Annotated in this window: 93 protein-coding genes, 3 tRNA genes and 2 riboswitches (2 of these 98 only partly in view); of the genes, 66 read left to right on the forward strand and 30 right to left on the reverse strand. The window is 65.4% G+C overall.

Features of this window, described 5'->3' with window-relative positions:
* Positions 1-847, reverse strand: the 5' portion of a protein-coding gene (locus CFR78_RS05950) for an Rne/Rng family ribonuclease (RefSeq protein ID WP_034928924.1). 2,144 nt of this gene lie to the left of the window's left edge; the window shows 847 of its 2,991 coding nt (coding positions 1-847); it begins with the start codon at positions 845-847; the stop codon falls past the left edge of the window.
* Positions 848-1,507: 660 nt separating this feature from the next.
* Between CFR78_RS05950 and CFR78_RS05965 the strand changes: the two genes are divergently transcribed.
* Both CFR78_RS05965 and CFR78_RS05970 read left to right on the forward strand, forming a co-directional pair.
* Positions 1,508-2,428: an N-acetylmuramoyl-L-alanine amidase family protein gene (locus tag CFR78_RS05965; protein WP_034928927.1), complete on the forward strand. Its 921-nt coding sequence runs from the start codon at positions 1,508-1,510 to the stop codon at positions 2,426-2,428.
* A gap of 305 nt (positions 2,429-2,733) precedes the next feature.
* Positions 2,734-4,308 (forward strand): 2-isopropylmalate synthase, encoded by a 1,575-nt coding sequence (locus CFR78_RS05970; RefSeq protein ID WP_007398972.1) that lies wholly within the window; start codon positions 2,734-2,736, stop codon positions 4,306-4,308.
* Between the two features lie 179 nt (positions 4,309-4,487).
* Here the strand turns inward: CFR78_RS05970 and CFR78_RS05975 are convergent, their stop codons facing one another.
* Positions 4,488-5,018, reverse strand: a complete 531-nt coding sequence (locus tag CFR78_RS05975; RefSeq protein ID WP_084149624.1) for a hypothetical protein — start codon at positions 5,016-5,018, stop codon at positions 4,488-4,490.
* A 305-nt stretch (positions 5,019-5,323) separates the two neighbouring features.
* Between CFR78_RS05975 and CFR78_RS05980 the strand changes: the two genes are divergently transcribed.
* The 6 genes from CFR78_RS05980 (at position 5,324) to CFR78_RS06005 (ending at position 11,546) form a co-directional block, all read left to right on the forward strand.
* On the forward strand, positions 5,324-6,370 hold the full coding sequence (locus tag CFR78_RS05980) for a rod shape-determining protein (protein ID WP_007398974.1): 1,047 nt from the start codon (positions 5,324-5,326) through the stop codon (positions 6,368-6,370).
* Between the two features lie 143 nt (positions 6,371-6,513).
* Entirely contained in the window at positions 6,514-7,431 is a 918-nt protein-coding gene (gene mreC, locus CFR78_RS05985) for a rod shape-determining protein MreC (protein WP_007398975.1), read from the forward strand.
* A complete protein-coding gene (locus tag CFR78_RS05990) occupies positions 7,428-7,994 on the forward strand; it encodes a rod shape-determining protein MreD (RefSeq protein ID WP_007398976.1) in 567 nt (188 codons plus the stop codon). The genes mreC and CFR78_RS05990 overlap by 4 nt, the downstream gene beginning before the upstream one ends.
* Positions 7,995-8,030: 36 nt before the next feature.
* A complete protein-coding gene (gene mrdA, locus CFR78_RS05995) occupies positions 8,031-9,950 on the forward strand; it encodes a penicillin-binding protein 2 (RefSeq protein ID WP_034928933.1) in 1,920 nt (639 codons plus the stop codon).
* A gap of 46 nt (positions 9,951-9,996) precedes the next feature.
* Positions 9,997-11,154 (forward strand): rod shape-determining protein RodA, encoded by a 1,158-nt coding sequence (gene rodA / locus CFR78_RS06000; protein ID WP_034928936.1) that lies wholly within the window; start codon positions 9,997-9,999, stop codon positions 11,152-11,154.
* Complete coding sequence (locus CFR78_RS06005) at positions 11,154-11,546, forward strand: DUF3293 domain-containing protein (RefSeq protein ID WP_007398979.1); 393 nt, start codon at positions 11,154-11,156, stop codon at positions 11,544-11,546. The genes rodA and CFR78_RS06005 overlap by 1 nt, the downstream gene beginning before the upstream one ends.
* Before the next feature lie 216 nt (positions 11,547-11,762).
* Here the strand turns inward: CFR78_RS06005 and glyS are convergent, their stop codons facing one another.
* Together glyS and CFR78_RS06015 are read right to left on the reverse strand one after the other, a co-directional pair.
* Complete coding sequence (gene glyS / locus CFR78_RS06010) at positions 11,763-13,823, reverse strand: glycine--tRNA ligase subunit beta (RefSeq protein WP_034928939.1); 2,061 nt, start codon at positions 13,821-13,823, stop codon at positions 11,763-11,765.
* A 6-nt stretch (positions 13,824-13,829) separates the two neighbouring features.
* On the reverse strand, positions 13,830-14,720 hold the full coding sequence (locus CFR78_RS06015; protein ID WP_034928942.1) for a glycine--tRNA ligase subunit alpha: 891 nt from the start codon (positions 14,718-14,720) through the stop codon (positions 13,830-13,832).
* 211 nt (positions 14,721-14,931) lie between these two features.
* Here CFR78_RS06015 and CFR78_RS06020 point away from each other — a divergent pair, with 211 nt between their 5' ends.
* Positions 14,932-15,693 carry a DUF2076 domain-containing protein gene (locus CFR78_RS06020; RefSeq protein ID WP_034928944.1) on the forward strand — a complete coding sequence of 254 codons (762 nt, stop codon included), beginning with the start codon at positions 14,932-14,934 and terminating at the stop codon, positions 15,691-15,693.
* 66 nt (positions 15,694-15,759) lie between these two features.
* Positions 15,760-16,416, forward strand: coding sequence for a DNA oxidative demethylase AlkB (gene alkB, locus CFR78_RS06025; RefSeq protein WP_034928947.1), 657 nt, complete (start codon positions 15,760-15,762; stop codon positions 16,414-16,416).
* 106 nt (positions 16,417-16,522) lie between these two features.
* On the opposite strand, the gene eda is transcribed toward alkB, so the two are convergent.
* From eda to ssb, 7 genes are all read right to left on the reverse strand, one after another.
* Positions 16,523-17,137, reverse strand: coding sequence for a bifunctional 4-hydroxy-2-oxoglutarate aldolase/2-dehydro-3-deoxy-phosphogluconate aldolase (gene eda, locus CFR78_RS06035; protein ID WP_034928950.1), 615 nt, complete (start codon positions 17,135-17,137; stop codon positions 16,523-16,525).
* Between the two features lie 48 nt (positions 17,138-17,185).
* Complete coding sequence (gene edd / locus CFR78_RS06040) at positions 17,186-19,024, reverse strand: phosphogluconate dehydratase (RefSeq protein ID WP_034928953.1); 1,839 nt, start codon at positions 19,022-19,024, stop codon at positions 17,186-17,188.
* Positions 19,025-19,480: 456 nt separating this feature from the next.
* A tRNA-Lys gene (locus CFR78_RS06045) sits at positions 19,481-19,556 on the reverse strand.
* Between the two features lie 200 nt (positions 19,557-19,756).
* The gene (locus CFR78_RS06050; protein WP_007398989.1) at positions 19,757-20,248 is read right to left on the reverse strand and encodes a peptidylprolyl isomerase; all 492 of its coding nucleotides are present in this window, start codon (positions 20,246-20,248) and stop codon (positions 19,757-19,759) included.
* A 59-nt stretch (positions 20,249-20,307) separates the two neighbouring features.
* The gene (gene coaD, locus CFR78_RS06055; RefSeq protein WP_172459700.1) at positions 20,308-20,823 is read right to left on the reverse strand and encodes a pantetheine-phosphate adenylyltransferase; all 516 of its coding nucleotides are present in this window, start codon (positions 20,821-20,823) and stop codon (positions 20,308-20,310) included.
* A complete protein-coding gene (gene gyrA / locus CFR78_RS06060; protein ID WP_007398991.1) occupies positions 20,813-23,614 on the reverse strand; it encodes a DNA gyrase subunit A in 2,802 nt (933 codons plus the stop codon). The genes coaD and gyrA overlap by 11 nt, the downstream gene beginning before the upstream one ends.
* A 158-nt stretch (positions 23,615-23,772) precedes the next feature.
* Entirely contained in the window at positions 23,773-24,330 is a 558-nt protein-coding gene (gene ssb, locus CFR78_RS06065) for a single-stranded DNA-binding protein (RefSeq protein ID WP_034928956.1), read from the reverse strand.
* A gap of 344 nt (positions 24,331-24,674) precedes the next feature.
* On the opposite strand from ssb, the gene uvrA reads away from it, so the two are divergent.
* From uvrA to speE, 3 genes are all read left to right on the forward strand, one after another.
* On the forward strand, positions 24,675-27,710 hold the full coding sequence (gene uvrA / locus CFR78_RS06070) for an excinuclease ABC subunit UvrA (RefSeq protein ID WP_034929306.1): 3,036 nt from the start codon (positions 24,675-24,677) through the stop codon (positions 27,708-27,710).
* A 159-nt stretch (positions 27,711-27,869) separates the two neighbouring features.
* On the forward strand, positions 27,870-28,334 hold the full coding sequence (speD, locus tag CFR78_RS06075; RefSeq protein ID WP_034928959.1) for an adenosylmethionine decarboxylase: 465 nt from the start codon (positions 27,870-27,872) through the stop codon (positions 28,332-28,334).
* A 131-nt stretch (positions 28,335-28,465) separates the two neighbouring features.
* Positions 28,466-29,338, forward strand: a complete 873-nt coding sequence (speE, locus tag CFR78_RS06080; protein ID WP_034928962.1) for a polyamine aminopropyltransferase — start codon at positions 28,466-28,468, stop codon at positions 29,336-29,338.
* Between the two features lie 168 nt (positions 29,339-29,506).
* On the opposite strand, the gene CFR78_RS06085 is transcribed toward speE, so the two are convergent.
* The gene (locus CFR78_RS06085; protein ID WP_034928965.1) at positions 29,507-29,818 is read right to left on the reverse strand and encodes a putative quinol monooxygenase; all 312 of its coding nucleotides are present in this window, start codon (positions 29,816-29,818) and stop codon (positions 29,507-29,509) included.
* 126 nt (positions 29,819-29,944) lie between these two features.
* Positions 29,945-30,034, forward strand: a riboswitch (glycine riboswitch).
* Positions 30,035-30,286: 252 nt separating this feature from the next.
* Between CFR78_RS06085 and gcvT the strand changes: the two genes are divergently transcribed.
* From gcvT to CFR78_RS06115, 6 genes are all read left to right on the forward strand, one after another.
* Positions 30,287-31,420, forward strand: a complete 1,134-nt coding sequence (gene gcvT / locus CFR78_RS06090; RefSeq protein WP_034928968.1) for a glycine cleavage system aminomethyltransferase GcvT — start codon at positions 30,287-30,289, stop codon at positions 31,418-31,420.
* A 49-nt stretch (positions 31,421-31,469) separates the two neighbouring features.
* Complete coding sequence (gcvH, locus tag CFR78_RS06095; RefSeq protein WP_110581039.1) at positions 31,470-31,835, forward strand: glycine cleavage system protein GcvH; 366 nt, start codon at positions 31,470-31,472, stop codon at positions 31,833-31,835.
* A gap of 31 nt (positions 31,836-31,866) precedes the next feature.
* The gene (gene gcvP, locus CFR78_RS06100) at positions 31,867-34,761 is read left to right on the forward strand and encodes an aminomethyl-transferring glycine dehydrogenase (protein WP_034928974.1); all 2,895 of its coding nucleotides are present in this window, start codon (positions 31,867-31,869) and stop codon (positions 34,759-34,761) included.
* A 70-nt stretch (positions 34,762-34,831) separates the two neighbouring features.
* Complete coding sequence (locus CFR78_RS06105) at positions 34,832-35,899, forward strand: ABC transporter substrate-binding protein (RefSeq protein ID WP_051672034.1); 1,068 nt, start codon at positions 34,832-34,834, stop codon at positions 35,897-35,899.
* The gene (locus tag CFR78_RS06110; protein WP_034928977.1) at positions 35,896-36,903 is read left to right on the forward strand and encodes a FecCD family ABC transporter permease; all 1,008 of its coding nucleotides are present in this window, start codon (positions 35,896-35,898) and stop codon (positions 36,901-36,903) included. Before CFR78_RS06105 ends, CFR78_RS06110 begins: the two co-directional genes overlap by 4 nt.
* Positions 36,900-37,634 (forward strand): ABC transporter ATP-binding protein, encoded by a 735-nt coding sequence (locus CFR78_RS06115; protein ID WP_034928980.1) that lies wholly within the window; start codon positions 36,900-36,902, stop codon positions 37,632-37,634. Before CFR78_RS06110 ends, CFR78_RS06115 begins: the two co-directional genes overlap by 4 nt.
* A 218-nt stretch (positions 37,635-37,852) precedes the next feature.
* Here CFR78_RS06115 and CFR78_RS06120 read toward each other — a convergent pair whose 3' ends face one another.
* From CFR78_RS06120 to CFR78_RS06130, 3 genes are all read right to left on the reverse strand, one after another.
* The gene (locus CFR78_RS06120) at positions 37,853-38,200 is read right to left on the reverse strand and encodes a hypothetical protein (protein WP_007399006.1); all 348 of its coding nucleotides are present in this window, start codon (positions 38,198-38,200) and stop codon (positions 37,853-37,855) included.
* Positions 38,201-38,315: 115 nt separating this feature from the next.
* A complete protein-coding gene (locus tag CFR78_RS06125) occupies positions 38,316-40,211 on the reverse strand; it encodes a hypothetical protein (protein WP_034928983.1) in 1,896 nt (631 codons plus the stop codon).
* A 174-nt stretch (positions 40,212-40,385) separates the two neighbouring features.
* On the reverse strand, positions 40,386-41,030 hold the full coding sequence (locus CFR78_RS06130; protein ID WP_007399009.1) for a class I SAM-dependent methyltransferase: 645 nt from the start codon (positions 41,028-41,030) through the stop codon (positions 40,386-40,388).
* 87 nt (positions 41,031-41,117) lie between these two features.
* Here CFR78_RS06130 and CFR78_RS06135 point away from each other — a divergent pair, with 87 nt between their 5' ends.
* From CFR78_RS06135 to CFR78_RS06155, 5 genes are all read left to right on the forward strand, one after another.
* Positions 41,118-41,519 carry a VOC family protein gene (locus CFR78_RS06135; RefSeq protein ID WP_007399011.1) on the forward strand — a complete coding sequence of 134 codons (402 nt, stop codon included), beginning with the start codon at positions 41,118-41,120 and terminating at the stop codon, positions 41,517-41,519.
* Positions 41,520-41,592: 73 nt separating this feature from the next.
* Entirely contained in the window at positions 41,593-42,417 is an 825-nt protein-coding gene (gene dapF / locus CFR78_RS06140) for a diaminopimelate epimerase (RefSeq protein ID WP_034928986.1), read from the forward strand.
* Positions 42,414-43,661 carry a tRNA (N(6)-L-threonylcarbamoyladenosine(37)-C(2))-methylthiotransferase MtaB gene (gene mtaB / locus CFR78_RS06145; protein WP_034928989.1) on the forward strand — a complete coding sequence of 416 codons (1,248 nt, stop codon included), beginning with the start codon at positions 42,414-42,416 and terminating at the stop codon, positions 43,659-43,661. Before dapF ends, mtaB begins: the two co-directional genes overlap by 4 nt.
* 1 nt (position 43,662) lies before the next feature.
* A complete protein-coding gene (gene ftsY, locus CFR78_RS06150; RefSeq protein ID WP_034928992.1) occupies positions 43,663-44,664 on the forward strand; it encodes a signal recognition particle-docking protein FtsY in 1,002 nt (333 codons plus the stop codon).
* Between the two features lie 169 nt (positions 44,665-44,833).
* Positions 44,834-45,460 (forward strand): LysE family translocator, encoded by a 627-nt coding sequence (locus CFR78_RS06155; RefSeq protein ID WP_034929311.1) that lies wholly within the window; start codon positions 44,834-44,836, stop codon positions 45,458-45,460.
* Positions 45,461-45,675: 215 nt separating this feature from the next.
* Here the strand turns inward: CFR78_RS06155 and CFR78_RS06160 are convergent, their stop codons facing one another.
* The 3 genes from CFR78_RS06160 to CFR78_RS06170 are packed head-to-tail and all read right to left on the reverse strand — an operon-like array spanning position 45,676 to position 49,882.
* A complete protein-coding gene (locus CFR78_RS06160) occupies positions 45,676-46,899 on the reverse strand; it encodes a phosphoglycerate kinase (protein WP_007399016.1) in 1,224 nt (407 codons plus the stop codon).
* Positions 46,899-47,921 (reverse strand): type I glyceraldehyde-3-phosphate dehydrogenase, encoded by a 1,023-nt coding sequence (gap, locus tag CFR78_RS06165; RefSeq protein ID WP_034928996.1) that lies wholly within the window; start codon positions 47,919-47,921, stop codon positions 46,899-46,901. Before gap ends, CFR78_RS06160 begins: the two co-directional genes overlap by 1 nt.
* A gap of 32 nt (positions 47,922-47,953) precedes the next feature.
* On the reverse strand, positions 47,954-49,882 hold the full coding sequence (locus CFR78_RS06170; protein WP_007399018.1) for a transketolase-like TK C-terminal-containing protein: 1,929 nt from the start codon (positions 49,880-49,882) through the stop codon (positions 47,954-47,956).
* A 133-nt stretch (positions 49,883-50,015) separates the two neighbouring features.
* Here CFR78_RS06170 and CFR78_RS06175 point away from each other — a divergent pair, with 133 nt between their 5' ends.
* On the forward strand, positions 50,016-50,480 hold the full coding sequence (locus tag CFR78_RS06175; RefSeq protein ID WP_034928999.1) for a hypothetical protein: 465 nt from the start codon (positions 50,016-50,018) through the stop codon (positions 50,478-50,480).
* 190 nt (positions 50,481-50,670) lie between these two features.
* Positions 50,671-51,954, forward strand: coding sequence for a 5-aminolevulinate synthase (gene hemA / locus CFR78_RS06180; RefSeq protein ID WP_007399021.1), 1,284 nt, complete (start codon positions 50,671-50,673; stop codon positions 51,952-51,954).
* Positions 51,955-52,039: 85 nt separating this feature from the next.
* On the opposite strand, the gene CFR78_RS06185 is transcribed toward hemA, so the two are convergent.
* Positions 52,040-52,828, reverse strand: coding sequence for a DsbA family protein (locus CFR78_RS06185; protein ID WP_034929005.1), 789 nt, complete (start codon positions 52,826-52,828; stop codon positions 52,040-52,042).
* 239 nt (positions 52,829-53,067) lie between these two features.
* Here CFR78_RS06185 and CFR78_RS06190 point away from each other — a divergent pair, with 239 nt between their 5' ends.
* The 3 genes from CFR78_RS06190 (at position 53,068) to CFR78_RS06200 (ending at position 56,208) form a co-directional block, all read left to right on the forward strand.
* A complete protein-coding gene (locus CFR78_RS06190; RefSeq protein ID WP_034929007.1) occupies positions 53,068-54,489 on the forward strand; it encodes a gamma-glutamyltransferase in 1,422 nt (473 codons plus the stop codon).
* A gap of 179 nt (positions 54,490-54,668) precedes the next feature.
* On the forward strand, positions 54,669-55,715 hold the full coding sequence (gene recA, locus CFR78_RS06195) for a recombinase RecA (RefSeq protein WP_007399025.1): 1,047 nt from the start codon (positions 54,669-54,671) through the stop codon (positions 55,713-55,715).
* 37 nt (positions 55,716-55,752) lie between these two features.
* On the forward strand, positions 55,753-56,208 hold the full coding sequence (locus CFR78_RS06200) for a hypothetical protein (protein ID WP_223846625.1): 456 nt from the start codon (positions 55,753-55,755) through the stop codon (positions 56,206-56,208).
* Here the strand turns inward: CFR78_RS06200 and CFR78_RS06205 are convergent.
* A complete protein-coding gene (locus tag CFR78_RS06205; RefSeq protein ID WP_034929010.1) occupies positions 56,205-57,527 on the reverse strand; it encodes a glycerate kinase type-2 family protein in 1,323 nt (440 codons plus the stop codon). The two genes, CFR78_RS06200 and CFR78_RS06205, sit on opposite strands and share 4 nt — an antisense overlap.
* 298 nt (positions 57,528-57,825) lie before the next feature.
* Here CFR78_RS06205 and coaA point away from each other — a divergent pair, with 298 nt between their 5' ends.
* A complete protein-coding gene (gene coaA / locus CFR78_RS06210) occupies positions 57,826-58,806 on the forward strand; it encodes a type I pantothenate kinase (RefSeq protein ID WP_083824475.1) in 981 nt (326 codons plus the stop codon).
* A gap of 153 nt (positions 58,807-58,959) precedes the next feature.
* Here the strand turns inward: coaA and aldA are convergent, their stop codons facing one another.
* Complete coding sequence (gene aldA, locus CFR78_RS06215; protein WP_034929013.1) at positions 58,960-60,408, reverse strand: aldehyde dehydrogenase; 1,449 nt, start codon at positions 60,406-60,408, stop codon at positions 58,960-58,962.
* 148 nt (positions 60,409-60,556) lie between these two features.
* Positions 60,557-61,120, reverse strand: coding sequence for a ferritin-like domain-containing protein (locus CFR78_RS06220; protein ID WP_007399032.1), 564 nt, complete (start codon positions 61,118-61,120; stop codon positions 60,557-60,559).
* A gap of 244 nt (positions 61,121-61,364) precedes the next feature.
* Here CFR78_RS06220 and CFR78_RS06225 point away from each other — a divergent pair, with 244 nt between their 5' ends.
* Positions 61,365-62,039, forward strand: coding sequence for a GntR family transcriptional regulator (locus CFR78_RS06225; protein ID WP_034929016.1), 675 nt, complete (start codon positions 61,365-61,367; stop codon positions 62,037-62,039).
* Between the two features lie 23 nt (positions 62,040-62,062).
* On the opposite strand, the gene minE is transcribed toward CFR78_RS06225, so the two are convergent.
* From minE to minC, 3 genes are all read right to left on the reverse strand, one after another.
* Positions 62,063-62,338: a cell division topological specificity factor MinE gene (gene minE / locus CFR78_RS06230; RefSeq protein WP_007399035.1), complete on the reverse strand. Its 276-nt coding sequence runs from the start codon at positions 62,336-62,338 to the stop codon at positions 62,063-62,065.
* Positions 62,338-63,150, reverse strand: coding sequence for a septum site-determining protein MinD (gene minD, locus CFR78_RS06235; protein ID WP_007399036.1), 813 nt, complete (start codon positions 63,148-63,150; stop codon positions 62,338-62,340). The genes minE and minD overlap by 1 nt, the downstream gene beginning before the upstream one ends.
* Positions 63,151-63,260: 110 nt before the next feature.
* On the reverse strand, positions 63,261-63,995 hold the full coding sequence (minC, locus tag CFR78_RS06240; RefSeq protein ID WP_007399037.1) for a septum site-determining protein MinC: 735 nt from the start codon (positions 63,993-63,995) through the stop codon (positions 63,261-63,263).
* Between the two features lie 212 nt (positions 63,996-64,207).
* On the opposite strand from minC, the gene fzlA reads away from it, so the two are divergent.
* The 7 genes from fzlA (at position 64,208) to CFR78_RS06275 (ending at position 73,384) form a co-directional block, all read left to right on the forward strand.
* Positions 64,208-64,876 (forward strand): FtsZ-binding protein FzlA, encoded by a 669-nt coding sequence (gene fzlA / locus CFR78_RS06245; RefSeq protein ID WP_034929019.1) that lies wholly within the window; start codon positions 64,208-64,210, stop codon positions 64,874-64,876.
* A 4-nt stretch (positions 64,877-64,880) separates the two neighbouring features.
* Positions 64,881-66,113 carry a BaiN/RdsA family NAD(P)/FAD-dependent oxidoreductase gene (locus tag CFR78_RS06250; RefSeq protein ID WP_007399039.1) on the forward strand — a complete coding sequence of 411 codons (1,233 nt, stop codon included), beginning with the start codon at positions 64,881-64,883 and terminating at the stop codon, positions 66,111-66,113.
* Positions 66,113-67,489, forward strand: a complete 1,377-nt coding sequence (locus CFR78_RS06255; protein WP_034929020.1) for an MBOAT family O-acyltransferase — start codon at positions 66,113-66,115, stop codon at positions 67,487-67,489. The genes CFR78_RS06250 and CFR78_RS06255 overlap by 1 nt, the downstream gene beginning before the upstream one ends.
* A 248-nt stretch (positions 67,490-67,737) precedes the next feature.
* A complete protein-coding gene (locus CFR78_RS06260; protein ID WP_034929023.1) occupies positions 67,738-69,129 on the forward strand; it encodes a replication-associated recombination protein A in 1,392 nt (463 codons plus the stop codon).
* Complete coding sequence (locus tag CFR78_RS06265; RefSeq protein ID WP_034929026.1) at positions 69,126-70,103, forward strand: RluA family pseudouridine synthase; 978 nt, start codon at positions 69,126-69,128, stop codon at positions 70,101-70,103. Before CFR78_RS06260 ends, CFR78_RS06265 begins: the two co-directional genes overlap by 4 nt.
* A 33-nt stretch (positions 70,104-70,136) precedes the next feature.
* Entirely contained in the window at positions 70,137-72,623 is a 2,487-nt protein-coding gene (locus tag CFR78_RS06270) for an AsmA family protein (RefSeq protein WP_034929029.1), read from the forward strand.
* Positions 72,620-73,384 (forward strand): ATP12 family chaperone protein, encoded by a 765-nt coding sequence (locus tag CFR78_RS06275; RefSeq protein WP_034929032.1) that lies wholly within the window; start codon positions 72,620-72,622, stop codon positions 73,382-73,384. The genes CFR78_RS06270 and CFR78_RS06275 overlap by 4 nt, the downstream gene beginning before the upstream one ends.
* Before the next feature lie 155 nt (positions 73,385-73,539).
* Here CFR78_RS06275 and ispF read toward each other — a convergent pair whose 3' ends face one another.
* A complete protein-coding gene (ispF, locus tag CFR78_RS06280) occupies positions 73,540-74,709 on the reverse strand; it encodes a 2-C-methyl-D-erythritol 2,4-cyclodiphosphate synthase (RefSeq protein ID WP_034929320.1) in 1,170 nt (389 codons plus the stop codon).
* A 231-nt stretch (positions 74,710-74,940) separates the two neighbouring features.
* Between ispF and dusB the strand changes: the two genes are divergently transcribed.
* The 8 genes from dusB (at position 74,941) to CFR78_RS06320 (ending at position 84,930) form a co-directional block, all read left to right on the forward strand.
* The gene (dusB, locus tag CFR78_RS06285) at positions 74,941-76,002 is read left to right on the forward strand and encodes a tRNA dihydrouridine synthase DusB (RefSeq protein WP_007399047.1); all 1,062 of its coding nucleotides are present in this window, start codon (positions 74,941-74,943) and stop codon (positions 76,000-76,002) included.
* Positions 75,999-77,138 carry a two-component system sensor histidine kinase NtrB gene (locus CFR78_RS06290; RefSeq protein WP_034929034.1) on the forward strand — a complete coding sequence of 380 codons (1,140 nt, stop codon included), beginning with the start codon at positions 75,999-76,001 and terminating at the stop codon, positions 77,136-77,138. Before dusB ends, CFR78_RS06290 begins: the two co-directional genes overlap by 4 nt.
* Positions 77,139-77,171: 33 nt before the next feature.
* On the forward strand, positions 77,172-78,623 hold the full coding sequence (gene ntrC / locus CFR78_RS06295) for a nitrogen regulation protein NR(I) (protein WP_007399049.1): 1,452 nt from the start codon (positions 77,172-77,174) through the stop codon (positions 78,621-78,623).
* A 50-nt stretch (positions 78,624-78,673) separates the two neighbouring features.
* Positions 78,674-80,887: a sensor histidine kinase NtrY-like gene (locus tag CFR78_RS06300; RefSeq protein WP_371440423.1), complete on the forward strand. Its 2,214-nt coding sequence runs from the start codon at positions 78,674-78,676 to the stop codon at positions 80,885-80,887.
* Complete coding sequence (gene ntrX, locus CFR78_RS06305) at positions 80,877-82,268, forward strand: nitrogen assimilation response regulator NtrX (protein ID WP_007399051.1); 1,392 nt, start codon at positions 80,877-80,879, stop codon at positions 82,266-82,268. Before CFR78_RS06300 ends, ntrX begins: the two co-directional genes overlap by 11 nt.
* 124 nt (positions 82,269-82,392) lie before the next feature.
* Positions 82,393-82,677: an RNA chaperone Hfq gene (hfq, locus tag CFR78_RS06310; protein WP_007399052.1), complete on the forward strand. Its 285-nt coding sequence runs from the start codon at positions 82,393-82,395 to the stop codon at positions 82,675-82,677.
* On the forward strand, positions 82,674-83,984 hold the full coding sequence (hflX, locus tag CFR78_RS06315; RefSeq protein WP_034929040.1) for a GTPase HflX: 1,311 nt from the start codon (positions 82,674-82,676) through the stop codon (positions 83,982-83,984). Before hfq ends, hflX begins: the two co-directional genes overlap by 4 nt.
* A gap of 109 nt (positions 83,985-84,093) precedes the next feature.
* Positions 84,094-84,930, forward strand: coding sequence for an inositol monophosphatase family protein (locus CFR78_RS06320; protein ID WP_034929043.1), 837 nt, complete (start codon positions 84,094-84,096; stop codon positions 84,928-84,930).
* A 108-nt stretch (positions 84,931-85,038) separates the two neighbouring features.
* On the opposite strand, the gene mazG is transcribed toward CFR78_RS06320, so the two are convergent.
* Positions 85,039-85,827 (reverse strand): nucleoside triphosphate pyrophosphohydrolase, encoded by a 789-nt coding sequence (mazG, locus tag CFR78_RS06325; protein ID WP_007399056.1) that lies wholly within the window; start codon positions 85,825-85,827, stop codon positions 85,039-85,041.
* 98 nt (positions 85,828-85,925) lie between these two features.
* On the opposite strand from mazG, the gene argC reads away from it, so the two are divergent.
* The 5 genes from argC to CFR78_RS06350 all read left to right on the forward strand — a co-directional run bounded on the left by argC (position 85,926) and on the right by CFR78_RS06350 (position 90,869).
* Positions 85,926-86,861, forward strand: a complete 936-nt coding sequence (gene argC / locus CFR78_RS06330) for an N-acetyl-gamma-glutamyl-phosphate reductase (protein ID WP_034929047.1) — start codon at positions 85,926-85,928, stop codon at positions 86,859-86,861.
* Positions 86,862-86,938: 77 nt separating this feature from the next.
* A tRNA-Leu gene (locus CFR78_RS06335) sits at positions 86,939-87,022 on the forward strand.
* Positions 87,023-87,080: 58 nt separating this feature from the next.
* Positions 87,081-88,262 (forward strand): phosphoserine transaminase, encoded by a 1,182-nt coding sequence (locus CFR78_RS06340; protein WP_034929050.1) that lies wholly within the window; start codon positions 87,081-87,083, stop codon positions 88,260-88,262.
* A 78-nt stretch (positions 88,263-88,340) separates the two neighbouring features.
* On the forward strand, positions 88,341-89,492 hold the full coding sequence (locus tag CFR78_RS06345; protein WP_007399059.1) for an ATP phosphoribosyltransferase regulatory subunit: 1,152 nt from the start codon (positions 88,341-88,343) through the stop codon (positions 89,490-89,492).
* Between the two features lie 87 nt (positions 89,493-89,579).
* A complete protein-coding gene (locus tag CFR78_RS06350) occupies positions 89,580-90,869 on the forward strand; it encodes an adenylosuccinate synthase (protein WP_034929323.1) in 1,290 nt (429 codons plus the stop codon).
* Between the two features lie 185 nt (positions 90,870-91,054).
* On the opposite strand, the gene rpoH is transcribed toward CFR78_RS06350, so the two are convergent.
* Together rpoH and CFR78_RS06360 are read right to left on the reverse strand one after the other, a co-directional pair.
* Complete coding sequence (gene rpoH / locus CFR78_RS06355; RefSeq protein WP_034929053.1) at positions 91,055-91,951, reverse strand: RNA polymerase sigma factor RpoH; 897 nt, start codon at positions 91,949-91,951, stop codon at positions 91,055-91,057.
* A gap of 245 nt (positions 91,952-92,196) precedes the next feature.
* Positions 92,197-93,168 (reverse strand): RluA family pseudouridine synthase, encoded by a 972-nt coding sequence (locus CFR78_RS06360; RefSeq protein WP_034929056.1) that lies wholly within the window; start codon positions 93,166-93,168, stop codon positions 92,197-92,199.
* A 48-nt stretch (positions 93,169-93,216) separates the two neighbouring features.
* Here CFR78_RS06360 and CFR78_RS06365 point away from each other — a divergent pair, with 48 nt between their 5' ends.
* The 13 genes from CFR78_RS06365 (at position 93,217) to htpG (ending at position 112,142) form a co-directional block, all read left to right on the forward strand.
* Positions 93,217-93,576: a hypothetical protein gene (locus CFR78_RS06365; RefSeq protein WP_034929059.1), complete on the forward strand. Its 360-nt coding sequence runs from the start codon at positions 93,217-93,219 to the stop codon at positions 93,574-93,576.
* 91 nt (positions 93,577-93,667) lie between these two features.
* Positions 93,668-93,743: transfer RNA gene (locus CFR78_RS06370), tRNA-Glu, on the forward strand.
* 580 nt (positions 93,744-94,323) lie between these two features.
* Positions 94,324-95,403: a glycosyl hydrolase family 8 gene (locus CFR78_RS06375; protein ID WP_034929062.1), complete on the forward strand. Its 1,080-nt coding sequence runs from the start codon at positions 94,324-94,326 to the stop codon at positions 95,401-95,403.
* Positions 95,400-96,380, forward strand: coding sequence for an endoglucanase (locus tag CFR78_RS06380; RefSeq protein ID WP_240471346.1), 981 nt, complete (start codon positions 95,400-95,402; stop codon positions 96,378-96,380). Before CFR78_RS06375 ends, CFR78_RS06380 begins: the two co-directional genes overlap by 4 nt.
* 182 nt (positions 96,381-96,562) lie before the next feature.
* The gene (gene bcsA / locus CFR78_RS06385) at positions 96,563-98,800 is read left to right on the forward strand and encodes a UDP-forming cellulose synthase catalytic subunit (protein WP_110581040.1); all 2,238 of its coding nucleotides are present in this window, start codon (positions 96,563-96,565) and stop codon (positions 98,798-98,800) included.
* The gene (locus CFR78_RS06390; RefSeq protein WP_225063452.1) at positions 98,787-101,216 is read left to right on the forward strand and encodes a cellulose biosynthesis cyclic di-GMP-binding regulatory protein BcsB; all 2,430 of its coding nucleotides are present in this window, start codon (positions 98,787-98,789) and stop codon (positions 101,214-101,216) included. The genes bcsA and CFR78_RS06390 overlap by 14 nt, the downstream gene beginning before the upstream one ends.
* A 2-nt stretch (positions 101,217-101,218) precedes the next feature.
* Complete coding sequence (locus tag CFR78_RS06395; RefSeq protein WP_110581041.1) at positions 101,219-105,193, forward strand: cellulose synthase subunit BcsC-related outer membrane protein; 3,975 nt, start codon at positions 101,219-101,221, stop codon at positions 105,191-105,193.
* Positions 105,193-105,663 (forward strand): cellulose biosynthesis protein BcsD, encoded by a 471-nt coding sequence (bcsD, locus tag CFR78_RS06400; protein WP_007399074.1) that lies wholly within the window; start codon positions 105,193-105,195, stop codon positions 105,661-105,663. The genes CFR78_RS06395 and bcsD overlap by 1 nt, the downstream gene beginning before the upstream one ends.
* 231 nt (positions 105,664-105,894) lie before the next feature.
* Positions 105,895-108,096 (forward strand): beta-glucosidase, encoded by a 2,202-nt coding sequence (locus CFR78_RS06405; RefSeq protein ID WP_007399076.1) that lies wholly within the window; start codon positions 105,895-105,897, stop codon positions 108,094-108,096.
* Positions 108,097-108,103: 7 nt separating this feature from the next.
* Positions 108,104-108,751 carry a hypothetical protein gene (locus CFR78_RS06410; RefSeq protein ID WP_034929072.1) on the forward strand — a complete coding sequence of 216 codons (648 nt, stop codon included), beginning with the start codon at positions 108,104-108,106 and terminating at the stop codon, positions 108,749-108,751.
* 155 nt (positions 108,752-108,906) lie between these two features.
* A complete protein-coding gene (locus CFR78_RS06415) occupies positions 108,907-109,365 on the forward strand; it encodes a cupin domain-containing protein (protein WP_034929325.1) in 459 nt (152 codons plus the stop codon).
* Positions 109,362-110,000 (forward strand): NUDIX hydrolase, encoded by a 639-nt coding sequence (locus CFR78_RS06420; protein WP_034929075.1) that lies wholly within the window; start codon positions 109,362-109,364, stop codon positions 109,998-110,000. The genes CFR78_RS06415 and CFR78_RS06420 overlap by 4 nt, the downstream gene beginning before the upstream one ends.
* A gap of 258 nt (positions 110,001-110,258) precedes the next feature.
* Complete coding sequence (gene htpG / locus CFR78_RS06425) at positions 110,259-112,142, forward strand: molecular chaperone HtpG (protein WP_034929078.1); 1,884 nt, start codon at positions 110,259-110,261, stop codon at positions 112,140-112,142.
* Positions 112,143-112,302: 160 nt separating this feature from the next.
* Here the strand turns inward: htpG and CFR78_RS06430 are convergent, their stop codons facing one another.
* Positions 112,303-113,088 (reverse strand): class I SAM-dependent methyltransferase, encoded by a 786-nt coding sequence (locus CFR78_RS06430; RefSeq protein WP_034929081.1) that lies wholly within the window; start codon positions 113,086-113,088, stop codon positions 112,303-112,305.
* A gap of 80 nt (positions 113,089-113,168) precedes the next feature.
* A riboswitch (FMN riboswitch) is annotated at positions 113,169-113,314 on the reverse strand.
* Between the two features lie 215 nt (positions 113,315-113,529).
* On the opposite strand from CFR78_RS06430, the gene mtnA reads away from it, so the two are divergent.
* Positions 113,530-114,621, forward strand: coding sequence for an S-methyl-5-thioribose-1-phosphate isomerase (gene mtnA, locus CFR78_RS06435; protein WP_034929328.1), 1,092 nt, complete (start codon positions 113,530-113,532; stop codon positions 114,619-114,621).
* A gap of 134 nt (positions 114,622-114,755) precedes the next feature.
* Positions 114,756-115,343 carry the start of an aspartate--tRNA ligase gene (gene aspS / locus CFR78_RS06440; protein WP_110581042.1) on the forward strand. Its footprint extends 1,209 nt past the window's final position, so the window shows 588 of its 1,797 coding nt (coding positions 1-588); the start codon lies at positions 114,756-114,758; its stop codon lies off the right edge, out of view.

Raw genomic sequence — 115,343 nt, forward strand, 5'->3', positions numbered from 1 at the left:
GGCTCGCTTCCTCATAGATCAGGGCGGGGGCGACGGATTCCAGCGTGTGCTGGCGGATGTCGTCCCACAGGCGCAGCAGGTATTCGCAGTCGCGCATGATCTCGGCGCGCGGGCGCTGGGCGCCGGCGGTGCGCACGATCATGGCCATGCCGCGCGGGATCTGCAGTTCGGTAATGATGTCGCGCAGGCGGCGGCGGTCGGCCACCGACGTGATCTTGCGCGAAACACCGCCCCCACGCAGCGAGTTGGGCATGAGCACGCAGTAGCGACCCGCCAGCGAGACATAGGTGGTCAGCGCGGCCCCCTTGTTGCCGCGCTCTTCCTTGACCACCTGCACCAGCAGGATCTGGCGGCGGCGGATGACTTCCTGGATCTTGTAGTTGCGCAGGAAGCGCGCGATGCGGCGCTGGGCCTGGGCCTCGTCGCCGGTGTCGTTCTCGCCGCCCACGGTCTCGGGCTCGTCGTCTTCGGCGGCCTCCTCGCCTTCCTCGGCCGTGGCGGCGGCGGGGGCGTCCTCTTCCTCGTCGTCACGCGCGCGGCGTTCTTCCTCGGCGCGGCGTTCCTCTTCCTGAAGCGCCAGCAGTTTTTCGCGGTCGGCTACGGGGATCTGGTAATAGTCGGGGTGGATTTCACTGAAGGCCAGGAAGCCGTGGCGGTTCCCGCCGTAATCCACGAACGCGGCCTGGAGGCTTGGCTCCACGCGGATGACCTTGGCAAGGTAGATGTTGCCCTTGAGCTGCTTCTTGGAAGCGGCCTCGACATCGTAATCCTCAAGGTGGTGACCATCCATCACGACCACGCGGGTTTCTTCCGCGTGGGTCGTGTCGATCAGCATGCGTTTGCTCATAAATAGGCGCACTCCGGTGTGTCACGTTCCGGCATCCGGGCTGCGCGCACCATGTGGCGGCAGGAGGGAGCGGGAGGAACGGACGGAAATATTAAAAATAACGCGACCGGACCCGGACGGGACACCACCGCGCGGCGCGCGGGCGGACAGGCCATGCATGGCGACCGGATGCAGCCTGCAGCGGCCGCCCACGGTCAGGCATGGTGTCATCGCATGTGCGGAAGAGGGTCCGCGTGGTGTCCAATCCATCCTCGGTCATGGCTGGGGAGGTGCCGGCCGGCCTGATTGCCGGGGCGGGGCCTCCGTATCGACGGGTATGCCATCCGGTTTCCTGTCGATGGGGAACACCGGCGCGGCAGCTTCAGGTCGTGCGCCGCATGTGCTCCCACGCCGTGGCGTGGCCGGAAAAAAGGGCCGGTCAGCGTATGCCGCGCATGCATGATGCATGCCGGATGGAGAAAATCATGCCCTGCGGGCATCCCGCCAGTCTGGCCTGCCTTCGTGGCAGCCGGATCTGGCATGGTCCATCACGGCTGGGCAGCATGACGCAATGTAGCCCTTCCTGCAAGGCCCGCGTGTGTTTATCCCGCTGACGCGCCGCCCATATGGTGGTAATGGGAACGGGTATGCCCCCAACTGTTATGACCGGAAGCAACACGCATGCCCCCATCCCGGCCTGATGGAAACGACGTGGTCCCCGCTGGCCGCGGGCCTGGCCGCCGCACCGTGCTGGGCGGCCTTGGCCTGCTGGTGCCCGTAACCGGCATGGCCCGCACGCCCGCGCACCCGGCTGCCCATGCGGCGGTGGCCCACCACGCCACGGCCCACGCGGCGCATCCCGTGCTGCACGCGCCCGCCATCGTGGGGCGCGCGGCACAGCCCAGGCCACTGATCATGCTGGACCCGGGGCACGGGGGCAAGGACCCCGGCGCCATTGGCGTGTCCGGCACGTATGAAAAACATGTGGCTGAAGCCGCCGCCAGCGAACTGCAGCGCCAGCTTGAGGCCAGTGGCCGCTACCGCGTGGCCATGACCCGCGCCGATGACCGCTTCATCCCGCTGGAGGGGCGGGTGGACATCGCCCACAGCCACAAGGCCGCGCTGTTCATTTCCATGCATGCCGATGCGCTGGTGGACCGGGGGGTGCGGGGCGCCAGTGTTTACACGCTCGCGGCAAAGGCGTCGGACCGGCAGACCGCCATGCTGGCCCGTACCGAAAACAGCGCCGACCGCTTTGGCGGCCCGCAGGTGCATGCGGATTCGCCGGAAGTGCAGGAAATCCTGGCCAGCCTCGTTACCGAGGAGACACGCCATGGTGCCGCCCACATGGCCAGCAGCATCGTTTCCTCCTTCCGCCCGCGCATCGGGCTTCTGCCGCATCCCGCGCGCCATGCCTCCTTCGTGGTGCTTAAATCGGCCGATATCCCCTCCGTGCTGGTGGAGATGGGGTTCATGTCCAACCACATGGATGAAGCCGCCCTGCGCCAGGCCGCCCACCGCATGGTGGTGGCGGGTGCCATGGTGCAGGCGATCGACCGCTATTTCGCCACCGACAGCATGGTGACCCATGCCACCGGCTGAAGGGGCGGCCCGGGTGTTTTAGCGGTTGCAATCAGGGCGGCTACCTGTATTGTGCGCGGCATGGTAACGACAGCGCACATCGTGGGGATTGGATCGGGCGCATGCGCGCATCCGTCCGCGCGCGCATGTGCCGGTGCGGGGCTTCTTCGTCTTCGACTTACCCGCCCCTGAGCGATCAGGGCCGGCTGCGTGCCGGCGCGCCCAGGGGATTGATCGGACCGGCCCTGCCGGTTCGCGAACACGAATGACGGGCGCACGCCTTCGTGCCGCCTCCCACACAGGACCCAAGTCCCGAGGTTACTACCATGAGCATCGACCACCCTTCCTTTGGCCGGATTGACCCCAACCGCGTCATCATCTTTGACACCACGCTGCGTGATGGCGAGCAGTCCCCCGGTTTTTCCATGAACCTGGCGGAAAAGCTGCGCATGGCCGAAGCACTGGAAGAACTGGGCGTGGACGTGATGGAAGCGGGCTTTCCCGTGGCGTCGAAAGGGGATTTCGACAGCGTCCACCAGATCGCGCAGAAGGTCAGGAACACCGTCGTGTGCGCACTGGCGCGCAGCGGCGGCAGGAATGACATCACCAGCGCGGGCGAGGCGATCAGGCCCGCGAAGCGCGGGCGCATCCACAACTTCATCTCCACCTCGCCGCTGCACATGAAATACAAGCTGCGCATGGAGCCGGAGACGGTTCTGGAACTGATCGAGGCGGGCAACCGCGCCTCGCGCCAGTTCACCGATGACGTGGAATGGTCGGCCGAGGACGGCTCGCGCACCGACCCCGATTTCCTGTGCCGCTGTGTCGAGACCGCCATCCGCGCGGGGGCCACCACCATCAACATCCCCGATACGGTCGGCTATTCCACGCCCGAGGACATGGCCCGCATCTTCACCGACCTGCGCACCCGCGTGCCGGGGGCGGACCGGGTGATCTTCTCCACCCACAACCACAATGACCTGGGCCTGGCCGTGGCCAACACGGTGGCGGCGCTGAATGCGGGCGCGCGGCAGGTGGAATGCACCATCAACGGCATTGGCGAGCGCGCGGGCAATGCGGCGCTGGAGGAAATCATCATGGTGCTGCGCACGCGCCATGACGTGCTGCCCTATACCACCGGCATCCATACCGAACGCCTGCTGCGTACCTCGCGCATGCTGTCCACCATCACCGGCTTCGATGTGCAGCCCAACAAGGCCATTGTCGGCCGCAATGCCTTTGCGCATGAAAGCGGCATCCATCAGGACGGGATCCTGAAAAACGCCGCGACCTACGAGATCATGACGCCCGAAAGCGTGGGCTGGAACCGTACCTCACTGGTACTGGGCAAGCATTCGGGGCGCGCGGCCTTCCGCGACAAGCTGAAGGCGATGGGGTACGAAAACCTCGAAGAAGCCCAGTTCAACGAAGCCTTCAGCCGCTTCAAGGATCTGGCCGACCGCAAGAAGGTCATCTACGACGAGGATCTGGTGGCGCTGGTGGATGACGAAGTGCGCGACCATGCGCGCATCCGCTTCGTGGCGCTGGATGTGACCGCGGGTTCCCGCCGCCCCGCTACCGCCGACCTGGTGCTGGATGTCGATGGCGCGCGCAGGGAAGGCCACGCCGAAGGGCAGGGGCCGGTCGATGCCGCGTTCAACGCCATCCGCGCCATTGTTGCGCATGACGCGACCCTGCAGCTGTATTCCGTGGGGGCCGTGACCGAAGGCAGCGACGCGCAGGCCCGTACCTCGGTCCGGCTGGAGGAAGATGGCAAGCTGGTGGACGGGCAGGGTGCTGATGCGGATACGCTGGTCTCTGCCGTGCGGGCCTACGTGCATGCGCTGAACAAGCTGCTGGTCAAGCGCGATCGTGCCGAACCCGCCGCGCTGGACGCCTGACGGCCAGAAAGCGGAAGCGGTTTAGGGTGAGGCTTTCGCGGCACGTCTGAAAGAACGCCGCCTTTTCGGGAAAGGGGCGGCCCCGCAGGCCCTGTCTGGCTGCCTGCCGGTATCTTGTGCCACACCCCACGGTCAGTTTTCTGTCCGTGGGGTGTGGTGCATTCAGGCGGGGGCGGTTTTCAGTAGCCGCCATACCCTTCGGGATAGGCGCCTTCCTGCTGCGGGTATTCGCCCTGTCCGTAGCTACTCTGGCCATAGCCATAGGGCTGCTGGGAATAATAGCCACTGTCCTGCCCATAATAGCCGCCCTGCCGGGGATAGCTGGGCTGGGCATAGCCCTGCTGCTGCGGATAGGCCGCGCGGCCGCCACCTGCCGCCTGCTGGCAGCTCTGTGGCGGGTAGCCCTGCGGCAGCACGCGGCCATCGGGACAGATGGTGGAAGCACCTTCCCCCCTCGGGCGGCGGGAGGGTGTCGTGGCCGCGCCGATGGCCGCACCGCCAGCCGCACCGGCCAGCGCGCCGATGGCTGCTCCCTGGCCACCGCCAGCCAGCCCGCCGATCAGGGCACCGCCACCCGCGCCCAGCAGTCCGCCGCCAATGGCGCGCTGGCCGGGATCACGGGTGTTCTCGCACGCACCCAGCCCAAGGCACAGCCCGGCGGCCAGCAGGACGGCGGGGCGGATGGGCATGCGGGGGAATGATGTTTTCATACAGGTTTTTTCCGCTCTTGCGCCGTGAATGCCCGGTGGGCATCACGGGCGGGTGAATGAAGGTAAGATGGTATGCCAGATCCGGTTTGGCCATGGCCAAAGAGGGGCAATTTGTAACAATCATCCCTGCCGTGGAGATTTTAATGAATTAAAATCATCTGGCCTCTTGCCCCTGCCTGCCTGCGCCGGTAATCCCTCGGGCTTACCCAGACGGTTCCCGACAGTACGCAGGCATGTCATGAGGGCATGCGGTGCCGGTCGGGATGTAGGACGGTCCGGTCTGGTGTTACTGTCGGGAGTTCTGGATGTTTGCTCGTGTACTGGGTCTGCTTTCCGCTGACATGGCGATCGACCTCGGCACGGCGAATACGCTGGTTTACGTCAAGGGACGGGGTATCGTCCTGAATGAACCTTCGGTCGTCGCGCTGGCAGAGGTACGGGGCAAGAAGCAGGTGCTCGCGGTGGGTGAGGAAGCCAAGCAGATGGTTGGCCGCACGCCGGGCAACATTACGGCCATCCGTCCGCTGCGCGATGGCGTGATTGCCGATTTTGAGGTTGCGGAGGAAATGATCAAGCATTTCATCCGCAAGGTGCATAATCGCCGCATGTTTGCAAGCCCCCTCATTATCGTGTGTGTGCCCTCCGGCTCCACCGCGGTCGAGCGGCGCGCCATTCAGGAAAGTGCCGAGAGTGCCGGCGCGCGCAAGGTCTTCCTGATCGAGGAACCCATGGCCGCGGCCATAGGTGCCGGCCTGCCGGTAACCGAGCCTTCGGGCAGCATGATCGTCGATATCGGCGGGGGCACGACGGAAGTTGCGGTCATCTCGCTGGGTGGCATTGTCTATGCCCGCTCGGTGCGGGTGGGCGGTGACAAGATGGACGAGGCGATCATCTCCTACATCCGCCGCAACCATAACCTGCTGATCGGTGAAAGCTCGGCCGAGCAGATCAAGATCCACCTTGGCTCCGCCATGCCGCCTGATGACCCCGAGGACCCGGGGCCATGGCGTGAGGTCAAGGGGCGTGACCTGATCAACGGCGTCCCGCGTGAGGTCGTGGTCTCGCAGGCGCAGATTGCCGAAAGCCTGGCCGAGCCGGTCAGCCAGATTCTGGATGCGGTGACCACCGCCCTGGAAAACACGCCGCCGGAACTGGCGGCCGACATCGTGGACAAGGGCATTGTCCTGACCGGCGGCGGCGCCCTGCTGTACCGGCTGGATGAGGTACTGCGGCGCGCGACGGGCCTGCCGGTTACGGTGGGGGAGGATGCGCTGTCCTGTGTGGCGATGGGCACGGGGCGGGCGCTTGAGGAAATGAAGCGCCTGCGCAATGTACTGACAAGTATGTACTGACGGACGGGACAGATACGCTGCCTGCTGCGTGTGGAGGGCAGCGTGCCGAAGGGGAGACGCAGGACGATGCAGGTCCGGCGACCAGGCAGTATTGGACAACCCGGCAGGCGTGACGCCAGCGTCACGACTGGAGCGGCGGACTGATGCCTGTTTCCATCCAGTTCCGTCAGGCGCTGGGCAAGCTGGTCCTGCCCGCGCTGATCCTTGTGGCCTGTGGCGTCATCCTGCTGGGCAAGGCGGATCGCGCGCTGGTTGAACGCCTGCGCATGCAGACGGCCGACCTGCTGGCCCCCGCCTACAGTCTGGTGGCGTGGCCGCAGGCCAAGCTGCGCTGGCTGTCGGGCAACCTGCAGGATATCCGCAACCTTGAAGCCGAGAACATCCGCCTGCGTGCCGAAAACGAGTCGCTGCGCCACTGGTATGACGTGGCGGCGGCGCTGGCGGATGAAAACGGCACGCTGAAAGCCAACCTGCACTGGATTCCCGATAACGCGCCCACCTTCGTCAGTGGCCGCGTGGTGCGCGATACAAGCGGGCTGTACGCGCGCGCGGTGCTGCTGGCGATCAATGCCGATACATCGGTGCGCAAGGGGGGCATAGCACTTGATGGCGCGGGACTGGTCGGGCGTGTGACCGAGGTGGGCAAGCGCTCGGCGCGTGTGCTGCTGATTACCGACTCGTCCAGCCGCCTGCCCGTGACGCTGGAATCCAGCCATGCCGCCGCCATCATGGCGGGCGACAATTCACCCCTGCCGCGTATCATCTTCTATCCGCAGGACAATGTGCCGATCGAGGGGGAGCGCGTCGTGACCAATGGCGAGATCGAGAGCCTGCCCGCCGGCCTGCCGGTGGGGCATGTGCACTATGTGCGCCCCGGCCAGCCCGTGGTGGTGCCCGCCGCGGCGCTGGACCATGTCGATATCCTGCGCATATTCGATTATGCCGACAGCGTGGCCCCGCCCGACGCGCCGGGCCGTGTGCCCCTGCCGCCCCCCGTGGGGGGCACGCTGTCCCTGCCGGCGCAGTTCCAGCCGCATGCGGACCAGGGGCTGCATGGATGAAGAATTTCACCCCGCCCCCCATCCGTCCCGGCATCCACCCCCGTACCGGGCTGGGTTACCGCATCGACCACGGGGTGCGCAGCGCGGCGCCATGCCTGTTCGTGTTCTTTGCAACCCTTGTGCTGTCCGCGCCGCTCAACCTGCCGGGGCAGGTTGAACTCATGCCCGCGCTGGTCATGGGCACGGTGTTCCTGTGGTCGGTTTTCGTGCCCGCGCTCATGCCCTCCATCGCGGTGTTCGTGCTGGGGCTGTGGGCGGATGTGCTCAGTTTCGGGCCGGCCGGTGTCATGCTGCTCATGATGCTGATCGTGCATGGCGTGGCCCTGTCGGGACGTTATACGCTGGCACGGGTTAATTTTTTTGTACTCTGGCTTGTGTTTGGCGTGGTGATGGTGGGGGTTACGGCGCTACAATGGGTGCTGTGTTCCGCACTGGCCTTGCATATTGTGGAGTTTCTGCCTTTTGTTTTCGAGACAGTCCTGTCCTTTGGCAGTTTTCCTGTCCTGTATGCAGGGTTTGTCTGGACCTACCGTTTTGTCGTCAATAACACGGACCGATCCTGAAGCGGGTGTTGTCGTGCGTCCGTGCCGGATGAGTGCATGAAGTTGCGTAAGAAGAAATCCGGCGCCCGACTCATGTCCCGCCCCGAGGAAGGCAAGAATCCCTCCCGTGGTGTCTTTACCCGTCGTGCCCTGCTGCTTATGGCGGCCCAGGGGGCGGTACTGGGTGCATTGGGTGAACGTCTGTACGGGCTTCAGGTTCTCAACGGCAGTCATTATGCGAAGCTTGCGGAAAACAACCGGCTGAGCAAACGCTTCTTCGCGCCGCCACGCGGGCGGATTACCGACCGTTTCGGCATTTCGGTCGCGGCCAATCGCGTGAACTGGCGTGCCCTGCTGCTGGCCGAGGAAACCAGCGACATTCCCGGCACGCTGGAGCGTTTTGCCCAGCTTGTGCCGCTGGAGCCGCGCGATACCACGCGCATCGAACATGAACTGCGCCACAAGCGGCGGTTCATTCCCATCATGCTGCGTGATTTCCTGTCATGGGATGACATGGCGCGGCTGGAACTCAACATGCCGTCCCTGCCGGGCGTGCTGATTGATGTGGGCACCACGCGGGTCTACCCCTTTGGCCCGCTGCTGGCGCATGTGGTGGGCTATGTTGCCCCGCCTGCGGAAAAGGACGTGGTGCATAATGCCGAACTGGCCCTGCCGGGCATGCGCGTTGGCCGCTCGGGCATCGAGCAGACACAGGATGCGAGCCTGCGCGGGCAGGTCGGTTCGGTGGAGATGGAGGTCAATGCCGTGGGCCGCGTCATGGCCGAGCTGGACCGTGACGAGGGGCTGGCGGGTGACGAGATCGCACTGACCATCGACAGCGGCCTGCAGCAGCAGGTGCTGGGCCGCATTGCCGACCAGTCGGCCAGCGCCGTGGTGATGGACTGCCGCAATGGCGAGGTGCTGGCCATGGTCAGCAATCCCTCCTTCGATCCCTCGCTGTTCGACAGCGGTGTCAGTCAGGCGCAGTGGATCGAATGGACCAACAACAGCCAGACACCGCTGATCAACAAGGCGGTATCGGGGCTGTATCCGCCCGGTTCCACCTTCAAGCCCGCCGTGGCCATGGCGGCGCTGCGCGCGGGCACGCTTTCGCCCAGCGACCGGATCAGCTGCCCGGGCTATATCGACGTGGGCGGCACGCGCTTCCACTGCTGGTCGCGCTACGGGCATGGTTCGATCAACCTGCGCCAGGGGCTGAAATATTCGTGCGACGTGTTCTTCTACGAAGTCGCGCGCCGTACGGGCATGGATGTGATCGCCGCCACATCCGAACTGTTCGGTCTGGGTGCGAAACTGCCCGAGATCGAACTGCCGCATGTGCGTCAGGGCCTTATTCCCACCCCCACATGGCGGCGCGCGCATGGTCACCACTGGAATGGGGGCGACACCATTGTCAGCGGCATCGGGCAGGGATTCGTGCAGGTGACGCCGCTGCAGCTGGCCACCTATGCCTCGCGCATTGCAACGGGGCGCAACGTGCAGCCGCACCTGATCCGCTCGGTGGCCGGGCGCCTTGCGGGGCTGACCGACCTGGGCCACGCGACGGGCATGGACATGCCCGAGAATTTCTTTGAAGACATCCGCGCGGGCATGTACGCCGTGGTGAACGAGGAAGGGGGCACCGCGCCCAAGGCCCGGCTGGATATTCCGGGCGTGCAGATGGCGGGCAAGACCGGCTCGGCGCAGGTGCGCCGTGTCTCGCGCGCGATGCGTGAGAGCGGGCACTTCAATTCCGCCAACCTGCCGTGGGAATATCGCCCCCATGCGCTGTTCATATGCTACGCGCCGTATGACGCGCCGCGTTACGCCACGGCGGTGGTGATCGAGCACGGCAATGCGGGTGCGGATGTGGCCGCCCCCCTTGCGCGTGACATCATGACCGATACCCTGCGTCGTGACCCGGTCAACCACCGTGAACCGCCGGGGCAGGAAGTGGCGCAGGCCGAGGTGGACTGAACACCCCCGTGGCCCGCGCCCTGCCATGCCTGTTGTGGAGAATGGAATGAAATTCCAGAAGCGTCTGCTGCGCGCCGAACCCAATTTCCAGATCCTGACCAAGCTGTGGCAGGTCAACTGGCTGTATGTCATCCTGATCTGCGCGCTGGCGGTGGTGGGGTATGTCGCGCTGTATTCCGCAGGCGGCGGCACGTCGCGCCCGTTTGCCGGGCCACAGTCCATCCGCTTCTGCTTTGGCGTGGTCATGATGCTGGGGATTGCACTGATGAGCCCGGCCATTCTGGTACGCATGGCATGGCCGCTCTATATTTTCTCGCTCATCCTGCTGGTGGCGGTACTGCGCATGGGGCATGTGGGCAAGGGGGCGGAGCGGTGGCTCATGCTGGGTGGCATGCAGGTCCAGCCGTCGGAACTGGCCAAGATCGCGCTGGTGCTGATGCTGGCGGCGTGGTTTCACAAGATCAGCTACCGCAGCATGGGCAACCCGCTGCTGCTGGTCCCGCCGGCGCTGATGGTGCTTGCCCCCGTGGCCCTTGTGCTCAAGGAGCCCAATCTGGGTACCGCCGTCATCATCGGCACGGTGGGGGCGAGCATGTTCTTTGGCGCGGGCATGCGGCTGTGGCAGATCGCGCTGCTCATCCTGCCGGTGCCCATGCTGGCCAAGGTCGCCTACAGCCACCTGCATGACTACCAGAAGGCGCGGGTCACCACATTCCTGCACCCCGAGAGTGACCCGCTGGGGGCGGGCTACAACATCATCCAGTCCAAGATCGCACTGGGGTCGGGTGGCATGTGGGGGCAGGGCTACCTGCATGGCACGCAGGGGCAGCTCAACTTCCTGCCTGAAAAGCAGACGGACTTCATCTTCACCATGATTGCCGAGGAATGGGGCTACGTGGGGGGGATTACCGTTATCGGCATGCTGCTGCTGCTGGTCTTTGGCGGCATGCTGATCGCCATGCGCAGCCGCAACCAGTTCGGCCGCCTGCTGGGACTGGGCATTTCGATGAACTTCTTCCTGTACTGCGCGGTCAACCTGTCCATGGTGATGGGGGCGATCCCGGTGGGGGGGGTGCCGCTGCCACTCATTTCCTATGGCGGGTCGGCCATGCTCATGGTCATGTTCGGCTTCGGGCTGCTCATGTCCGCATGGGTGCATCGCAACGCCACCTTCGGGGAGACGACACCGGGGGAGAAGGACTGATGGCGGCCATCCTGCCGCCAACGCCTGCGGTGCATCGTTCCTATCGGCTCAGCACCTACCATGTGCCCGGCCTGCCGGTTGTGCATATTGGCCACAGGCCGCACTGGCGGGGGATGGTGCCGCGGGGTGATATTGTCCTGCTCAGTGCCTGCAATCCCGGTGGCAGGCGGCGCGCCGATGGCTGGAACCGGCGCATGATGCGGCGGCTGGCCAGCGCTCTGGCCGGGCTGCCGCATGTATTGGGGGAAGGACGGCTGGGGCGGTGGTCCGAACCGCTTTATGCTGTCCGGGTGCCGCTGGCGCGCGGGCTCGTGCTGGCGCGGCGGTTCCGGCAGAACGCCGTGGTCGTGCTGCATGGCAACAGGCCCGCGCGGCTGGTGTATCTGGCCTGATTCTGAAAAAAACCGGATAACCGGAAAGACGTTTTTGGGTGTCGCCTTTTTTCAAAAAGGTGACGTATTCAGAAGCTTTTTGAAAAAAGCTTCACCAGAAACTTTTGTATGATTACAGGCCGTTTGCCGGGTAGCTTTTTGGAAACCTTAAAAAGAATGCCGCCTTTTTGAAAAAAGGCGGCACCCAGGACCTTCTATTGTTTTTTAAACGGTCTTCTAGCCTTCAATCTGGCTGAAATCCGCAATCAGCACCGTCATGCGGCGCAGTTCGGACAGCAGGCGCAGGCGGTTGGCGCGGACCGCCGGATCGGGGTCGTTGACCGTGACCTTCTCGAAAAAGCGGTCCAGTACGGGGCGCAGGCTGGCCACGTCCCGCATGGCATCGGCATAGCGTTCCTGCGCGGTGGCCTGTTCCACTTCGGGCGTGGTCTTTTCCAGTGCATCGGCCAGCGCCTTTTCCTCAGGCTGGGTGTACAGCGCGGGGTTGGGCGTGCCCTCATGCGGGCCGTCCTTGCGGTCCTCGATGCGCAGGATGTTGGCCGCGCGCTTGGTCGCCGCCAGCATGTTGCGCCCGTCATCGGTGGCCAGCATGTCGGCAATGGCCGTGGCACGCGCCAGCAGGCGCACGATGTCGGTATCGGTATTGCCCACCGATACGGCGGCCAGGATGTCATGGCGCGCGCCCTCGCCACGTAGCTGCACGCGCAGGCGCTCGGCAATGAATTCGGGCAGTACGTCCAGATCGGGCGCAAGGCGCAGGGCTTCGGGCAGGCCCTGTGCCGCGTCCCACAGCACTTTTGCCAGATCCAGCCGCAGCCCGTTTTCACGGATGATGCGGATCACGCCCAGCGCCGCACGCCGCAGGGCATACGGGTCGCCCGACCCGCCCGGCTTTTCACCCACCGCGAAGAAGGCGACCAGCATGTCGATCTTGTCAGCCAGCGCCACGGCAACCGATACCGGGGCCGTGGGCACGTCATCCTGCGGGCCGCGTGGCATGTAATGCGCGCCAATGGCATCGGCCACCGCGTCCGGCTCCCCGTCATGGCGGGCGTAATAGGCCCCCATGATGCCCTGAAGCTCGGGGAACTCGCCCACCATGCCGGTGGTCAGGTCGGCCTTGCACAGCAGGGCCGCGCGTTCCGCCTGCGCCACGTCAGCCCCGGTCATGCCCGCCAGCACGCCAGCAAGGCGGACAAGGCGCTGCACCCGTGCGCCCTGGCTGCCAAGGGATGCGTGGAAGACGATCCGGTCAAGCCCGGGCACGCGGTCTGCCAGCGTGCGGGCGCGGTCCAGGTCCCAGAAATGGCGGGCATCGGCAAAGCGGGCGCGCAGCACGCGCTCGTTGCCCGCAATGGTCAGCGCCCCGCCATCGCCGGGCAGCAGGTTGGCAACAAACGCAAAGCGGGGTGCGGCCGAGCCATCGGCATTGCGCAGCGCGAAGTAGCGCTGGTTCACGCGCATGGAAACCTGCATCACCTCGGGCGGCAGGGTCATGAATGCATCATCGATCTGGCCCAGGAAGGGAACCGGCCATTCGGTCAGCCCCGCCACCTCGTCAATCAGGCCGGGATCGGCCACCACGTTCAGCCCTTCCTCACGCGCAAGGCGGGCAACGCCTTCGGCAATGGTGGTGCGGCGGGCGGCCGCGTCAGGTTCCACCTGCCGGGCACGCAGGCCGTCCAGCCAGTCCTGCCGGCCGGTCACGGCAAAGGCGCCGGGCGCGGTAAAGCGGTGGCCTTCGGTCAGGTTGGCCGATTTCAGGCCGTGGCCGTTATCCTCGCCTTCCGCCAGCGTGAAATCGACCACGTTCCCATCAAGCAGGCATACGATGCGGCGCAGCGGGCGCACCCATGTAAAGGCGCTGCCCACACCCCAGCGCATGGATTTGGGCCAGGGGAAGCGGCGCAGCAGGCCGGGCAGGATATCGGCTATCTGTTTTGCCGCATCCACGGGCGGGATGGTGCGGTGCAGGACCCAGAAGCCGTTTTCCAGCACCAGCGCGTCACGCTCCACGCCATGCTTGCGCATGAAGCCTGCCAGCGCCTTTTCCGGGGCACTTTCCCGCGGGCCACGTTCATCCACCGTGCCGCCGGGCACCGTGGCATCCACCGTCAGTGCAAGCGCGATGCGGCGCGGGCCGGCATAGGCAGTGGCTTCACGCGGTTTGAGCGGGGCAAGCGCCTCGCAGAGCAGGCGTTCCAGGTCGGAGGCCGCGCGCGCCTGCATGCGGGCGGGAATTTCCTCGGAGAAGAGTTCGATCAGAAGTTCGGGCATGATCTCTTATTCCTCGCCCGCCAGCCACGTTTCGCAGCAGCGTTTTGCCAGTGCGCGCACGCGGCCGATATAGGAGGCGCGCTCGCTTACGCTGATCACGCCACGCGCGTCGAGCAGGTTGAACAGGTGGCTGGCCTTCAGGCACTGGTCATAGGCGGGCTGGGCCAGGCCCGCTTCGGCCAGGGCGATGGATTCGTGCTCGGCATCGATGAAGTGGCGGTGCAGCATCTCCACATCCGCGACTTCAAAATTGTGGCGGGAGTAGTCCTGTTCCGCGCGCAGGAACACATCGCCGTATTTCAGGCCCTGGTCGTTGAAGTCGAGGTCATAGACATTCTCGATCCCCTGCACGTACATCGCCAGCCGTTCCAGCCCGTAGGTCAGTTCGGTCGAGGGCATGACGGTGGGAATGCCGCCCACCTGCTGGAAGTAGGTGAACTGGGTTACTTCCATCCCGTCGCACCAGACTTCCCACCCCAGGCCCCAGGCGCCGATGGTGGGATTTTCCCAGTCATCTTCAACAAAGCGGATGTCGTGTTCCAGCGGGTCGATGCCAATGGCGCGGTAGCTGTCCAGCAGCAGTTTCTGGCTGTCTTCCGGCGTGGGCTTGAGCAGTACCTGATACTGGTAATAATGCTGCAGGCGGTTCGGGTTCTCGCCATAGCGGCCATCGGACGGGCGGCGGCAGGGCTGCACGTAGGCGGCCTTCCACGGCTTTTTGCCCAGCGCGCGCAGCGTGGTGTGCGGCGAGAGCGTGCCCGCCCCCACTTCCGTATCATAGGGCTGGAGAATGGCGCAGCCCTGGTCGGACCAGAACTGGTGCAGCTTGAGGATCAGGCCCTGGAACGATAGGGGGCGCGGGGATGTGGGTGATCGGGGCACGGGGGCCGGGTCCATGAACGGGATGCTCCGCTAAACGGGGTCAGGTATGCACCATCTGGCGCAAAATCGCGCGGCAGCATACCGTTATGCCGCCCCGACCGGAAGGGAGGGCGTGCCCATGGCCCAAATCCGCCCCGCATGGCGGGGGTGGGCCTTGCGCATTGCACTCTTACGGGCCACATCGGCAGGGGAGACGGTATCCCCAGCCCAAGGCAGGACAGACAGGATGAATGACCAGGAACGTGATCTGATCACACAGTTTTTTGCCCGTGTGGGTGGCACCACCACAGGCAGCGTGCCGCAGACGACATCTTCCCTTCCGCCGATCGACCCGCAGGCCGATCAGTATATCGGGCAGATGTTCCAGAAATATCCTGAAGCCCGCTACCGCATCACCCAGATGGCCGTGGTGCAGGAGGCGGCTCTGGCCGAGGCACAGAACCGGATTCGCCAGCTCCAGTGGCAGCTCCAGCAGGCGCAGCAGCAGCTCCAGCAGCAGCAGGCCGCCCCCCAGCAGCCCAGCGGCGGCGGCGGTTTCTTCAGCGGCATGTTCGGTGGTGGCCAGCGTGCGCAGGCGGCCCCGCCGCCGGGCTGGGGTGGGGCCGCCCCGTCTGCTCCGCCGCCGCAGCCGGTCTACCCGCAGGGCATGCAGCCGGGCATGTTCCCCGCGCGTGGTTCGGGCTTCCTTGGTTCCGCGCTGACCACGGCGGCCGGTGTGGCGGGTGGCATGATGGTGGGCAATGCGCTGACCGACCTGTTCAGCGGGCATCATGATGCTGCGGGCGGCGGCTTTGCCAGTGGCATGCCGCAGGCCGGGGGCGAGACCATCATCAACAACAACTACGGCGACAGCACCGCCGGGACCGGCGGCGCCGACCCGTTTGCGGGTGGCGGCACCAGCGCCGATTCCGGTTTTGATGCCGGCGGTGGCGATTCGGGCGGGTTTGACGGCGGCGGGTTTGACGCGGGCGACGACAACAGCTTCTGATCATCCGCACGGACGGCGCGGCAGGGGCATCCGTCACGGATGCCCCTTTTTTCATGAGGCGGGGAGATGGCGCAGCAGGAATTCGCACTGGATGCGTCGCAACCGGCTTCCACCGCACCGGAATGGCTGGATACGGGGGCCTGCGTGCTGCGGGGCCATGCGGCCGGTCATGCGGCGGAGATGATCGGGGGCATAAGGCGGATTGCGCGCGCCGCCCCGTTCCGCCGCATGCCCACACCCGGCGGCGGCATGATGTCGGTTGCCATGACATGCTGTGGGGCGGGCGGATGGTGTAGCGATGCGGATGGCTACCGTTACGTGGCGCATGACCCGAGCACGGGCCAGCCATGGCCGCCGCTGCCGGATATGTGGCGTGACCTTGCCACCCATGTGGCCGCGCGCGCGGGGTATGCGGGGTTCGTGCCCGATGTCTGCCTGATCAACGGCTACCGGCCCGGCGCGCGCATGGGCCTGCATCAGGACCGGGGCGAGCGGCTGGACGCGCCGGTGGTTTCGCTTTCCTTCGGGCTGCCCGCAATCTTCCAGTGGGGCGGCCTGCAACGGGGGGACCCGCTACGCCGCATTCCCCTGCTGCATGGGGATGTTGTGGTGTGGGGTGGCCCGTCGCGGCTGGTGTTCCACGGCATTGCCCCGCTGCGTGCGGGCCAGCACCCGGTTACGGGGCCGTGCCGCTATAACCTGACATTCCGGCGGGTGTGGTAGGGTACTGGCGTATCTGGACAGGGGGCAAGAGGTTCCGGGTGCCGCCTTTTTTCAAAAAGGCGGCGTCCCCTGAAGCTTTCTGGAACAAGCTTCACCCAAAACTTCTTTATGATCTGCCGGCGGTAGCCTCCCGGGCGCGCGCGGTAATGGCCGCCACATCCGGTGTGCCGGCGGGAACCAGCCACGATCCGCCCACACACAGTACGGAAGGCAGCGCCAGCCAGTCGGCCGCCGTCTCGGCCTTGATACCGCCGGTGGGGCAGAAGCGGGCCTGCCCGAACGGGGCGGACAGGGCCTTGAGCGCCGGGATGCCCCCTGCCGCAACGGCGGGGAAGAACTTGAAATGCGTCAGCCCCAGATCCAGCCCGCGCATGATGTCACTGGCATTGGCGGTGCCGGGCAGCAGCGGCACATCGGCGGCACGCGCGGCATGGGCCACGTTGGCGGTCAGGCCGGGGCTTACGATAAAGCGCGCACCGGCATCGACCGAGCGCTTCAGGTCATCGCCGTTCAGCACGGTGCCCGCCCCCACAACGGCGCCTTCCACCTTGGCCATTTCGGCAATCACGTCCAGCGCGCACGGCGTGCGCAGCGTGACTTCCAGCGCGCGCAGGCCACCGGCCACCAGGGCTTCCGCCACCGGGCGGGCATGGGCGGGGTCGTTGATGATCAGCACCGGGATGACCGGGGCAATCGTCATGATGTCTTCAATCTGGGCCATGGCTGGCTTCCTGTCCTGTATGGCTTTTCGGGCGGCGTGTGGCCGTGTTCATGCGCTTTCTTGTGCCGCCATATGGTCCATGGCGGCAAGGATGGCCGATGCCCCGCGCTCGGGTGTATCCACCCCCCCGCGCATGAGCGCGAACAGTTCCCGCCCGGTGCCGGACTGTGGCGCGGGGGGGCGGGCAGGGGTACGGTCGGCCAGCGTGGCCTGTGGCACCATCGCCTCGATCCGGCCGGTGCGGGCGCACACGCGCACCATATCCCCATCGCGCAGCAGCGAAAGCGGGCCACCCACATAGGCTTCGGGACCGATATGGATGGCGGCGGGCACCTTGCCTGACGCACCCGACATGCGGCCATCGGTCACCAGCGCCACCTTGTGCCCACGGTCCTGCAGCACCGCAAGGGTGGGGGTCAGCTTGTGCAGTTCCGGCATGCCATTGGCGGCAGGCCCCTGGAAGCGCACCACAACCACCACGTCGCGGTCCAGTTTCCCGTCCCGGAAGGCGTGCAGCACGTCTTCCTGATGGTCGAATACGGCGGCCGGGGCCTCGATGGTCCAGCGCTCGGGGGCGACGGAACTGGTCTTGTAGATGCCGCGCCCCAGATTGCCCTCCATCACCTTCATCCCGCCATCGGCGCGGAAGGGGTTGGCGGGCGCGCGCAGGATGGTCTCGTTGGTGGAGGGACCGGCTTCTTCCCATACCAGTGCGCCGTCCTGCAATGCGGGCTTCTTGCGGTATTCCGCAAAGCCGCCACGGGCGACGGACAGGATATCGGGATGCAGCAGCCCCGCATCAAGCAGCGAGCCGATCAGGCTGGGCATGCCGCCCACGGCATGGAAGGCGTTCACGTCTTCCGATCCGTTGGGATAGACGCGCGTTAGTTGCGGCACGATGGCGGAAAGCTGGTCCAGATCGTTCCAGTCGATCACAATGCCCGCCGCCCGCGCCATGGCGGGCAGGTGAATGGCAAGGTTGGTGGACCCGCCGGTGGCCAGCAGGCCGACCGCGGCATTCACGATGGCGCGCTCGTCCACGCACAGGCCCAGCGGGCGGTAATCGTCGCCGCGTGCGCCGATCTCGCTCAGGCGGTGGATGGCCGCACGGGTCAGTTCCTGCCGCAGCTGCGTATTGGGTGGCACGAAGGAAGAGCCGGGCAGGTGCAGCCCCATCACTTCCATCAGCATCTGGTTTGTGTTGGCCGTGCCGTAGAAGGTGCAGGTGCCTGCGGCATGATAGGATTCGGATTCCGCATCCATCAGCCTGTCCTTGCCCACCTTGCCTTCGGCATAGAGCTGGCGGATGCGCTGCTTCTCGCTGTTGGGCAGGCCCGAGGGCATGGGGCCGGAGGGAATGAGGATGGCAGGCAGATGGCCAAAGCGCAGCGCGCCGATCAGCAGGCCGGGCACGATCTTGTCGCATATGCCCAGCATGGCCACGCCTTCGTACATGCCATGGCTCAGCCCCACTGCCGTGGACAGCGCGATGACATCGCGGCTGAACAGCGAGATTTCCATGCCCGGCTGGCCCTGGGTCACGCCGTCGCACATGGCGGGCGTGCCCCCCGCCACCTGTGCTGTGCCCCCCACCTCACGCGCGAAGAGCTTGATCTGGTCGGGATAGCGGCCATAGGGCTGATGGGCGGAAAGCATGTCGTTATAGGACGTGATGATGCCCACATTCATGCCGGATGCCGCGCGCAGGCCCGCCTTGTCCCCATCCGATGCCGCGATGGCGTGGGCCAGGTTGCCGCAGGCCAGGCGGGGGCGGCTTATGCCGTTTTCACGCTCGCGGGCAATCAGGTCCAGGTAGGTACGGCGGCTACGGGCCGAACGGGTGATGACCCGTTCGGTCACGGCGGTCAGGACGGGGTGCAGGCTCATGAACACTCACAGACATTATATGCCCCGCCCCGCAGCGGGGTGGGGCCGCCATCCGTTTGCAAACGACAGCGGGTTTGAAAGCGGCCGGATGTGCGATTATCCTGTGACCGCAGGGCACCCGGTCATCTATTGTAAAAAATACATCCAGATCAAGACATAAAATTATAAAAAAAATATAAATAGTATAACATAATTATTATACCGAATATTCCCCTGCGTATGAACGCGCCAGATCCGCCCCGGTTTGCCTGCCACGGGGTGCCTGTTCCCCGGTCCTGTCCGGCAGGGGAATGGCAGGAAAGGGTGGCTGGCGTCTGTCATCATGCAGGAAGGGATGCGGCATGCCGAAGGTTCGCCGCAGGGCGTGCGAATATGCCAGTCGTGACCTGCGGGGGCCTGACGGTTCCCCGTCGCGGGGCGGGCATATGGGGGCGTGGCATGGGAAAGGACGGGAAATGGTGAGCCGGGTGGGATTCGAACCCACGACCATTCGATTAAAAGTCGAATGCTCTACCGACTGAGCTACCGGCTCACATCATCCGTATCAAGGGGCCGGCCTGTGGCCTGGCACCTTGGGCAGGTCTCTAAACATACGGGGCGGGAGTGTCAACCGGTGCGTGTCCCGGTGCGGGTGTCACGGGCGGTGTCCGCCCCGTGGGGCGGGCGGGCCGCCCGCATGCCGCCATGCCCGGCCGGATGGTGGCCCGCGGGCACCATCCGGCCGGCATGGGATCAGGCTTGCGCGTCGGCCGGGCGCATCTTGATGATGCGGTCGGGGTCCTGCACCATGCCGCTCTGGCCCGCGCCGCGCTTGATCTGGTCGATATGGTCCATGCCCTCGATCACCTGGCCCACGATGGTGTACTGGCCGTCAAGGTGCGGGGAGGGTTCGAACATGATGAAGAACTGGCTGTTCGCGCTGTCCGGGTTCATGGTCCGCGCCATGCCCACCGTGCCGCGTTCGAACTTCGCCTTGTTGGTGAACTCGGCCTTCAGGTCCGGCAGCTTGCTGCCCGACGTGCCGGTGCCCGTCGGGTCGCCGCCCTGCGCCATGAAGCCATGGATCACGCGGTGGAAGGGCGTGTTGTCATAAAAGCCTTCCGCCGCCAGCGTGCGGATGCGTTCGGCCGCCAGCGGCGCCAGATCGGGACGCAGGCGGATCACCACCCGTCCTGTCTTGAGATCGACATTGATCAGGTCGGACTTGTTTTCTGTAGCAGACATCGTGATCCGTTTCGTAAATTGGGGTGTGGGAGAGGCGGGCGCGCGTACGCCCCGCCCCGTCAGCCGCGCAGGCGCGCGAGGATGTGCCTGCGGGTAAAGGGGGGGACAAAACCGGAAATGTCCCCATCCAGCCGCGCGATCTCCTTCACCAGCCGGGAGGAGATGTACTGATGCCCCTCCCGCGCCATGAGGAAGAGCGCGTCAATGTCCGGTGCCATATGCTGGTTCATACCGAACATCTGGTTCTCATACTCGAAATCCGCAACCGCCCGCAGCCCGCGAATGATTGCATGCGCCCCATGCGTACGCGCCGCATGCACCACCAGCCCGGTAAACCCGACCACGGTAATGGGGGTGGCGCGGCCGATATTGAGCGGCTCGATATCGGTGCGCAGGCATAACAGCCGTTCCTCCAGCGGGAGGAGCGGGTGCTTCTCCCGGTTTTCGGCAACGCCGATCACCAGCCGGTCCACCAGCCCCGCCGCCCGTTCGATAATATCCATGTGCCCGCTGGTCACGGGGTCGAACGTGCCCGGATAGAACCCGGTGCGGGGGGCGGGGGTGTCAGTCATCATGGCCTGCATCGGTGGAGGGGGCTGCGCCGGTGGCGTCCGTGCCGCCCATGTCGCTGTCCTCGCCACCGTCCTCGCCGTCATCCATCACGGGGAAGACGCTGGTCACTTCCTCGGTGTCGTTCAGGCGGAACAGGGTGACGCCGCTGGCCTGGCGGGACATGATGCGCACCTGCCCGATGGGCAGGCGGATCAGGCGGCCCGCATCGGTCACCAGCATGACATCGGTGCCCTCCAGCACCGGCAGGGTCGCCACCACCGCGTTGCCGCGCTTGTTGGCGGAGAAGGTCATGTTGTTGATGCCCTGCCCGCCACGCCCGCTGACACGGTAGTCATAGGCCGAGGAACGGCGGCCGAAGCCCGCGTTGCTGACGATCAGCAGCACTTCTTCCGCCGCTTCCAGTTCGGCAAAGCGCTCGGGGGTGAGCGGCAGGTCATCGGCCGGGATTTCGGCGTCATCCCCCGCCGTTATCTCGTCCGTCTCCTCGTCTTCCTGCGCGGCTTCCGCCCGGCGGCGGGCATTGGCCATGCGCAGGTAGGCGGCGCGTTCCTCCACCGTGGCGTCAACATGGTTGAGCACGCACAGGCTGTTCACGCTGTCGCCTTCGGCCAGCCTGATGCCGCGCACGCCCGAACTGCCCCGGCCCGCGAAGACGCGCAGCGTGTCATCGGTGATCTGGAAGCGGATGCAGCGCGCATTGCGCGTGCCCAGGAACACGTCCTGCCCCTCGCGGCAGGTGGCGACGCCGATCAGGCGGTCATCGCCCTCCAGCTTCATGGCGATCAGGCCGGATGCGCGGATGTTGCGGAAATCACTCAGCCGGTTGCGCCGCACGCTGCCCGATGCCGTGGCAAAGACAAGGTGCAGGTTTTCCCACAGATCCTCATCCTGCGGCAGGGGCAGCACGGCGGTGATCGTGTCGCTGCCCAGGTCGGGCAGCAGGTTGACCAGCGCGCGGCCCTTGGCGGTGGGGCTGGCCTCGGGCAGGCGCCAGACCTTTTCCCGATACGCCTTGCCCCCGGACGAGAAGAACAGCACCCACTGGTGGGTATGCGCGTTGAACGAGCGGACGATGATGTCATCCCCCCGCCGCCCGGCCGCCGTGCGGCCGCGTCCACCACGGTTCTGGGCGCGGAACACGTCCAGCGGCGTGCGCTTGATGAAGCCCTCGCGCGTGATGGTGACCACCATCTGCCCCGGCTCGATCAGGCTTTCATCGGTCTGGTCGCCCGCGTAGTCGGCAATGTCGGTCGCGCGCGGGGTGGCCAGTTCGGCACGGATGGAAACCAGTTCGTTGCGCATGACCTCCATGCGGCGGGGGCGACTGGCGATGATCTCCAGCAGGTCGTTGATGCGCACCGCCACTTCGGAAAGTTCCTGCTGGATCTTGTCGCGCTCCAGCCCGGTCAGGCGCTGCAGGCGCAGTTCCAGTATGCCGCGTGCCTGTGCCTCGGTCAGGTGGACCTTGCCGTCCACGATGACATTGCCCTCGTCATGGATCAGTTCCAGCAGCGGCGCCACGTCGGCGGCATCCCACCCGCGCGCCATAAGTGCCGCACGCGCGGCGGCGGTGTCGGGTGCCGCGCGGATCAGGGCAATGACCGCATCGATATTGGCCACCGCAATGACCAGGCCAACCAGCAGGTGCGCCCGGTCACGCGCCTTGTTCAGGTCGAAGCGCGCGCGGCGCAGGATCACGTCCTCACGGAAGCGGATGAACGCTTCCAGCACGTCCTTCAGCCCCATCAGCCGTGGCTGCCCGCCATCAAGGGCCAGCATGTTCACGCCAAACGAGGTCTGGAGCTGGGTGAAGCGGTAGAGCTGGTTGAGCACCACCTCCGGCGTCGCCTCGCGCTTGATCTCGATGACGATGCGCATGCCCGAGCGGTCGCTTTCGTCACGGATGTCGGAAATGCCTTCCACCTGCTTGGTGCGCACCAGGTCGGCAATGCGTTCCTGCAGCGTGGCCTTGTTCACCTGGTAGGGGATCTCGGTCACGATGATCGCCCTGCGATCCTTGCGGATCTCCTCGATCTCGGCCTTCGCGCGGATGATGACCGAACCACGTCCCGTCTCGAACGCGCTGCGGATGCCCGCGCGCCCCAGGATGGTGCCGCCGGTCGGGAAGTCCGGGCCGGGCACGTAGTCCAGCAGGTCATCCAGCGTCATGTCCGGGCGTTCGATCATGGCCAGGGTGGCGTCGATGATCTCGCCGGGATTGTGCGGCGGGATGTTGGTCGCCATGCCCACCGCGATGCCGGATGCGCCATTGACCAGCAGGTTGGGGAAGGCGGCGGGCAGGATCTTGGGTTCCTGCTCGCTTTCATCGTAGTTGGGCTGGAAGTCGACCGTGTCGCGGTCAATGTCATCGAGCAGGAAGGACGCGGCCTTGGCCAGACGCGCTTCGGTATAACGCATGGCGGCGGGGGAATCGCCATCCACCGAGCCGAAATTGCCCTGCCCGTCGATCAGTTTCACCCGCATTGACCACGACTGCGCCATGCGGACCATGGCGTCATAGATCGAGGAATCGCCATGCGGATGGTATTTACCCATCACGTCACCCACCGCGCGGGCCGATTTGCGGTAGGGCTTGTCGTGGGTGAAGCCGCTTTCGCGCATGGAATACAGGATGCGGCGATGCACCGGCTTCAGCCCGTCGCGCACGTCCGGCAGGGCGCGGCTGACAATGACGGACATGGCATAGGCGAGGTAGGAGGAACGCATCTCCTCCTCGATCGTGACCGGCAGCATGTCGGACGGGGGCAGGGGATCGTCGGGTATCTCGGTCAAGGCAGTTCCGTCATGTCAGGGTTATCCTGCCCACGCGGCCGCGCTGGCGCATGGACGGGACGGAAGGCAGGCAGCGCGCGGGGGCATCATGTCACTGCCTGTACAATAGCATGGCTTGCCCCCCGGCGCGAAGTGCGGGCGCCGGGGAAGGCGGCGGGTCAGAACGGAATTTCGTCGTCCAGGTCGCTGCCGCCACCCGGCGCGTCCCAGCCACCGCCACCGCCACCGCCGCCGGTCGCCGGGCGCTCGCTGCGCTGGGGCTGCTGGCGTGCGGGCGCGCCGTATCCGCCACCACCGCCGCTGCCACCGCCATAGCCACCACCGTAACCGCCGCCGGCGTCATCGCCACCGGCGTCACCGCCCCGGTTGCTGTCCAGCAGCACCAGTTCGCCACGGAAGCGGTCGACCACCACCTCGGTCGTGTAACGGTCCTGTCCGCTCTGGTCAGTCCATTTGCGGGTCTGGAGCGAACCTTCCAGATAGACCTTGCGGCCCTTGCGCAGGAAGCGCTCGGCCACGTCGCCCAGACGTTCATTGAAGATGACAACCCGGTGCCATTCCGTCCGCTCGCGCCGCTCGCCCGATGCGCGGTCATTCCATGTGTCGCTTGTGGCCAATGTCAGCGAGACGATTTTCGCCCCGTTCTGGCTGTTGCGGATTTCGGGGTCCTTGCCCAGGTTGCCGACCAGAATGACCTTGTTGACGCTGCCCGCCATGTGCTGTCCTGCTGCAGTTCGAGTATGGGACCGGCAGAATGCGGGCCGGAAGCCCCTGCCGGGTGCCACGATGGCCGCCTGTGGGCTGCCGTGGCGAAATTAGATGTGGCGATCTTACCGGATTGGCCCCTGAAATGCATAGCCCTCAAAGGCAGTCTGCGCGGGATGGGGCAATCCGGCCCCAAAAATGCCGCTACCCGCACAGGGTGCGTTGTGTCAGGACGGTATGCGGGCCGGCCGTGCAACCCTTGTCGTCATGGACGGACGGGACCAGATATCAGGACAGGCCGACAATGGCGGCCGGCATCCGGCTCCCCCGCGCGGGGGCGGAACAGGGAGAGTTCATGAACGTTTCTTCACGTCCGGGGCAGAAGGTTCCGGCGGGCCAGCATGTCAGCCAGCAGTCCATCCGCGTGCGGGGCGCGCGTGCGCACAACCTGAAAAATGTGGATGTGGACATCCCGCGCGATGCGCTGACGGTCATGACCGGCCTGTCGGGTTCGGGCAAGTCGTCGCTTGCGTTCGATACCATCTATGCCGAAGGCCAGCGCCGCTATGTGGAAAGCCTGTCGGCCTATGCCCGCCAGTTCCTGGAACTGATGGGCAAGCCGGATGTCGATTCGATCGAGGGGCTGTCGCCTGCCATCTCCATCGAGCAGAAGACCACATCGAAGAATCCCCGCTCCACCGTCGGCACGGTGACGGAGGTGCATGACTACATGCGCCTGCTCTGGGCGCGCGCGGGCGTGCCGTATTCACCCGCCACCGGCCTGCCGATCGAGGCGCAGACGATCAGCCAGATGGTCGATCGTGTCATGGCCATGCCCGAGGGCACGCGGCTGATGCTGCTGGCCCCGGTGCTGCGCGACCGCAAGGGCGAATGCAAGAAGGAACTGGCCGAACTCCAGCGCAGGGGCTTCACCCGCGCCAAGGTGGACGGCACGCTGTACACGATTGACGAGGTACCCGAACTCAACCGCCGCCTGCGCCACACGGTGGAAGCGGTGGTGGACCGCATCGTGGTCAAGGAAGGCATTGAAAGCCGGCTGGCCGACAGCTTCGAGACCGCACTCGGCCTGTCCGACGGGCTGGTCTATGCCGAAGAGGTGGTGAAGACCCTGCCCGAGGGCGGGGAGGCGCCGCGCACGGTCTTTTCCTCCCGCTTCGCCTGCCCGGTCAGCGGCTTTACGCTGGAAGAGGTGGAACCCCGCCTGTTCTCCTTCAACGCGCCGCAGGGCGCATGCCCGGCCTGTGACGGGATCGGGCAGGAAACCTTTTTCGACCCGCGCCTGATCGTGCCCGACGACTCGCTCTCGCTGGGTGCCGGGGCCATCGCGCCATGGCGCAACAGCCAGAGCCCGTACTACACCCGGACTCTGGCTTCCATAGCGAAGCATTACGGCGTGTCGATGGACACACCGTGGGAAGACCTGCCCGCAGGCGTGCGCGACGTGATCCTTGAAGGGGGCAGGGACCCGATCGAGTTCACGTACCGTGACGACCGGCGCGCCTACAGCCTGACCAAGCCGTTCGAGGGCGTGGTGACCAACCTGCGCCGCCGCATGGCGGAAACCGACAGCGTATGGGTGCGCGAGGAACTCTCGCGCTACCAGTCGGAAAAGCCCTGCCATGTCTGCCATGGCGCGCGCCTGCGGCCGGAGGCGCTTTCGGTAAAGGTCGCGGGGCTGAACATCGCCCAGGCATCCGACATGCCGATTCGCAGGGCGCTGGACTGGTTTGGCACGGTGGAGGCGACGCTCACCCCCCAGCGTGCTGAAATCGCGCACCGCATATTGCGTGAGATTCTGGACCGGCTGCGCTTCCTTGATGATGTGGGGCTGGATTACCTCACGCTCTCACGCGGGTCGGCCACGCTTTCGGGGGGCGAGAGCCAGCGCATCCGCCTGGCCAGCCAGATCGGGTCCGGCCTGACCGGCGTGCTGTATGTGCTGGACGAGCCTTCCATCGGGCTGCACCAGCGCGATAACGAACGCCTGCTGGGCACGCTGGACCGGCTGAAGAAGCTGGGCAACACCCTGATCGTGGTCGAGCATGACGAGGACGCGATCCGCGCCGCCGACTGGCTGATCGACATGGGGCCGGGGGCGGGCGTGAATGGCGGCAATGTTGTCGCGGCGGGCACGCCCGCGGAAGTCGCGGCCAATCCCGACAGCCTGACGGGGGATTACCTGTCGGGCCGCAGGTGCATTCCCGTTCCGGAAAAACGCCGGAAAATCGACCCGGAGCGCGAACTGGTGCTGCGCGGGGCAACGGGCAACAACCTCAAGGACGTGACGGCCCGATTCCCGCTGGGCACCTTTACCTGTGTCACCGGGGTTTCGGGTGGCGGCAAGTCCACGCTGGTGATCGACACGCTGTACAAGGCCCTGTCGCGCCGGCTTATGGGGTCGGGGCAGAACCCGGCGCCCTATGTGGCCATCGACGGGCTGGAGCAGCTGGACAAGATCATCGATATCGACCAGTCCCCCATCGGCCGCACGCCGCGTTCCAATCCCGCCACCTATACCGACCTGTTCGGCCCCATCCGGGACTGGTTTGCCGAACTGCCCGAAAGCAAGGCGCGCGGCTACAGGCCGGGCCGCTTCTCCTTCAACGTCAAGGGGGGGCGGTGCGAGGCGTGTCAGGGTGACGGGGTGCTGAAGATCGAGATGCACTTCCTGCCCGACGTGTTCGTCACCTGCGATACCTGCAAGGGGGCCCGCTACAACCGCGAGACGCTGGACGTGAAGTTCCGGGGCAAGTCGATTGCCGATGTGCTGGCCATGTCGGTGGATGAGGCGCTGCCCTATTTCTCCGCCGTGCCGCGCATCCGTGACCGGCTGGCCATATTGCAGAAGGTGGGGCTGGGTTACGTGGCCCTTGGCCAGCAGGCGACCACGCTGTCGGGTGGTGAGGCGCAGCGTGTCAAGCTGTCCAAGGAACTGGCGCGCCGGGCCACGGGCCGCACGCTCTACATCCTTGATGAACCCACCACCGGCCTGCATACCGAGGATGTGCGCAAGCTGCTGGAAGTGCTGCATGCGCTGGTGGACCAGGGCAACACGGTCGTGGTGATCGAGCATAACCTCGAGGTCATCAAGACGGCGGACTGGGTCATCGACATGGGGCCGGAAGGGGGGGACGGCGGTGGCCGGATTGTCGCCTGCGGCACGCCGGAGGACGTGGCGGCAAGCCCGGACAGCCACACCGGGCGATTCCTGCGCCCGCTGCTGGAAAACCGGCCGCTGGTGCCGGTGCCGGACCCGGCCCCGCCCGCGCCCCGCCGCAAAAAAGCCACGGCACCCAGGGCGGCCGCCAGCGCGAAAAAGCCCGCAAAACCGGCGAAAGCCGCGAAAACCGGCCGTAAAGGGGCAAAATAGACGCCAGTTTGCGCCGAGGTGGCATGAAGGGGGCAAAAAAACTTGCCCCATCATGCTGAAAACACTTGCACTGCGCGGGCCACTGGCTCTATCAGCGCTTTTCTTGGCCCAAGGGGGCAATCTTGCCCAACAGGCTGTCTACTGGTTTGGGGGTACGTGATGAACGCACTTGCTCAACTGGGGATGGTCTCGGAACACCCGAGCAATAACCAGATCTCTTCAGCGCCGTTTTCGTCCGAGGACGACCGGAAAGATTATTTTGTCGAAAAAGACGGGATGAAGTTTGCGGGAACGCATCTTCTTGTCGATCTTTGGGATGCCCGGAATCTTGATGATCCCGCGCAGATCGACCGTACCCTGTGTGAGGCCGCCGTGACGGCCGGGGCTACGATCCTGCACAGCCACTTCCATCATTTCACGCCCAATGGCGGCGTGTCGGGTGTCGTGGTGCTGGCGGAAAGCCATATTTCCATCCACACATGGCCCGAGCGCAACTTTGCCGCCGTGGATATTTTCATGTGTGGCGCCTGTGATCCGCATCTTGCGATCCCGGTCATGCAGCGCCTGTTCCAGGCGGGCCGGATCGAGGTGGATGAACAGCGCCGCGGGCGCGTGCAGCTTTAGGCGGCTGTGGCCGGGGCATGGCCATGTGGCGTCCCGGCCTGTCTTTTACAAGGTATACGAAGTATCGGGCCGGATTGATTTCCGGCCCGTGCTTTTTCATGTGCACTGATTAGGACGGAAAGGGGATCGCAATGTCCCGTGAGTGGATCAGCGAGGGCCTGTACGAAGGCTGGCGGCAGGAACTGCGTGTGGACCGGATGCTGGCGCGCACCAAAAGCGCGTTCCAGGATATTGCCGTGTTCGAGAACGTCGATCTTGGCCGCGTGCTGATGCTTGATGGCGTGGTCCAGATCACGGAACGTGATGAATTCGTCTATCAGGAAATGCTGACCCATGTGCCCCTGCTGGAGCATGGCGATGCGAAGCGCGTACTGATCATCGGGGCCGGTGACGGTGGCGTGCTGCGCCGCGTGCTGGAACACGCCACGGTGGAAAAGGCGGTGATGGTCGAGATCGATGGCGACGTGATCGACCTGTCCAAGAAGTTCCTGCCCGCCATCGCGGGCGATGCCTGGACCAGCCCGCGTGCCGAAGTGATCGTGGGCGACGGGATTGAATACGTCACCAACGCCGCCGATGGGTCGTTTGACGTGATCATCGTGGACAGCACCGACCCGATTGGCGTGGGAGAGGTGCTGTTTACCGACTCGTTTTACGAAAACTGCGCGCGCATCCTCAGCGCCCGCGGCATTATCGTGAACCAGTGCGGCGTGCCCTTCATGCAGGCCGATGAACTGCGCGACACCAGCGTGCGGCGCGCGCGGTTCTTTGACCATGTATCCGCCTATGTCGCGGCGGTGCCCACCTATGTTGGTGGTTTCATGACGCTGGGCGTTGCCGCCAAGGGCTGCGTGCCGGGCCGGCAGGCGGTGGATGTGATCCGTGCGCGCGCGGAAAAGGCGGGCATAAAGGATACACGCTACTGGACGCCGGAGATGCATGCCGCAGCCTTCGTCCTGCCGCCCTACATTGCCCGCAACCTGCCGCAGGCTGATAAGAAATAAGGGTTTTGGGGTGCCGCCCTTTATTTCAGTAAGGCGGCGTTCCCGCAAGCCTTCCGGGCGGGCTGTTCCACACGGCCCCCGGCATGGGGCACCAGACAGGACGGCATGAAAAAGGCCGGGGAGCAGTCCGCTCCCCGGCCTTTCTGGCATCTGCCGTGATCCGGCCGTTCAGGCAACGGGCGCCATGCGCGCGGCCTTGCGCAGGCTGACCAGTTCAGCATCCAGTTCCTTCACCCCGGTTTCGAAAACCTTGAAATGCGGGGTGGCGAGATGCGCCTCGAACGCCTCTTCGTCATCATATACTTCCACCAGGATGACGGTCTGCGGATCATCCAGCGGGCTTATGGCCTCAAAGCGCTGGCAGCCTTTCTCATCCGCTACGGAATGCGCGCTGTCATAGGCGCAGAGTTCAAGGAAATGCGCGCGGTTTCCGGCCGGAATGCGGAATTCGGCCACGATGGTCAGCGGGCTTGTGGTCATGGCTGGATCATCCTCGGGTTTGTGTTGCGTCGTCAGAACGTATTGCCGGTGGGGCACGGGCCATGCCGTTGTGCCGTGGGGCGCTTTTCATGGATTGACTTGGCCCGGCGGGTCATGTCAAGTCGGGAGTGTCGATACGGGAGAGACCAGCCCAGCGCTGGCGCCGAAGGAGCAACCGCCCCGGAAACTCTCAGGCCAAAGGACCGGTCGAACAAGACTTCTGGAAAGAGGCAGCCCGCAAGGGATGCCCGCCGACGGGATAGCGATCTCAGGCACATGCGACAGAAGGGGCACTTCAGGGTCCTTACGGATTCGACAGGAGTCCCGCATGTCCACGCCGTTGCCTGCCCCCGTACCGCCCGTGTTTCCCCACCCCCGTTCCGCTGGCGCGTATCGTGCCATGTCGCCCGCGTGCCCTGCATGTGGGGTTGCCTGCGCGCATGCGGACCCGCACAAGGCCCTGCCCGCATGAACCAGCCATTGCTGCGTACCCCGTTATACGACCTGCACATTGAACTTGGCGCCCGCATGGTGCCATTCGCAGGCTACGACATGCCGGTGCAGTATCCCGCCGGTGTCATGGCCGAGCACCTGCATACCCGTGCCAAAGCGGGGCTGTTCGATGTCTCGCACATGGGTCAGGTCCGCATCCGCCCGAAATCCGGCCGGAACACGGATGCCGCCCGCGCGCTGGAAACGCTGGTGCCCGCCGATATCGTGGCGCTCAGGCCCGGCCGCCAGCGCTATGCCCTGTTCACCACGCCCGATGGCGGCATAAGCGATGACCTGATGGTCGCCAATATGGGGGAATGGCTGCTGCTGGTGGTCAATGCCGCCTGCAAGCAGGCGGATTTCGCCCATGTGCACGCGGCCCTTGCACAGACCTGCACGGTGGAGATGCTGGATGGCCGTGCGCTGATGGCACTGCAGGGACCGGCGGCGGAGGCAGCCCTTGCCAGCCTCAACCCCAGGGCCGCCGGAATGCGTTTCATGGATGTGGTGGAGATGGAGCTTGCAGGTGTGGCCTGCATCATCTCGCGCTCGGGTTACACGGGGGAGGATGGTTACGAGATCGGCATGGCCAGTGGCGATGCCCTCACGGTGGCCCGCGCCCTGCTGGCCTGCCCCGATGTCGCCCCCGCCGGTCTTGGCGCGCGTGACAGCCTGCGGCTGGAGGCCGGGCTGTGCCTGTATGGGTCCGATATCGACCTGACCACGACCCCGGTCGAGGCCGCCCTTGAATGGTCCATCCAGAAAAGCCGCAAACCCGGCGGCGTGCGCGCGGGGGGGTATCCCGGTGCCGCCATCGTGGCCGACCAGCTGGCCGATGGCACCACGCGCCGCCGCGTGGGCCTGCGCGCCGAAGGCCGTGCACCGGTGCGGGGCGGCACCGACCTGTTTGCCGATGAAGCCGGCGCGCAGCCCGTGGGCCGCGTCACCTCTGGCGCGTTCGGTCCCAGCGCGGGCGGTCCCGTGGCCATGGGGTATGTCGCGGCCGACCACGCGGGTGTGGGCACGCGGCTTTTTGCCGCCGTGCGCGGGCGGCTGCTGCCCGTGCAGGTCAGTGCCCTGCCGTTTGTGGCCCCCACGTTCAAACGCTAGGGGCGTCCCGTTTTTCAGCCCGTAATTCAGGCACAATGGAGGAAATGAAATGACTGTCTATTACACGAAGGAACATGAGTGGCTGCGCGTCGAAGGTGATGTCGCGGTGGTGGGCATTACGGCGCATGCGGCGAATGAACTGGGCGAACTGGTCTTTGCCGAAGCCCGTGACCCCGGCACCACGGTGGAGCAGGGCGACAGTGTTGCCGTGGTTGAATCCGTCAAGGCGGCGTCGGACATCTATGCCCCGGTCACGGGTGATGTGCTGGCCTTCAACGATGCGCTGACCGATGACGCGGCGCTGGTCAACCGTGACCCCGAAGGCGAGGGCTGGATCGTGCGCATGACCGTGGCCGATGCCGCCCAGCTTGAGGGCCTGCTGGACCACGCCACCTATATCGCGCTGGTTGGCTGATCTTTTCCCTTCTGTCCCGCCTTTACGGAGTATGCTGGCCGTGACGTCTTCCTCCCGTGGTTCTTCTTCCCTGTGGCATGATGTGGGTGATGATGGCGGGGCGTTCTGTACCCGGCATGTCGGCCCCGATGCGCGTGACGTGGCCGACATGCTGCGCGTGGTGGGGGCCGACACGCTTGACGGCCTGATGGCGCAGACCGTGCCGGGCAGCATCCGCCTGAATGATGCGATGGGTCTGGGCGCGGGCGTGTCCGAACCCGTGGCGCTGGAGCGCCTGCGGGCCATCGCGCGCGGGAACCGGGTGCTGACCTCCCTTATCGGGCAGGGCTATTACGGCACCATCCTGCCCGGCGTGATCCAGCGCAACGTGCTGGAAAACCCGGCCTGGTACACGGCCTATACCCCCTATCAGCCTGAGATCAGCCAGGGGCGGCTGGAAGCGCTGCTCAATTTCCAGACACTGGTCATCGAACTGACCGGGCTGGACGTGGCCAACGCGTCCCTGCTGGATGAAGGCACGGCCGCCGCCGAGGCCATGGCCATGGCGCGCCGCGTGGCAAAGAGCAAGGCCAGCGCCTTCTTTGTCGATGCCGACTGCCATCCGCAGACCATCGCGGTCATCCGCACCCGGGCCGAGCCGATGGGCTGGCAGGTCGTGGTGGGCGACCCCGCGACCGATCTGGATGCGGCGGCCGTGTTTGGCGCGGTGTTCCAGTATCCCGGCTCATCAGGTCAGATCCGTGACCCGCGTGGCTGGATCGCGGCACTGCACGCTGCCGGTGCGGTGGCCGCCCTGTGCGCCGACCCGCTGGCGCTCATGCTGCTGCAAAGCCCCGGCGCACTGGGGGCGGATATTGCGGTGGGTTCCATGCAGCGTTACGGCATGCCCATGGGGGCGGGCGGGCCGCATGCGGCCTATATGGCGGTGCGCGATGCGTTCCGCCGCAACATTCCCGGCCGGATCGTGGGCGTGTCCATCGATTCGCGCGGCAGGCCCGCCTACCGCCTGGCGCTCCAGACGCGCGAGCAGCACATACGGCGCGAGAAGGCGACCTCGAACATCTGCACCGCCCAGGCGCTGCCGGCCATCGTCTCTTCCATGTATGCGCTCTATCACGGGCCGGTGGGGCTGAAGGCCATTGCAACCCGCGTGCACCGGCTGGCCTGCATCCTTGCCGCCGGGCTGCGTGCGCTGGGTGTGGATGTGGTGACACAGGCGTTTTTTGACACGATTACGCTCAACACGGGTGCCGGTACCGATGCGGTCATGGCGCGGGCGCTGGCGGCGGGCATGAACCTGCGCCGGGTGGATGATGCCCATGTGGGCATAAGCCTTGACGAGACCACCACGCCTGAAACCGTCCGTGCCGTATGGGCCAGCGTGAGTGGTGATGCCGCGCGTGTGCCGGCCATCGAATCTGGCCTTGGGGATGTGGCCGGCACCATTCCCGCCGATCTGGCCCGTACCGGCGGCCTGCTGGCGCAGCCGGTCTTTTCCGCCTGCCGGTCCGAGACCGACATGCTGCGCTACCTGCGCCGCCTGGCCGATCGTGACCTGGCGCTGGACCGTTCCATGATCCCGCTGGGTTCATGCACCATGAAGCTCAACGCCACGGCGGAAATGCTGCCGATCACCTGGCCTGAATTCTGTGACATCCATCCCTTTGCCCCGGCCGACCAGATGCGCGGCTATACCCGCCTGTTTGCCGACCTGGAGCGCATGCTGTGCCGGATCAGCGGGTATGCGGCGGTCTCGCTCCAGCCCAATTCCGGTGCGCAGGGGGAATTCGCGGGGCTTATGGCCATTCGCGGCTACCATCGCGCGCGTGGTGACATGGGGCGTGACGTGTGCCTGATCCCGGCCTCCGCGCACGGCACCAACCCCGCTTCCGCCCAGATGGCGGGGATGAAGGTGGTGGTTGTGGCATGTGACGCGCAGGGCAACGTGGATGTGGCGGACCTGAAGGCCAGGATTGCGAAACACGCCGACCAGCTTGCCGCCATCATGATTACCTATCCCTCCACCCACGGCGTGTTCGAGGAGAACGTGCGCGAGATCTGTGAACTGGTGCACGCGGCGGGCGGGCAGGTTTACGTGGATGGCGCCAACCTGAACGCGCAGGTCGGCCTTGCGCAGCCGGGCGTGTATGGCGGCGATGTCAGCCACTTCAACCTGCACAAGACCTTCTGCATTCCCCATGGCGGCGGTGGTCCCGGCATGGGGCCGATCGGTGTGGGCGCGCATCTGGCGCCCTACCTGCCGGGCGCGCCGCAGCTTGGGGGGGACAATGCCATTTCCGCAGCCCCCTTCGGCTCCGCCGATGTGCTGCCCATCTCATGGATGTATATGGTCATGATGGGCGATGCGGGGCTGAAGCGCGCGACCGAGGTCGCGATCCTGAACTCCAACTACATCGCCGCCCGCCTGTCGGATCATTACCCGGTGCTCTACCGGGGGGCGAACGGGCGGGTGGCGCATGAATGCATCCTGGACCTGCGGCCGCTCAAGGATGCGACCGGGGTGACGGTGGATGATATTGCCAAGCGCCTGATCGACCACGGTTTCCATGCGCCTACCGTCAGCTTTCCCGTTGCGGGCACGTTCATGATCGAGCCGACGGAATCCGAAAGCCGGGCCGAGCTGGACCGTTTCTGTGATGCGATGATCGCCATCCGCGCGGAAATCGATGCGGTGGAAAAAGGCGCGCTGACCATTGAGGACAGCCCGCTGCGCCACGCCCCGCACACCGTGCGCGACCTGACCGACCCGGACTGGTCACGGTCCTATGACCGCGCGGCCGCCTGCCTGCCGGGCGGCGTGCACCCCGCCAGCAAATACTGGTCGCCCGTCAACCGGCTGGATAATGCCTATGGCGATCGCAATCTTGTCTGCTCATGCCCCGATATGAGTACCTATGCCGACTAGGGACTGATTGCGCCCCCGTGGTTCATGTATATATCTGACACGATATAATATGGACCAATAGGGGGGCAGCATGGTGGACTGGGTCAAGGGGCGTGCGGGAATCGGGGCGCTGGCCTGCTTCCTTGCGGCTGGTATGGCCGCCATCCCGTCCGCCATGGCGCGGGACGTGACCGACATGGCGGGCACCACCCAGTCCGTGCCGGACCACCCGGCACGGATTGCCGATCTGTGGTTTGCCCATAACGAGCTGGTGCTCATGCTGGGGGGCGCGGGCCAGGTTGTCATGACCGTGGACCGCCCGCAGGCGCGGCCGTGGATGTATACCGTCTTTCCCGCGCTGTTTCAGGCGCGTGCCGTCAACGGGCCACAGGTCAATGCCGAGGCCCTGTTGCAGGACAGGGTCGATCTGGTCTTCGTGCCGGATGCCACGGCCACCATCACGGCTTTCCGTGGTGTAGGCGTGCCGACCCTTGTCGCTTCGTTCCGTGATGTGGACGGGCTGCTGCGGGTGGTAGATATGACCGCAACGGCGCTGGGCACCCCACAGGCGCACGATACCGCCACCCGTTACCGCCAGATGATGATGCAGACCGTCAATGACGTGCGCGACCGCCTTGCGCATGTCACGGCGGCGGCACGGCCCCGTGTGCTGCATGTGCAGTCGCTCCACCCGCTGCGTGTGGATGGGGCGGACAGTATTGTGGATGAATGGATCACGCTTGCCGGTGGCCGCAATGCGGCAACGGGTGTGAGCGGGAACATGAAGCCCGTCTCCATCGAACAGGTGGCGGCATGGGACCCGGATGTGATCATCCTTGGCCCCGATAGCGGCCAGCCTGATGCCGGCATGCAGCCGACATGGCAGCACCTGCGCGCGGTGCGGGCGGGGCATGTGCACCAGAACCCCTCCGGTGTGTTTACATGGGACCGGTATGGCAGCGAACTGCCGCTCCAGATCCGCTGGGCGGCAAAGACCCTGCATCCCGAACTGTTTACCGATCTTGATCCCGTGGCCATGACGCGGGATTTCTACCGCACCTGGTTCCATTATGACCTGAGCACGGCACAGGCGCAGCAGATCCTTGCCGCCCAACCGCCCCAGCCCCTGCCGCAGGCCCCGTCCGGTACGCATCCGTGAGCCTGCGCGCGCTGCTGGTGGGGGGGCTGTGCAGCGGGGGGCTGCTGGTCCTGGTGCTGGTTTCGGCCTGTGTCGGGCGGCTTGCGCTGCCTGCGGGGCAGGTGCTGCAGGCACTGCTGGCCCCGCAGGCCACTGGCGGCGGGGCGGAGATGGTGCATACCATCCTGTTCGGCGCGCGCCTGCCGCGTATTGGCGGGGCGGTGTGCGTGGGGGCGGCACTGTCGGTGGCGGGGGCGGCGTATCAGGCCGTGTTCCGCAACCCGCTGGTCTCGCCCGGGCTGCTGGGCGTGCTGGCGGGGGCAGGCACCGGGGCCGCGCTGGGCATTGTGTGGAATCTGGGTCATGGGGGCGTGGTCGGTCTGTCCTTCCTTGGCGGGCTGGTGGCCGTGGGCGTGGGCGTGGGGATTGCGCAGGTCTTCGATGCGACTTCGATGATGATGCTGGTCTTTGGCGGGCTGATCAGTTCGGCGCTGTTCACCGCATTGCTGTCGCTGCTCAAATACGTGGCGGACCCGCAGAACCAGCTGCCCGATATCGTGTTCTGGCTGCTGGGCAGCCTGACACAGGTCACACCGGGGGCATTGGGCGTGCTGGCCGGGCCGGTGGCGGCGGGAATCGTGCTGCTGTCCGCCTGTGGCCGGATGCTGGACGGGCTGGCCATGGGGGATGAGGAAGCGCGCACGCTGGGCATTCCGGTCGTGGCGCTGCGTTATGGGGTGATTGGTGGCGCCACGGTGCTGGCGGCGCTGACCGTATCGGTCGCGGGCATGATTGGCTGGGTTGGCCTGGTGGTGCCGCATGTGGCGCGCCTGCTGGTGGGGCCGTGCAACATGCGGGTGCTGCCGGTCAGCGCGTGTATTGGCGCGATGTTCCTGCTGGCCTGCGATGACCTGGCGCGCACCCTCTCGGCCGAGGAAATCCCCGTGGGCCTGATTGCCGACCTGCTGGGGGTGGTGGTGTTCATGGCGGTGCTGCCGCTGCTGCGGCGGGGGTGGCGGGCATGAGCGGCGGGGCCGGTGCCCTGCTGCGTATGGACCATGCGGGCTTTCACCGTGGCAGGCGGGGGGTGCTGCATGATCTGTCCTTTTCCATAAACCGGGGTGAACTTGTGGCCCTGCTGGGGCCGAATGGCGCGGGCAAGACCACGCTCCTGCGCCTGCTGCTGGGCCTTGTGCCGCCCGGCAGCGGGCAGGTCTGGCTGGAAGGCCGGCCCATGGCCACCTGGTCGCGGCGCGAGATCGCGCGCCGTATCGCCTATGTGCCGCAGGGGCATGTGCCGCTGTTTCCCTACAGCGTGCGGGACATCGTGGGCATGGGGCGGCTGGCGGAAACCCCCTTTGCCCCCCGCCTGCGGGAAGCCGATCGTGATGCGGTGGCCCATGCGCTGGGGGCACTGGCCATTACCCATCTGGCGGACCGGGCCTATACCGACCTTTCGGGGGGCGAGCGGCAGGCCGTGCTGCTGGCGCGCGCCCTGGCGCAGGGGGCGGCCATCCTTGTGCTGGATGAACCGGAAACCGGGCTGGATTACGGGCAGAAGCAGCGGCTGTATGTCCTGCTGCGCAGGCTGGCGGGACAGGGGCATGCCGTTATCGCCACCACGCATGACCCGATCCAGGCAGCCTGTGTATTTGACCGCGCCATCCTGCTGCGCCATGGGCACGTCATGGCGGATGGCCCGGCGGCCGCCCTGCTTGGTCCCGCCATGCTGGAGCGGCTTTATGCCCCGATCTGAAAATCATCCGGGGACGCTTTTTCAGGAAGTTTCAAGGCATGCCGCCCTGTTGAAAAAAGACGGTAATCAGAAACGTCTAGAGACTGTCTGATAAGTCAGCGCATGATGGCGCTTTAAAAGAAAAGGAAGTTTCTGGTGAGGCTTTTTGCAAAAGCTTCGAAAAAAGGCGGCACCCAGAAACTTTTATCGTTTTTCATCAGGCGGCCGGACTGGCGCGCCTAGCGCCCCATGGGGTTGGTGTCGACGCGCACGGCCTTGCCCGTGCGGTCATAATACAGGATGGCGGTGCCGCGTTTTTCGGCATAGCCATCCGGTTCCCCCGTGGGTGTCCAGAACAGCAGGCGGTTCAGGTCCGGCTGTTCCTTTATCCTGTCGCCGTGCGGAATATAGCGGTACTGGCTGTAATCCATGTGTAGCCGGGGCAGGGGCGGCCGCTTGGAAAGCTGGTGCATGGAGGCATGGCGCTGCGAGGCCTCGCCGGGGTCTTCGTTGCCTGCGTCGGCATGGCCACCTTCAGCCAGTGCTACGCCGGGCATCAGGCCCACGCACAGCCACCCCCACACCATCCACCGCCGCAACCTGATTGACATGAGCGCAGGCCCTTCCCTCGTTCCCCATAGCGGGGTCACCATCCTCCTTTTCCCGGCGCGACGCAATATCCCGCCCCGGCGCGGGATGCCCTTACTGGAAGGGCAGGTAGCGGAAGTCGAAGAAGATCTCGCTCAGGCTGGTGGTGGGCGCGCCCCCCATGCCACCCCATGTATGCACGCGCGAATAGGCCAGCTGCGTGCCCGCCTGCACCGTGCCGTACTGCCCGTGGATGAAGCGGTACCAGGCACCGATGGTAAACTCCTCCACCGAGCGGATGTTGGCGGTGCAGCCGCCCAGTGCCGCGGTGTTGAGGTCCGAGCCCTCCGTCATGCACCCGGTATTGTCCGCCAGCGGGTTGCCATAGCCATAGGCATTGCCGCCTTCGTCAAAATAGCTGCGGCCCGAACGCTGCATGCCGAAATAGCCGTATACGTCGAGCATCTTGTTGGGGTGCGCGATCACGCCAGCCGTGGTCTGGGCCGAGGACAGCAGGGCCGGCGCGCCGTTGGCACGCAGTGTCGCATCGGGCAGCAGCACCGAACCGTAGCGCCCGATGCCCCGCCCCGTAAGCCCCGCCAGCCGCACTTCCAGCCGGTGCGGGATGACCGGCAGGATCATCGATCCGCCAACGCCCCAGGCAACGGCGGTATGGTTTTCACCCACGCCGTTTATGACCGAACGGTCATGCGGGAAGTGGACCACGCCTTCCACTTCGTAATGGCCCCAGTGGGGGTCCCATGCCAGTTTGCCGATCACGTCGGGCGCTATTTCGTTGGAATAGTTGGTGGTGGCGCTGCTCAGCCCCACGCCGTTGGACCCGATCTTGGCATACCCCCCGTTGGGCAGGGCGTATTCACCATTGCCCAGGTCATCGCCAAAGCCGGTGGTGTCATAGATCGTGGCCGGATTCTCGATGGACAGGCCCGTCCACAGCCGGTGCTGCAGGTAGTCCTTGACAATGCGCACCTGCCACTGCCGCGACCAGGTCTGGCCCGCCAGGATGGAGGATTCGATGGTTTCGGGCAGGCTTTCCTGACGGGGCACGATGCCCACGCGGTCAGGCGTGAGCATGGTCCAGGCCTGACCGATCAGGAAATGCGTATTCGCGCGCGAATCATCCAGTGTCAGATAGGCCTGCCGCAGGCGGGGCACATAGGAATTGCTCTCATACGGGTTGGTGGTCTCGGCACTGGCGCCAAAATCGGTTTCCACGAATCCCGCCACGGTCAGGTGCGGATTGAGCTGCCCGCGCGCCATGAGCGAGAAGCGCGAATACCGCGCATCCCCATTGAAGTTCGTGGTGTGGAAGTTCGAGCTGTCACGGAAGGGAATGGCATTCCAGTAATTGAATATGCCAGACGAGACCTGCCGGTTTTCCACCAGCGCCGCCGCATCGAAGAACCCGCCCAGGATGATGGAGACGGGACCAAGGTGGAACACCTTGCTGCCCAGCGCGCCGGCGGACTGCGCGCCCACCGTCTCGCGGTTGTGGGGGCCGACATTGTTGTTGGCCATGTGGGAGATCAGGTCTTCCTCCCGGTGGGCTACGACGGATTCCAGCGTCGGCTGGTCAACGGGTTCGAACGTGGCGGGGGCGGAACGGCCACCGATATGCGGCATGCGCCCGCGTGTTTCCATCTCCGCCCCGGTGCCGGCCACACTCATGGCGGTGGCATGGCCTTCGCTGGGTACCCAGCCGCCACGCACATGCCCGCCCGACCCGGTGACCTGCAGCGGATGGCCCGTGGCCGCGCTGCTGCCCCCCGTCTGGGCGCGGTGACGGGCGATCTGCTGGCGCATGGCCATGAGATCGTTCTGGAGCGCCATCTGCTGCTGCTGCAGATGTTCCATCTGGCGTTCCATGATATCCAGCGATTCCGGATCATCATCGGCCCATGCCGCGCATGCGGGTGCCAGGAAGGAACACACCATCAGCATGCCTGCAATGCTGGCGCGCCGATGCATGGAAAAGGACGGAATCCGCATTTAAGGTCAGGAGGCCCCACGGTTAGGTTTCAGACTATATATGTCAAAACATTTCCGGATAAACAGGTAAATAATATTTTCTTTTAAGAATGCCCGGGTCCATGGCCCGTCCCGTCCATTCTTCCTGTCCGGGGCCGTGGGCAGCCCCGCGTGGTGGCGTTACATGACGTGGTGTTACACGACATCCGGGCGGCGGGCGGTCATGGCATGGACCGCGTCGTGCCAGAACAGGTCCTCTGGCGCGGGGGTGACGGTGCCGTTGTCCACCGGGCCAAAACCCGCGCGCGCCAGCAGGGTTTCCAGCATGCGGCGGCGGTCGGTTTCATCCAGCGCCTGCCACAGGGCGGTGGCCTTGTGCGGTATGAAGCGCGTGCCGGATGTCAGGATGATCAGGCCGCCGGGCTGCAGCACGCGGGCTGCCTCGCGCAGCAGGGCCACGGGCTGGCGCAGGTAGGGGGCCACGTCGCAAAGCAGCACGGCATCCATGCTTTCATCGGCCAGCGGCAGTTCGGGGGTCTCGTTCAGGTCTTCCACCACGCGGTCGGTCAGGCGGGTGTTGCTGTCCAGCGCCTGGGCATTCACGCCAATGCCGATCACGCTGCCGAATTCCATATCGGGCGGCAGGTGGCTGTCGGGACCGGCCATAAGGTCAAGGATGTCGCCGCCCTCGGGCAGCAGGGTGCGGTACAGCGCGGTGATGGCGGCCTGCGCGCCCTGGTCCAGCATGGGGCCGGCGGGTCTGCGCGAATAGAATGCCGTGTCGGATTCCCCCGATGCGGCAGTAAAGGATTGCGGGTGGAACCCGTGCAGGTCATTCATGGATGTGCCAGACAGTACAGATGAAACAACGCCCGATTGGAGGGCGTATTATCATGCGCCCGCGCATGTGTGACAGGAGAAAAACAGATGGCCCGCATGATCCATTCCATGATCCGCGTGCGTGACGCGGCGGCAAGCCTTGCCTTTTATGAAACGGCCTTTGGCCTGACGGTGGCCGACAGGCTTGTTTTTGACACCTTTACCCTTATCTACCTGTCCAATGACGAACAGACATTCGAACTGGAACTGACCGTAAACCACGACCGGACCGCGCCCTATGACCTGGGGGATGGCTATGGCCATCTGGCGGTGTCGGTTGCGGATGTGGACGCGGAACATGCACGCCTTACCGCCGCGGGCCTGTCACCGCTTGCGGTGAAGGACATGTCGTGCGGGGAGCGGTTCGTGGGCCGGTTCTTCTTCGTGACCGACCCCGACGGCTACCGGATCGAGGTCCTGCAGCGCGGCAGGCCGGGGCGTTTTGTCTGATCGGGCTTGCAAGCGGGCGCCTGTGGTGCCATCCCGCTCGCAAACGGGGGCGGCTTGGCCTTATACAGGACGGATGATGACCGGTTTTCTCAAGATGCACGGGCTTGGCAATGACTTCGTGGTGGTGGATGAACGCACCCATCGCCATGATCTTACACCCGCGCGTATCGCCGCCCTGTGTGACCGGCATACGGGCATTGGCTGTGACCAGTTCGTGACCCTGCGCCCGGCCTGCGCCGAAGGGGCGGATGTGTTCGTACGCTTCTTCAATGCCGATGGTTCGGAATCCGGCGCGTGCGGCAATGCCTCACGCTGCGTGGCCGACCTTGTGGCGCGGGAGAGCGGGCGGGCGCAGGTCGGGCTGCAGACGCGCGCGGGCGTGCTGTCCGCCACCCTTGTGCGCCCGGGCGTGGTAACGGTGGACATGGGCGTGCCCGCGCAGGGCTGGGCCGATGTGCCGCTGGCCGAAGCCATGGACACGCTGCACCTGCCCATAACGGGTGACCCGGCCGCCGTCTCCATGGGCAACCCGCACGCCACGTTCTTCCTGCCCGCGCCCGACGGCATGGACCCGTGTGTTGCGGGGCCGGAACTGGAACACCACCCCCTGTTCCCCCAGCGCGCCAACATTGGCCTTGCGCATGTCACGTCGCGCGGGTCCATGCGCCTGCGGGTGTGGGAACGCGGCAGCGGGCTGACGCGGGCCTGCGGTTCGGGCGCGTGCGCCGCCGTGGTCAACGCCGTGCGGCGCGGGCTGGTGGACCGTACCTGCACGGTGGAAATGGACGGGGGCAAGCTGGAAATCACATGGCGTGGCGATGATGGCCATGTGCTCATGACCGGCCCGGCCACCACCAGCTTTACCGGCACGTTCAGCCCGGAAGACTACCCCCGATGAAGAAGCCGGAAATCCTGACCTTCGGCTGCCGCCTCAACACCTATGAGAGCGAGGTGATGCGCAGCCATGCCGCAGGGCTGGACAATGTGGTGATCGTGAACACCTGCGCGGTGACGGGCGAGGCGGAGCGACAGGCGCGCCAGGCCGTGCGCCGCGCCCATCGCGAACGCCCTGACGCGCGCATTGTGGTAACCGGCTGCGCCGCCCAGATCGACCCCGAACGCTGGGCGGCCCTGCCCGGTGTGACCCGCGTGCTGGGCAACCGTGAAAAGCTGGAGGCCGCAAGCTGGAGCGAGATGGCGCTGGGTGAAGGCAATGCCGTGTCCGACATCATGGCCGCGCGCGAGACAGCACCCCATCTGGTGACCGAGTTCGCCGGCCGCACCCGTGCGTTCGTGGAGGTGCAGCAGGGCTGTGACCATCGCTGCACCTTCTGCATCATCCCCTTCGGGCGTGGGCCGTCACGCTCGGTGCCGGTCGGTGCGGTGGTGGAACAGGTGCGCGCCCTTGTGCAGTCCGGCTACCGCGAAGTGGTGCTGACGGGGGTGGACATCACTTCATGGGGCGGTGACCTGCCGGGCAGGCCGCTGCTGGGGCAGCTGTGCCGCAGGCTGCTTGCCCTGGTGCCGGAACTGGAGCGGCTGCGCCTGTCCTCGGTCGATCCGGTGGAAATTGATGAGGATATCTGGAAGCTGCTGGAAGCCGAGCCGCGCTTCATGCCCTATCTGCACCTGTCGCTGCAGGCGGGGAGTGACATCATCCTCAAGCGCATGAAGCGCCGGCATCTGACAGCGGATGCGGCAGGTGTGGTGGCGCGGGCGCGGGCGCTGCGGCCCGGGATCGGCATCGGGGCGGACATCATCGCCGGTTTCCCGACCGAGGATGAGAAACTGTTCGCGCAGACACTCGCTTTTGTACGGGACAACGCACTGCCCTACCTGCATGTCTTTCCCTATAGTGAGCGGCCGGGCACGCCCGCGGCCCGCATGCCCGCCATTGCGGTACCCGCGCGCAGGGAACGCGCGGCCCGGCTGCGGGCCGCGGGGGCGGAGGCGGCGCGGGCCTTCCATACCCGCCTGCTGGGGCAATCCCTGCGCGTATTGATGGAAACGGACACGGCGGGCCATTCCGAGGAATTTGCCCCCGTCAGGCTGGTGGACGGCGCGGTGTCCGTGGCCGGGCGCATCGAGACGGTGCGGCCGGTGGCGGTTGACGATAACGGACTGGTTGCGGAAATTCTCTGATATGGCTCTTGGCTTCTTCTCACGGCTCAAGGCGGGACTGTCCCGCTCCACCCAGAAACTCAGCGGCGGCATTACCGCCGTGTTCACCCGGCGCAAGCTGGATGACGAGGCGCTGGAGGAACTTGAGGACCTGCTGATCTCCGCCGACCTGGGTCCCAGCGTGGCCGAAAAGGTGATCGACTCCTTCCGCCGCGCCAAATTCGGCAAGGAAGTGACGGATGAGGAAGTGCGCGCCGCCCTGGCGGAGGAGATTGCCAATATCCTCCAGCCCGTCGCCATTCCGTTTGAACCTGATCCGAAGCACAAGCCGCATGTGGTGCTTGTGGTGGGGGTGAACGGCACGGGCAAGACCACCACCATCGGCAAGATGGCCCGCTTTTATGGGGAGCAGGGCAAGAAGGTGATGATGGTGGCGGGCGATACCTTCCGCGCCGCAGCCGTCGAGCAGTTGCAGGTATGGGGCGAGCGCACGGGGGCGCCCGTGATCGCGGGCAGGCCCAATGCCGATGCGGCGGGGCTGGCGTTCGAGGCGCTCAAGCGTGCCACGGCGGAACAGGCCGACCTGCTGCTGGTTGATACGGCCGGCCGCCTGCACAACAAGAGCGCGCTGATGGAGGAACTGGCCAAGATCATCCGCGTCATGCGCAAGTTTGACGAAACAGCACCCCATTCCGTGCTGCTGGTGCTGGATGCCACCACCGGGCAGAACGCGGTGGAACAGGTGCGGGTGTTCAAGGAACTGGTCAACGTGACCGGGCTGATCGTGACCAAGCTGGATGGCTCGGCCCGCGGCGGCATTGTGGTGGCGCTGGCCGATGCGTTCGGCCTGCCGGTGCATCTGGTGGGCGTGGGCGAGCAGGCGGACGACCTGCGTCCCTTCTCCGCCGAGGCGTTTGCCAGGGGGCTGGTGGGCGACAGCATAAAAGTCATCGAGCGTGATGACGCGCAGTCCGCACCCGACGGACAGGCGGCGGGCAGCGAGCAGCCCCCGCATCAGGGCTGAGGGACGGCCTGACAACGCGCCCAGAAGTGCGTGGCAGGGCAGAGGGAAGTTTTTGGCGAAGCTTTTTTCAAAAAGCTTCGGGGAACGCCGCCTTTTTGGGGAAAAGTGGCGCCCGGAAACCTTTGTTCCGTATCCGCGCACCCTGACAGGCAGGTCTGGAGGCATGATCATGACGATATCGCAATCCCTTCTTTCCTTCGCGCTCACCGCGTTTGTCATGGCCATTACGCCGGGACTGGATACCGCGCTGGTGCTGCGCACGGCCACCACGGCAGGGCGGGAAAAAGCGGTGCTGGCGGCCCTTGGCGTGGTATGTGGCTGCCTTGCATGGGGTGTGGCGGTGGCCACCGGGCTGGGGGCGCTGCTGGCGGCTTCCCGCCCGGCATTTGATGCCATCAGGATAACGGGTGCGGCCTATCTGTTATGGGCCGGGGGCAGGATGCTCCTGTTTCCCCGCCGTGATGGCAGCCAGCCGGCTGGCGCGGTGCCGGATGGCGGGCGGCATGGTTATTTCCTGCGCGGCATGCTGCAGAACCTGCTCAACCCCAAGGTGGGGGTTTTCTATATTTCCTTCCTGCCGCAGTTCGTGCCCGGCAACGTGCAGGCAGGGCCTTACCTTTTCCTGCTTTCGGGCCTGCAGGCGGCCCTGAGCTGCGGGTGGCTGGTCCTGGTGGCGTTTACCGGCCATTCCCTTGGCCGCCTGCTGCGGCGCGCGTCCATCATGCGGGCCATGGACCGGCTGACCGGATGCGTGTTCATAGGCTTCGGTCTCAGGCTCGGCCTTTCACGCGGCTGAGAGACTGATGAAATGAAGCGCATTGATGGGAAATGAAAATTTTTGGTGTCAGCTTTTTGAAAAAAGGCAACGTTTCCTGAGGCTTTCTGAAAAAAGCCTTACCCGGGACGCCCTTATGGCGGACCCTCCCCGAGGGCATGAACACTGGCCATGAAAAAAGGGACCACCTGGGGGGGTGATCCCTTTTCCTCCGGACCGGGGCGGCCTGCCGCAGGTCAGATCGGCATGGCGCGGTCAAACACGCTTTCCAGCGCCATGATACCCGGCAGGGTCTTGCCTTCCAGCCACTCCAGAAAGGCACCGCCAGCGCTGGAGATGTAGGAGATGTGCTTTTCCACCCCCGCATGGCGCAGGGCGGAGACCGTGTCCCCGCCACCGGCAATGCTTTTCAGCACGCCGGCATCGGTCAGCCTTGCCACCTCCTTTGCCACGGCATTGGTCGCGGTATCGAAGGGCGGGATCTCGAACGCACCCAGCGGGCCGTTCCAGACCAGGGTTTTCAGGGTGGTGATCTTCTGGTTGATCAGCATCACCGTCTCCGGCCCCACGTCCAGTACCATCGCATCGGCCGGGATGGCGCTGATGGCTACCGTGCGGGTCGGCACATTGGCCTGGAAGTCGGTCGCGGTCACGGCATCGACCGGCAGGACGATCTCGCAGCCCTTTTCCCTTGCCTTGGCCATGATGGCGCGCGCGGTGTCGTGCATGTCCGCTTCCTGCAGCGAACGGCCGACATTCACGCCCTGCGCGGCAAGGAAGGTGTTGGCCATGGCCCCGCCGATGATCAGCATGTCCACTTTTTCAAGCAGGTTGCCGATCAGGTCGAGCTTGGTCGAGATCTTGGCCCCCCCCACGATCGCGCCCACCGGGCGCGCGGGGTTTTCCAGCGCGATGTTGAGGGCGTTGAGTTCCGTCTCCATCAGCCGCCCGGCAAAGGACGGCAGCAGGCGGGCCACGCCCTCGGTCGAGGCATGGGCACGGTGCGCGGCCGAGAACGCATCGTTCACGTAGTAATCGGCCAGGGCCGCGAACCCCTTGGCCAGTTCGGGATCGTTCTGCTCCTCACCGGGGTAGAAGCGGGTGTTTTCCAGCACCACCACGTCACCGTCCTGCATGGCGTCCACGGCCTGCTGCGCCTTGGGGCCGATGCAGTCATCGACAAAGGTGACCGGGCGGCCCAGCGCGTCACCCAGCGCGTCGGCAATGGGGCCAAGCGACATTTCGGGCACGCGCTGGCCCTTCGGGCGGTCGAAGTGACTGACCACGATTACCCTGGCACCCTTCTGCGCCAGTTCCTGTATGGTGGGCAGCAGGCGGATGATCCGTGTCGCATCGGTGATCTGCCGGTTGCGCACGGGCACGTTCAGGTCGGCGCGCAGGAGTACCTTCTTGCCGGTGGCATCAAGGCTGTCCAGCGTCTTGAATGAAGCGGCGGCCATTACAGTGCCCCGAACACGGCGGCCGTGTCGGCCATGCGGTTGGAGAAGCCCCATTCGTTGTCATACCAGCTGCAGATGCGCACCAGCCGGCCCCCATCGATCACCGCCGTCTGGGTGGCGTCAAAGGTGGAGGACGCGATGGAGTGGTTGAAATCCGTGCTGACCAGCGGTGCCGTGTTGTAGGCAAGGATGCCCTTGAGCGGCCCGGATTCGGACGCCTTGCGCACGGCTTCGTTCACCGCCTCGACGGAAGCGGGGGCGGTCTTGGGCACGAAGTCCAGCGAGACGAGCGAGACATTGGGGGTGGGCACGCGGATGGCGGTGCCGTCCAGCTTGCCCTTGAGGTGCGGCAGCACCAGCCCCACGGCGCGCGCGGCCCCGGTGGAGGTCGGGATCATGTTCAGCGCCGCCCCGCGTGCGCGGCGCAGGTCCTTGTGCAGGGTGTCCACCGTGCGCTGGTCGCCGGTATAGGAATGGATGGTGACCATGTAGCCGCATTCGATGCCGAATGCGTCATCCAGCACCTTGGCCACCGGGGCCAGGCAGTTGGTGGTGCACGAGGCATTGGAGATGACGGTCATGTCCGGTGTCAGCACATCCTGGTTCACGCCGAACACGATGGTGGCATCCACGCCCGACGCGGGGGCGGAGACGATTACCTTGCGCGCGCCCGCCTTGATCAGCTGGGCGGCCTTTTCCTTGTCCGTGAAGCGGCCGGTGCATTCCATGGCCACATCAACGCCCTGGAAGGGGACCTTCGTCGGGTCGGCCTCGGCCGAGACGGTGATGGGGGCGTAGGTGCGGCCATTGGCGGTGATGATGATCTGGTTGCCATTCACCTTCACATCGGCGGGGAACCGGCCGTGTACGCTGTCATAGGACAGCAGGTGTGCGTTGTCTTCCACGCTGCCGAGGTCATTGATGGCAACGGGCACGACATCCGTGCGCCCGCTTTCGATAATGCCACGCAGCACGAGGCGACCAATGCGACCAAAACCGTTTATTGCGACTTTAACAGCCATTTTCTTATTTTCTCCGTAAGGGTCAGACATGTTCACACACTGGCATCGACCGATGCCATTCCGGGTGGAGGCGCGCCGTTTCCTCCCGCGGTTCCAGGCAGGGTGTCGGACAGGGGGGCGAGCAGCCGCATGGCATCGCGGCAGATCCGTTCCGGCGTGATGTCAGCCGGGCTGCCGGGCTGGTCCGGGGATGCCCCGAACCCGTCAATGCCAACGAAAATTCCGTCTGCGCCAAGCCAGCGTTCCCATCCAAACCCCGATGCGGCCTCTATCCCGATCCGGGGTGCCGTTCCCAGCACGGCAGCACGATACGTCATTTTTTGGGCGGCGAACAGTTCCCAGCATGGAAGGGATACGACAGCCGCGGCAATCCCCGCTTCCTTCAGCAGTTTGCGCGCGGCCAGCGCCATGATCGCCTCATGCCCCGTGGCGACCAGCGTTACCTGCCGTGGTCCCTGTGCCTCGGCCAGCACATAGCCGCCGCGCGCGCACAGGTTGGTCAGCCCGTGCAGTTCGCGCTCGGGCGCGGGGGCGGACAGGATGGGGGTGGATTCCAGCGTCAGCAGGCTTGGCCCGGTGGTGCGGCGCAGCGCCAGTTCCAGGCATTCCATGGTCTCGCGGTGGTCGGCGGGACGGAAAACCGCCATATTGGGCATGGCGCGCAGGCTGGCAAGCTGTTCCACCGGGCGCCAGCCGCCCGTGTTGTCGCCGCTGAGCATGTTGTCATCGGTCAGCAGGTAGATCACCTGCTGGTCGGTCATGGCGGCGTAGCGCAGGGCGGGGCGCATGCGGTCCACCGCGATGATGGTGGATGCCCCGAAGGCCAGCAGGCCGCCATGCAGCGCAATACCATTCAGCAGGGCCGCCATGCCATGGACCTGGGTGCCGCAGTTCAGCTCCGCCTCGCCACTGCTGCGCCGGTGGGCCGACAGGTCGGCCAGCATGCCCTGGCGTGAACGCAGGCAGATCAGTTCGGGCAGGAGTTCATGCAGTGTCTCGAGTCCGCGCCGCGCGGCGAAGGCGGGGGAAACCCGGGCAATGGCCGTCCCTTCCTCGCGCCAGGTACGCTGCCAGTCGGGTTGCCAGAAGGCGGGGCGCTGGTTGCGGGCCATGCGCTCGAATTCCGCCTTCTGCCGGTCCTTGAGCAGCCGCCGCAGCCACGAACGCCGGGCGCTGGCGCCGCGCCGCGCGGCACCCGCCCACAGGCCCGGATCATCGACAAAGGGGGGCTGTGGCCCGGTTTCGGCGGTGGCGATGCAGGCGATCAGGCAGGGTTTGTGCGTGCGTTGGGAAGAAGCGATGGCGGTTGCGATCTGTTCGGGATTGCCCGCGTCCACCTTGCGCACGGACCAGCCCGATGCACTGTAGCGTGGCAGGATGGCGTCCACCTGTTCGCGTTCGCTGTGCCACAGGCCCACCACCAGTGTCACGCGGTCCAGCGTCATTTCCCCCGCCAGCGCCGCCGTTTCCAGCGCCACCCCGGTGGAGAGTTCCGTCCAGCATCCCAGCGCCCAGATGCGGTGGTTGACCAGCGAGCGGCCAAAACGGGCCGCCAGCCTGTGTTCGGCCAGCGCCATGCCGATGGCCGCCCCCAGCCCCTGCCCGTTGGGGCCGCAGGCCTGGCGTTCATGGGGCGGGGTGTCGGGGTGGGCGCCGTGCGGGGGCAGGGGGGCCTGCCCGGACAGTTCGGCCATGATGGTGGGCAGCACGCGGTAGCGCGGGGAGGAGACGACAAAGCGGTCGCGGTCCGGCCATTCCGGGCTTGCAGGGTCGAAGCGCAGGAAGCGACTCCACAGCACAGCGCAGAAACCGGCCATGACCCGCGCATGCGGGGCATAGCGCCGGTCGGGCTCATGTACGCCAATGGCGTGGCGGATTGCCGTTATCAGGCGTTCGGGCATGCTGGGGGCGGCCGGGGGGCCACCATCGGGCAGGGAAGCACAGGCTTGATCTTCTGGCATCGGCATCGTCCATATGTCGGGGCAGGATCGCTTGGAGCCGCCTGGCCTGTACTACTGCGCCGCGCGCATGGCGGCAACATTGCAGCGCTGCCCACTATGCCCGGCGGGGGCGATACTGTATCTGTAGCGGGCCATGCACCCTCCCCGCGCCCGCCCCGCCCGCCGTGCCCTTCTTGCCGCCGCCCTGTGCCTGCCGGTGCTGGGCGGGTGCGCGCTGGTCAGCCAGAAAACCTTCAACCGCCATGCGGGCGACCCGCCCCGCCTGCCCCAGGCGCCACCGCCGCCCGTGCCGGGCATGGACCGTCCGGCGCTGGTGACCATCGTGGCGGGTACGCCACAAAGCCAGTGGCGCCCGGCGGTTATGGCCGCCGTGACGGATGCGCTGGCGCGCAAGCCCAATGCGCTGTTCACCATTGTCGTCAACGTGCCCGACAGGGCGGACGGCACGCCGGGCGACCTGAGCGGCGTGGTGGCGGCCAGCGGCCAGCCGGTGCTCCAGGCGGTCATGGATGCGGGTGCGGGGGGCAGCCAGACCGAGATGGATGCTCGTACCATCTCCTCCGGCAGTGCAATGCAGGTCTGCATCTACGTCGAGTAGCCGAATGCGGTTTTGCAATTACCGCCTCCCTCATGCCATAAAGGCTGGCCCGCCGGTGGTTAACCGCCAGCGACAGCGCCACGTGACGGGGAAAACACCCCCCCGCGTGAAGGGCCATGCCAGTGCATGGCCGTAATGAATGAAGCCCCCGCGCACAACAGGCGGGTGGTGTGCATGGAGAAAAGCAGCAGTGTCCAGTAATCATGTGGATGGGCATCCGTTCTTCCGGTTCTGCCGCACGGCACTGGAAAATATCCGCGCACAGGGACGATACCGGCAGTTCACCCCACTGGCACGCCAGGCCGAGCGGTATCCGCTTTACGAACAGCCCGAAGCGGCGGCCACCCCCGCCACCCCCGCCTGCCCGCGGGACCGGGAAGTGGTGGTCTGGTCTTCCAACGATTACCTTGGCATGGGCGTTGACCCCGTTGTGGTCGAGGCCGCCATCCAGGCCATCCATGAACATGGCGCGGGTGCCGGCGGCACGCGCAACATCGCGGGTACCAGCCCCGTCCATACCGCGCTGGAGGCGGAACTGGCCGACCTGCATGGCAAGGAAGCGGGCCTGCTGTTCGTATCGGGCTACGTGTCCAACCAGGCATCGCTGCAGACCATCCTGACCAGCATGCCGGGCTGGATCTGCTTTTCCGACCGGCTGAACCATGCCTCCATGATCGCGGGCATCAAGGGCGCGCGCGGGTCCACCACCGTCATCTACGAACATAACGACCTGGCCGACCTGGAAGCCAAGCTGGCCGCCGCCCCCGCCGATGCGCCCAAGCTTATCGCGTTCGAGAGCGTGTATTCCATGGATGGCGACATTTCCGACATTGCCGCCACCTGCGCGCTGGCCCGCAAATATGGCGCCATGACCTATCTTGATGAAGTCCATGCCGTGGGCCTGTATGGCGCGCAGGGTGGTGGCGTATCGCAGCGCGACGGGGTCGCGGAGCAGGTGGACATCATCGAGGGCACGCTGGCCAAGGGCTTTGGCGTGCATGGCGGCTACATCACCGCGTCCAGCGACATCGTGGAATACCTGCGCCTGTCCGCCTCGGGTTTCATCTTCACCACGTCGCTGCCGCCCGCGGTGGTGGCCGCGGCGCTGGCCAGCGTGCAGCAGGTGCGCAAGGATGGCTGGCGGCGCGAGCGCATGTTCGAACGTGTCAATACCTTCCGTGACAAGCTGCGCCGGGCGGGCGTGCCCTTTACCATGACGCCGAGCCATATCGTGCCGATCCCGGTGGGCAATGCCGAGCGCTGCCGTGAACTGAGCGACAGGCTGCTCAATGATTACGGGATCTATGCCACCCCCATCAACTATCCCACCGTGCCCCGTGGCACCGAGCGCCTGCGCCTGACGCCGGGGCCGTACCATACCGACCAGATGATGGACGACATGGTGGCGGCGCTGACGCATCTGCTGCGCCTCAATGACCTGACGGAGGCACCGCCCGTCGCGGCCATGGCCTGATTGCGGGACAGGCAGGCCGCTCCTGATGAAAAAAGGCCGGTCGCTGTGTGCGACCGGCCTTTTTCATGTGGGGCGTGACCGGCCCTCAGCGGCTCTGGGCAATGGCTTTCTTCAGGTCGTCATAGCCCACGGCGCCGGGAATGATCTGGCGGGCGTTGAACACGAAGGTGGGCGTGCCGTCCAGCCCGATGGCGCGGGCCAGTTCCATGTTGGCCTGCAGGATGGCGGTGACCCTGGCGCCATTCATGTCCGTGGCCAGTGTTGCGGCGTTCAGGCCCGACTGGGTGGCCAGCGTGCGCATGCGTTCAGCCGTGGGGGCGGCGGAATCCCCCATCACTGCCGCCTGCATGCGGAAATAGGCGGCCTGTCCCCCCTGCACGAAGGCCGCCACCAGCGCCTGCGAGGTGATCAGGCTGCCCTGGCCCAGTACGGGAATGACCTTCTCCACAATGCGCAGGTCCCTGTCCTCCCGCGCAAGGCGGTCCAGGTCGGGCAGCACCTTGCGGCAGTAGGGGCAGCGCGGGTCATAGAATTCCACCACCGTGGTGTGCCCCTGCGGGTTGCCCAGTATGGCGTCGCTGGCAGCGGGTGTGAGCAGGTCGGCGCGGTGGCTTTCCAGCGCGCTGCGGGCCGCGTTCTGCTGGGCCGCATTGGCGGTGCTGCGCAGGGCGGCAATGGCATCGGACAGGATGGTGGGATCGGTTTTCAGGGCGTTGCGCATGATCTCCACGATTTCCTGCCGCTGGGCGGGGGTGAAGGTCGCGGCGGGATCGGCGGCATGGCCCGTGCCGGGGCGGGCGATCATGACGGCCCCCGTGGCCAGCAGGACGGGCAGCAGGCGCGGACGGTACCGGCGGGGGGAAATGAATGTCACGGGTTTGCTCCGTTGTCATGTCGCGATAGGGTGCTTCTGTAAAGGATCGGGCACGGGAAAGGAATGGGTCATGGTGGCTGGCATGCCTGTTGCCCATGGCCCCCAAGGCCGCTAAGTCGTAACGGGTCTGCGGCGATCGCGTGGCCGTGGTACGAGCCGTTCAATGAATTCAAGCCGACCTGCCATTGGAGAAGCGTTGCGTGCCTGAGCATTCGATAACACCTGTCGCCCGCCGGTACATGCGTCATGCAGTCTCGGCGGTGCTGGCCATTTCGGTTACGGGGTGTTCCCTCAACAAGTATTCCCCCGTGAAGATCGTGTCGCACATGTTCGGTCCTTCACCCGGGGCGCTGATCGGCACGGTCTCGGCTGATGAGCCGCAGGCGACACTGGTGGGCCGCGACATTCTCCAGCGTGGCGGCAATGCCGCGGATGCGGCGACGGCCATGGGCATGGCACTTTCGGTCACGCTGCCCTCGCGCGCCTCGCTTGGCGCGGGCGGGGCCTGCCTGGCCTACAGGCCGGGTGACCAGAATGGCGGCCGGGCGTTCATGTTCCTGCCTGTCGCGGGCACGGTGGCGGCCACGGGCATGCCGCGCGCCGACCGTCCGGCAGCCGTCCCGATGATGGCGCGCGGGCTGTATCTCATGCATCTGCAATACGGGTCGGTCGCCTTTTCCGAACTGCTGCCCGGCGCGATCACGCTGGCTTCCAACGGCATCAACGTCAGCCGCCAGCTTGCGGGCGACCTTGCGGCCGTGCAGGTGCCGCTGCTGGCCGATGCGGGCATACGCGCCATCTTCAGCCGTTCGGATGGCAAGGCGCTGGCCGAAGGCGATGCGCTGGTGCAGACGCACCTGTCCGGCGCGCTGGACCAGATCCGCAGCATGGGGGTAGGTGATCTGTACAATGGCGCCCTGGCCCAGTCCTTTGTCGCGGGCAGCCAGGCGGCAGGCGGCGGGTTGCAGGTGGCGGACCTGCGCGCGGCCGTTCCGTCGGAGCAGAAGCCCCTTGTCGTGGAAAATGGCGAGACGCGGGTCGCCTTCCTGCCGCCGCCCGCCGATGGCGGGCTGGGAAGTGCCGTTACCTTCCGCAGCGCGGCCTCATCTGATGCCGCAACCCGTGCGCAGGCCGCCATTGCCGCCTGGCGCGCGCAGAACGGCAATGCCACGGGGGGCACGGCGGACAGCGTGCTGGCGCGGGCGCAGGCCTTCGTCAATGCCGGTGGCGGGGCGGGGGGCGGCCTGCCCGCGCTCCCGGCCTCCACATCCTTTACGGTGGTGGACCATGCCGGCATGGCCGTGGCGTGCAGCCTGAGCATGGACAACCTGTTCGGCACGGGGCGCATGGCGGGCAATACCGGCATTGTGCTGGGGGCCTCCCCCGCCCGCCTGCCACAGCCGCTGTATACGGCGGCCATCGCCAGTCAGGGCCGGGCATTCCGGGCTGTGGCGGCGGGGTCGGGGCAGAATGATGCTGCCGCCGCCGTGGGCGTTACCATGCGCAATATCCTGGCCGGTCAGGCACCCGACGCGCATCCCGTCACGGCACAGGGGCGCGTGAATGCCATATCCTGCCCGCGCGGGCTGCCGGGCGATGGCGCGACCTGCGTTGCCGCGACCGACCCGCGTGGCGCGGGGCTGGCCATGGGGCCGCGCTAGTCTGGCATTTTTGCGCCGGTACGGCATTATTCACGGCGTGGGGCAGGGTGGGACCATTGTAAATGGTCCTGTTTTGTTCCATATTGCAGTGCAGGACGTACCGCCTGCCCGGCGCAGGTGGTGGCGGGCGGGAGGCCCGCTTTCGGTTTCATCTCCTCAAGCACCAGGATAGGCACGTAATGGCACAGGCTCCGGGTATCGATAAAAGCAAGGCCCTGGAAGGGGCATTGAGCCAGATCGAGCGCGCGTTCGGCAAGGGATCGATCATGCGCATGGGCGAGCGGCCCAGCGAGCAGGTCGATGTGATTTCCACCGGCTCCCTCGGGCTTGATATCGCCCTGGGCATCGGCGGCCTGCCGCGCGGCCGCATTGTCGAGATCTATGGCCCGGAAAGCTCGGGCAAGACCACCATGGCGCTGCACGCCATTGCCGAGGCCCAGCGCAAGGGTGGCACCTGCGCCTTCATCGATGCGGAGCACGCGCTGGACCCCGGTTATGCGCGCAAGCTGGGCGTGGATGTGGACAACCTGCTGATCAGCCAGCCCGACGCCGGTGAACAGGCGCTGGAAATTGCCGATACGCTGGTCCGCTCGGGTGCGATCGACGTGCTGGTGGTGGACAGTGTTGCGGCACTTGTGCCGCGTGCGGAGCTTGAGGGCGACATGGGCGACAGCCATGTGGGCCTGCATGCGCGGCTGATGAGCCAGGCGCTGCGCAAGCTGACGGGTTCCGTCTCACGTTCCAACACCATGCTGATCTTCCTGAACCAGATCCGGCTCAAGATCGGTGTGATGTTCGGCAGCCCCGAGACGACGACCGGCGGCAACGCGCTGAAATTCTATGCCTCCGTGCGCATGGATATCCGCCGCATCGGCTCGATCAAGGACAAGGACGAGGTCACGGGCAACCAGACGCGCGTGAAGGTGGTCAAGAACAAGATGGCGCCGCCCTTCCGCCAGGTCGAATTCGACATCATGTATGGCGAAGGGATCAGCAAGGTCGGCGAACTGATCGACCTGGGGGTCAAGGCCGGCATTGTGGAGAAGTCGGGGGCCTGGTTCTCGTGCGACAGCCAGCGCATCGGGCAGGGGCGCGAGAATGCCAAGCAGTTCCTGCGCGACCACCCCGAAATGGCGGCCGATATCGAACGCCGCGTGCGTGAGCAGGCCGGTGTGGTGGCCGAAGCCATGCTGGTTGGTCCCGACGATGAGGGCGGCGAGGCTTGATCCCCCCGTCCTGCCCGGTTAAGGCAGGCTGACAGGGATGCCCCGCCCGGCAGGCCAGAGCCGTGTGGGCGGGGCAGGGTGCAAGAAGGGGGAAGGGGCTGCCGGGATGAAACCGCGTCTTGCAATGGTTGGATTGCTGGCCTGCCTTGCGGCCTGTAGTGCCGGGCAGGACGACAACAACGACCCCGCTGACGTGGATGAGGCCCCCCGCCCGCTGGGCCACCGGAGCGGTGGCCATCATGTTCCCCACGCAAGCGATGCGCTGCGCCCGCTGTCCCGTCACCTGCCAAAGCCGCCCGACCCGGCGGATGACGCGGCTACGGAACCCTATCATACCCCGCCCGACGCGGCGGCGATGCAGATGATCTCCTCGGGTTACGATCCCAACCAGGCAGGCGATGACGATGCGCCGTCCGACAGTGATGACGGCAAGCACTTCGTCGTGCCGGACACGCAGGTCAGCTACGGTCGCAAGCCCGGCCAGTCCAACTAGAGCACCAGCACCGCCCTTATGTCGTTTACGTTGGTCAGGGTGGGGCCGGTCATGACCAGATCCCCTGTTGTGCGGAACAGGCTGTAGCTGTCATGCGCGCGCAGGCAGGCACGCGGGTCGCAGCCCAGCGCGCGGGCGCGTGTCAGGGTGGTGGGGGTGATGATGGCGCCCGCCGCGTCCTCCGTGCCGTCAATGCCGTCGCTATCGGCGGCGATGGCCCATATGCCTTCATTGCCCTGCACCGTCAGGGCCATCGACAGCAGGAACTCGGTATTGCGTCCGCCCCGGCCGGGAGGGGGACCGGCGGGGTTGATCGTGACCGTGGTCTCGCCACCGGACAGCAGCACGGCGGGGGCCCCCACCGGCAGGCCATGCAGGCGGGCGGACAGGGCAATCCCGGCCATGAACGTGCCCGCGTCCCGGCTTTCGCCTTCCAGCGCGTCCCCCAGCACCAGGGGTGTCAGCCCGCAGTCGCGCGCGGTGGCCGCCGCCGCCTGCAGCGCCATGAGCGGGGTGGAAACAAGGGTATAGCGGTTGCGTGGTGACAGCATGCGGTCGGTTGGGGGCTGCATCAGCACCGTTTCCACCGCATCGGGCACTGTCATGTCGTAATGATGCAGGATCGACAGGGCCTCGGCGGCCGTGGTGGGGTCGGCCACGGTGGGGCCGCTGGCAATCGTGAGCGGGTCATCGCCCGGTACATCGCTGATCGCCAGCGTGACCACGCGGGCCGGGGCGGCTGCCGCGGCAAGCCCGCCGCCCTTTATGGCCGACAGGTGGCGGCGCACCACGTTCATCTCGCGTATGCTGGCGCCACTATGGAGCAGGGCATGGTTGAGGGTGCGGATATCCCCCAGTGTCAGGCCCGCGCGGGGGCATTCCAGCAGCGCCGATCCCCCGCCCGAGATCAGGGCGATGACCAGGTCATCCGGCCCCAGCCCCGCAACGGCCGCCAGCATGGCGCGGCCTGCGTCCACGCTCCTGCTGTCGGGCATGGGGTGGCTGGCTTCCATGACGCGGATGCGCCGCGTGCCGGTGCCATGACCATCACGCGTGACCACGCAGCCCGAAAGCGCCACGTCGGGCCATGCCTGTTCCAGCGCCGCCGCCATGGACGCGGCGGCCTTGCCCGCCCCCACCACCACGCATTTCCCCTTCGGCGGCGGTGGCAGGTAGCGGGCCAGAACCCTGTCCGGCATGGCGCTGTGGATGGCCGCGTCCAGAATGCGGCGCAGCACCGCGCGGGCGCGTCCATCCGTCCAGCCCGTCGTGGTCAGGCCCCGGACGGGGGCGGGGGAAGGGGGGTGCTGGTCGTTCATCTGGGTATGCGGGTCCTGTTTCGGGGGCGGGTGGCCATGGGGCCGGTACGGGGTGCAACGCGTGGCGCCCCCGCGCGATGCAGGCCGGTGGCCACCGGCCTTCCATACCATTCATGCACGGGACGGCAGTTGTGTCACAATTGTCACGTCTGTGTCAGGATACGGGCAACGGGGCGACCTGTGGCCGCCGTACACGCTAAATTGGGCGGGACCGGTCTGGATTGGCATGGGGGATGGTGATACGCGCCAGATGGTCCGTGCTTCGTTCACGGGTGCCACAGCAGAAAGGAACAAGGGCATGGAGAACTGTGTGCTGGACGCGGCGCGTCCCGTCATCTCCACGCATCCTTCCCCCGGCATGGTGCAGCCTTACATGATCTTTCCCCGCCCCGAATGGGCGGCGTTGCGCGCGAACGTGCCGCAGTCGCTGGGGGAGGCGGACATTGCATCGCTGCGTGGACGTAACGAGCCGGTCTCGCTGGAGGACATAAGCGAGATCTACCTGCCGCTGTCGCGCCTGCTCAACCTGCATGTCATGGCCACCCGTGGCCTGAACAACATGGTCAAGAGCGCCTTCATGGGCGCGCCCGCGGTCACGCTGCCTTTCGTAATCGGGATCGCGGGCAGCGTGGGCGTGGGCAAGAGCACGTTCGCGCGCCTGCTGCAGGCGGTGCTGTCGCGCTGGCCGGACCATCCCAATGTGGCGCTGGTCACGACCGACGGCTTCCTGCATTCCACGCGGGAACTGGAAGCGCGCCGGCTCATGCATCGCAAGGGCTTTCCCGAAAGCTACGACCTGCGGCAGATGATCACCTTCCTTGGCGCGCTCAAGGCGGGAGAGCGCAACCTGAAGGTGCCGGTGTATTCGCATGAAGCCTATGATATCGTGCCCGGCCGCTACCAGGTGATCGACCAGCCCGACATCCTGATCTTCGAGGGGCTGAACGTGCTGCAGACCGTATCGGAACAGCCGTTCATGGCATCCGATTTCTTTGACTTCTCGATCTATCTCGATGCCGATACGCAGGTGATCGAGGACTGGTATGTCAGGCGCTTCCTGCTGCTGCAGCAGACGGCCTTCCGCAAGCCGAATTCCTATTTCCATCACTATGCCGATCTTTCGCCCGGCGAAGCCGAGCACAGGGCGCGTGACATCTGGCGGCGCATCAACCTGCCCAACCTGCAGCAGAACATCCTGCCCACGCGGGAGCGTGCGCGCGTGATCATGCACAAAAGCCCGAGCCATGCGATCGATACGGTATGGATGCGCCAGATCTGAAATTGCTCCGGAGACAGGCGTTTCCGGGTGTCGCCCTTCGGGGCGTCTTGATGACCGGCCTGATGCGGGGCGGTCGCGTGGGGGAACGACAGACATGAAAAAAGCGGCCCGGATTGCTCCGGGCCGCTGTGGCGGGCACAGCGGCCCGTTGCCTCATGCGTTCAGGTAGATGGTCTTGGTATCGACATAGGCTTCAAGGCCGTACTGCCCGTCCTCGCCGCCGATGCCGCTGTCACCATAACCGTGGTGGAAACCCTGTGCCGCCTCGCCCCCTTCGCGGTTGACGTAGATCTCCCCAAAGTTGAGTTCGCTGGTCATCCGCATGATGTATTTCAGGTTCTGTGTGAACATGTAGGCGGACAGGCCATAGCGGGAATCGTTGGCCTGCGTGATGGCATCATCAAAGTCCCGCACACGGATCAGCGACAGCACGGGGCCGAACACCTCGTTGCGCGCAATATCCATAGCGCCATTCACATCGGTCAGCAGCGTGGGGGCATAGAAATTGCCCCTGTCATATGCACCGCCCGTCAGGCGCTTGCCGCCCAGTTCAACCTTCGCCCCCTGTTCGACCGCGTGGCGGACCATGCCGTCCACTTTTTCCAGCTCATCGGCACTGATCTTGGGGCCCATGTCGGTGGTGTCATCCAGCGGGTTGCCGGTTTTCAGTGCCGCCACCTTTTCACGCAGGCGCTTCAGGAAAGCATCATACACGGCGGTGTGCACATAGGTGCGTTCGTTGGCGGTGCAGACCTGGCCGCAGTTCATGAAGCGCGCGGCCACGGCGGCGTTTGCTGCCGCCTCGAGATCGGCGTCCTCCATGACAATGAACGGCGCCTTGCCACCCAGTTCCAGCCGGACTTCCTTCAGCCCTTCGGATGCGGCGGCCATGATCCTGCGTCCCGCTGGCGTGCTGCCCGTCATGGTGATGAGCCTGGTGATGGGGCTGACCACCAGCGCGTTGCCCACCGTGGCCCCACCGCCTGTCACCACGTTGAACACACCGGGCGGGAAACCGGCCTCAACCGTCAGTTCCGCCAGCGCAAGGGTGGCCAGCGGCGTGAGTTCATGCGGCTTGATGACAAAGGTATTGCCCGCCGCCACCGCCGGGCCAAGCTTGCGTGCGGTCAGCGCGAGCGGGAAGTTCCATGCCGAGATTCCGGCCACCACGCCGTGGGGGATCTTCTCGATCAGGATTTTCTCCCCCGGTCGGCTGCCGGGAATGATGTTGCCTTCCAGCCTGCGGACGTTCTCGGCGGCGAAGCGGATGAGCTGGATGGCAAAATTGACCTCCACCCGGGCTTCCTTCAGCGGCTTGCCGTTTTCGGAGGTGATGATGCGGGCCAGCTTTTCCGTATCCCGCCGGATCAGTTCGATCAGGCGGTACAGGTAATCCGCCCGCTCGGTCGCCACCAGCCTGCTCCAGGCAGGAAAGGCATCCTGCGCCGTGCGCAGGGCGCGGGTCACGTCGGTTTCCCCCGCTATGGCCACCCTGGCTAGGACTTCGCCGGTTGCGGGGTTCCTGATGGTGTCGTGGTCGGTATTATCGGCTCTGGTCCATGCACCACCGATGAACAGGTCATAGGTTTTCGGCTCAGTCATTGATGAGGGGTCTCCGTTGGATTGGATGGGGTGTTCGTGCCGCGCGGGACAGCGCGCGTGCAGATGCGCCCCTCCCCCGCCACACAGGGGCGGGGGATTAGGAGCGCGCGACAGGAGGTGCAGGAGAAAAAAGCGCGGGGCGCGCGGATCAGGACAGGAAGGGACGCCCCTCATGCGCGACAAGAAGGTCATGCATGTCGGTCGCGTGTTCTTCCTCTTCCGCCAGGATCTTTTCCAGCATGATGCGCGTGGTGGGGTCGTGGTCGGCGAAGTAGCGGATCAGTTCGCGGTAATGTTCGATCACCAGCCGTTCGGCCACTAGGTTCTGGCGCACCATCTCGATCAGGTTGCCGCCCGTTCCGTATTCACTGGCGGCCCGCGTGGCCAGCCCCTCGGGGGAGAGGTTGGGCACGCCGCCCAGCTGGTCGATGCGCTCGGCCGCCCACATCATGTGGGCGCGTTCTTCCTTGGCATGGGTGGCGAATTCGGCCCTCACGCTTTCGCTGGTAATGCCCTCGACGGAAATGGAATGCATCGTGTAGCGTAGGACGCAGACGAGTTCGGTCGCCACGACCGTCTGCAGCAGGTCGATGGCGGTCTTGACATCACCCTGATAGGCAGGGGTCAGCGCGCCTTTTTCGATTGCCTTCTTCGCACGTTCACGCAGGGTCTGTACATCGGTCAGGAAGGTGTTCTCGCCAGCGTCGGCCATGATGGGTTCCTTGTCGGTTCCGGGCGGGCGACAGGGCGCCGGCCTGTCGCGGATCATTGCCGGGGTAACGGGCGGGCCGGGGGCTGGTTCCCCAGAACGGTGGCTGGCGGGACAAAACAGCCCTGGAACAGGAGAAATACGGCCAAAATGGCTTTTTCTGCTTTTTCAGGCGTTGCCATTCACGGTCAGATCATTATTGATCCGTATTAATAAGACCTATTTGCATTAAGGATGATTGAACGGCATGGTAGCATTCACATCAGGCCAGTCTGAAAAGCTTCCACGCCGCGCCCTGAGCGAGGAAGCCTACGAACATGTACGCCGCGGACTGATCCGCAGCCGCTACCGTTCGGGTGAGCGGCTGGTCCTGCGGCCGCTCGCGGCGGAACTGGGGTTAAGCCCGACCCCGGTGCGTGAAGCCCTGCTGCGCCTGGTGTCCGAGCATGCGCTGGAACTCAATGACCGCAATACCGCGGTAGTACCCGCCATGACCCAGCGCAGCTTTGCCGAGATCCATGACCTGCGCGTGGACCTGGAAATGCGTCTGGCCGCCGCCGCCGCCCAGCGCGTGACCGAACATGGCATCGAGGCGCTGGTCATTCTCCAGCATCAGTTCATGGATGCGTCGCGCCTGCGTGATGACGGGGGAATGGCCGCCTTCAACGCGGATTTCCATACAACGGTCGCCACCATTGCCGAACTGCCGCTTACGGCCACCATCCTGCGCAACCTGTGGATGCGTATCGGGCCGCTTTACGCGCTGTCGCGCCCCATGGTCCAGAGCGCGCATGAAGGCCGCACCCACCCGCATGAGGACCTGATCGCGGCCCTGCGCCAGCGTGACGTGGCCGCAGCGCAGGCCGCCGTCACGCGTGATTTCGAACATGCCCGCCGCTGGATCGAACCCCGCCTGTCCTGACCGGCTGGCGGGGCGGTCCGCGCCTAGCGGTAGGACGGGGACTTGATCTGCGGCACCTCGATGTCGATTTCCAGCATCGAGACGGAGTTGCCCCGGTCCAGCTTGACCTGCACCTTGTCCTGATCAACGGGGATGTGCCGTTTGATCACTTCCAGGATCTCGGTATGCAGTTTGTTGAGCAGGTCCGATTCATCCCCCTTGCCCGTGCGTTCATGCGCCAGCAGGATCTGCAGGCGGTCACGCGCCACGGGCGCGGATGTTTTCGTGCCGCGCCCGAAAAAGGAGCCAAACAAGCTCATCAGCTTTTCCCCTTGAACAGGCGGGCCAGCAGGCCCTTGCGCTCTGTTGGTACGGTAATTTCCAGCTTCTCACCCTCCAGCCTGCGTGCGGCCTCGGCATAGGCACGGGCGGGCGGGCTGTCGGGGCTGCTCAGGGTAACCGGAGCGCCAAGGTTGGAGGCGCGGAGCACTTCCTCGCTTTCGGGAATGATGCCCAGCAGCGGGATCGACAGGATTTCCAGCACGTCCTCTATCCGCAGCATCTCGCCCCGCGCGGCGCGGGCGGGGTCGTAGCGGGTCAGCAGCAGGTGCTTTTCGATCTTGCCGCCCCCTTTCGCCTTTTCGGTCGTGCTGTCAAGCATGCCGATGATGCGGTCACTGTCGCGCACCGAGGACACTTCGGGATTGGTCACCACGATGGCGTGGTCGGCATGGTACATGGCCAGCTGCGCGCCACGTTCGATCCCCGCCGGGCTGTCACAGATCACCCAGTCGAACTTTTCACGCAGTTCCTGCATCACGCGGGCCACGCCCTCGGCGGTCAGGGCGTCCTTGTCGCGTGTCTGCGATGCGGGCAGGATGGACAGTGTCTCGATCCGCTTGTCCCGTATCAGGGCCTGCGCCAGCTTGGCCTCGCCCTGGATCACGTTGATCAGGTCGAACACGACCCGCCGTTCGGCGCCCATGACAAGGTCAAGGTTGCGCAGGCCGACATCAAAGTCGACCACCACCACGTTCTGCCCGGTCTGCGCCAGCGCCACGCCCAGGGCCGCGGTGGAGGTTGTCTTGCCAACGCCGCCCTTGCCAGATGTGACAACCAGCACTTTTGCCATGGGGGTAGTTCCTTGTCCGCTTTTGGGGGGTGTTTTCTTGTTCATGACCTGATGGATACGGTTGGTGGAGGTTGGCGCGCGCACGGCGCGACGGGGAGAGGGCTAGCGTATCAGGCTTTCCGCCTGGTAAATGCAGGGGCGACAAGCGGCTGCACGACAAGTGTGTCATTTGTAAGAACGATCTGCGCGGGCTGTTCGACATAGCGGGGGTCGATTTCATCGGCGGTGATGTAATAGCCGTCGATGGCGAGGAGTTCCGCCTGCATGGAATGGGTGAAGATGCGTGCGTCGGGCTGCCCGTTCATGCCCGCGATCGCGCGCCCCCGCAGCGGACCGTAGACATGGATCGACCCGCCCGCCGTGATTTCCGCCCCCGATCCCACGGACCCCAGGATGATGATGTCCCCCTCGGGGTTCATGATCACCTGACCCGATCGGATCGGCTGCTCGATGATCAGGGAGGAGGCGCGGGGTACCTCCACCCGTGGGGGGGCGGCATCATCGGGTATGTCCACCGCGCCGGATGCGCGGCCACCCAGAAAGCCCGCAGGCCAGTCCCACCGTGCGCAGGCGGCCCAGTTCGGGTTGCCGCCTTCTATGCCAATGATGCGGATGCCGCGCGCGCACAGCGCGGGATAGAGTTCCGCCAGCCCCACGGTGTCGGGCGCCAGCAGGGAAAGGTCCAGGATGACCGGCTTGCCGGCAAAAAACGTGCTTGAGCGCGCGATCTGCGCATCAAGCCCGGCCAGCCAGTCCGCCAGCGGGGGTTCGGGCGAGAGTACAAGCGCAAGGAACGACCGGCCGCGTGCACGGATTTTCGGTGTGGGGCGCAGTTCGTCTGGCAACGTGATCCTGTCCTGTGTGGTAAGTGGGCATGGTGTTTCCACCTATCGTGCCACGCCGGAACCGTGGAGGGAAGATTCCCTCCTTATAGGATATTGCGCGGCGGCAGGGCACCCTATTCTTGTATTTTTTAAGCATGTTTTTTGCATGGGGGGCACGCATGGAACGCAGTATGGGCTTGGCGAAAGGCGGGGCAATGGAATAAAGCGGAAACATGCGCATCCTGTACCATCTTCCCCTTTCCCCCTATTCCCGCAAGGTCCGCCTGGTGCTGGGTGAAAAACGGCTGCCGTTCGAGCTCAAGACCGAGCGTGTATGGGAACGCCGCCCCGAATATCTTGACCGCAACCCCGCAGGTACGGTGCCCATGCTGCAGGAAGAGAATGGCCTGTGCATACCCGATTCGTGGGTGATCTGCGAGTATCTGGAGGAAGCCTATCCCGACACGCCGCTGCTGGGCCGCACGCTGGCCGAACGGGTGGAGGTGCGTCGGCTTGTGGTCTGGTTTGACGAGAAATTCGGTCATGACGTCTCGTGCAGGCTACTCAATGAAAAGGTGATGAAACGGATTTCAGGGCGCGGCAATCCCGACGGGGCGGCCCTGCGCGCGGCCTATGGCAATATCCGGCCCCATCTCTCCTATATCGACTGGCTGGCGGAAACCCGGCAGTGGCTGGCGGGCAACATGCTGTCCATGGCGGATTTTGCCGCCGCGGCACACCTGTCCTGTCTCGATTTCCTTGATGATGTGGACTGGTCGCGCGCGCCGGCGGCCAAGGATTGGTACGCGCGGGTGAAAAGCCGGCCCTGCTTCCGCTCCCTGCTGCAGGACCGCATGACCGGCTTCAACCCGCCCGCCCATTACGCGGACCTGGATTTCTAGCGCCATGACAGCGCAGGCCGCCGGTTTTGATGCCATCGTGCTGGGCGCGGGGGCCGCGGGCCTTATGGCGGCGGCAACGGCGGGGCAGGGGGGCGCGCGCGTGGTGGTGGTGGACCACGCGCAGCATGCCGGGCGCAAGATCCTCATCTCCGGTGGGGGGCGGTGCAATTTCACCAACATGGATGCGGGGGCGGGGCAGTTCATTTCCGCCAACCCGCATTTTGCCAAATCGGCGCTGGCACGCTTTACCCCGGCTGATTTCGTGGCCCTTGTCCAGCGTCACCGCATTCCCTGGCACGAGAAGGCGGCGGGCCAGCTGTTCTGTGACCGTTCGGCGCGCGACATCGTGGACATGCTGCTGCGGGAATGCGCAAGCGGGCAGGTCACCCTGCGCCTGTCGCACCGCATCATCGACGTGGCGCGGGATGCGGCGGGGCAGTACCGGGTCGAGACGGACCATGGCGTGTTCCTGGCCCCCAGCCTGATCGTGGCCACGGGCGGGCTGTCCATTCCCAGACTGGGGGCTACGGGCATCGCCCATGACCTGGCGCGCCGCTTCGGGCTGCGCGTGGTCGCTCCCGCTCCGGCCCTGGTGCCGCTGGTCTTTGGCGCGCAGGACCGTGAATGGATGGAACCGCTGGCCGGGCTGTCCGCCACGGTGGGCATTACCTGCCAGGCCGGGGCGGGACGGCAGGCGCGGCAGGTCACGTTCCGTGATGGCATGGTCTTTACCCATCGTGGCCTGTCGGGTCCGGTCATCCTGCAGGCTTCATCGTACTGGCAGCCGGGGCAGCCGGTTGAGATCGACCTGCTGCCCGGCGTGGACGCGGCGGCCCGCCTGCTGGAAATCAAGCGCGACCGCCCGCGCGCGGGTGGCGTTGCCATGCTGTCCATGCTGCTGCCCCAGCGGCTGGCGCAGTTCTTTGCGGCCGCCCACCTGCCCGAAGGGCAGCTGGCGGGCATGCCGGACGCGGTCCTGGCCAATGTGGCGCGCGTGCTGTCCGCCTGGCGGCTCAACCCCCACGGCACCGAAGGCTATGTGAAGGCGGAGGTGACGCGCGGCGGCGTGGATACGGACTGCCTTTCCTCGCGCGATATGGAGGCACGCGATGTGCCGGGCCTGTTCATGGTGGGGGAAGCGGTGGATGTGACCGGCTGGCTGGGTGGCTACAATTTCCAGTGGGCATGGGCCAGCGGATATGCGGCGGGACAGGCGGTGGCGGAACGTAGCGGCTGATGCTGTTTGCCTCCCAGTCTTTTCTTCTTGTGTTCCTGCCGCTGGTGGTGGGGCTGTATTATGCCGTGGCGGACAGCAGGCGCGCCCGGCAGGCCGTGGTTATCGGCGCATCCCTTCTGTTTTACGGATTGTGGGACTGGCGCTTCCTGCCCTTCCTGCTGGGGCTGACCGGCTTCAACCAGATGGTGGCCATGGCCTGGGGGCGCACGCGGCGGCGGGGCTGGCTGTGGGCCGGCGTGGGGGCCAACCTGCTGGTGCTGTTCGGCTTCAAATACGCGGACTGGCTGGTGGGGGCTGTCTGTCTGGCAATGGGGCGGGCGCATGCGCCGTGGCCGGTCATCCTGCCGCTCGGGCTGTCGTTTTTCGTATTCCAGAAAATTTCCTATCTGATTGATCTGGGGCGCGGGCAGGCGCGTGTCTACCGGCTGGCGGATTTTGTGGAATTCGTGACCTTCTTTCCCCAGCTCGTGGCCGGTCCCATCGTGCGGCACAACGAACTGATCCCGCAGTTCGACGCCAGCCCGCGCAACGGGCGGATGTGGGCCAATCTGGGGCAGGGGGGGCTGCTGGTGCTGGTGGGGCTGGCCAAGAAGGTGGGGCTGGCGGATACGCTGGGCAGTGTATGCACGCCGGTCTTTGCCGCGGCTGCGGGCGGCCATGCGCCGGGGCTGGGTGCCGCGTGGCTGGCGGCGGTAGCCTACATGCTGCAGATCTATTTCGATTTTTCCGGTTATTCGGACATGGCCATCGGCATGGCGCTGATGATGGGCATCCGCCTGCCGTTCAATTTCAATGCCCCCTACCGTGCGGTGTCGGTGCGCGATTTCTGGCGGCGGTGGCACATGACGCTGTCACGCTTCCTGCGCGATTACGTCTATATCCCGCTGGGTGGCAACCGCTGCGCACCCGCGCGGCAGGCCTGCAATGTGCTGGTGACCATGGGGCTTGCGGGGCTGTGGCATGGGGCGGGATGGACGTTTCTGCTCTGGGGGCTGCTGCATGGCGCGGCACTGGCGGTGGTTCATGCGTGGGACCGGGCGGGCCTGCGCATCGGCCGTTTGGCCAGCCATGTGCTGACCCTGCTTTTCGTGCTGCTGACATGGGTCGTGTTCCGCGCCGACAGCCTGCCCGCGGCAGGGAGGATGCTGGGGGCGATGGCAGGGACGCAGGGCATGGGCGGCATGACACTGAAACACCCGCTGGTGCTGGTTCTGGCGGGCGTGGTGGCGCTGGTGGGGCCTGCATCCCAGCAGGCGGTCCTGGAGCGGGTGCGCCCCACGCCATGGCTGGCGGTGGGGGCGGGCCTTGCCTTCGTGCTGCTGGTGTTCCTGATGGGCGGGCGACCGCCGGAGCCGTTCATCTACTTCCAGTTTTAAGAACCTGTTCCAGATAACGGACTGATAAGAATGCAAAAGTTTCTGGGTGCCGCCTTTCTTCAAAAAGGCGGCGTCCTCTGAAGCTTTTTGAAAAAGATTTCACCACAAACCCCATTATCATTTGCGGGCCGTTTTACAGACAGTCTTCAGGCATGCAGCGGCGTTACGGCGTGTATTGTACCCGCAGGGCTGGTATTGGGATGTGATGCATCCCAACTAACAGTACGATATGGCACAGGCAGGAGCACATGGCAGGCAGGCGCGACAGCATGGATGATGGCCCGGCGGACCTGTTTGGCGCGCCGCCCCCCCAGCCGCATGCGGGCCGGGGGCCGGTGCCCTATCCCGCTGCCCCGCGTGCGGCCCCCGCGCGCACCCAGCCGCTGGCCGACCGCCTGCGCCCGGCCACGCTGGATGACGTGGTGGGGCAGGACCATCTGCTCGGGCCGCAGGGCAGCCTGCGGCAGATGCTGGCGCGTGGCTCGCTGGCCAGCCTGATCCTGTGGGGCGGACCCGGTGTCGGCAAGACCACGATTGCGCGCCTGCTGGCCGATGCGGCGGGACTGCGTTTTGTCCAGCTTTCCGCCGTGTTCTCCGGTGTGGCCGATCTCAAGCGCGCGTTCGAGGATGCACGGCGCACCAGCGCGCAGGGGGGCGGCACGTTACTGTTCGTGGATGAAATCCACCGCTTCAACCGCGCCCAGCAGGACGGCTTCCTGCCGGTGGTGGAGGATGGCACCGTGGTGCTGGTCGGCGCCACGACCGAAAACCCGTCCTTCGCGCTTAACAGCGCGCTGCTTTCACGCTGCCAGGTACTGGTGCTGCACCGGCTGGATGATGCAGCCATGGAAAAACTGCTGGAACGTGCGGAAGAAACCACTGGCACCGCCCTGCCACTGACACCCGAAGCCCGCGCCACCCTGCGCGCCATGGCCGATGGCGACGGGCGCTACCTGCTCAACATGGTCGAGCAGCTTCTTGCCCTGCCACCGCAGAAGGCACCGCTGGACCCCGCCGCCCTGTCTACCCTGCTCGCCCGCCGCGCGGCCCTGTATGACAAGGACCGCGAGGAACATTACAACCTGATCTCGGCGCTGCATAAATCCATGCGCGGTTCCGACCCCGATGCGGCGCTGTACTGGTTTGCCCGCATGCTGGAAGGTGGCGAGGACCCGCGCTACATCGCCCGCAGGCTGACCCGCTTCGCCGCCGAGGACGTGGGCATGGCCGACCCGCACGCCCTGCCGCTTGCGGTCGCGGCGTGGGAGACGTTCGAGCGCCTGGGCTCGCCCGAGGGCGAACTGGCGCTGGCCCAGCTTGTGGTGCACCTGGCCGCGGCGCCGAAGTCCAACGCGGTGTACAAGGGCTACAACATGGCCCGCAGGGCGGCGCGTGCCACCGGCAGCCTGATGCCGCCCGCCCATATCCTCAACGCGCCCACCACGCTCATGAAGGATATCGGCTACGGCAAGGGCTATGAATACGACCATGATGCGGAGGGCGGCATATCGGGCCAGAACTACTTCCCCGACGGCATGCGCCGCCCCAAACTCTACCAGCCGACCGACCGGGGATATGAACGCGAAGTGGCGCGACGGCTGGACAGTTGGAACAGAGTGCGCGAAAGCCGTGGGTCATGAGTGTTGTGACCCTTACCGTCAGCGATGACGAAGCCGATATCCGCCTCGACCGCTGGTTCCGCAGGCATTACCCCCACCTGACCCAGGGCGCGCTGCAGAAGCTGTGCCGCACGGGACAGGTGCGCGTGGATGGCAGGCGCGCCACCGCCGCCACCCGGCTGGAGCCGGGGCAGGCGGTGCGCGTGCCGCCCATTCCCAATGCCAGCCGCCCGCCGCCGCTGGCGGTCAAGCCGCTGGACGCGCGGCAGGTGCGCGAGATCAATCAGATGGTCATCTACCGCGATGACCATGTGATCGTGCTCAACAAGCCCGCAGGCATTGCGGTGCAGGGCGGGCCGGGTATTACGCACCATATCGACGCGCTGCTCGATGGCCTGCGTGACAGCCCCGATGACCCGCGCCCGCGCCTTGTCCACCGGATCGACCGCGATACGTCGGGCCTGCTGCTGGTTGCCCGCACGCCCGGCGTTGCGGCAAAGCTTGCGGCGGCTTTCCGTGGGCGCGACGTGCACAAGGTGTACTGGGCCGTGGTGGTGGGCCGCCCCAGCCCGGCCACGGGCATCATTGACCAGCCGCTGACCAGACTGGGCGCCGGTGCCGGTGCAATCAGCGTGGTGGCCGAGCGGGGCGACGCGGATGCGGTGCATGCCCTGTCGGAATACGAGGTGCTGGATGCGGCGGCGCGCAAGATGTCATGGCTTGCCCTCTCGCCCCTGACCGGGCGCACCCACCAGCTGCGCGTGCATTGCGAGGCACTGGGCAACCCCATACTGGGCGACCCGAAATACGGGGGCGACGTGGCCCATGTCGCGGGCTTTGCCGACAGGCTGCACCTGCATGCGCGCAGGCTGGAACTGCCGCACCCCGCAGGCGGCACGCTGGTGGTGGAGGCCGACCTGCCGCCCCACATGCGCGAGACCTTCCGGCAGATCGGATTCGATACACCCGCAGCCAGGCCGCCCCGCCGCGCCTAGGACCCGGCCCCATGCTACAGGACAGGAACTGAAATGGCACAGAACGGAAATGCACGGCGGATACTCCTGGGTTCCGTCGCCGCACTGGTGGTCGTGGCGGGTGCGGGCGGGCTTGCGGTCCGCTCCATGCTCGACCCGGACAGCCTGCGCACCAGGGTCATTGCCGCGATCGAGAAACAGACCGGCCGCCAGGTGCGGCTGGGCGCGCTGGATATCCATATCCTGCCCGCTCCGTCGCTGTCCGTGCGCGACGTGGGGCTGTCGGACATGGCGGGTGGCGCCTATTCGGACATGCTGACGGCAGAACAGCTACAGGCCAGCATTGGCATCATGGGGCTGCTGCATCATGAACTGCGGCTGGAAGATGTGCGCCTGACCCACCCGGTCCTGCACCTTGAGCGCACGGAAGCGGGGGAGGCCAACTGGCGCCTTTCCCCCACCGGCGCGCAGGCGACCGCAAGGCCGGATGCAGCGGCCACGCAGGCGGCATCCGAGTGGAAGGTGCAGGTGGGCAGCGTGCGCGTGAGCAATGCCGACCTGGACTGGGATGATCGCTTGTCCGGCAGCAGGGGCAAGGTGGTGCTGGACCATATCAACCTGTCCGGTGTGGACGGGGTGCAGCCGCAGCTTGATGTGGCGGGGCATGGCGGCGGCGGCAGCTTTACGCTTTCGGGCCATACGGGGGCGATCAACCTTGCCTCTACCGCGCGTTCTGGCTGGCCGGTGGCGCTGAAGGCGGCCTTCCAGTCCGGTGGGCAGCCGGCGGGGCAGCTTGCGGTGGATGGCACCATTGCCGACCCGGACCACATGAAGGGCTACAACGTCACGCTGGATGGCAATGTGGCCAGCCTGAAAGCTGTCGAGTCGCTGCTGCCAGGGCGTAGCCTGCCCGATGTGCGCCGCCTGTCGTTCAGGGCGAATGTGGTGGATGGCAGTGCGGCGGGCAGCGCGGGCAGCACGCCGCTTCTGAACATGCTGCATCTTGATACCGGGGCGGTGGATGCGGGGCCGTACCTGTCGGGGCTGACCTTGCAGGGACTCTCGATCGATGCGCCGGGACCGAAGGATGCGGTGAGTATCCGCAGCCAGGGCCAGTGGCAGGGGCAGGGGCTGAAACTGTCCGGCACGCTGGGGTCGCTCCAGCAGGTGGATGCCGCCGTGACTTCCCGTCTGGCCGACCCGCTGCCGCTCTCGCTTGACCTGTCGGGCGATGCGGGTTCGCTGCGGGTGGCGGGCACGCTGGGGGGCGGCCATGCGGTGGTGAACGTGGATGCCTCCGCCGGGACGCTGACGCTGCCCGGTGGCGGGGTGATCGACCACCTTGCGGCTTCCACCCATCTGGTCAGCGAGGATAATGGCGCGCATTTCCAGCTTTCGGACATCATGGTCAAGAGCACGCAGGTCTCGCTCAAGGGCGCGCTGGACCTGTCCATGCATGGGGGGAGCGGTGGCGTGCCGCTGGTCAGTGGCGCGCTGGATGCAGGCTGGCTGAATGCTGATGCCCTGATGGGCGCCACCACCACCGCCAGGGCCGATGCGAAAGGCGTGACCGCCCCGCAGGCCGGCGGCAATGACGACACGCTGCCCTTCGACCGGCTGCGCAAGCTGGATGCGGATCTGCGCCTGAGCGCTGACCAGATGGAATTCGAGGGCGATGAGTATCACAACGCCCTGACCCATATCAGCCTGCGAGGGGGCAGGCTTGTGGTTGACCCGCTACAGGCGCAGGGCACCGGGCGCAGCGTGTCGGGCCAGTTCGTGGTGGATGCATCGGCCAGCGTGCCCACCGTTTCGGGCACGATCGGCACGCTGGTGCTGCCTGCCGCGTGGGTGGAAAGCAGGGCCGGCCTGTCCGGTCTGGTGCAGGGCGCGCTGCAGGTTGTCGGCACGGTCCATACGCAGGGCACGACGCGCACGGAACTGCGTAACGGCATGACCGGGCATATGGGCGTGTCCATGGTCAACGGCACGATCAGTGGCAGCGCGCTGGGTGAAATGCTGGGCGATGCGGCGCGTGGCACGCTGGGTTCCGGCCCCATTCCGCTGCGCTGCTTTGGCATTCACATGTCCATGGCGGGGGGGCAGGCCAATGTGGATACCATCGGCATGCAGACCAGCGCGCTGACCGTGACCGGGCATGGCAGCGTGGGCATGGTCTCGCAGGCGCTGGACCTGCACCTTGTGCCGCAGGTCATGATCAGTGGCACGGGGGCCAGCGTGCCGCTGCGCGTGGGTGGCACGCTGGCGGCACCCCGCCCCAAGATGGATGCGGGGTCGGACGGGCGGTATGCCATCGGGCTGCTGCTGGGTGGCTCGGGCAGCACTGCCGTGGCCGATCCGTGCCCGGCAGCCCTCAAGGCCGCGCGTGAGGGGCAGGCCGGTCCCCAGCCTGCCGCTGCGGCTCCGGCTGCGGACAGCGCCAAGAACGCGGATGTCAACAAACTGGTGGAAAAGGCCAAGGCTTCACCTGACGTGAAGAAGGTGGGCAACCTGCTCAAGGGTCTGGGAATCCTGAAATGATGAAGGACGGCGTGCGGCCCCCTGCGGCCCAGATTCCTGGCCTGCGCAAACGCTTCTGGACGCAGGCCCGTGTTACCCCCGTGGCAGGGGGCGGTTTTGGCGTGGAACTGGATGGCCGGGGCATCCGCCTGCCCGGCGGCACGGCGCTGGTGGTGCACTCCGCAGCGCTGGCCGATGCCATTGCGGCGGAATGGGCACGGGCTGGTGGGGAAAAAGGCGGGAATTTCACTCCTGACGACCTGCCCATGACCCGCATTGCTGGCACCATGATCGAGCGTGTGGCCCCTGACCCGGCAGCGCAGGTGACGGCACTTTTGCAATATGTGGATGGGGAACTGCTGTGCTACCGCGCCGATTATCCCGCCCAGCTCCGCACCCGCCAGCATGAGCAGTGGGACCCGCAGCTTGCATGGCTGCGTGCGCGCCATGGCATTGACATGGCGGTGACCACGGGTGTCATGCCGCTTGCGCAGCCAGCGGGCGTGCATGCGGCCTGGCGCGCCATTGTGGACGCACAGGACAACGCGACGCTTGCGGCGCTGGGTGTGATGGTGCCCGCCATGAAAAGCATCGTGCTGGGGCTTGCGGTGGTAACGGGCGCGCTGTCGGCGGCAAAGGCCGCGGAAATTGCCACGGTGGATGAACGCACCCAGATGGACATATGGGGCCGTGACGCCAGACAGGTGGCAGCGCTTGAGGTGCTGGCAGCGGAGGTGGCGGATGCCGCCCGCTTCCTGCAATTGTGCCACGCGGCAGACTGATAAACTGAACAGAAGTTTTTGGTGAAGCTTTTTTCAAAAAGCTTCAGAGAACGCTGTCTTTTTGAAAAAAGGCAGCGCCCGGAAACTTCTTTCAGTCTGCACAACAAAAAACGGCCCGGTATCACACCGGGCCGTTTTTTGTAGCGATGCACCGATCAGGGCACCAGAACCGTGGCGCTGGCCAGGCAGGCAATGCCTTCCTCGCGCCCGGTAAAGCCAAGGCGCTCGGACGTGGTGGCCTTGACCGAGATGCGGTCCACATCAACCCTGAGCAGTTCGGCCAGGCGCGCGCGCATTGCTTCGGAATGCGGGCCGATCTTGGGGCGCTCGCAGATCAGCGTCACATCGGCATTGACCAGCATGCCGCCGCGCTGGCGGATGCGCTCGCCCGCATGGATCAGGAAGCGCGCGCTGTCGGCATCCTTCCATTCATTCTGGCTGGGCGGGAAGTGGCGGCCGATGTCGCCTTCGGCCAGCGCGCCATAAATGGCGTCGCACAGCGCATGGATGCCTACATCCGCATCCGAATGGCCGGCCAGGCCGCGCGTGTGGGGCACGTTGATGCCGCACATGATCAGGGGCCGGTTCTCGGCAAAGGCATGCACGTCGTAGCCCGTGCCGGTGCGCGGCAGCAGGGTCGGGCCGATCAGGCGTTCCAGGCGCACCAGATCCTCCTTGTAGGTCAGTTTGATGTTGTCTTCCGAACCGGGAACGATGGCAACGTGGTGGCCCGCCTGCTCCAGCAGGGCGGCGTCATCGGTGGCATCGGCGGCCGCGGCCGCGCGGTGCAGGTCGCGCAGCAGGGCAAAGCGGAAGCCCTGTGGCGTCTGGGCGCGGAACAGGTCGGTGCGGGGCACGGTATCGGTAATGATGCCGTCCTTCGCCCGCTTGATGGTGTCGGCCACCGGCACGGCGGGAATGACGCCCGGGTGCTGGCCCAGCGCTTCGATCACACCCTGCGTCACGCTGCCGGGCACATAGGGGCGCGCGCCATCGTGGATCAGCACCAGTTCGGGGCGGCTGCCTTCGGGCAGGCGGTCAAGGGCGTCCAGCCCCGCGCGCACGCTGGCCTGGCGCGTCTCGCCCCCGGGCACGACCGGCAGGACCGTGCAGCCCGGCGGCGTGAAGCCGTCCAGCGCAGGGGCCAGCAGGTCAGGGTCGCCCACCGGCTGGATGATGCCCACATGGGGGGCAAGGGCATCCGCCGCGTGGCGGATGACGGGCCGTCCGCCCAGCGTGACATACTGCTTGGCGACGGGAGTCGCGGTCTGGGCGCTGTACCGGCTGCCCTGGCCCGCGGCGAGAAGAATGGCTGCAACACGCATGATGCGGAGCAATGCGGCCATGTGGCCGCCGCGTCAAGCATTCTGCGTGTGGCGGATGGCATACACCTGTGTGGTAAAATGTTGCCCCAATGCACCGAACCTGATTGCACGCGGCGGCATGAGGGGGTATTCTGCCTAAATCATAAGCATTATTGGCATAGAAGTATCAGGAGCCGGCATGACCCCGCGCGCCGCGCGCGCGGTCGGGCCGCCGGCGGGGAAGCGGGGTCCATGTCGTCTCAACTGCTGTCGCCTATCGACCTGGGGAACGGGGTCGTGCTGCGCGCGCCTGTCATCCTTGCGCCCATGGCCGGGGTGACGGACCTGCCGTTCCGCAGGCTGGCGCGCAGGCTGGGCGCGGGGCTGGTGGTTTCGGAAATGATTGCGTCATGGGCCATGGTGCGTGAGAACCAGACCACGCTGCGCATGGCCGAAGTGGCGGATGACGGCCCCAATTCCGTCCAGCTTGCGGGCTGTGACCCCGATGCGATGGGCCAGGCCGCCCGCATCGCGGTCGATCGCGGGGCGGACATCATCGACATCAATTTCGGCTGCCCGGTCAAGAAGGTGGCGGTGGGCCAGCTTGCCGGTTCCGCGCTGATGCGTGACGAGGTACAGGCCGCCCGCCTGCTGGAAGGCGTGGTCCGTGCCGTTGACGTGCCGGTCACGCTGAAGATGCGCATGGGCTGGGACCACGAGCACCTCAATGCCCCCCGTCTGGCCCGTATTGCACAGGAATCGGGCATCCGCATGGTGACGGTGCATGGCCGCACCCGCCAGCAGTTCTATAACGGCACGGCGGACTGGTATTTCGTGCGCAAGGTGGTGGATGCGGTGGACCTGCCCGTCATCGTCAATGGCGATATCCTGACGGTGGAGGACGCCCGCGTGGCACTTGAGCGCTCGGGCGCGCGGGGGGTCATGATCGGGCGCGGCTGCTATGGCCGCCCGTGGTTCCTGGCGCAGGTGGCGCGCGCGCTGATGGATGGCGTGGCCGTGGCGGAACCCGGCCTTGCGGCGGAAAAGGCCATCGTGCTGGAGCATTACGGCATGATGATCGACCATTTTGGCGCCCATCCCGGCCTGCGGCTCGCGCGCAAGCATGTCTCGTGGTACTCCGCCGGCCTGCCGGATTCGGCCGGTTTCCGCGCCGCCGTGAACCGGGTCGATACGGTGGAGGCCGCCATCGGCATGATCCATGAATTCTATGACCGCCAGATCGCGGCGGGCAATGTGCGCGGGCCACGCCCCTCCACCGTGGAGGCGGAAAGGACCGCCGCACGGGCGGCATGAACGCAGGCCCGTCCCCTTCCGGCCACCCGCCCTGTACGCCCGCCAGCATAACGGGCAATGGCCGTGTCGTGCTCGATTCGCTGCCGCTGCCGGTCATGGTCGTGCGGGCGGATAACGCCATCGGTTATGTGAACAGTGCGGCGGAACCGTTTTTTGGCATGTCGCGCGCGCATCTGGTGCAGATGCGCCTGACCGATATCCTGCCCGGTGACAGCCCGCTCTTCATGCTCATGGAACAGGTGCGCGCGCAGGACCATACCGTAGTCGAGCATGAGGTGATGCTGGAAAGCCCGCGCCTGCGCCACGAGGGGGTGACGGTGCAGGGCGCGCCGGTGATGGAGGAACCCGGTTCGGTCGTGCTGACGTTCCATGATTTCTCGGCCGTGCGCGTGCTGGACCGCCAGCTGACCTTCCGTTCCGCGGCCCGCAGCGTGGCAGGCATGGCGGCCATCCTGGCGCATGAGGTCAAGAACCCGCTTTCGGGCATACGGGGGGCGGCGCAGCTTCTGGAAACATCGGTGGGGGAATCCGACCGCGAGCTTGCGGTGCTGATCCAGGACGAGGTCAACCGCATCCGCGACCTGGTGGACCGGATGGACATGTTCAGCGACCGCCCGATCGAGCGCAGGCCGGTGAACATCCACCGCGTGCTGGAGCATGTCCGCAGGCTGGCCCAGCAGGGGTTTGCCGCCGATATCCGCTTTGAGGAAATATACGACCCTTCGCTTCCGCCGGTATGGGGCAACCGCGACCAGCTGGTGCAGGTCCTGCTCAACCTGGTCAAGAACGCCGCCGAAGCGCTGGACACCCACCCCGAAGGGGGCGAACCCGCCCAGATCACGCTCACCACAAGCTACCGCCCCGGCATATGGGTTTCCACCGGCGGGGGCCAGCGCGTGCAATTGCCGCTGCTGGTTTCGGTGCGGGACAACGGGCCGGGCATCCCCGAGAACATCCGCCCCCACCTGTTCGAGCCGTTCCTGACCACCAAGGCCACCGGCAGCGGGCTGGGGCTGGCGCTGGCGGGCAAGATCGTGGGAGACCATGGCGGCGTGATCGAGGTGGAAAGCCGGCCCGGCCGGACCGAGGTCCTGCTGCACCTGCCTGTTGTTACTGAAGAACGGGGCGCGCCGTAAGGCCCCCGACCGGACCCGAGAGACCCATAGCGAATGTCGCTGCCTACCATTCTGGTCGCCGATGATGACCGTTCGATCCGCACCGTGCTCAGCCAGGCGCTGGGGCGCGCGGGCTATCAGGTCCGTGCCACGGCCCAGGCCTCCACGCTGTGGCAGTGGGTGGAGGAAGGGGAGGGCGACCTTGTCATCACCGATGTGGTCATGCCCGATGAGAACGGGCTGGACCTGATCCCGCGCATCCGCCGCGTCCGCCCTGACCTGCGGGTTGTGGTCATGAGCGCCCAGTCCACGCTCATGACGGCGGTCAAGGCCACGCAGCGCGGCGCGTTCGAATACCTGCCCAAGCCGTTCGACCTCAAGGAAGTGCTGGCGGTGGTGGCGCGCGCACTGGCCACCCCCGCCGTGCCGGTGCAGCCCGCCCCCGCCCCCCAGCCCGAGGAGCAGATGTCGCTGATCGGCCGCTCGGTGGTGATGCAGGACATCTACCGCATCATCGCGCGCCTTACGACATCGGACCTGACGGTCATGATCAGTGGTGAAAGCGGCACCGGCAAGGAACTGGTGGCGCGCGCCCTGCATGAACACGGGCGCAGGCGTGCCGGGCCGTTCGTGGCCATCAACATGGCCGCCATCCCGCGCAACCTGATCGAGAGCGAACTGTTCGGCCATGAGCGCGGTGCCTTTACGGGGGCCACATCGCGCGTGGCGGGGCGTTTCGAGCAGGCGGCGGGCGGCACGCTGTTCCTTGACGAGATCGGGGACATGCCGCCCGAGGCCCAGACCCGCCTGCTGCGCGTACTGCAGGACGGGGAGTTCACGACCGTGGGCGGCACGCTGCCCATCCGCGCCAATGTCCGCATCATTGCCGCGACCCACAGGGACCTGCGCCAGGCGATCCGGGCCGGTACGTTCCGCGAGGACCTGTACTACCGCCTGAACGTCGTGCCCATGCGCCTGCCCCCCCTGCGGGAGCGGGTGGAGGACATTCCCCTGCTGGCGCGGCATTTCCTGAATGCGAACGCCGAGGCGGCCGGTCCCGTGCGCGTGCTGGATGACGAGGCGATGGCCCGGCTCCAGTCCTATCGCTGGCCGGGCAACGTGCGTGAGCTGGAAAACCTCATGCGTCGCATTACCGCCCTGCACCCGCAGGAAGGCATCGGGGCGGATATCATCGCCGCCGAACTGGCGGAGGCCGGAAGCCCGGCCCCACAGGGCGACGGCATGATGGGCGGGCAGGGCGAGACCCTGGCCGAGGCGGTGGAGCGGCACCTGCGCCGCTTCCTGGCATCGGGGCAGGAGGGCATGCCGATGAGCGATATCTATGACAAGGTGATTGCCGAGGTCGAACGCCCGCTGATTTCCATGACGCTTGCCGCAACACGGGGCAACCAGATCCGGGCGGCGGCCATGCTGGGGCTGAACCGCAATACCCTGCGCAAGAAGATCCGGGATCTGGACATTCCCGTCGTGCGCGGCGGCGCATGACCACGTCCGTCCCGCCACGGTCCGGCACGGCCTACCGGCTGGCGCGGCGCATGCTGGACATGCTGGTGCGCCGCAACGTGGCGCTGGTTCTGGTGCTGCTGGCGCTGGTGCTGGGGGTTGCGACCTTTGTGGTCCTGTCGGGCGGCAAATCGCTGGCCAACCACCCGCAGATCCAGGCGCTGGTCTTCATCCTCAATTTCCTCGTGCTGCTGCTGCTGGCCACGTCACTGACCGAAAAGGTGGGCCGCGTGCTGGCCGAGCGCCGCAGCGGGCTGGCGGGGGCGCGGCTGCATGTGCGGCTGGTCACGCTGTTCGGCATCGTGGCCGTGGCGCCGACCATCGTGGTGGGGACGTTCGCCGCCGTGTTCTTCCACTATGGCATCCAGATCTGGTTCAGTGACCGGGTGAACACGGCGATGAACGAGGCGCTGGAGACCTCGCGCGGCTACCTGCAGGAACATAACGCCAATATCCGCACGGAAGCCTTCTCGCTCGCCAACTATCTGGTCAGCGCCCAGAATGCGCTGGCGGGATCGGGCAACGACCTGCTGCATGATCCCGACGCGCTTTCGCAGGTGCTGGATTCGCAGGCGACGCTGCGCGGGCTGGACGTGGCGGTGGTGTATGATCCCTTCACCAATTCGGTCGTGGCGTCGGGCGGGTTGATGGGCCGGACGGCCAACCTCAAGGACCTGCCGCCGCCTGCCGCCACGCTGATGGCGCGCACGAACGAGATCGCGATCCTGGATTCCCCCGATGAAAAGACGGTTCGCGCGGTGGTGACGCTGGGCGATACGCCGCCGCTCATGCTCATGATCGCCCGCCCCGTGGACCCCGACATCCTGGAACACATGCACCGCACCGAACAGGTGGTGGCCGACTACCAGCGCCTGAACGGCAACCGCGCCAAGATCCAGTTCACCTTCGTGCTGATCTTTGCGCTGGTGGCGGTGCTGGTGCTGGGGGCGGCCATCCTGATCGGGCTCATGCTGGCCAACCAGATCGTGCGCCCGCTGGGGCTGCTTATCCTGGCGTCCGAGCGGGTGAGCAAGGGCAACCTGGACAGCAACGTACCCGAAGGCGACAGGGATGACGAGGTCTCGAGCCTGTCGCGCGCCTTCAACCGCATGACCTCCCAGCTGGCCAGCCAGCGCGCGGAACTGGTCAACGCCACCAACCAGATCAATGAACGCCGCAGGTTTACCGAAGCCGTGCTGTCCGGTGTGTCGGCCGGTGTGATCGGGCTGGACGCGCAGGGCGTGATCGAACTGCCCAACCGCGCCGCCAGCGTGCTGCTGCATCGTGACATGGCCGAATGCATCGGCCAGCCACTGGGGGCGGTCGTGCCGGAACTGGCCGGGATGCTTGACCGCGTGGTGCATGACGGCGCGCGTGAACTGACTGGGGAGGTACAGGTGCTGGCCGGTGGGCGTGCGTGTACCCTGCTGGTCCGAATCGGCGCCGAAATACAGGCCAGCCTGAATGGCGACGTGGCGGGGGGGTATGTGGTTACCTTTGATGACATAACAGCCCTGCAGGTTGCGCAGCGCAAGGCGGCCTGGGCCGACGTGGCGCGCCGCATCGCCCATGAGATCAAGAACCCGCTGACCCCCATCCAGCTTGGTGCCGAGCGGCTCAAGCGCCGCTTCCTGCGCGAGATCACGTCCGACCCCGATACCTTCGTGCAGTGCGTGGACACCATCATCCGCCATGTGGGGGATATCGGGCGGATGGTGGATGAATTCTCCGCCTTCGCGCGCATGCCCCAGCCGGTGATGCGGATGGAGGACCTGTCGCGCATCGTGCGGGAGGCGCTGATCCTCCAGCGCAACGCCCATCCTGAAATTGTGTACGAGGTCACGCTGCCCGACCGGGGGCCGCAGGTGCGCTGCGACCGCCGGCTGATCGGCCAGGCGCTGACAAACCTGTTGCAGAATGCGGCCGACGCCATAGCCATGCGCCGCCCGCAGCAGCCCGCGGGCGGGGATGGCGTGATCGGTACGATCCGTATTACATTGCGGCAGGCCGATCCGAACGTGCTCCTGATTGTCGAGGATGACGGAATCGGGCTGCCAGTTGAGGATCGTGCCCGGCTGACCGAACCCTATGTGACGCACAAGCCCAAGGGCACCGGCCTTGGCCTTGCGATCGTCAAGAAGATTCTTGAAGATCATGGCGGCACCATCGGGCTGGAGGATCGTGCCGGAGCCAGGGGAGCTGTATCGACGTTGATCTTGCCGATAAAGGATGACCATGGGGCATGAAATCCTGATCGTCGATGACGAGCCGGACATACGGCTCCTTATCGAAGGTATTCTCGCCGATGAAGGGTACGAGACGCGGCTGGCCGCGGATTCGGATTCCGCCATCGCCGCGTTCAGGGAGCGCAGGCCCTCGCTTGTGGTGCTGGATGTCTGGCTGCAGGGGTCGCGGCTGGACGGGCTGGGCATCCTTAACGTGCTGCACAAGGAAGAGCCGTCCATCCCGGTCATCATGATATCGGGGCACGGCACCATCGAGACCGCCGTTGCCGCCCTTCAGCATGGCGCGTACGACTTCATTGAAAAACCCTTCCAGGCCGACCGGCTGCTGGTGGTGGTGCGCCGGGCGCTGGAGGCCTCGCGCCTTGCGCGCGAGAACGCGGAACTGCGCCTGCTGGCGGGTTCCGGCACGGTGCTGGAGGGAAAGAGTGCCGCCATCGTGGCCGTGCGCAACCAGATCGACCGCGTGGCGCCCACCGGCTCACGCGTGCTGATATCGGGGGCGGCGGGCACAGGAAAGGAAGTGGCGGCAAGGATGATCCATGCCAGTTCCCGCCGGGCGGAGGGACCGTTCATAGCGCTGAACTGCGCCACCCTTGCGCCGGGCCGCTTCGAGGAGGAACTGTTCGGCACGGAAGGCGGCGATGACGGCACGGGCCGGCGCACCGGCGTGCTGGAACGCGCCCATGGCGGCACGCTGGTGCTGGATGAAGTGTCCGACATGCCGCTGGAAACGCAGGGCAAGATCGTGCGCGCGTTGCAGGACCAGACGTTCGAGCGGCTGGGTGGCGCGCGCCGGGTGAAGGTGGATGTGCGCGTGCTGGCCACCACCAACCGCGACCTGCAGTCGGAAATCGCGCTGGGTCGCTTCCGGGAAGACCTGTACTACCGCCTGGCCGTGGTGCCGCTGCGCATTCCCAGCCTGCGCGAACGGCGCGAGGACATACCCGAGCTGGCGCGCATGTTCCTGGACCGCGCGGCCGAGACGGCGGGCCTGCCGCTGCGTGAACTGTCGGGTGACGCCATTGCCGCGTTGCAGAGCTATGAATGGCCGGGCAACGTGCGCGAACTGCGCAACCTTATGGAGCGCCTGCTGATCATGATGCCGGGCAACAGCACCGACCCCATCCGGGCCGACATGCTGCCCTCCACCGTGGGGGAGGGGGCGCCCGCCCTGCTCAAATTCGATTCTGACGAGGATGTGATGAGCCTGCCGCTGCGTGAGGCCCGTGACCTGTTCGAGACCCAGTACCTGCAGGCGCAGCTGTTGCGCTTCGGGGGGAACATCAGCCGCACGGCGGGGTTTGTGGGCATGGAGCGCAGTGCGCTGCACCGCAAGCTCAAGCAGCTGGGGGTTACATCCGAGGACCGCAACGCGGGATGAGCTTTTGCCCGTCAGGCGCATGCCTGCTAGACAACGAACTGTGATACGGACGGTGGCAACGCCGTAGCATGACACGCGACTGTGCCGTGTACCCCGCCCAACAAGTAACAAGTAAGGCCCTGCCGTGGCAAAAGAACCTTCGCAGAATGTACAGGACGTGTTCCTCAACCACGTCCGCCGGTCCAAGACGCCGGTTACCATTTTCCTCGTCAACGGGGTCAAGCTCCAGGGCATCATCACCTGGTTTGACAATTTCTCCGTCCTGCTGCGGCGCGACGGGCATACGCAGCTGGTCTACAAGCACGCGATCAGTACCGTCATGCCGGCCACCCCGGTCAGCCTGTTCGAACCCGCCGCCGAGACCGAGGCGACAGAAGACCGCACGGCCACGGATGGCAGCCTGTCGTGACGGCGGGGCAGCCTTCTTCTGCCACGCGGGCCGCGGTCATCCTGCCGTGGGAGCGACCCGACCGGCATGATGACGCCCGTGCCGCCGAAGCCCGGCTGGAGGAAGCCGTGGGTCTTGCCGCCTCCATCGGGCTGGTGGTGGTGTGCCAGGCGGTGCTGCTGCTGCGCGCGCGCAGGCCAGCCACCCTGCTGGGGGGCGGGCAGGTCGAGTCGCTCAAGGAAACGGTGAAGGCCGACAACATCACCGTTGTCATCATCGACTCCCGCCTGACCCCGGTGCAGCAGCGTAACCTGGAGCGCGCGCTGGGCTGCAAGGTCATTGACCGGACCGCGCTGATCCTTGACATCTTTGGCGAGCGCGCGGCAACGCGTGAGGGCACGCTGCAGGTCGAGCTGGCCCATCTGGAATACCAGCGCAGCCGTCTGGTGCGCACATGGACCCACCTTGAGCGCCAGCGCGGTGGCTTCGGCTTCCTTGGTGGCCCCGGCGAGACCCAGATCGAGGCCGACCGCCGCATGATCGGGGACCGGATCGTCCGCCTCAAGCGCGAGCTGGAACAGGTGCGCCGCACCCGTGGCCTGCACCGGCAGGCCCGCCGCCGCGTGCCGTTCCCCATCGTGGCGCTTGTGGGCTACACCAATGCGGGCAAGTCCACCCTGTTCAACGCCCTGACCGGCGCCAGCGTGTATGCGCAGGACCAGCTGTTCGCCACGCTGGACCCCACCATGCGCGGTATCCAGCTGCCATCGGGGCGGCGGGTGATCCTGTCCGACACCGTGGGCTTCATCAGCGACCTGCCCACCGAACTGATCGCCGCCTTCCGCGCCACGCTGGAAGAGGTGGCGGAGGCCGACATCATCCTGCATGTGCGCGATGTCTCGCATCCCGACAGCGCCTCCCAGCGCCAGGACGTGATCGAGGTGCTGGAGGGCATGGCGCGTAACGGCACGATCGAGGAAGACTGGCAGGGCCGTGTCATCGAGGTGCTGAACAAGGCGGATCTGGTGGGCGGGCGTGAGGCCGTGGGCGCGCGGCCGGGCAATGTGGTCATTTCCGCCATTACCGGCGACGGGCTACCCGACCTGCTGGCCGCGATTGACGAGCGCATGACGCGTGCGATGGAAGTCGCGCTGTACCGCGTGCCCCTGACGGAAGGGGCGGCGATGGCATGGCTGTACGAGCATGGGGAAGTCACCGCGCGCACGGATGGGGAACAGGGGGCGGACATGACCGTGCGCCTTTCCCCCGCCAACCGGGCGCGTTTCGAGATGCAGTTCGGCCGCGTCGTGACCTGTCAGACACTGTAGGGGCCTGCCATGGCGCATGGCAGGGCGGCCCGGGGATGGAAAACCGGTGCCCGCTGGCGCAGGATTGTACACCGGATGAAGGACTGACACGCAAGGCGCGGAGGCTGCAATGACGGAACGGATCACACTGGCGGACATGCGCGCGGTGGTACGGATGATGCGGGGGGCGGCCCGCCGTCATGTCATGCCCTCCTTCCGCTGCCTTGACCGTACCGACATCCGCGCCAAGAGCGGCCCGCTGGACATCGTGACCGTGGCGGATGAAGCCACGGAACGGGACCTGACCACAGCCCTGCAGGCGGCATGGCCCGCGGCACTGGTGGTGGGGGAGGAAGCGGTGGCGGCCGACCCCGCGATTCTGGACGGGCTTGCCACGGCGGGACTGGCCTTCGTGATCGACCCGATTGATGGCACGGCCAATTACGCGGCGGGCGTGCCGCTGTTCGGTGTCATGGTTTCGGTCGTTGTGGACGGGCAGGCGGCTGGCGGTGCGATCCTTGATCCTGTCTGTGATGTCGCGGCGTTTGCCGCCCACGGGCAGGGGGCGTGGCTGGAAGAGGGCGGCGGCATCACGCGGCCGCTGCATGTGGCGCCCCCCGTGCCCGCGCGCGAGATGGCGGGCAATGCGTCCTGGCGCTACCTGCCGCCCGATCTGCGCGACGTGGTGACGCATAACCTGCCCAGGGTGGCGGGTTCATGGGATTTCCGCTGTGCGGCGCATGAATACCTGATGCTGGTGGACGGGCGCTGCCATTTCCTGCTGTTCAACCGTACCCTGCCATGGGACCATCTGGCAGGCTGGCTGATCCATGCGGAGGCTGGCGGCTACAGCGCGCATTTTGATGGCAGCCCCTACCGCGTGACCGACCGCAGCGGCGGCCTGCTCTATGCGCCGGACCGCGAAAGCTGGCAGGCGCTGCGCGACCTGCTGCTGACACCGGGCTGAAAACAGAAGGAAGTTTTTGGTGAAGCTTTTTTCAAAAAGCTTCAAAGAACGCCGCCTTTAAAAAAGGCTGCACCCAGAAACTTCCGTTCAATAAATCAATGGCCCGGTTCAGTCCTGTGCCGCGCGTTCGCGGCGTTTGACCGCCTGCCAGCCTTCTTCCATCGTCTTTACGTCCACATCCACAAGCGCCAGCCCACGGTCGGCCAGGTCGTGCTCGACAGCGGTAAAGCGGCGGGTGAACTTGGCGTTGGCCTGGCGCAGGCAGGCCTCGGGGTCCATGTCCAGCTTGCGGGCCAGTGTTGCCAGCGTGAACAGCACGTCGCCCAGTTCGTCGAATATCTTCTCGCGGTCGCCGCTTTCCAGCTCGACCTTCAGTTCATCAAGTTCCTCGTCCACCTTGGCCGCGACTTCGGCCACCGTATCCCAGTCAAAGCCGGTGCGGGCGGCGCGGGCGGAAAGCTTGCGCGCGCGCAGCAGGGCGGGCAGGCCAACGGGCACGTCATCCAGCGTGCCGCCCCGGTTGCGGGCCAGTCGCTCCTGTGCCTTGCCATGCTCCCACTGGCCCGGCGTGGCCTCTGTATCGCCAAAGACATGCGGGTGGCGGCGGACCATCTTGTCACCGATCAGGGTGGCCACGGTGGCGAAGTCGAACATCCCTTTCTCGTCGGCCATCTGGGCGTGGTAGACCACCTGCAGCAGCAGGTCGCCCAGTTCGTCGGGCAGGCCGTCCCAGTCTTCGCGCGCGATGGTGTCGGCCACCTCATAGGCTTCTTCAATGGAGTAGGGCGCGATGGAGGCGAAATCCTGCGCCCGGTCCCATGGGCAGCCGGTCTGCGGGTCGCGCAGGCGGGCCATGATGTCCAGCAGGCGTTGCACGGCGGGGGCGGCATCTTGCATGGGGCGGGTTTCCTGCCATGTTCATGTTGCGGTCGGGCACAGCTTTTGTATAGATCGCGCACCCCAAGGCGGGAAGTTTTTATCGGGACAGGCGGAACATGGGCAGCGACGGACAGGCGACGGTCTTTATCGATGGCGAGGCGGGTACGACGGGACTGGGCATTCGTGAGCGCCTGCGCCACCTGCCGGTCACGCTGCGCTCCATCGATCCCGCCCTGCGCAAGGACCCGCGGGCCCGGCAGGCAATGATGGCGGCGGTGGACGTGGTCATCCTGTGCCTGCCCGATGCGGCGGCGCGTGAGGCGGTGGCCATGGCCGACACCATGGGAACCGATGCCCCCCGCATTCTGGACGCCAGCACCGCGTTCCGCACCGATCCGGCATGGGTTTACGGCTTTCCGGAAATGGATGCGGCCCAGCCGGCCGCCATCCGGGCCGCGGCACGGGTGTCGAACCCCGGCTGCTACCCCACCGGGCTGATCGGGCTGCTGCGCCCGCTGGTCAATGCCGGCCTGGTCCCTGTCGACTATCCCGTATGCATCAATGCGGTCAGCGGCTATAGCGGCGGCGGCCGCAGCATGATCGAGGCCCATGAGTGTGACGGCGGCCCGGCGTTCGAACTGTACGGGCTGGGGCTTGGCCACAAGCACATGCCGGAAATGACGCTGTATGCCGGGCTGGCGCAGGCGCCCATATTCGTGCCGTCGGTCGGGCATTTCCCGCAGGGGATGATCGTATCGGTGCCGCTGCATCTGGACCGGTTGCCGGGGCGGGTGCGCATGGCCGACCTTCATGCCGCCCTTGCCGCCCATTACGCGGGTTCGGACCGCATTGCGGTGGCCGAACCCTGCGCCAAGCTGGTGGCGGATGCGCTGGCCGGGACCGACCGGATGGAACTGCGCGTGCATGGCAGTGATGACCTGCGGCAGGTGGTACTGACCGCGCGGCTGGACAATCTGGGCAAGGGCGCATCGGGTGCGGCCTTGCAGAATCTGGCGCTTATGCTTGGGCTGGAACCGCCGCCGCCCGTGTGATATAGCGGGTCCGCAAGACGTCCCTGGACTGATTGCCGTGGTCTCCCGTCCCCTGTCTGGGGGTGGGGTGCGCGTATGCGAGAGTGACGGAACGGTAGACGTAGTCGACTCAAAATCGACCGCCGCAAGGCATGGGGGTTCGAATCCCCCCTCTCGTACCAGTCTGGCGCACCGGCATCCCGGTGTTGCTGCCCCGCTGCCCGTGTCGCGAACAGGACGATGTCTCCCTTGCCTGATGCCCTTATGGAAAAGCCGTCCGCACGGCCTGCCAATCCGTGCTTTTCTTCCGGTCCCTGCGCAAAGCGGCCGGGATGGTCGCTCAATGCCCTGTCGGATGCGCTGGTGGGCCGTTCGCACCGTTCGACCGAGGGGCGTGCCCGCCTGAACGAGGTCATTACCCGTTCAAAGGCCATCCTTGGCATGCCCGAGGACTGGGTGCTGGGCATCGTGCCCGCATCCGATACGGGTGCGGTGGAAATGGTGCTGTGGTCCATCCTGGGCACCCGTCCGGTGGATGTGCTGGCATTCGAGAGCTTTTCCGCCACATGGGCCAACGACATCATTGCCCAGCTTGAACTGCCCGATGCCCGCGTGCTCAGGGCTGAATATGGCGAGATCCCCGACCTGGCGCAGGTGGACTGGGCGCGCGATGTGGTGCTGACATGGAACGGCACGACATCGGGCGCGCGCCTGCCGTATGATGCCGCCATTCCCGCGCAGCGTGACGGGCTGGTGATCTGTGATGCCACATCCGCAGCCTTCGCCATGGACCTGCCGTGGGACAGGCTGGATGTGGTCACATGGTCATGGCAGAAGGTGCTGGGCGGTGAGGCAGCGCACGGTATGCTGGCCCTGTCGCCACGTGCGGTGGAGCGCCTGGTCTCCACGCCAGCACCCCGCGCGCTGCCCAAGATTTTCCGGCTGACCAACAGCAAGGGACTGATCGAGGGCATTTTCCGTGGTGATACCATCAACACCCCCTCCATGCTGTGTGTGGAAGATGCGCTGGATGGCCTGAAATGGGCGGAGGAAGCCGGCGGCCTGATGGGGCTGATCGCGCGCAGCGAAGCCAATCTGGCCGTGGTGGCGGCGTGGGAGGCGAAGTCCGACTGGGCGCGCTTCCTGGCCACCAACCCTGACCACCGTTCCAGCACCGCCATCTGCCTGCGTATCGTCGCACCGTGGTTCACTGCGCTTGATCACGCGGCGCAGGCAAAGGCCGCCAGGCAGATCGTCTCGCTTCTGGGTGCGGAAGGCGTGGCGCTGGATGTGGGCAGCTACCGTGACGCGCCCCCCGGCCTGCGGCTGTGGGGTGGGGCCACGGTCGAGTCATCCGACCTGCGGGCCGTCCTGCCGTGGCTGGACTGGGCCTACGCACAGGTGCGCGGCCAGCACGTCTGACCCCTTTGCCCCATGCCCGATCCATCATGCCCCGGCGCTGGTCCGGGGCATGATGCAGCACGATAGGCCCCTTCGCATATGACTGATGATCCGCCGTTCAATCCCGCCCTGCTGCCGGCCGGTTTCGTGGACCGGCTCCCGCCCGAGGCCGAGGCCGAGGCCGCGGGTGTCGAGACGCTGATGCGCGTGTTCGCGGCCCATGGTTATGACCGTGTCACCGCGCCGCTGCTGGAATTCGAGGAAACGCTTCTCTCCGGTTCGGGTGCGGCCGTGGCGGAGCAGACTTTCCGCCTGATGGACCCCGACACGCGGCGGATGATGGCGCTGCGGCCCGACATCACGCCGCAGATCGCCCGTATCGCGGCCACGCGCCTGCCCGATGTGCCGCGCCCGCTGCGCCTGGCCTATGCCGGGCCATGCGTGCTGATGGCCGCAAACCGGGGCGAGGGGGATCGCCAGATCTCGCAGGCGGGGGTGGAACTGATCGGTCCCGACCGGCCGGAAGCGGATGCGGAAATCATTGCCATCGCGGCGGAATGCCTGGCCACGCTGCAGGTGCGTGGTGTCTCGTTCGACCTGACCATGCCCGCGCTGACCACGGCCCTGCTGGATGCGGGCGGGTTTGACGCGCATGTGCGCGGCATGCTCATGCGCGCGCTGGACCGCAAGGACGCAGCCGCCGTGGCCCGTCATGGTGGTGCGCTGGCCGATGTGCTGATCCGCCTGCTGCATGCGGCCGGTCCCGCCCATGGCGCGCTGGCGGAACTGGCCGCGGTGGACCTGCCCCCCCAGGCAAGGGTACTCAGTGCCCGGCTGGCCGCCACGGTGGCTGCGATCGAGGCCCGGGTACCCGGTATCCGGCTGACGGTGGACCCGGTGGAATTCCGTGGCTGGCAGTACCATACCGGCGTGTGTGTAAGCGTATATGCCGCAGGCCAGCGCGAGGAGCTGGGCCGGGGCGGGCGCTACCTGTCCAATGATGACGAACCCGCCTGTGGCCTGACCCTGCGGCCCGACATCATCCTGCGGGCCGCTCCGCCGCTGCCCAGCCGCACCCGTGTGTTCCTGCCATGGGGCACGCCTGCGGAAGTGGGGGCTGCCCTGCGGGCCGCGGGCTATGCCACGGTCGGTGCGCTGGGGCACGATGGGGACGCGCGGGCGGAAGCGGCACTGCTGTCCTGCCCGCTGGTGGTGGTTGATGGCCAGCCCGTGCCGGTGGATGACGCGTGAGCCGCCGGGCCTGATTTTTTCTCAAAACCAGAGTTTTTCCCGGCTGGGCGTGCTGTGCGGGCCGGGCAGCATATCAAGGAGCATGAAATGTCCAACGTCACCGTGATCGGCACCCAGTGGGGTGACGAGGGCAAGGGCAAGATCGTTGACTGGCTGGCCAGCCGTGCGGATGTGGTCGTCCGCTTCCAGGGGGGGCACAATGCGGGCCATACGCTGGTTGTGGGGGATCAGACCTACAAGCTGTCCCTGCTGCCCTCGGGCCTGGTGCGTGGCAAGATGGGTGTGATCGGCAACGGCGTGGTGGTCGACCCCGAAGCCCTGCTGAAGGAAATTGACCGCGTAAGCGCGCAGGGCCTGACCGTCACCCCCGAAACCCTGAAGATTGCCGAAAACGCACCGCTGATCCTGCCCGTGCATGGTGCGCTGGACCGCGCGCGTGAAGCAGCACGCGGTGACCGCAAGATCGGCACCACGGGCCGGGGCATCGGTCCCGCCTATGAGGACAAGGTGGCCCGCCGCGCCATCCGCCTGTGCGACCTGGCCGAGCCGGAAACGCTGGACTGGAAGCTGGATGAACTGCTGCTGCACCACAATACCCTGCTCAAGGGGCTGGGTGCGGACACGTTCACCAAGCAGGACCTGCTGGACTTCCTGAACGGTGTCGCACCCCGCGTGCTGCCCTTCATGGCGCCGGTGTGGGACCTGCTGGATGACAGCCGCCGCAGCGGGTCGCGCATCCTGTTCGAAGGCGCGCAGGCCGTGATGCTGGACGTGGACCATGGCACCTATCCGTTCGTGACCAGTTCCAACACGGTGGCCGCCAATGCGGGCACGGGTGCGGGCGTTGGACCCACCAGCATCGGTTTTGTCCTGGGCATTGCCAAGGCTTACACCACCCGCGTGGGTGAGGGACCGTTCCCCAGTGAACTGCACGACCAGATGGGCCGCACGCTGGGTGAGCGCGGGCATGAATTCGGTACCGTGACGGGCCGTCCCCGCCGCTGTGGCTGGTTTGATGCCGTGCTGGTGCGCCGTGCGGTGCGCGTGGGGGGCGTGAATGGCCTGGCGCTGACCAAGCTGGATGTGCTGGACGGGCTGGATGAAATCAGCATCTGCGTCGGTTATGAACTGGACGGCCGGAAGATCACCAGCTTCCCCTCCGCCCCCGGCGCGCAGCAGCGCATCCGCCCGGTGTTCGAGACGATGGAAGGCTGGAAGGACAGCACGAAGGGCGCGCGTTCCTGGGCCGAACTGCCCGCGCAGGCCATCAAGTATGTGCGGCGGATCGAGGAACTGGTGGAAGCGCCTGTTACCCTGCTGTCCACCAGCCCGGAACGTGACGACACCATCCTGATGCGCGACCCGTTTGAAGACTGAGGCTGGGCATAAAAGATCCCGGCTACCGCCTTTTTTCACGAAGGCGGTATTCTTCGGGGCTTTCTGGAAAAAGCTGCACCCAAGACCTCTTCATGATTCCAGGCTGTTTGCGGCGGCCCCCAGGAAAAAGCCCCGTGGGCCGATGGCACACGGGGCTTTTTTGCGGAACGTGAAAGAGGGAGGCGTCAGGCCGGAGCCTGTTCGCCGTGCCGTGCGCGGCGGGCGGCGACTTCCGCCTTCATGGCCGCCTGCAGCTTTTCAAAGGCGCGGACCTCGATCTGGCGCACCCGCTCGCGCGAGATGTTGTAGACGTGGGACAGGTCTTCCAGTGTGGCAGGCTCGTCCTTGAGCCGCCGTTCGGTCAGGATGTGGCGCTCACGCTCGTTCAGCGTTTTCAGCGCCTTGGCCAGCAGGGCCTGCCTGCCGGAATACTCCTCGCTCTGGGCAAGGGTCTCTTCCTGGTTGTCATTGTCATCAACCAGCCAGTCCTGCCATTCCCCTTCGCCATCCATGCGCAGGGGCGCGTTCAGGCTGTGGTCAGGGGCCGCCAGCCTGCGGTTCATGTTGACCACGTCCTGCTCGGGCACGCCAAGGGACTGGGCAATCTTGTTGACCTGCTCGGGCCTGAGATCACCGTCATCAATGGCCTGCATCTGCCCCTTCAGGCGGCGCAGGTTGAAGAACAGCTTTTTCTGGGCGGCGGTCGTACCGATCTTGACCAGAGACCAGCTATGCAGGATGTATTCCTGTATGGCGGCCCGGATCCACCACATGGCGTATGTGGCCAGCCGGAAGCCACGATCGGGGTCGAAGCGGCGCACGGCCTGCATCATCCCGATATTGCCTTCGCTGATCAGTTCACCCACCGGCAGGCCATAGCCTCGATAGCCCATGGCAATCTTGGCAACCAGGCGCAGGTGGGAAGTGACGAGCTTATGCGCGGCTTCGGTGTCGCCCTTGTCCTTCCAGCGGCGCGACAGGCGAAGCTCCTCCTCGGGGGAGAGCATGGGGAATTTACGGATATCCCGAAGGTATTTGGACAGGTTGTTTTCGGGACCGGAGATAAGAGCAGAAGAGGCCATTGTAACGGACTCCTGTTCCAGAGGGATGAGGCGACTGTTAATCCGGCCTAACGTGGCCGTGACCGGCGGGGTTGCATCATCACTCTGATAGACGCACGACTGGACTTCTCACGTCCCCGCATCCGGCCCCCGTATGGGCAGCCCGATAGCAGGACGTCCAGTTAGCCTGGGGGCGTCGGCCCCGGCGAACAATCACCGAACATACGCATATGGGACCGGCAAGTCAAGAAATGAAGGCCCCCGCTTCAGGCAATGCTGCCCAGCAGGGTGGTGAAATCGGCTGGCGGTGCCGTCTCGAACAGCAGCTGTTCACCACTGCGGGGGTGGACAAAGCCCAGCCGCCGCGCATGCAGCGCCTGACGGGGAAAATCCAGTGCCGCGTCGCGTGCCGCAGCCGGCAGGCCGCGGGCGGCGGCCGGTATGCGGCGCAGATAGACCGGGTCTCCCACCAGCGCGTGCCCGGCATGGGCAAAATGCACCCGGATCTGGTGCGTCCGGCCCGTCGCCAGCCTGCATTCCACATGCGCCAGCCCGCCATGGAAGGTTTCGATGACCCGGTAATGGGTCAGGGCCTGCTTGCCACCGCCATTGGCAATCACCGCCATGCGCTTGCGGTCACGCCGGTCACGCCCGATCGCGCCATCGAATGATCCCTGCGCCGGGGCGGGAAGGCCCCAGCATATGGCCTGATAGGCGCGGTCGATCCGCCGTTCGGCAAAGGCGAGGGAAAGGGCCTGATGCGCCAGTTCCGTCTTGGCGGCGACCATGATGCCTGAAGTGTCCTTGTCCAGGCGGTGCACGATGCCGGGCCGCTTCTCCCCCCCGATGCCGGTCAGGCTCTCGCCGCAATGGGCCAGCAGGGCGTTGACCAGCGTGCCGTCCTCGTTGCCCGGTGCGGGGTGAACCACCATGCCCGCCGGCTTGTCCAGCACGATCAGGTCGCGGTCCTCATATAATATGTCCAGGGCGATGTCCTGCCCCTGCGGTGTCGCGGGGATTGCGGGGGGCAGGTGAATTTCATAACACATGCCAGCCCGCACCGGTTCGGCGGGGTCGCGTAGCGGGCTGCCATTGCGCAGCAGGTGGCCACTTTCCATAAGGGCCTTCACCCGTGAGCGCGACAGCGCGCCAGTCGCGGTGGCGATGAAGCGGTCGGTGCGCTGGCCCGCGTCATCCGCTGTGGCGATGACGGGGGCAGGGGGGGCAGTGTCGGTCATGGCATGTGTCTATCGGAAAAAACGGTATTCGGGAACGGAAAGCACATAATGGAAAAACAGGGGTCGCGCGCCTTGCTTGCCGCGGTGATTGGCATGGGGGTGCTGCTGTTCGTCGGCTCGCTGCTGCTGGTGGGCGTGCTGGTCCATCGCGTGATGCATCCACGTTCCGTCGTGGCGGCCGGTGCGCCGCCGGCCACGCTGCCCGCGCCACCCGTTGCGGGCAGCGGGCATGGGGCGGACGTGCTGATGATGGATGAGGCACCGGGCACCCATGTCACCAGCGTGACCGCGCGGCCCGACGGGCTGCTGGCGGTCGTGCTGTCCGGTGGGGACGGGGCGGACCGCATCGTGGTGTGGGACCCGGCAGGCCAGCATATCGTGGCGCGGCTGGTGGTCGGTCACCACTGAAATCGCGGGTGAGGGCAGGAAAGGAAGGCAGGGTATGATTCTTCCCTTGCATCCGGGCCGGGGATCGCATAGAAGGCGGCCACCGGCCATTGTCCCGTTCGTCTAGAGGCCTAGGACGCCGCCCTCTCACGGCGGCAACACGAGTTCGAATCTCGTACGGGACGCCATCCCTTTCCGGATAATCTGGTTGTTGCATGAAAGCCCGCCGCAAGGCGGGTTTTTCGTATTGGACCCGGCCCATCTATTTTTAAGCAAAAGCAATCTTTGGCTGGGCATGGCAACCTTTTTCATATTAATATATAATAAAGGCATCTTATATACTTGCCCGCGCCATGCCGCTGAAAAACATTGATTCAGATCAATCCGCGTTGAAATTTAAAAATATTTTCCATCTTTTAATTTGGCGGCGGATGGCAGCATAGTGAAACACTGTCATTTTCCGTATTCGTCCTTTGAATTCCTGCAAGAATTACCCATGGGCTCCCGGGGGAGGGGGTCCGGCCTGACGTGACATAAATGCAACTTTTCCCCTGTTCCGGTCCGCCGGCATGTGGGTGGCTGTTTCGCCGTGGGGGCGTAAGACGTTATGGTCCCCCTCGTAACGAAGTCCTTCTGACAATGGCCGCCTTTGTCTTGCAGGATGAAGGAGTTTGCGATTAAGCCGTGATGGTGCGGCGGGCAGGGAAGTGAACAGTGGACCCGGTCGATGGCTGCACGGGTTCTGGTTTCTGAGTGGTATGGTGATCGATGCTGTTGGATTTTATGAAGCTGCAAAAACAGGTATCCGGAATGGGACGTCGTTCTTTCCTGTCTGTCATGGCGGCAGCCGGCAGTATTCCTTTCCTTTCTACCGCTCTGGCCGCGGATGATCCGGCCATAAACGCACAATGGGCCATCTTCCGCGCCAAGTATTTCCACCCCGACGGCCGTATCATCGACACAGGCAACAGTGGCGAATCCCATAGCGAGGGGCAGGGCTACGGCATGCTTTTCGCCGCGACGGCGGGTGATCAGGCCACGTTCGAGGCCATGTGGGCTTGGACACGCGCTAACCTGCAGCACAAGACCGATGCCCTGTTCTCCTGGCGCTATCTGGACGGGCATAACCCGCCGGTCGCGGACAAGAACAACGCGACGGATGGCGACCTGCTGATAGCCCTGGGTCTGGTCCGTGCCGGACGGCTGTGGAAGCGCGCTGACTATATTCAGGATGCTATAGCCATCTATGGCGACGTGCTGAAGCTCATGACCCTGCAGGTCGGTCCCTATCTGGTGCTTCTGCCCGGCGGCGTGGGGTTTGCCACCAAGGATTCGGTCACGCTCAACCTGTCCTATTATGTCATGCCCTCGCTCATGCAGGCCTTCGCGCTGACGGGCGACGCACGCTGGCAGAAGGTGATGGGAGATGGCCTGATCATCATAAACCAGGGGCGATTCGGGGAGTGGAAGCTCCCGCCTGACTGGCTTTCGATCAACCGCCAGAACGGGCATTTCTCCATAGCCAAGGGCTGGCCGCCACGATTCTCCTATGATGCGATTCGCGTGCCGCTGTATCTTTACTGGGCGCATATGCTGTCGCCGGACCTGCTGGCCGACTTTACCCGCTTCTGGAACCATTTCGGGGCATCGGCCCTGCCGGGGTGGATTGACCTGACCAATGGTGCCCGCTCGCCCTACAATGCGCCACCGGGCTATCTGGCCGTGGCGACATGTTCCGGCCTGTCATCCGCCGGTGGGTTGCCAACCCTGGACAAGGCGCCGGATTATTATTCGGCTGCCCTGACATTGCTGGTTTATATTGCCCGTGGTGAGGGAGGTGGAATGTGACTACGCCCAACAAGGAAAGCACGGAGGCGACTCCACGCCCGGTTGTGGATATGGACAATCCGCAGGACGTGACGCGCATGCTCTCCAGCGGTTATGGCCTGAGCGGGGAGGGGTTCCACTACCATTCCTTCACGCGTCCCGTCATGCTGGACATGACCCCGGAACTGCCCCACGATTCCGTGGACGATACAGAGCATCATCTCGACGATAACGTCACCGAACACGAATCCGCCCCGGCAACGGCGCCGGTGTTCGTGTTCGATGCGGCACCTGAGCCTGCGGCACCACCTGTTGTTGCCGAGGCCGCGCCACCGCCACCTCCTCCGCCGCCGCCAGAGCCTGCGCCTCCTGAGCCGCCGCCCGCACCGCCACCCTATACGCCGGTTGTAACCCATGTGCCGCCGCCGCCGCCCGTGGAGGAAATGCCGGTACCCGAACCCGTGGCTGAAGCGGCTGCGCCTGCAAGGCCCCGGCCCGTGCCGCCGGCGCAGCCCGCGCCGGACATGGCATCGACGGGCGGGCGTGAACGGCGCGGGCTTCAGCCTTTTACCACGCCGCGTACGCCATCCGAGCCGCCGGTGTCTTCACGTGCGGCCGCACCGGCCACGCCCTTCGTCCAGGCAGATGACTGGGCGCCGGTGCCAAAGGCCCAGCAGCGTCGCGGCCAGCGTCCGACCGGGCCTGGTTTCTTCTTTGCCAAGGGGAATGACCGGGTTGCGACTGCCCGGCTGTTCCAGCCGGTGGCAGTGGCCCGTCCTGCTTCCAAACCTGACTCCAAGGTGACCACGATGACCAAATTCGACAAGACCGCACAGAATGCCCCCACGGGGCGTCGTCCTGCGCCATCTGACAATTCGCCAACACTGACGGAAGTTTTCATGACACTGGGCGGTCGTGCCACCGACCGGCTGGTGCCCAAGCCCAGCCTGCGTGACGCGCTGCTGCGCAAGCGTGAGGAAGAAACCGGGCAATCCTGATCTTATCCGGGGGCGGGGCCGGATGGCTGCCGGTCTGTTGTGGATAAGGAACACAGGAGCCACCCCCATGGGCTGCATGCCATGGGGGGCGAAAGGCGACATGACGGACCGGATGAGCCTGAAGGTTTTCTTTTGAGTGTAACTATCTGTTTTATCAGTATTTATTATCGGACGAATTATTGATGTCAGAGGTTCAGTCGTCAGCGCCCGCGGAAAGTTGGTTTGATCGCCTTTCCAACAAGATACTGTCACTGCGCGGTGCCAGTTATATCGTTGGGGCAATAGGCCTGTGCGCCCTGCTTGCCGCGACCACGGTTACGCTGTCGGTAAATGAACAGCTGATTGTGGCATTAGTGTGCGTTGTGGTCTTTTTTATCGTCGGTCGGCGCAAAAGCCGTCGGACGCAGATCTTTCTCGAGGTGCTTTCGGCGCTGGTGTCCCTGCGTTATCTGACGTGGCGGCTGACCGAAACACTGGATTTCGATACATGGCTCCAGGGTACATTGGGGGTCACGCTGCTTCTGGCGGAACTGTACGCGCTGTACATGCTGTTCCTCAGCTATTTCCAGACCATTTCCCCCCTGCACCGCGCGCCGCTGCCCCTGTCTCCCAATCCGGAAGACTGGCCCACGGTCGACATCTTCATCCCGACCTATGACGAAAGCCTGGGCATCGTGCGTCTGACGGTGCTGGGCGCGCTTGGTATCGACTGGCCACCGGACAAGGTGAACGTCTATATCCTTGATGACGGCAAGCGTGAGGAATTCGCCCGCTTTGCCGAAGAATGCGGTGCCCGCTACATTGCCCGTCCCGATAACGCGCATGCCAAGGCCGGTAACCTGAACTACGCCATTCAGCATACAAGTGGCGAATACATCCTGATTCTGGACTGCGATCACATCCCGACCCGTGCGTTCCTGCAGATCTCGATGGGATGGATGGTCGAGGACAAGAAGATCGCCCTGATGCAGACGCCGCATCACTTCTATTCCCCCGATCCTTTCCAGCGTAACCTGGCCGTCGGTTACCGCACGCCGCCTGAAGGCAACCTGTTCTATGGTGTCATTCAGGATGGCAACGACTTCTGGGATGCGACCTTCTTCTGTGGTTCCTGTGCCATCCTGCGCCGCAAGGCCATCGAAGAGATCAATGGTTTCGCAACCGAGACCGTGACGGAAGATGCCCATACCGCCCTGCGCATGCAGCGCAGGGGGTGGTCGACCGCCTATATGCGCATTCCGCTGGCCAGCGGGCTGGCGACGGAGCGCCTGGTCACGCATATCGGGCAGCGTATGCGCTGGGCCCGTGGCATGATCCAGATCTTCCGCGTGGATAATCCCATGCTGGGGCCGGGCCTGAAGCTGGGGCAGCGGCTTTGCTATCTTTCGGCCATGACGTCGTTCTTCTTCGCCATTCCGCGTGTCATCTTCCTTGCCTCCCCGCTGGCCTTCCTTTTCTTCAGCCAGAATATCATCGCGGCCTCCCCCCTGGCGGGGCTGGCCTACGCCATTCCCCACATGTTCCATTCCGTTGCCACGGCGGCAAAGGTGAACAAGGGATGGCGCTATTCATTCTGGAGTGAAGTGTACGAAACCGTCATGGCGCTGTTCCTGGTGCGGGTGACCATCGTCACGATGATGTTCCCCTCGAAGGGCAAGTTCAACGTGACGGAAAAAGGTGGCGTTCTGGAGAACGAGGAATTCGACCTTGGTGCCACATATCCGAACATCATCTTTGCGGTCATCATGGCGATTGGCCTGATGCGCGGGCTGTTTGCCCTGGCCTTCCAGCATCTGGACATAATTTCAGAGCGTGCCTACGCACTCAACTGTGTCTGGTCCGTGATCAGTCTCATCATCCTGCTTGCGGCCATTGCCGTCGGCCGTGAGACCAAGCAGATCCGCCACAGCCATCGTGTCGATGCGCGAATTCCGGTAACGGTTTATGATTACGAAGGGAATTCCAGCCATGGCATCACGCAGGACGTGTCCATGGGTGGTGTGGCCATTCATATGCCGTGGCGCAATGTGACACCGGACCAGCCGGTGCAGACCGTTGTCCACGCCGTGCTGGATGGTGAGGTGGTCAATCTCCCCGCTACCATGATCCGCTGTGCGAATGGCAAGGCGGTCTTTACCTGGAACATCACCTCCCTCCCGATTGAAGCCTCTGTCGTCCGGTTCGTGTTCGGTCGCGCCGATGCCTGGCTGCAGTGGAATGATTACGAGCATGATCGGCCGTTGCGAAGCCTGTGGAGCCTGATCCTCAGCATCAAGGCGCTGTTCCGCAAGAAGGGTCGGATGATGATCCATAGTCGCCCGCAAAATAAACCCATTGCACTGCCTGTTGAGCGCAGGGAGCCAACAAGCAGTCAGGGTGGTCAGAAACAGGAAGGAAAGATCAGTCGTGCGGCCTCGTGATATGAAAATGGTGTCCCTGATCGCGCTGCTGGTCTTTGCAACGGGAGCGCAGGCTGCGCCGGTTGCATCCAAAGCGCCAGCCCCGCAGCCTGCGGGCGATAACCTGCCGCCCCTGCCCGCCGCGGCACCGGCCGCCGCGGCAGCCCCGGCCGGGCAGCAGCCTGCTGGCGCCGCCAGTGCGGCACCTGCCGTCGATCCGGCCGCTGCCAGCGCCGCCGATGCCATGGTGGACAATGCGGAGAATGCGACCGGCGTCGGTTCGGATGTGGCGACCGTGCATACCTATTCCCTGCGCGAACTTGGCGCGGAGAACGCGCTGACCATGCGTGGCGCGGCCCCCCTGCAGGGGCTGCAGTTCGGTATTCCGGGCGACCAGCTCGTCACCTCGGCGCGGCTTGTCGTGTCGGGTGCGATGTCACCCAATCTCCAGCCCGATAACAGCGCGGTCACGATTACGCTGAACGAGCAGTATATCGGCACGCTCCGGCCTGACCCGTCACATCCGGCCTTTGGTCCGCTTTCCTTTGACATCAACCCCATCTTCTTTGTCAGCGGCAACCGGCTGAACTTCAATTTCTCGGCAGGGTCGAAAGGATGCACCGACCCGAGCAACGGATTGCAGTGGGCCAGCGTGTCCGAGCATTCGGAACTGCAGATCACCACCATACCGCTTCCTCCCCGTCGTCAGCTGTCGCGGCTGCCGCAGCCGTTCTTTGACAAGAACGTAAGGCAGAAGACGGTCATTCCGTTCGTCCTTGCACAGACATTTGATGCTGAAGTGCTCAAGGCTTCCGGCATCCTGGCGTCCTGGTTCGGCCAGCAGACCGATTTCCGCGGCGTGAACTTCCCCGTATTTTCCACCATTCCGCAGACAGGCAATGCCGTTGTGGTGGGTGTTGCCGATGAACTGCCTTCCGCGCTGGGGCGTCCGGCCATCAGCGGGCCGACCCTGATGGAAGTGGCCAACCCGTCCGATCCCAATGGCACGATCCTGCTGGTAACGGGCCGGGACCGCGATGAAGTCATTACCGCAAGCAAGGGCATAGGCTTCAGCTCCAGCACGCTGCCGGTTGCCGCGCGCATGGATGTGGCGCCGATTGACGTGGCCCCCCGCGCCCCCAACGACGCGCCGTCCTTCATCCCGACCAGCCGGCCTGTCCGGCTGGGTGAACTGGTGCCGGTCAGTGCCCTGCAGGGCGAAGGCTATACCCCCGGCGTGCTTTCCGTGGCGTTCCGCACGGCGCCTGACCTGTATACCTGGCGCGACCGGCCGTACAAGCTGAACGTGCGCTTCCGGGCGCCCGACGGGCCGATCGTGGACCTGGCGCGTTCGCATCTGGACGTTGGTATCAACAATACCTACCTGCAGTCCTATTCCCTGCATGAAAAGGACAGTGTGGTCGACCAGCTGGTCCAGCGTTTTGGCGGCCGGGGCCAGACCAGTGGCGTGCAGCAGCATACGCTGACCATTCCGCCGTGGATGGTGTTCGGTCAGGATCAGCTGCAGTTCTATTTTGATGCGGCCCCCCTGACCCAGCCCGGCTGCCGTCCCGGCCCCAGCCTGATCCACATGTCGGTTGATCCGGATTCCACGATCGACCTGTCCAACGCCTATCACATCACGCGCATGCCCAATCTGGCCTACATGGCCAGCGCGGGGTATCCGTTCACCACCTATGCCGACCTGTCGCACTCGGCCGTGGTGCTGCCGGACCATCCCAATGGTACGGTTGTCAGCGCCTATCTTGACCTGATGGGCTTCATGGGGGCGACGACGTGGTATCCCGTCTCGGGTCTGGACATCGTTTCCGCGGATCATGTGAATGATGTGGCGGACCGGAACCTGATCGTCCTGTCCACGCTGGCCAATAGCGGGGAGGTTTCCTCCCTGCTGTCGAACTCGTCGTACCAGATTGCCGACGGGCGCCTGCACATGGGGATGCGCTCCACCCTGAGTGGGGTGTGGAACATCTTCCAGGACCCGATGGCCGCCATCAACAATACCCATCCGACCGAGGTCGAGACGACCCTGAGCGGTGGCGTGGGCGCGATGGTGGAAGCGGAATCCCCGCTGGCATCCGGACGCACGGTTCTTGCCCTGCTCTCGGCTGACGGGCAGGGGCTGGACAATCTGGTCCAGATCCTCGGGCAGCGTAAGAACCAGGCCAAGATTCAGGGCGACCTGGTGCTTGCCCATGGGGATGACCTGACATCGTACCGCAGTTCGCCCCTTTATACCGTTGGCACGCTGCCGATGTGGCTCATGCCGGACTGGTATATGCATAACCATCCCGTTCGCGTGATCGTGGTGGGGCTGTTCGGATGCCTGCTGGTTGTGGCCGTGCTGGTTCGTGCCCTGTTGCGGCATGCACTGTTCCGCCGGCGGCAGCTGCAGGAAGAAAGGCAGAAATCGTGAGCATGAACAGACGCTACGTCTTTTCCCTTTCTGCCGGCCTGCTTGCCAGCAGTTGCATGACCGTGCTGGTGGCGGTGCCACTGGCGCGCGCGCAGCAGGCCTCCACGGCCATGACCGGTACCCAGGCTTCGGGCGGGTCGGCGGCGCCACGGCAGATCCTGCTGCAGCAGGCCCGGTTCTGGCTTCAGCAGCAGCAGTATGACAATGCCCGTCAGGCCCTGCAGAATGCCCAGCGCGTGGCGCCGGATGCGCCGGATGTCCTGGAGGTACAGGGCGAATACCAGACGGCGATCGGCAACCGGGAAGCGGCAGCCGATACGCTGCGCCACCTCCAGCAGGTTGCGCCCGGCAGTACGGCCGCCAACAGCCTGAGTGACCTGTTGCACGAGCGTTCCATCTCGACATCCGACCTGTCGCAGGTGCGTTCCCTTGCCGCATCCGGGCATAACGCGCAGGCGGTGCAGGGGTACCAGAAGCTGTTCAATGGCGGTAAGCCGCCGCATTCGCTTGCGGTGGAATATTACCAGACCATGGCAGGCGTTCCGGCCGAATGGGATCAGGCCCGGGCCGGGCTTGCCGGTATCGTGGCATCCAATCCACAGGATTATCATGCCCAGCTCGCATTTGCGCAGGCGCTGACCTATAATACGGCGACCCGTATGGAAGGTCTGGCGCGGCTCAAGGACCTGCAGGGTTTCCGCAGCCAGGCTCCGGTCGAGGCTGCGGCCGCCAGCCAGTCCTACCGGCAGACGCTGAGCTGGCTGCCGGTAACGCCCACCACGCAGCCGCTCATGCAGCAGTGGCTGGATAGCCATCCCAATGATACCGAACTGCGTGAGCATATGGTCCACCCGCCCGGCGGCCCGCCGGACAAGGCGGGTCTTGCGCGTCAGGCGGGTTATCAGCAGCTGAATGCCGGCCGTGTTGCCGCAGCCGAGCAGTCCTTCCAGTCCGCGTTACAGATCAATTCCCATGATGCCGATTCACTTGGCGGCATGGGACTGGTCAGCATGCGGCAGGGTGACGCAGCCGAAGCCCGCCGCTATTTCCAGGAAGCGATGGCGGCCGATCCCAAGACGGCGGATCGCTGGCGCCCGGCCCTGGCCGGCATGGAAATCAGCGGTGACTATGCCGCGGTCCGCCAGCTTATTGCCGCCCACCAGTATGATGCGGCCAAGCAGCGCCTGTCCGCGCTGGCACGCCAGTCCGGCCAGTTTACCGGCGCCACGCTCATGCTGGCCGACCTGCAGCGCACGACCGGCCAGATGGGTGCGGCGGAGCAGGAATACCAGTCCGTTCTGGCACGCGACCCGAACAGCCAGCTTGCCCTGATGGGACTGGCGCGGGTGGAGATGGCGCAGGGCAAGACGGCGGAAGCCCGCCAGCTGCTGTCGCGTGTCGGATCGCAGTATGCGACCCAGGTCGGGGAAATCGAGGTGACGGGCCTTATGGCCGCCGCCTCGCAGACATCGGATTCCGCGCGCAAGGTCTCGATCCTGCGCGAAGCCATGGCCCAGGCACCGCGTGACCCATGGGTGCGGATCAATCTGGCCAATGCCCTGCAGCAGCAGGGGGACATGGCGGAAGCCAATCGGGTCATGCAGCCCATCCTGTCCAATCCCGTGACGGCGCAGGACCGACAGGCCGGTATCCTGTTTACCTATGGCAGTGGCAATGATGCGATGACACGCCGCCTGCTGGCTGGCCTGTCGCCCGAGGACTATTCCCCCGCCATCCATGCCATTGCGACGGAAATGGAGATCAAGCAGGATCTGGCCAGCCGCCTGTCCATGGTGGCGAACCCGGTTCCGCTGATCCGTGAAGCCCTTTCGCCGCCCGACCCGACGGGCGCGCGTGGCGTGGCCGTGGCTGATCTGTTCCGTCAGCGTGGCGACATGATTCATGCCCGCATGGCCCTGCGCATTGCCTCGACCCGCACGCTCGATCTTTCGGCGGACCAGCGTCTGGCCTACGCCACCGAATACATGAAGATCAGCAACCCGGTTGCGGCCGCCCGCCTGCTGGCCCCGCTGGGTGACGGCAGTGGCACGGGGGCGGGCAATGCCCTGCTTCCCGAGCAGGTACAGACGCTGCAGCAGCTGCGCATGGGGATTGCCGTGGCCCAGTCCGACCTGCTGAACCAGCGCGGCGATCAGGCGCAGGCATACGATCACCTTGCTCCGGCCCTGCAGGCCGATCCGGAAGCGACATCGCCCAAACTGGCGCTGGCGCGGCTTTACAATGGTCAGGGCAAGTCCGGCAAGGCGCTGGAAATCGATCTGGCCGTGCTGCGGCACAACCCGCAGGATCTGGATGCGCGCCAGGCAGCGGTGCAGGCTGCCGTCAATAGCGGCCGCAAGAGCCTGGCCACCCGCCTTGCCATGGATGGTGTGCAGGAAAGCCCGATGGATGCGCGTGCCTGGCTGGCCATGGCCGTGGCCGATCAGGCCGATGGCCATGGCCACCGGACCATCAGTGACCTGCGCCGCGCCTATGACCTGCGTCTGCAGCAGGTGGAAGGCACGCGGGCGGTGGCAAGCGGGACGGGTGAGCAGGAATCGCTTGAACCCCCGTCCAGCAACCCGTTTCGCCACCATGGCTATGGACGCCAGACGGAACTGGGCGCACCGGTTACGGGTGGCTCCTACAGCATGGAGGCAACGTCTCCCGAAGCATCGGACCAGATGCTGTCCTCCATCGCCGGGCAGATCACCACGCTGCGGGAAAACCTGGCCCCCTCCATCGATGGCGGTCTGGGGTTCCGGTCGCGTTCGGGTGAGCACGGCATGGGCCGCCTGACCGAAGCGAACATTCCCATCGTGGGGCGCCTGCCGCTGCAGGCGGGTGAGTCCAGCCTGACCTTCTCGATCACGCCAACCATGATCTGGTCGGGACAGCTCAATACCGGTTCGGTCTATGATGTGCCGCGCTTTGGCACCGACATGGCAACACAGGCGTATAACCAGTACGTCAGTTACATAAGCCAGAACAATTCCAGCAGCACCCTGCATAGCGAACTTGTCAAGGGTGGCGAGGCCGAGGCCGGTTTTGCGCCAGACGTGCAGTTCGGCAACAGCTGGGTGCGGGCGGACCTGGGGGCATCGCCCATCGGCTTCCCCATCACCAACGTACTGGGCGGTGTGGAATTCTCGCCGCGTGTCGGACCGGTTACCTTCCGCGTCAGCGCGGAACGCCGCTCCATCACCAACAGCGTGCTGTCCTATGGTGGCATGCGCGACCCCAACTACAACACGACACTGGGCCGCTATGCCCGCCAGCTTTATGGCAAGGAGCTGAGTTCCCAGTGGAGTGAGGAATGGGGCGGGGTCGTGACCAACCACTTCCATGGTCAGGTTGAGGCAACGCTGGGCAACACCATCGTATATGGTGGCGGTGGCTATGCCATCCAGACCGGCAAGCATGTGCAGCGCAATGACGAGCGCGAGGCGGGCATCGGTGTCAACACGCTGGTCTGGCACAATGCCAACATGCTGGTCCGCATCGGTGTCAGCCTGACCTATTTCGGCTATGCCAACAACCAGGACTTCTATACCTACGGGCAGGGTGGCTACTTCTCGCCGCAATCCTATTACGCGGCGACCGTACCCATCCGGTATGCGGGGCAGCACAAGCGGCTGGACTGGGACGTGACGGGCAGCGTTGGCTACCAGGTGTTCCATGAACACTCGTCCCCATTCTTCCCGACGTCTTCCCTGCTGCAGTCTGGCGCGCAGTACATTGCTGACTCGTATGTGCAGAACGCAACCAGTTCCGACTATCTCTCACAGGAGACGGTCAACAGCGCCTATTATCCCGGAGATAGTATTGCTAGTCTTACGGGTGGCTTCAATGCTAGGGTAGGGTATCGATTTACACACAATCTTCGTCTTGATCTGTCGGGGCGCTGGCAGAAGGCCGGTAACTGGACTGAAAGCGGCGCCATGATTTCCGCACACTATCTTATTATGGACCAGTAATGACAACTTTCAACGCAAAACCGGACTTTTCCCTGTTCCTGCAGGCCCTCTCCTGGGAGATTGATGATCAGGCCGGGATCGAGGTGAGGAATGACCTGTTGCGCGAGGTCGGTCACGGCATGGCCGGTCGGCTGCAGCCTCCGCTGTGCAACACCATTCATCAGCTGCAGATCGAGCTGAACTCGCTGCTGGCCATGATCAACTGGGGCTATGTGCAGCTTGAACTGCTGCCCGAGGACCATGCCATGCGCATCGTCCATGAGGACCTGCCCCAGGTGGGCAGCGCGGGCGAGCCGGCCGGCACATGGCTGGCCCCCGTGCTCGAAGGGCTGTATGGCCGCTGGATCACGTCGCAGCCGGGTGCCTTTGGCGATTATGTCGTCACCCGCGATGTGGATGCGGAGGATCTCAACTCCGTTCCCAGCCAGACGATCATCCTGTACATGCGCACCCGCAGCAGCAGCAACTGAACCATCGGGCCCGGTATCCTGATCCGGCCGGTCGCAAACCCTGCCCACAGGCATGTACCGGCCTGTTGGCAGGGTTTTTTGCATGGGGGTGCGTATATTCCATGCGCAGGTTTGCGCTGGATCATGCGGGGCGGGGGGAAAGTGCTTCACTGTATTGCCGTGGCCGGCCACGCCTGATCCATCATATGCCGCGATGTGACTTTATGTAACCGTCAAGGAGGAACAAGCCGCATGAAACCATCCCGCAAGTCATTCCTGCTTTCCGCCGTGGCGTGGGGGCTGGTGGCCGCGCTGCCCGCCCATGCCCGCCACGCGGCCACGGCTGGTGACCCGGCCGATGACCAGGCGCGGCAGGTGCTCGCGCATATGAGCCTTCAGGACAAGATGGCCCTTCTGTTCAGTGTGGACGGGGGGGGCTTCAATGGCAGTGTCGCACCTCCGGGGGGGCTGGGTTCAGCGGCGTATCTGCGTGCCCCGGCGGGTTCGGGCCTGCCGGACCTGCAGATATCGGATGCGGGGCTTGGCGTGCGCAACCCCGCGCATATCCGGCCCAATGGTGCGGCGGTTTCCTTGCCATCGGGTCTGGCCACGGCCAGCACATGGGATGTGGACATGGCCCGGCAGGCAGGTGAAATGATCGGGCGCGAGGCCTGGCTGAGCGGGTTCAACATCCTGCTGGGCGGTGGTGCCGACCTGACGCGCGACCCGCGTGGCGGCCGCAATTTTGAATATGCGGGGGAAGACCCGCTCCAGACAGGGCGGATGGTGGGCAGCACCATTGCCGGCATCCAGTCGCAGCATGTGATTTCCACGCTCAAGCATTACGCGATGAACGACCTTGAGACATCGCGCATGACCATGAGTGCTGATATCGACCCCGTGGCCATGCGTGAGAGCGACCTGCTGGGTTTCGAGATTGCGATTGAAACCGGGCATCCCGGTTCCGTCATGTGTTCGTACAACCGGGTGAATGACCTGTATGCGTGTGAAAACCCGTACCTGCTGAACACGACGCTGAAGCAGGACTGGCATTACCCCGGCTTTGTCATGTCCGACTGGGGCGCCACGCATTCCTCCGCCCGTGCGGCGCTGGCGGGGCTGGACCAGGAATCGGCTGGTGACCATGCCGATGCGCGCCCCTATTTCACCGCCCTGCTGGCGGCGGATGTAAAGGCGGGGCGTGTGCCCGTCGCCCGTATTGACGACATGGCGCAGCGCATTGTCCGCTCCCTGTTCGCGGCGGGGCTGGTGGCCCATCCGCCGCAGCGCGGGCCGCTGGATGTGGTGACCGACACCCTTGTGGCCCAGCGTGATGAGGAAGAAGGCGCGGTCCTGCTGCGCAACGAAGGGGGTATCCTGCCGCTTTCCCCCACCGCGCGCATCGCGGTCATTGGCGGGCATGCCGATGCGGGCGTGATCTCGGGCGGCGGGTCCAGCCAGGTCGATCCCATCGGGGGTGAGGCGGTCAAGGGACCGGGCAAGAAGGAATGGCCGGGCGATCCGGTCTATTTCCCGTCATCCCCGCTCAAGGCCATGCGGGCCGAAGCCCCCAACGCGCACATCACCTATGAATCCGGCACCAATATCGCCGCCGCCGTGCGCGCCGCGCGGGCGGCCGATGTGGCGGTCGTGTATGCAACGCAGTTCACCTTCGAGGGGATGGACGCGCCCAGCATGCACCTTGATGCCAATGCCGACGCGCTGATCACAGCCGTGGCCGCGGCCAACCCGCGTACCGTGGTGGTGATGGAAACCGGTGACCCGGTGCTCATGCCATGGAACAGCAGCGTTGCGGGCGTGCTGGAGGCATGGTTCCCCGGTTCCGGCGGTGGGCCGGCCATTGCGCGCCTGCTGTTTGGCAAGGTTGCGCCCTCGGGCCACCTGACCATGACCTTCCCGCAGGCGGAAAGCCAGTTGGCCCATCCCGATATTGCCGGTGTGACGGCGGACAACGTGTTCGAGATGCAGTTCAAGACCGATCAGGAACTGGTCTATGACGAAGGCAGCGACGTGGGCTACCGCTGGTTTGACCGCAACCATCTCAAGCCGCTCTATCCCTTCGGTTACGGTCTGACCTACACCACGTTCAGCACCGATGGCCTGGCGGTGCACAGGCATCATGATGCGGTGACGGTCACCTTTACCGTACATAATACCGGCAACCGCCCCGGTGTGGATGTGCCGCAGGTCTATGTGGGCCTGCCCGATGGCGGGGCACGCAGGCTGGCGGGCTGGCAGCGGGTTAGTCTGGCACCGGGTGAAAGCCGTGCGGTGACGGTACAGCTTGATCCGCGCCTGCTGGCGCATTTTGACGGGAAGAAAGACCGCTGGAGCATTCCTTCGGGCACATTCCGGCTGTGGCTTGGCACGTCCGCCACGGATGACAGCCAGCAGGCAAGCCTGCACCTGTCCGGTCGCACCTTCGCGCCCTGATGCCGTCATGAAAGGCGGGTACCGCTTCGGGCCGGGACTGGCGGTGGTGGTCCTGCTGATGGCGGCCATCCCGGCCTGCGCCGCGTCCGTGCCGGATACCCCGCTGAACCGGGCGCGGGCGCAGATGGCGGTGCAGGAACTGGAAATCACGCTGCTGACCCACCCCAGCGCGACCCTGGCGCTGGAGGACTGGTGCGCCACCCATCATATGGCGGACAGGCCGGTTGTTACGGCGCGCAAGATGACGCTGGCGCGGCCGGATGACGTGCCGCCTGCGGTACGGGCCGATCTGGGTGTCAGTGCCGCACAGCCGGTGCGGCACCGGCAGGTGCGGCTTGTCTGTGGCACGCATGTGCTTTCGGTGGCTGATAACTGGTATGTGCCTGACCGGCTTCCGGCGGAAATGAATGCCATGCTGGAACGGACCGATGCATCATTCGGCCATGTGGTGGCGCCGCTGCATTTTTCACGTATCCGGCTGGAATTCGTCCGCCTGTGGTCACCCTGGCCCGGTGCGGCTCCGGCGCGCCTGCTGGCCGTGCCGGCGGCGATCATCCGCCAGCGCGGGGTGCTGCGCGACGAACATGGCCAGCCCTTCAGCGAGGTTGTGGAAACCTATACCGATCAGGCCCTGGATTTCCTGCCCGCTCCCTGATGGCCTGCATTGTGGTGTGGAGGGTGGCGAAGCGGCCTGAAAATCATGAAAAGTTTCTGGTGAAGCCTTTTTTCAGGAAGCTTCAGGAAACGCCGTCTTTTTGAAAGAAGGCGGCATCCGGAAACGTTTATCATTCCTTGACCGGGAACATGCCCATGACCGACCTGAGAGATCCCGCCACCCCCGCCGATGACGTGCGGCGCGTTCTGGGCCTGCAGCCCCACCCCGAAGGCGGCAGCTACCGTGAAATATGGCGTGATGCCCCCGCCGGTGGCACGCGGGGCGCGGTCTCAACCATTACCTTCCTGCTGGCGGCGGGCGAGCGTTCGCACTGGCACCGGGTGGATGCGGCGGAAATCTGGTGCTGGCAGGGCGGCAGCCCGCTTGTGCTGGAAATTGCCGCAGGCCCCGGCGCGCCGGTTGCGCGGATTGTGCTTGGCCCCCAGCCACAACAGGGGCAGGTGCTGCAGGCGGTCGTGCCCGCCGGTGCATGGCAGGCGGCGGCAAGCCAGGGGGCATGGAGCCTTATGGGCTGCCAGGTCGCCCCTGCTTTCCAGTTCAGCAGTTTTGAACTGGCGGCCCCCGGCTGGTCACCCGAAGGTGCTGGCGCATGAATGGCCCGGTCACACCCCGATGGCTTATCTGGGCGCGTGAACTGCAGGCGCTGGCGCAGAGCGGCCTGGCCTATGCCGAAAGTCCGTTCGACCGTGAACGCTATGAAGGCATTCGCCAGATTGCCGCCGAGATGATGGCCACGGGCAGCGATGCGGACATGGCGCGCGTGCTGGAGCTGTTTACGGCGCAGGATGGCTACGCCACGCCCAAGGCGGTGGTGCGGGCGGCCGTGTTTGATGACCGCGGGCGTATCCTGCTGGTGCGCGAGGTGCTGGACCACGACCGCTGGACCCTGCCCGGCGGCTGGGCGGACGTCAATCTTTCCCCCGTGGAGAATACGGTCAAGGAAGTGCGGGAGGAAAGCGGCTTCGATATCCGCGTAACCCGCCTTGCCGCCGTGTGGGACCGGGACCGGCAGGGTCATCCGCCGGGTCCTTTTTCATGCTACACGCTGTGTTTTCTGTGTGAACTGACGGGTGGTGTTGCGACAACCAGTGTCGAGACATCGGAGATCGGCTGGTTTGCCGAGGATGATATTCCCGCCGACCTGTCGCTGGGCCGGGTGCTGCCCCAGCAGATTGCGCGCCTGTTCGCCCACCGGCGCGATGCCGGATTGCCTACGGATTTTGACTGAGGGCGCTTCAAAGTAACCGAATGATAAAGAATAAAAGTTTTTGGGTGCTGCCTTTTTTCAAAAAGGCAGCATTTTCTGAAGCTTTTTGAAAAAAGCTTCACCAAAAACTTTCTTTCCATTTTCAGGACGTTTCAAAGGCAGGATTCTGGAGCGCTACACGCATTCGGATATGGTGCAGGCCATTGAAAAGTCCGTGAAGATTTCCATATCCATTACAAATTGTAATTCACGACATTTCAACAGGCACAGGAACAGCCCATGACAGAACAGACAACCTCCCCCACGCCGGAAGCCACGGGCGAACAGCATGAGTTCAGCGCCGAGGTCGGCCGCCTGCTCGACCTTGTGGTCCACGCGCTTTATTCCGAACGTGAAATCTTCCTGCGCGAACTGGTTGCCAACGCGGCCGATGCGACCGACAAGCGCCGCTTCGAGGCCCTGACCGATGGCGCGCGCGCCCTGCCCGAAGATGCCAAGATCCGCATCAACCCCGACAAGGACGCCCGCCTGCTGACCATCACCGATGATGGCGCGGGCATGAGCAAGGAAGAACTGGCCCGCAATCTGGGCACCATCGCCCGCTCCGGCACCCGCGCCTTTGGCGAGGAACTGGCCAACGCCAAGCCCGAGGACAAGCCAAGCCTGATCGGGCAGTTCGGTGTCGGCTTCTATGCCGCCTTCATGGTGGCGGACAGGGTGGACGTGGTCTCGCGCCGCGCGGGCAGTGACGAGGCCTGGCAGTGGTCCTCCACCGGCAAGGGCAACTACACCATCAGCCCCGCAACCCGTGAAAAGCCGGGCACCGACATCATCCTGCACATCAAGGAAGATGCGAACGACTTCCTTGATTCGTGGCAGCTTGAAAGCATCGTGCGCAAATGGGCCGATCACATTTCGTGGCCGATCACTATCGTCAAGGATGGCGAGGAAACCCCGGCCAACAAGGGCACGGCACTGTGGCGCAAGCCGCGTGGCGGCATCGAGGAAGAGCAGCTTAACGAGTTCTATCGTCACGTCAGCCATAACTTCGATACCCCCTGGGCCACGCTGCACTGGCATGCCGAGGGGACGATGGAATTCTCGGCGCTGCTGTTCATTCCCGGCAGCAAGCCCTTCGAGTTTGCCGAGCCGGTGCGCGAGAGCCAGATCCGCCTGCATGTCCGCCGCATGTTCATTACCGATGATGCGGGGCTGCTGCCGCCGTGGCTGCGCTTTGTGACCGGTGTGGTCGATACCGAGGACCTGCCGCTCAACGTCTCCCGCGAGATGCTGCAGGCCACGCCGGTGCTGGCGCGTATCCGCAAGGCGGTGACCAACCGCGTGATCTCCGAACTCAAGACCCGCGCGAAGGATGAGGCGGATTTTGACAAGTTCTGGGATAATTTCGGCCCCACCTTCAAGGAAGGGATATGGGATGACGCCGAGCACCGCACGGAACTGGCCACCATTGCCCGCTTCCGTTCCAGCACGCAGGAAGGCTGGACCACGCTTGATGCCTATCTGGAACGCAAGAAGCCCGAGCAGGAAGCGATTTACTACCTGACCGGCGACCGCACGGAAATGCTGCCGTCTTCGCCGCAGCTTGAAGGCTTCCGCGCCCGTGGGATCGAGGTGCTGCTGCTGTCCGACCCCGTGGATTCCTTCTGGCCCGACCGGCTGGGTGTGTACAAGGACACACCGCTGCGCAATATCAGCCAGTTCCACACCGATCTGGAAAAGTTCGGCGCCCCGGAAGAAACGGCGGATGAGAAGGCGGCACTGGACGTTGTCATCCCGGCACTGAAGGAAGCGCTGGGCGATGCGGTGTCGGATGTGAAGGGCACCAATCGGCTGGTCAACAGCGCGGTCGTGCTGGCGGCCCCCGAATCCGGGCCGGACCTGCAGATGATCCGTCTGATGAAGCGCAGCGGCCAGCAGGTGCCGGACACGGCCCCCGTGCTGCAGGTCAATCCCGGCCATCCGCTGATCGCCGATCTGGCGGAACGGGTGAAGAATGGCGACCCGGTGCAGGATATTGCACTGGTGCTGATGGACATGGCTCGCATTCAGGACGGCGAAAGCCCGAAGGACCCGACCGGCTTTGCCCAGCGCCTGACCGCCATCCTGACACGCCTGCCGCTGACGGACGGCCCGCAGGGCTGAACACAGCCCCGCAGCCGGAGTAATCTGAACTGCCCCGCCATGCTGGCCGCATGGCGGGGCAGTCCTGCCTGAATCATGGAAAAGTTTTTGGTGAAGCTTTTTTCAAGAAGCTTCAAAGAACACCGTCCTTTTTGACAAAGGTGGCTCCTGAAAACGCCTGTTATTCTTTCTCAACAGGTTTCGTTGCCACCAGAATGAGCATGGGTGGCCGACGCACTGTATCTTCCAGATCAGGCCGGGCCTGCAGTATCGCGGCAGGCGGGCAGGGTTCGGCCAGATGGCGGAGCTGGAAGCCGCATGCGATCAGCGTGTTGACGTAGGTTTCCATCGTGCGGTGGTATTTGATCACCCCATCGACAAACCACGACGTGCTGCGTGCCCCTTCCTGCTGGTAGCGGTCGAGTGGCCAGTGCAGCTTGTTGCCATCCGCATCGCGGACCCATCCCACGGGGTGGGCGGTCTGGACCGGGTGCTCGACGGAAAAGATGAAGGTGCCGCCGGGCCTGAGGCAGTCGAAAACGCGCCGCACCACGGCCCTGTAATCCGCGATGTAGTGCAGGGCGAGGGATGAAACCGCAAGGTCGAATGCCACCGGCGGCATCGCGCAGTCCTCGATGGAACCGTGTATGTAGGTAATGGCCGGATCCTGTGTCAGCGCGCATGCGGCTTCGATCATGTTTGCCGATACATCCAGCGCCGTGACCCGGGCCGCGCCCTGTGCGCGGGCATGGCGGGCAAAATCCCCGAACCCGCATCCAAGGTCGAGTACGGTCCTGTCCCGCAGGTCGGGCAGCAGCGCCCGGATTGCCGGGATTTCCAGCGCACCGTTAAGGCCGGTATCCTTTTCACGAAGGGTACGGTACCCTTCAAAAAAACGCGGATCGTCATAAATGTTCTGCGGTGATGGGGCAGGCACCGTGTTATGGTCTTCGTGTGATGAGGTCATGTATCATGTCTCCCTTGGTGGACTCGGTGGTCATCCAAGGCGATCACGGACGGGCATGGACCCGCATGGGTCATGCAACCGCCAGTTCTCTTTTATCCGGACTGTAACCGTCGGCCCTGGCATTGCACCAGATCTGCTGACCCCGGCGCGTGCCGGGCGCTCGCGGGCTTCAGGCCATGGGCCTGTTACCGCCGGTAGGGACTTCCACCCCGCCCCGAGAACACAGGCCGTCAGGATAGGGGCAGGCCGAGACCGGGCGCAAGCGTGTGGAGCTATTGGCAATCCGGTTGTATGATGGGTGCCGCACGGGAATGGGACCTGCGGCCCGTCGGGAAAAAAGCGCGTGGTATTATCCGGGATGGGGCTTGAATAACAGCCTGCCGGATGTTTCCCTGCGCTCCCTTTTGTGTGTTCTGGTTTTTTGATGGCGGCACGTATTATATGAAAATCGATAACGTCTCCTATCGCAGCGTATGGGTGGATGCGGATGATGGCTGGTCAGTCCATATCTTTGACCAGACCCGCCTGCCATGGTCGCTGGATATCCTGCGCCTGACCGGGCGCGACCAGGTGGCGCATGCCATCCGCACCATGCAGGTCCGTGGCGCGCCGCTGATCGGTGCGGTGGCGGCCTACGGGTTGGCGCTGGCGCTGCGTCAGGACAGCAGTGATGAAGCGATGGAGCGTGACGCGGCGCTGCTGGCGGCCACACGCCCCACGGCGGTCAACCTGGGCTGGGCCATCCGGCGCATGCTTACCCGCCTGCGGACCACGCCGCCCGAACGCCGCATGGCCGCGGCGTATGACGAGGCCGGGCGCATCTGTGACGAGGACGTGATCCAGAACGAGGCCATCGGCCGGCAGGGACTGGAACTGATCGAGGGAATCGCACGCAGCCGCCCCGGCCCGGTCAACATCATGACCCACTGCAACGCGGGCTGGATTGCCACCGTGGACTGGGGCACGGCGCTTGCGCCCATCTACATGGCGCATGACCGCGGCATTGACGTGCATGTATGGGTGGACGAAACCCGCCCGCGCAACCAGGGTGCGTCGCTTACCGCATGGGAACTGGGCCGCCATGGCGTGCGGCATACGGTCATCGCCGATAATGCGGGTGGGCACCTGATGCAGCACGGGCAGGTGGATATGGTGATCGTGGGCACCGACCGCGTGACCCGCACGGGGGATGTGGCCAACAAGATCGGCACCTATCTCAAGGCGCTGGCGGCCCATGACAATGGCGTGCCGTTCTGGGTGGCGTTACCCTCCACCACCATTGACTGGAGCATCAGCGACGGTGTGAAGGAAATTCCCATCGAGGAACGCAGCGACCGTGAAGTCACCCACATCCAGGGGCGTGATGACACGGGGCATGTGACCACCGTGCAGCTTGTGCCCGATGGGAGCAAGGGCGCCAATCCGGCCTTTGACGTAACGCCCGCGCGCCTTGTGACCGGGCTGATAACCGAACGTGGCCGCTGCCCCGCCACGGCGGACGGGCTGTGCGACCTGTTTCCCGAATACGTCTGAGCAGGGCGGCACCGGGTAAGGCTGTTCACCTAATAACCTTGACACGGGCGGGCGGGATTGGCTTTGTCGCGCCTGCAACCGGGTGTGGCCCCATGGGGCGCATCCCCCAAATCTGGTAGAATCAGGACAAGATCATGCATCCCTATCGTACCCATAGCTGCGCGGCCCTGCGGGCTGCCGATGCCGGGCATACGGCCCGCCTTTCCGGATGGGTACACTCCAAGCGCGATCATGGCGGCCTGCTGTTCATTGACCTGCGTGACCATTTCGGCATGACGCAGATCGTGATCCCCGCGGGCTCCCCCGTGCTGGAAACGGCCGAGCGCGTGCGTGTGGAAAGCGTGCTGACGGTCACGGGTGAAGTGGTGCTGCGCGATGGCGCGACAAAAAACCCCAACCTGCCCACCGGCGAGATCGAACTGCGCGCGCGTGAGATCACGGTGCAGTCCAGCGCCGACGTGCTGCCGCTGCAGGTCGCGGGTAACGAGCATTACCCCGAAGACCTGCGCCTGACCTACCGCTACATCGACCTGCGGCGTGAAAAGGTGCACCGCAACATCATGCTGCGTGCACAGGTCATCGCCAGCCTGCGCAAGCGGATGACGGACCTTGGCTTCGTGGAGTTCCAGACCCCGATCCTGACCGCGTCCTCGCCCGAAGGGGCCCGCGACTTCCTGGTGCCCGCGCGCATGCACCCCGGCAGGTTCTATGCCCTGCCGCAG

The sequence above is a fragment of the Komagataeibacter rhaeticus genome (assembly GCF_003207855.1).
GTDB classification, from domain to species: domain Bacteria; phylum Pseudomonadota; class Alphaproteobacteria; order Acetobacterales; family Acetobacteraceae; genus Komagataeibacter; species Komagataeibacter rhaeticus.

What these genes read in the sequence shown, in the direction of transcription:
- CFR78_RS05990 (WP_007398976.1), top strand. Translation starts at nt 7,428, where the DNA reads ATGAAGAATTTCACCCCGCCCCCCATCCGTCCCGGCATCCACCCCCGT.
- glyS (WP_034928939.1), bottom strand. Translation starts at nt 13,823, where the DNA reads ATGCCCGAACTTCTGATCGAACTCTTCTCCGAGGAAATTCCCGCCCGC.
- alkB (WP_034928947.1), top strand. Translation starts at nt 15,760, where the DNA reads ATGGCGCAGCAGGAATTCGCACTGGATGCGTCGCAACCGGCTTCCACC.
- CFR78_RS06105 (WP_051672034.1), top strand. Translation starts at nt 34,832, where the DNA reads ATGGTGGACTGGGTCAAGGGGCGTGCGGGAATCGGGGCGCTGGCCTGC.
- CFR78_RS06175 (WP_034928999.1), top strand. Translation starts at nt 50,016, where the DNA reads ATGCACCCTCCCCGCGCCCGCCCCGCCCGCCGTGCCCTTCTTGCCGCC.
- dapF (WP_034928986.1), top strand. Translation starts at nt 41,593, where the DNA reads ATGATGACCGGTTTTCTCAAGATGCACGGGCTTGGCAATGACTTCGTG.
- CFR78_RS06270 (WP_034929029.1), top strand. Translation starts at nt 70,137, where the DNA reads ATGGCACAGAACGGAAATGCACGGCGGATACTCCTGGGTTCCGTCGCC.
- bcsA (WP_110581040.1), top strand. Translation starts at nt 96,563, where the DNA reads ATGTCAGAGGTTCAGTCGTCAGCGCCCGCGGAAAGTTGGTTTGATCGC.
- aldA (WP_034929013.1), bottom strand. Translation starts at nt 60,408, where the DNA reads ATGACTGAGCCGAAAACCTATGACCTGTTCATCGGTGGTGCATGGACC.
- CFR78_RS06170 (WP_007399018.1), bottom strand. Translation starts at nt 49,882, where the DNA reads ATGCCAGAAGATCAAGCCTGTGCTTCCCTGCCCGATGGTGGCCCCCCG.
- coaA (WP_083824475.1), top strand. Translation starts at nt 57,826, where the DNA reads ATGGAGAACTGTGTGCTGGACGCGGCGCGTCCCGTCATCTCCACGCAT.
- ispF (WP_034929320.1), bottom strand. Translation starts at nt 74,709, where the DNA reads ATGCGTGTTGCAGCCATTCTTCTCGCCGCGGGCCAGGGCAGCCGGTAC.
- ntrX (WP_007399051.1), top strand. Translation starts at nt 80,877, where the DNA reads ATGGGGCATGAAATCCTGATCGTCGATGACGAGCCGGACATACGGCTC.
- CFR78_RS06135 (WP_007399011.1), top strand. Translation starts at nt 41,118, where the DNA reads ATGGCCCGCATGATCCATTCCATGATCCGCGTGCGTGACGCGGCGGCA.
- CFR78_RS05975 (WP_084149624.1), bottom strand. Translation starts at nt 5,018, where the DNA reads ATGAAAACATCATTCCCCCGCATGCCCATCCGCCCCGCCGTCCTGCTG.
- CFR78_RS06020 (WP_034928944.1), top strand. Translation starts at nt 14,932, where the DNA reads ATGAATGACCAGGAACGTGATCTGATCACACAGTTTTTTGCCCGTGTG.
- gcvT (WP_034928968.1), top strand. Translation starts at nt 30,287, where the DNA reads ATGAACCAGCCATTGCTGCGTACCCCGTTATACGACCTGCACATTGAA.
- recA (WP_007399025.1), top strand. Translation starts at nt 54,669, where the DNA reads ATGGCACAGGCTCCGGGTATCGATAAAAGCAAGGCCCTGGAAGGGGCA.
- CFR78_RS06005 (WP_007398979.1), top strand. Translation starts at nt 11,154, where the DNA reads ATGGCGGCCATCCTGCCGCCAACGCCTGCGGTGCATCGTTCCTATCGG.
- speD (WP_034928959.1), top strand. Translation starts at nt 27,870, where the DNA reads ATGAACGCACTTGCTCAACTGGGGATGGTCTCGGAACACCCGAGCAAT.
- CFR78_RS06220 (WP_007399032.1), bottom strand. Translation starts at nt 61,120, where the DNA reads ATGGCCGACGCTGGCGAGAACACCTTCCTGACCGATGTACAGACCCTG.
- CFR78_RS06250 (WP_007399039.1), top strand. Translation starts at nt 64,881, where the DNA reads ATGACAGCGCAGGCCGCCGGTTTTGATGCCATCGTGCTGGGCGCGGGG.
- rpoH (WP_034929053.1), bottom strand. Translation starts at nt 91,951, where the DNA reads ATGGCCTCTTCTGCTCTTATCTCCGGTCCCGAAAACAACCTGTCCAAA.
- dusB (WP_007399047.1), top strand. Translation starts at nt 74,941, where the DNA reads ATGTCGTCTCAACTGCTGTCGCCTATCGACCTGGGGAACGGGGTCGTG.
- CFR78_RS06340 (WP_034929050.1), top strand. Translation starts at nt 87,081, where the DNA reads ATGTCTCCCTTGCCTGATGCCCTTATGGAAAAGCCGTCCGCACGGCCT.
- CFR78_RS06415 (WP_034929325.1), top strand. Translation starts at nt 108,907, where the DNA reads ATGACCGACCTGAGAGATCCCGCCACCCCCGCCGATGACGTGCGGCGC.
- CFR78_RS06120 (WP_007399006.1), bottom strand. Translation starts at nt 38,200, where the DNA reads ATGGTGTGGGGGTGGCTGTGCGTGGGCCTGATGCCCGGCGTAGCACTG.
- mtnA (WP_034929328.1), top strand. Translation starts at nt 113,530, where the DNA reads ATGAAAATCGATAACGTCTCCTATCGCAGCGTATGGGTGGATGCGGAT.
- ntrC (WP_007399049.1), top strand. Translation starts at nt 77,172, where the DNA reads ATGTCGCTGCCTACCATTCTGGTCGCCGATGATGACCGTTCGATCCGC.
- mrdA (WP_034928933.1), top strand. Translation starts at nt 8,031, where the DNA reads ATGAAGTTGCGTAAGAAGAAATCCGGCGCCCGACTCATGTCCCGCCCC.
- CFR78_RS05980 (WP_007398974.1), top strand. Translation starts at nt 5,324, where the DNA reads ATGTTTGCTCGTGTACTGGGTCTGCTTTCCGCTGACATGGCGATCGAC.
- minD (WP_007399036.1), bottom strand. Translation starts at nt 63,150, where the DNA reads ATGGCAAAAGTGCTGGTTGTCACATCTGGCAAGGGCGGCGTTGGCAAG.
- CFR78_RS06300 (WP_371440423.1), top strand. Translation starts at nt 78,674, where the DNA reads ATGCTGGACATGCTGGTGCGCCGCAACGTGGCGCTGGTTCTGGTGCTG.
- CFR78_RS06350 (WP_034929323.1), top strand. Translation starts at nt 89,580, where the DNA reads ATGTCCAACGTCACCGTGATCGGCACCCAGTGGGGTGACGAGGGCAAG.
- rodA (WP_034928936.1), top strand. Translation starts at nt 9,997, where the DNA reads ATGAAATTCCAGAAGCGTCTGCTGCGCGCCGAACCCAATTTCCAGATC.
- CFR78_RS06275 (WP_034929032.1), top strand. Translation starts at nt 72,620, where the DNA reads ATGATGAAGGACGGCGTGCGGCCCCCTGCGGCCCAGATTCCTGGCCTG.
- CFR78_RS06085 (WP_034928965.1), bottom strand. Translation starts at nt 29,818, where the DNA reads ATGACCACAAGCCCGCTGACCATCGTGGCCGAATTCCGCATTCCGGCC.
- argC (WP_034929047.1), top strand. Translation starts at nt 85,926, where the DNA reads ATGGGCAGCGACGGACAGGCGACGGTCTTTATCGATGGCGAGGCGGGT.
- CFR78_RS06160 (WP_007399016.1), bottom strand. Translation starts at nt 46,899, where the DNA reads ATGGCCGCCGCTTCATTCAAGACGCTGGACAGCCTTGATGCCACCGGC.
- coaD (WP_172459700.1), bottom strand. Translation starts at nt 20,823, where the DNA reads ATGATGACTGACACCCCCGCCCCCCGCACCGGGTTCTATCCGGGCACG.
- CFR78_RS06410 (WP_034929072.1), top strand. Translation starts at nt 108,104, where the DNA reads ATGAAAGGCGGGTACCGCTTCGGGCCGGGACTGGCGGTGGTGGTCCTG.
- CFR78_RS05965 (WP_034928927.1), top strand. Translation starts at nt 1,508, where the DNA reads ATGCCCCCATCCCGGCCTGATGGAAACGACGTGGTCCCCGCTGGCCGC.
- gap (WP_034928996.1), bottom strand. Translation starts at nt 47,921, where the DNA reads ATGGCTGTTAAAGTCGCAATAAACGGTTTTGGTCGCATTGGTCGCCTC.
- mazG (WP_007399056.1), bottom strand. Translation starts at nt 85,827, where the DNA reads ATGCAAGATGCCGCCCCCGCCGTGCAACGCCTGCTGGACATCATGGCC.
- CFR78_RS06130 (WP_007399009.1), bottom strand. Translation starts at nt 41,030, where the DNA reads ATGAATGACCTGCACGGGTTCCACCCGCAATCCTTTACTGCCGCATCG.
- CFR78_RS06115 (WP_034928980.1), top strand. Translation starts at nt 36,900, where the DNA reads ATGAGCGGCGGGGCCGGTGCCCTGCTGCGTATGGACCATGCGGGCTTT.
- CFR78_RS06265 (WP_034929026.1), top strand. Translation starts at nt 69,126, where the DNA reads ATGAGTGTTGTGACCCTTACCGTCAGCGATGACGAAGCCGATATCCGC.
- CFR78_RS06255 (WP_034929020.1), top strand. Translation starts at nt 66,113, where the DNA reads ATGCTGTTTGCCTCCCAGTCTTTTCTTCTTGTGTTCCTGCCGCTGGTG.
- CFR78_RS06225 (WP_034929016.1), top strand. Translation starts at nt 61,365, where the DNA reads ATGGTAGCATTCACATCAGGCCAGTCTGAAAAGCTTCCACGCCGCGCC.
- fzlA (WP_034929019.1), top strand. Translation starts at nt 64,208, where the DNA reads ATGCGCATCCTGTACCATCTTCCCCTTTCCCCCTATTCCCGCAAGGTC.
- htpG (WP_034929078.1), top strand. Translation starts at nt 110,259, where the DNA reads ATGACAGAACAGACAACCTCCCCCACGCCGGAAGCCACGGGCGAACAG.
- CFR78_RS06290 (WP_034929034.1), top strand. Translation starts at nt 75,999, where the DNA reads ATGAACGCAGGCCCGTCCCCTTCCGGCCACCCGCCCTGTACGCCCGCC.
- minE (WP_007399035.1), bottom strand. Translation starts at nt 62,338, where the DNA reads ATGAGCTTGTTTGGCTCCTTTTTCGGGCGCGGCACGAAAACATCCGCG.
- CFR78_RS05970 (WP_007398972.1), top strand. Translation starts at nt 2,734, where the DNA reads ATGAGCATCGACCACCCTTCCTTTGGCCGGATTGACCCCAACCGCGTC.
- ssb (WP_034928956.1), bottom strand. Translation starts at nt 24,330, where the DNA reads ATGGCGGGCAGCGTCAACAAGGTCATTCTGGTCGGCAACCTGGGCAAG.
- CFR78_RS06365 (WP_034929059.1), top strand. Translation starts at nt 93,217, where the DNA reads ATGGAAAAACAGGGGTCGCGCGCCTTGCTTGCCGCGGTGATTGGCATG.
- CFR78_RS06395 (WP_110581041.1), top strand. Translation starts at nt 101,219, where the DNA reads ATGAACAGACGCTACGTCTTTTCCCTTTCTGCCGGCCTGCTTGCCAGC.
- CFR78_RS06320 (WP_034929043.1), top strand. Translation starts at nt 84,094, where the DNA reads ATGACGGAACGGATCACACTGGCGGACATGCGCGCGGTGGTACGGATG.
- uvrA (WP_034929306.1), top strand. Translation starts at nt 24,675, where the DNA reads ATGAACGTTTCTTCACGTCCGGGGCAGAAGGTTCCGGCGGGCCAGCAT.
- edd (WP_034928953.1), bottom strand. Translation starts at nt 19,024, where the DNA reads ATGAGCCTGCACCCCGTCCTGACCGCCGTGACCGAACGGGTCATCACC.
- gcvH (WP_110581039.1), top strand. Translation starts at nt 31,470, where the DNA reads ATGACTGTCTATTACACGAAGGAACATGAGTGGCTGCGCGTCGAAGGT.
- eda (WP_034928950.1), bottom strand. Translation starts at nt 17,137, where the DNA reads ATGGCCCAGATTGAAGACATCATGACGATTGCCCCGGTCATCCCGGTG.
- CFR78_RS06420 (WP_034929075.1), top strand. Translation starts at nt 109,362, where the DNA reads ATGAATGGCCCGGTCACACCCCGATGGCTTATCTGGGCGCGTGAACTG.
- gcvP (WP_034928974.1), top strand. Translation starts at nt 31,867, where the DNA reads ATGCTGGCCGTGACGTCTTCCTCCCGTGGTTCTTCTTCCCTGTGGCAT.
- bcsD (WP_007399074.1), top strand. Translation starts at nt 105,193, where the DNA reads ATGACAACTTTCAACGCAAAACCGGACTTTTCCCTGTTCCTGCAGGCC.
- CFR78_RS06205 (WP_034929010.1), bottom strand. Translation starts at nt 57,527, where the DNA reads ATGAACGACCAGCACCCCCCTTCCCCCGCCCCCGTCCGGGGCCTGACC.
- CFR78_RS06405 (WP_007399076.1), top strand. Translation starts at nt 105,895, where the DNA reads ATGAAACCATCCCGCAAGTCATTCCTGCTTTCCGCCGTGGCGTGGGGG.
- ftsY (WP_034928992.1), top strand. Translation starts at nt 43,663, where the DNA reads ATGGCTCTTGGCTTCTTCTCACGGCTCAAGGCGGGACTGTCCCGCTCC.
- CFR78_RS06015 (WP_034928942.1), bottom strand. Translation starts at nt 14,720, where the DNA reads ATGGACCCGGCCCCCGTGCCCCGATCACCCACATCCCCGCGCCCCCTA.
- CFR78_RS06190 (WP_034929007.1), top strand. Translation starts at nt 53,068, where the DNA reads ATGCGTCATGCAGTCTCGGCGGTGCTGGCCATTTCGGTTACGGGGTGT.
- CFR78_RS06345 (WP_007399059.1), top strand. Translation starts at nt 88,341, where the DNA reads ATGACTGATGATCCGCCGTTCAATCCCGCCCTGCTGCCGGCCGGTTTC.
- CFR78_RS06155 (WP_034929311.1), top strand. Translation starts at nt 44,834, where the DNA reads ATGACGATATCGCAATCCCTTCTTTCCTTCGCGCTCACCGCGTTTGTC.
- CFR78_RS06360 (WP_034929056.1), bottom strand. Translation starts at nt 93,168, where the DNA reads ATGACCGACACTGCCCCCCCTGCCCCCGTCATCGCCACAGCGGATGAC.
- CFR78_RS06260 (WP_034929023.1), top strand. Translation starts at nt 67,738, where the DNA reads ATGGCAGGCAGGCGCGACAGCATGGATGATGGCCCGGCGGACCTGTTT.
- CFR78_RS06125 (WP_034928983.1), bottom strand. Translation starts at nt 40,211, where the DNA reads ATGCGGATTCCGTCCTTTTCCATGCATCGGCGCGCCAGCATTGCAGGC.
- mreC (WP_007398975.1), top strand. Translation starts at nt 6,514, where the DNA reads ATGCCTGTTTCCATCCAGTTCCGTCAGGCGCTGGGCAAGCTGGTCCTG.
- CFR78_RS06375 (WP_034929062.1), top strand. Translation starts at nt 94,324, where the DNA reads ATGCTGTTGGATTTTATGAAGCTGCAAAAACAGGTATCCGGAATGGGA.
- mtaB (WP_034928989.1), top strand. Translation starts at nt 42,414, where the DNA reads ATGAAGAAGCCGGAAATCCTGACCTTCGGCTGCCGCCTCAACACCTAT.
- speE (WP_034928962.1), top strand. Translation starts at nt 28,466, where the DNA reads ATGTCCCGTGAGTGGATCAGCGAGGGCCTGTACGAAGGCTGGCGGCAG.
- CFR78_RS06200 (WP_223846625.1), top strand. Translation starts at nt 55,753, where the DNA reads ATGCCCCGCCCGGCAGGCCAGAGCCGTGTGGGCGGGGCAGGGTGCAAG.
- CFR78_RS06430 (WP_034929081.1), bottom strand. Translation starts at nt 113,088, where the DNA reads ATGACCTCATCACACGAAGACCATAACACGGTGCCTGCCCCATCACCG.
- CFR78_RS06050 (WP_007398989.1), bottom strand. Translation starts at nt 20,248, where the DNA reads ATGTCTGCTACAGAAAACAAGTCCGACCTGATCAATGTCGATCTCAAG.